Below are 115,343 nucleotides of genomic sequence, written 5' to 3' on the forward strand. Positions count from 1 at the left end.
TCCAGCGTCCGTACCGCACCCTGCCGGTCCCCGGCCGCGAGCCGCACCCGGGCCAGCCCGAACGCGGCGCTCACGAAGCTCCGGTCGGTCGTCCACACCAGCCGGTAGTACTCGGCGGCGTTGTCCGGCTGGCCGAGCACCTCGGCGCACAGGCCGAGGGCCAGCTTGGGCGCGGCCTCGCCGGGAAAGGCGTCGTAGATCGCGTCGAAGGCCGGCGCGGCGCCCTCGAAGTCGCCGGTGACCAGCGCGGCCACGCCCCGGTGCCACACCACCCGCCAGTCGTCGGGCCGTTCCTCCTCCAGCTGCGCCAGGCTCGTCAGCGCGCCCTGCCGGTCGCCGTTCTCCAGCCGGGCGCGGATCTGCCGCAGCCGGGTCTCCACGGTCTGCGCGGGCGCCGCGGCCAGCGCGCCGATCAGCTCGGCCGGCACGGAGGCCGGCAGGCCCGCCAGGAAGCCGGCGCCGGGGTCGCCGGGGTCGACCAGCGGCAGGGGCAGGGCGAGGGCCGCGGCCCGGGTGTCCACGCGCCGGACGAGTGACGCCGGGGCAGGGACGGGCGCGGTGGCCCGCGCGGCGCGGGCCGGGCGCGCCCCCAGCCGGGACACGTCGCCGTCCAGGGCCGCGAACAGCTCGGTGTCCGTGACCCTCACCTCGGGCCCGAACAGGGTGGACAGCGCGGGCCGGGGCTGTCCGGTCTGCAGCGCGACGACCTCGCGCAGCACGCCGGTCAGCTGCTCGGCCATCTCCTCGGCCGAGCCGAACCGGCGGCCCGGGTCGGGGTCGGTGGCGCGCACCAGGAGCCGGTGGAAGGACTCGTAGCGGCGGAACACCTCGAGGGTGTCCGGGTCGGGCAGGCGGTCGGCGTAGACGGTGGTGTAGCCCTGGAAGTCGAAGGCGAGCACCGCCAGGGTGCGGCCCACCGTGTACAGGTCGCTGGCCACCGACGGGCCGGTCTCGGCGACCTCGGGCGCCTGGTAGCCGACCGTGCCGTAGATCGCCGACTCCTCGTCGTCCATCCGGCGGACGGCACCCATGTCGATCAGCTTGAGCTGGTCCTCGGTCTGGATGGCGTTGTCGACCTTGAAGTCGCAGTACAGCAGGTTCCTGCTGTGCAGGTGGCCGAGCGCCTCCAGGGCCTCGATGCCGTAGGCGCACGCCTGTTCCACCGGCAGCGGGTCGCGGCGGCCGTCGGGGGCGCGGCGGGCGTTGGCGATCTCCTTCAGGGACTTGCCGCCGACGTACTCCATGACGATGTAGCCGTCGAGGGAGCCGGTGCGCTGGTCCAGGTGCTCCACGAAGTTGTAGATCCGCACGATGTTGGCGTGCTCGATCTCGGCGAGGAAGCGCCGCTCGGAGATCGCCGCGGCCATCGCGTCCTGGTCGCCGGTGTCCAGCAGGCCCTTGAGCACCACCCAGCGGTCGGAGACGGCCCGGTCCACGGCGAGGTAGATCCAGCCCAGTCCGCCGTGCGCGAGGCAGCCCGCGACCTCGTACTGGCCGTGCACGATGTCCCCGGCGCGCAGCTTGGGCACGAAGGAGTACGGGTGCCCGCACTTGGTGCAGAAACCCTCCGTGCGGCCCGGCCGGTCACCGCGTGCCCGGCCCACCGGCGCCCCGCAGTCCGACCGGGAGCAGAACCGCTTGCGCTCGGGCACCTCCGGGCGTTCCAGCACCATCGCGCGCGGGTCGGGCCGCGGCACCTGCGGCACGGACACCAGTCCGGCGCCCAGCCGTCCGCGCGCCGAGACACCGGAGGAGGAGCCCGAGCCGCGCACCGACACCGAGCGGCCCGTGGACCTCCCCGACACCGAACGGGACAGCCGCCCGGACACCGAGCGGCGCGAGCGCGACGACTGCGACGCCGTCCGCGCGCTGCCCGGCCCCCCGCTGCCGGCGGCCCGGCCGGCGACCCCGGTGGCCGGTGAGACCACCATCCCTCCTGCCGAAGGGGCGCCTCCGGCCGACACCACCGGTGCCAGGCCGCAGGTGTCGCAGTACAGTTCGCCGCCGCCGACGTCCTCGTAGGCGCCGCCGCACCCCGGCCGCTGACAGGTCTGCCCCGGCCGGCTCACGACGCGTCCCCCTCGCGGTCCCCGGGCGCGCCCGCGCCGCCGAGCAGTTCGGCCACCGCCCGCTGGTAGCGCAGTACGGCCTGTTCGGCCACGCGCAGGTCGCAGGGCGCGCTCCACAGCATGCGGCGGGCCGTGTCGTAGCGCTCCGCCAGCAGCGGGTCCTCGGCCAGGCCGTGCCGGGCGACCTTCGCCTTGTAGGCGTCGAGCCGGCCGCGCAGCTCGGCGCGGACCGCGAGCGGCGCGGTGACCGCGGTCAGCGACTCGCGGGCGCGCAGCAGTTCCTCCTCGGCCTTCACCTCCAAAGCCTCCAGCAGCGGGGAGAGCCGGTGCCACCGGCCCTGCCTGCGGTACTCGGCGGCGGTCGCCAGCTGCTCCTGGAGCGCGGTGGGCGGGCCGCTGACCACCGGCACCTCGGTGGCGGCGATCTTCGCCAGCACCTCGCCGCGCGCGGTCCGGGCCTCGGCGAGCGTACGGTCCGCGCGGGAGAGCACGTCCCGCAGCCGCAGCAGCCGCGCCTCCGCGTCCTGGCGCACCGTCAGCACCGCCTCGATCTCCCGGCGCACCTCCTCCAGGGCGCGGGCCGCGCGGTCGTACACCGTCGTGTCGGGGCGTCCGCCGCCGGGTGCGGAACTGCCGTCGGCGGGCACCCAGAACGCGAGCGGGTCGGCGACGACGTCCTCGCGCAGCCGGGACAGGGTGCGGGTGATCCGCTCCAGGTCGTCGCCGGCCGGGTGCTCGCCCGGGCGCACCCCGGCGGAGTGCGCGAGCTGCCGGGTGCGCTGGAGTTCCGCGGCGAGCAGGTCGATCCGCGCGGGCAGCGCCGACCACACCGCGTCGGCGGCGACGATCACGTCCAGGCTCGTGGCGTACAGCTCGTTCATCCGCTCCACCAGCGCCGACAGCGTGAACGTCTCGCTGAGCCGGCCGCTTGCGCCGCCCGGGACGGTCACCGACTCCCCGCGCAGCAGCCCGGTCAGCTCCGCCAGGTCCTCGCGGCTGGACCAGCGGCGCCGGGCCCGGATCTCACGGGCGCCCCGCAGCGCGGCGGTGTAGGCGTCGAAGTACGACCACAGCAGGGTGATCCGCGCCTCCGCGGCCTGCCAGCGTTCCCGGGTGACGCCGGTCAGCCCGGCGCCTTCGAGGAGTCTGCGGCCCGCGTGGTCCTGGAGGGCGAGCAGGGAGGTCTCGATCGCCTCGTGCTCCTGGCCGAGCCGCGCCAGCGCACGGTCCGCCTCGTCCCGGTCCATCACCGGCCCGGCGGGGTCCGTGACGCCCATCGATCACCTCTCGCTCGAGTGCTGTTCCGGTCGGTGCGGCTCAACTGCCGCGCAGGTAGCGCGGCGCGGGCGGCTTCGACGCGGCCGGGTCCCTGCCCAGTGTCGCCGACAGCCAGTCGTCGTACGACTGCTGCCAGCCGTTCGCGCGATAGCCCACCAGAACGCGGTTGACCCGGCGTACCAGATCGTCGGCGTCCTTCTTCATCGCCACGCCGTAGTACTCGGTCGTGAACGCCGCACCCTTGAGTTCGACGGTCGGGTCCTGGGCGGCCTGGCTCGCGGCGAGCGCGCCGTCGGTCACCACCGCGTCCGCCTCGCCGAGTTGCAGCCGGACCAGGCAGTCCAGCTGGCTGGGGACGGTGGCGGAGATGTCGGCGGAGGCCGGCAGCCGGCCCGCCTTCCGGTCGGCGTCCAGCTTGGCGTGCGCGGTCGAACCGGCCGCCGTGCATATCCTCTTGTGCGCCAGGGAGCCGTCGTAGCCGGTGACCGTCGAGGACTTGGGCGCGAGGACCTGCTGGCCGGTGCGGAAGTAGGGCGCGGAGAAGGCGACCTGGCGCAGCCGGGCACAGGTGATCGTCATCGTGCGGACGACCATGTCCACGCGGCCGTCCTGGATCGCCGGGATGCGCTGGCTGGTCGGGATCGCCTTGAACTGCACCGCGTCCCGGTCGCCGAGGACGTCCTCGGCGATGCGGTGCACGAGGTCGATGTCGAAGCCCTCCAGCCGGGCGCCCTCGGTGTTCGGGTTGCGGTAGCCCCAGCGGTAGCTGTTCTGGTCCACGCCGACGACCAGCTTGCGCTTGGCGCCCGTACGGGCCCGGATCGCGTCGATCGCCGGGCCGTCCGCGCCGGAGGGGGCGAGCGTCCGCTCGTGCGCCTCGGCGTCCACGCAGTCGTCGGCCCGGGCCTGCGCCCCGGCGGCGACCTTCTGCCCCGCCCGGTGCGGCTCGCCCGGCGCCCGCTGGGTGCACGGCAGCAGCAGCGCGAACGCCAGCGCCAGCGCGCACAGCACCGCCATCGTGGCGACCCCGCCCCAGCCCCGCAGCGAGGCCCGCGCCCGGTTCGCGTCCATCGCCCCGCCCCCTGTCACCGGTACTCCGAAAGCCTGCGGCCTATGCCGGCGACGGCGCCCGCCGCGCCCAGCACCGTCAGGGCGGCGGCGCCGCCCGGCAGCCAGGCCAGCGCGTCCCGTCCGTCGTCGGCGGCCCGCCCGAACTCGGCCCGCTCGTGCGCGATGGCCCGCTCCAGGGAGCGGTCGACGCCGTCGAAGCACGCGGCCGTCGCGTCCTTCGCGCCGATCACCTTGTCCAGCGCCTGCTGGTAGTTGCCGTTCTCGTCCTCGGTGCGGGCCGCGGCGTGGCGCCGCTGCCAGACCGCCGTGTCGCCCTGCGCGGCCCGGACCGGGGCGGTGCCCTCCGGGTCGTCGGCGAGCCGTGCCGCCTCGGTCAGCGCCTTGCCGAGCACCGCCATGTCCTTGTCGAAGTCGTAGTAGTAGGCGTCGTACGTCTGCCCGGCCACGGTGACGGTCTCCGCGCCGCGCGCCACCAGGCTCAGGTTCTCGTTGCCGCGCGCCTTCAAGGCGGCGATCCGGGCGTCGTGCAGCACGTTGAGCGACCGGATGCCGTGCTCGTAGGAGCCGTCGAGCCCCGAGCGGGCCACCGCGTGGCCCACGACCAGCCACAGCAGCGCCGCCGTGGTCGCGGCGGTGGCGGCGACCAGGCCGCGGTTGAGGACGCGGTTGGTGCGCCGGTACACGCGGTGCTGGGCCCGGCCGAGCGCGGCCAGGGCGAGCACGCCGAGCGCGATCGCCGCCCACGGGTACGGCGTCGCGTCGCCGTAGTCGGCGTCGAGCCGCCGGTTCTCCGTGGTGTAGAGCGCCTCGGCCGCCGGGAGCATCTGCTTCTGCATCTTCTCGTTGGCGTAGCGCAGATAGGCGCCGCCCACCGGATAGCCCTGCCGGTTGTACGTCCGGGCCCGCTCGACGAGGCCCTTGTACTCGGGCAGCAGCCGGTTCAGCCTGGTGACGGTCGTCTCGGCGGCCGAGCCCGGTTCGGCGTCGGCGGCGGCGGTGACGAGCCCGGCGGCGGCCTCCCGGATGTCCTTCTCGTACTGGTTGCGGGACTCGGGGTTCTCCTGGCCGCCGGCCAGGAAGCCGCTGGAGGCCGCGGTGTTGGCGTCGGCCAGCGAGCGGTAGATGCCGGCCGCGCCGAAGCTGAGCGGCTGGCTGCGGCGCAGCACGTCGTCGGCGGCGGCCGCGCGGGCACTCGTCTGCCAGGCGGTGACCGCGCCGAACGCGAGGATCACGAGGGCCAGCACGGCACCGATGATCCGCAGCCGGCCCGGCTCGGTGGTCGCGGCGGCCCGCACCCGCTCGACGCCCTCGGCGAAGGCGGTGCGCCGCGCGGTCGGCGGAGGCGGGGCGGCGGTGGGCGCGGGTCCCGGCCGGGACCGGGCGGGGATGCCGGGAACACCGGTGGCAGCGGCCGGTGGTGGCGCCGTGCTGCTCTTCGGCGGGTGTGTCACTCGACCTCCCCCATGGTCATCCGTTCGCCGCCCAGTATCGCCGTCCGCGCTCCCCCGCGCACCGGGCTTCACTGGATCTTGATCGGATCGCGGTGGCCCGGGGGCGCGAGCCGGCGGACGCACCACCCCCCGGTAAGGAACACGACGGTGACGGTGAATCGGTTCCTCCGGCGGGAGGGGTCAGGAGCGGTGCGTCTCCCAGAACGCGCGCGCCCGTCCGCCCGCCTCCGCTCCCGCGCCCAGGTGGTCCAGGCCCAGCAGGACCGCGCCCAGGACCGGGCGGGCCGTGACCACCCGGACGTCGGCCTTGGGAGCGCGCGCGGCCAGCAGGGCGCGTACGGCGTCGTCCAGCCGGCGGTGGCCGGCGGTGAGGACGCTGCCGCCGAGCAGGACCGGCGTCTCCTCGTCCAGCAGGTCCAGCCGGGACAGCGCCACCGTGACCATCACCGTGACCTCCTCCGCGAGCCGGGTGACCAGCGCGCCGGCCACCCGGTCGCCGTCCGCCGCCGTGGCGAACAGCACCGGCGCCAGCTCGTGCCGCCGCTTCGGGGCGATGTGCTCCAGGTGCAGGGCCTCGATGAGCGCGTACATGGTCGGCAGGCCGAAGTGCGCGGGCAGGGTGCGCGCGAGCGCGGTCGGCTCGCCGCGGCCGTCCTCCGCGCGGGCCGCGTGCCACAACGCCTCCTCCGCCAGGCCCCAGCCGCCGCCCCAGTCACCGGAGATCCGGCCGATGGCCGGGAACCGGGCGGTGCGCCCGTCGGGGCGCATGCCCACGCAGTTGATGCCCGCCCCGCAGACCACCGCCACCCCGCGCGGCTCGGCGACGCCCGCCCGCAGGATCGCGAAGGTGTCGTTGCGCACCTCCACCGACGCGCCCCAGGCGCGCGCGTGCAGCGCGCGCGCCAGCCGCTCCTCCTCCACCGGCAGATCGGCGTTGGCCAGACACGCCGACACATGCGAGACGGACGCGACACCGGCCTGCGCGAAGGCGCGCGCGACCGGCCCGGCCAGCGCGTCCACCGCCGCGTCCACGCCCACCGCGGGCGGGCGGAAGCCGCCGCCGCGGGCCGTGGCCAGCACCTCGCCGCCGGCGCCGACCACGGCCACGTCGGTCTTGCTGTTGCCCGCGTCGATGGCGAGCACGGTCGAGGTCAGGCCCACGCCAGGTGCTCCCGGTTGTGCGCGACCAGCCGGTCGGTGAGGGCGTCGGCGTACTCGTGCTGCCCGATCAGCGGGTGCGCCAGCAGCGCGCGGAAGACCCGGTCCCGGCCGCCGCGCAGCGCCGCGTCCAGGGCCAGGTCCTCGTACGCCGTCACGTTCGCGATCAGGCCGGAGAACAGCGGGTCGAGCGCCTCGACGGGCAGCGGCACCGGGCCCGCCGGGCCGACCGCGGCCTGCACCTCGATCACGGCGTCGTCCGGCAGGAACGGCAGCGTGCCCCGGTTGAGCGTGTTCACCACCTGGTACGGGCTGCCTGTCCCGCCCAGCAGGGCCGCCGCGAGGTCCACGGCCGCCTCCGAGTAGAAGGCGCCGCCGCGCCGGGCGAGCAGCGCCGGTTTCTCGTCCAGCGCCGGGTCGCCGTACATCGTCAGCAACTCCCGTTCCATGGCCGCCACTTCCGCGGCCCGGGACGGTTTGGTGCGCAGTTCGCGGACGACCTCGTCGTGGGCGTAGTAGTAGCGCAGGTAGTAGGAGGGGACCACGCCGAGGCGGTCCAGCAGAGGGCGGGGCAGGCGGACGTCGGCGGCGATGGCCTCGCCGTGCTCGGCGAGCAGCCGGGGCAGGACGTCCTCGCCGTCCGGTCCGCCCCGTCGCACACCCGTTTCCCAGGTGAGGTGGTTCAGGCCCACATGGGCCAGGTGCACCTCGGCCGGGGTCGTGTCCAGCAGCGCGGCGAACTTGCGCTGGAAGCCGATCGCCACGTTGCACAGGCCGACCGCCCGGTGCCCGGCCCGGAGCAGGGCCCGGGTGACGATGCCGACCGGGTTGGTGAAGTCGATGATCCAGGCGCGAGGGTTGGCCCGGCGGACCCGTTCGGCGATGTCGAGGACGACCGGGACCGTGCGCAGGGCCTTGGCCAGGCCGCCCGCGCCGGTGGTCTCCTGGCCGACGCAGCCGCACTCCAGCGGCCAGGTCTCGTCCTTCTCGCGGGCCGCCTGGCCGCCGACGCGCAGCTGGAGCAGGACGGCGTCGGCGCCGTCGATCCCGGCGTCCAGGTCGGAGGTGGTGACGATCCGGCCGCCGTGGCCCTGCCGGGCGAAGATCCGCCGGGCCAGCCCGCCGACCAGCTCCAGCCGGTCCGCGGCCGGATCGACCAGCACCAGTTCCTCGACGGGCAGGGTGTCGCGCAGCCGGGCGAAGCCGTCGACGAGTTCGGGGGTGTAGGTCGAGCCGCCGCCGATCACGGTGAGTTTCACAGTCAGATCAACCCTTTACTCCGGTGAGCGTCACGCCCTCGACGAACGCCTTCTGGGCGAAGAAGAACACGAGGATGACGGGGGCCATGACCAGCACGGTCGCGGCCATGGTGAGGTTCCAGTCGGTGTGGTGGGCGCCCTTGAAGGACTCCAGTCCATAGGACAGGGTCCAGGCGCCGGGGTTCTCGGACGCGTAGATCTGCGGGCCGAAGTAGTCGTTCCAGGCGTAGAAGAACTGGAAGAGGGCCACCGCCGCGATGCCCGGCCTGGCCATGGGCAGCACCACGCGCAGCAGCGTGCGCAGTTCGCCGCAGCCGTCGACCTTGGCCGCGTCCAGGTACTCGTTCGGGATCGTCGTCAGGAACTGGCGCAGCAGGAAGATGGAGAACGCGTCCCCGCAGGCCATCGGAAGGATCAGCGGCCACAGCGTGCCGGACAGGCCCAGCTGCCTGGCCCAGAACAGGTACATCGGGATGACGACCACCTGGGGCGGCAGCATCATCATCGACACCACCAGCATCAGCGACAGCCTGCGGCCCCGGAAGCGGAACTTGGCGAGCGCGTACGCCACCGGCAGCGAGGACACCACGGTGAGGACGGTGCCCAGACCGGCGTAGAGCAGCGTGTTGCGCCACCAGGTGAGGAAGCCGGGAGTGTGGAACACCTTGCGGTAGTTGCCCCACTCCCAGGTGTGCGGGACCAGGTCCCGGCCGAGTGCCTGGCTGTCGCTCATCAGCGAGGTCAGGACCACGAAGACGAACGGGAGGACGAAGAACAGCGCGGTCGCCACGCCCAGGGAGTGGACCGCTATCCACTCCAGATGTGCCTTGCGGCGGGTCATACGTCAGTCACCTGCCTGGATCAGGCCGCCGCGGCGCCGCATCAGCAGCGCGGTGAACGCCGTCGACAGGGCGAACAGCACCAGCGCCACCACGCACGCCGAGCCGTAGTCGAAGCGCTGGAAGCCGAGGTTGTAGACGAGCTGGGGAAGGGTGAGCGTCGACTTGTCGGGGTAGCCGGGCTCGAACTGGGTGCCGGCGCCCTGGATCACCCCGGAGGCGACCTTTCCGGCGACCAGCGGCTGGGTGTAGTACTGCATGGTCTGGATCACGCCCGTGACCACCGCGAACAGCACGATGGGCGAGATGTTCGGCAGCGTCACGTACCGGAACCGCTGCCAGGCCGAGGCGCCGTCCAGCTGGGCCGCCTCGTACTGCTCGGCCGGCACGTCGAGCAGCGCGGCCATGAAGATCACCATCAGGTCGCCGATGCCCCACAGCGCCAGCAGCGTCAGCGCCGGCTTGGACCAGGCCGGGTCGCCGAACCAGCCCGGCGCGGGCAGGCCGGCCTTCTCCAGCAGGGAGTTCACCGGGCCGGTGCCGGGGTTGAGCAGGAACGCGAAGGCCATGGTGGCCGCGACCGGCGGAGCGAGGTAGGGCAGGTAGAACAGCGTGCGGAAGACGCCCGTCCCCGTCTTGATCCTGGTGATGAGCAGCCCGATGCCCAGCCCGAAGACCACGCGCAGGCTCACCATGATCACGACCAGCCACAGCGTGTTGCGCAGCGCGGGCCAGAACAGCGGGTAGTGCTCGAAGACGTAGACCCAGTTCCTGGCGCCGGTCCACTCCGGCGGCCGGAAGCCGTCGTAGTGCATGAAGGAGAAGTAGACGGTCGAGACCAGCGGGTAGACGAAGAAGACCGCGAAGCCGACGAGCCAGGGCGCCATGAAGGCGAGCGTGCGCAGGGCCGCGCGGCGGCGCTTGGCCGCCAGGGTGCCGGCGCTCACGGCCGCGCCTGCACGAGGTCGGTGTCGATCTGCGCGGCCGTCTTCTCCAGCCCGGCCTTCAGGTCGGTGACCTTGCCGCTCTCGTAGTCGTAGCCGAACTGCTGGATCGTCACCAGGTAGACGCCGCCGTTGACGGAGGCGGGCGCCGAGGTGGAGTCCGGGTGGGCGGCGATGTCCAGGAACGTCTTGAACCGGGGGTCGTACTCCAGCTTCGGCGACTTCAGCGCGGCGAGCGTGGAGGGCACGTTGTGGATGGCGTTGGCGAAGCCGGTCACCGCGTCCGTGTCCGTGCCGACGTACTTGACGAACTCCCAGGCCGCGTTCTGCTTGTGGCTGGTGGCGGCGATGCCCGCGATGGTGCCGGTGAGATAGCCCTTGCCGTACTGGCCGGCCCGGTCGTCCGGGACGGGCAGCGGCGCCACACCGATCTCGAAGTCCGGCTTCGCCTCCTCGGCCATCCCGAGCCGCCACTCGCCGTCCATCTGCATGGCGACCTGGCCGGTGTGGAAGGGGTGCTTGGGGCCCCACTCGTCGCCGAGGGTGGCGCGGTACCGCTCCAGCCTGCGGAATCCGCCGAGTTCGTCCACCAGCTTCTTCTGCAGGGTGAACGCCTCGGCGAAGGCGGGGTCCCGCGCGACGCGGGACGTGCCGTCCTTGCCGAAGTACGTCGGCGAGAACTGGCCGAGGTAGTGCTCGGTGGTGGACTCCCAGCCGTGGTAGTCCGGCATGAACCCGAGCTGCCGGTAGCCGTCTCCCCGGCGGATCGTCAGCTTCTTCGCGTCGGCGAGGAACTCGGACCAGGTCCTCGGCGGGCGCGCGATGCCCGCCTTCTCGAACGCCGTCTTGTTGTAGTACAGCCCGTACGCGTCGCCGAGCAGCGGGACCGCGCAGCGCTCGCCCTCGAACGCGGTGTACTCCGCCATGGGCTTCGGGAACGTCTTCTCCGGGTCGATCCCGGACTTGGCGAAGAAGGGGTTCAGGTCCACCAGCGCGCCCGAGGAGCAGAACCTGCCCACGTTGTTGGTGGTGAACGAGGAGATCACGTCCGGGGCCCGGTCGCCGCCCGCCCGCAGTGCCTGGTTGATCTTGTCGTCGGTCATGTTCCCGACGACCTTCACATGGAGGTTGGGGTGCGCCCGCTCGAACCCGGCGACCAGCGACTCCACGGCCCGCACCTCGTTCGGCGCGCTCCAGGCGTGCCAGAAGGTGATCGTGGCCTCCCGCGAGGGGTCGTCGGTGGCGCTGCCGACGGACTGTCCGGTACACGCGGCGGTGAGCAGCATCATGGGGACGGACAGGGCGAAAGCCGCTTTTCGGGCGGCTCTGGGTAGGGGTATGGGCATGACGGGGTCTCCCAAGGGGCCGGTCGGGGAAGAGAGGGGAAGGCCGGGGCGCTCAGCGCGAGGTGTCGAAGACCTCGTCGCGGGTGGCGGCGAGCGCGGACTCCAGCGCGCCGCGCAGTACGGGGTGTTCGCGGACCTCGCCGACGACGAGCCGGGGCCGGGCGGCGGCCAGCTCCTCCAGCTCGGCCTGGACGAGGGCCCGCAGCACCTCGCCGCCGGCCGTCAGCGCGGAGCCGCCGAGGACGACGAGTTCGGGGTCGAGGACGGAGACGAGCGAGGCGAGACCGGTGGCCAGCCGGGTGGCGTAGGTCCGCAGCAGCTCCCGGTGGGGGCCGCTCTCGTGGTCGGCGGCGCGGGCCACGAGCCGGGTGGCGGCCTCGGTGTACGGGCCCGAGGGCACCGGGGATATGCCCAGTTCCCGGGCCAGCCCCGGCAGCGCCTGGGAGCCGGCCAGTTCCTGGTAGCCGCCGCTGCCCGCCCGGGTGACCTTGCGTACCAGCGGAGCGCCCGGTACCGGCAGGAATCCGACCTCGCCGGCGCCGCCGGTCCAGCCCCGGTGCAGCCGGCCGCCCAGCACCAGGGCGGCGCCCAGGCCCTCCTGGTTCCACAGCAGCACGAAGTCCTCGTGGCCGCGGGCCGCGCCGAGCCGCTGTTCGGCCACGGCGGCGAGGTTGACGTCGTTCTCGTACTCCACCGGCATCGGCAGCGCCGCCGCGAGGTCGTCGAGCAGCGTGGGGGAGTGCCAGCCGGGCAGGTGGGAGGCGTACCGCAGCCGCCCGGTGCCCGGGTCGAAGGCGCCGGGGGTGCCGATGACCAGCCGGTGCACGTCGGACCGGGTGAGCCCGGCGGCCTTGACCGCGCCGTCGAGGGCGTCGGTCACCTGCCGTACGACCGGCTGGGCGGGCCGCCGGCCGGGAGTGGGCAGCTCGAACTCGCCGACCGTGCGGCCGGTGATGTCGGCGACGGCGGCCCGGACGCGGTGCGGGGTGACGTCGATGCCGGCGGCGTACGCCACGGCCGGATCGATCGCGTACAGCTGGGCGCCCGGGCCCGGCCGGCCCTCGCTGGTGCCGGTGACCCGGACCAGTCCGGCCGCCTCCAGGCGGGCCAGCAGCTGGGAGGCGGTGGGCTTGGACAGGCCGGTGAGCTTGCCGATCCGGGTGCGCGAGAGCGGGCCGTGCGCCAGCAGCAGGTCCAGGGCGGCGCGGTCGTTCATGGCGCGCAGGACGCGCGGGGTGCCCGGCGTACCGGCGGTTCCTGCCATGGGGGTCCACACCTGCCTTTCCGGCCACCCAGCTTTTCAGTGCGCCGGGCGCGGCGTCCAGTCGTGATCGACGGGCGCCCGGAGATCACTGTTAGGAAAGCTTCCTGTTCGGGTGGGAGGAACGTAAGCCGAGGACGAAGGGGGCGTCAATAGGCGTCAACAGACAGCGGCCCGTGGGCAACGTTGTCGTTGCCCACGGGCCGGAGGGTCCGGGGTCCGGCTCCCCAGGGAAGCCGTACGGCTACTTCGCCGGCGGTGCCGGCCGCTGGGTGACGATCGGGCTCGCCGCCGCCGACTGCGGCGAGTCCGCGTTGGAGTACACCGACGGGGCCGCCACCGTCGCCGTCGGGTCCGGGGTGTCCTCGGCGTCCTCGACCGCCGTCGCGCCGCCCACGATCCGGATGCTCGCCGCGTCGAACGCCCGCTTGATCCGCCAGCGCAGCTCCCGCTCCACCGTCACCGACTTGCCCGGCATGGTCTTCGCCGAGACCCGGACCACCATGGAGTCGATCAGCACCGAGTCCAGGCCGAGCACCTCCACCGGGCTCCACAGCAGCTCGTTCCAGGGCTCCTCCCTGGTCATCTTCTGGGCGACCTCGTCCAGCGTGGCCTTGACCCGGTCCAGGTCCTCGGCCGCCCGCACGGTCACGTCCACCCCGGCCGTCGCCCAGCCCTGCGACAGGTTGCCGATCCGCTTGACCTCGCCGTTGCGGACGTACCAGATCTCCCCGCTGTCGCCGCGCAGCTTGGTCACCCGCAGCCCGACCTCGATCACCTCGCCGGTGGCCACGCCCGCGTCGATCACGTCACCGACGCCGTACTGGTCCTCCAGGATCATGAACACGCCGGACAGGAAGTCCGTGACCAGGTTGCGCGCGCCGAAACCGATCGCCACACCCGCGACACCGGCCGACGCCAGCAGCGGCGCCAGGTTGATCTCGAAGGTGGACAGCACCATCAGCGCGGCCGTGCCGAGGATGAGGAAGCTCGCCACCGAGCGCAGTACCGAGCCGATGGCCGCCGAGCGCTGCCGCCGCCGCTCGGCGTTGACCAGCAGCCCGCCCAACGCGGTGCCGTCCACGGCCTGCGCGGTGCGGCCCATCCGTTCGATCAGCTGGGTGATCGCCCGCCGTACCGCCGCGCGCAGCGCCACCGCCACGATCACGATCAGCAGGATCCGCAGGCCCATCGCGAGCCACGTCGACCAGTTCTGCTCGACCCAGCTCGCCGCGTTGGTCGCGCTCTCCTGGGCGTCCTGGAGCGTCGGCACGGCCGGGGTCGTCGACGGTGACGGCGACGGGGACGGCGACGCGCCGGCGGCCACGAGGAGGGCGGGCAGGGACGACACGGCAGATACCTCCAGGTGCTGCGCGGTCCGGGCCGGCGGGGGCAAGGTCACGAAAAGGTCACCGGACGGACGGAACCACCACACTAACGGGGCATCGCGGTCGCTCCCCGTCGATCCGCGGGACGGGCGCACAGGAGAGACACGACTCACGCGGGCTTGAACGGGCCGTGGTCCGGGGGATGAATCAGATGTGGTCGAAAACACTCCCAGCCCGTTACCGGGACATGGTGGCGCTTCCACCAGGCATGAGGGGAGACTGACTGCAGATCGTCCCGGCGCGAGCCACGCGCCGCCGACGCCCAAGGAGGCACCCGTGCCGCACGTCCTGGTCCTCAACGCGTCGTACGAGCCGCTCGGCGTCGTACCGCTCCGCCGCGCGCTCGTCCTCGTCCTGGAGAACAAGGCGGTCTCCCTGGAGGAATCCGGCGCCTACATGCACAGCGCGACCGTCACCCTCCCCGCACCCAGCGTGGTCCGGCTCAAACGATTCGTCCGGGTTCCCTACCGAGGGCCCGTCCCGCTGACCCGCCGTGCGCTCTTCGCGCGCGACGGGGGCCGGTGCATGTACTGCGGTGGCGTCGCGACCAGCGTCGACCACGTCATCCCGCGCAGCCGCGGGGGCAAGCACGTCTGGGACAACGTGGTGGCCTCCTGCCGCCGCTGCAATCACGTCAAGGCCGACCGTCACCTCGTCGAGCTGGGCTGGCGCCTGAGGCACAAGCCCGCTCCGCCGAGCGGGCTTGCCTGGCGCATCATCGGCACCGGACACCGCGACCCGCGCTGGTTGCCGTACTTGCAGCCGTACGGCGCGGATGACGCCCTGGCCCGGATCGACGGCGTGTCCGCCTAGATCCGGGCCGGCGTGTTCGTGCCTGGCGCAAGGGCGCGGTGGCGACTCGTCCGGCGACACGGTGCGCGGCCCTTCCAGGCGGGCCGCGCGGCCCGGGGTCCGGTCGCGCGGCCGCGTACGGCGCCGTGCCCAGGACGAACGCCGTCACCGCCGCCGCCCACGCACCCGGCCGCCCCGGCCGCGCCCGGTGGCGGCGCCCAGGCCGACGGCGGTGACGTAGCCGGACGCGGGGAGCCGGCTCAGGCCGGCGCCCGGCGGCCCAGGATGTTCGCGGAGCACGGCGGGCGGACCGGAGAGCCCGCCACGTGCCTGGCCGGTGTGCCTGCGGCCACGACGGCGGTGTCTCCCGGCGGGCAGCCGCCCGCGTGCCGGTCGTACGGAGCGCCCATCGCCGTCGCGCCGGCCCGTACCGGGGCCGCGTTCCCGCCGGTTCCGTCGTTCTTCTCCCGCCGGCCTCGCGCGGGCGGAAGCGCCCCGCCTGACGGCCGGCGGCGACCGGCCCGCCTTGGACCCCGGTGCCGCGGGGCCGGGCCGCTCGGTCGGGCCGGAGGTGCCGCCACGTGCCTGGCCGGTGTGCCCGCGGCCACGACGGCGGTGTCTCCCGGCGGGCAGCCGCCCGCGTGCCGGTCGTACAGAGCGCCCACGGCCCGCACCGGGGCCGCGTTCCCGCCGGGTTCGTCGTCCTTTTCCCGCCGGCCTCCCGCGGGCGGAAGCGCCCCGCCTGACGGCCGACGGTGACCGGTTCACCTCGGACCCCGGTGCCGCGCGGCCGGGCCGCTCCGTCGCAGGCTCGCCGCCCGAGCCGCGGTCTCGCGCTCCTGCGTCGGTCACCGGCCCGCGGCCGGATCACCCGGGCGCCGGTCATCCGGGGCGCGTGGCGGCGGGCTCACGGGGTAGGCCTGCCGTAACCCGTCCGAGCCCTCGCACCCGCACCGACAAGGAGGCCCCCGTGGCCGCTCGCCTCAGGATTCCGGCCCCGTCCAAACCCGTGGCGGCACCGCCCGCCCAGCCCGAGCAGGTTCCGCTGTGCGTCTTCAGCGCGGAGAGCGCGTGCACGCAGACCCCGCTGACCAGCGAACCGCCGCTGCCTGACGCCGAGCCGCTGACCAGCGAGCCCCCGCTCGCCGAGGCCACCCCGCTGACCAGCGAGGCGGACCCGGTCCCGGACTTCTGCGCGCCGGGGCTGTAGATGGCCGCGGCGCCCGAGGAGCACCCGGCGGACGACCTCGCCAGGCTCGCCGGGCTGCACGGGGTCGCCACCTCCTACCGCCCCGCCCCGGACCGTACGGTCCACGTTCCCGCCTCCGCCGTGACCTCCGCCCTCGCCGCCCTGGGCGTCGACGCGTCCGGCCCGGACGCGGTGCGCGCCGCCCTCGCCGACCGAGAACGCGAGCTGCGCGAGCGGCTGCTGCCGCCGACGGTGGTCCGCTGGGCCGGCGCCGAGCCGCCCGCGGCCCTCGCCGGCCTGCCCGCCGGCACCCGGCTGCGCGTCCGGACGGAGGACGGTGAGGACCGGGATGGCCTCGCGGACCTTCCGCCCGGCGTCCACCGGCTGACCGCCACCGCTCCCGACGGCCGCACCGGTGAGGCCCACCTCGTCGTCGCCCCCGACCGGCTGCCCGCCCCGCCCGGCCGCTCGTACGGCCTCCTCGTCCAGCTGTACTCGCTGCTGTCCCACCGCTCCTGGGGCATGGGCGACCTCGCCGACCTCGCCGAGCTGGCGGGCTGGGCCGGACGCACCGCGGGCGCCGGCTTCGTGCAGGTCAACCCGTTGCACGCGGCCGTGCCCGGCGACCCCACCGACCCGTCCCCGTACCGCCCCTCCTCCCGCCGCTTCCCCGACCCCGTCCACCTGCGGGTCGAGGACGTCCCCGAGTTCGCGTACGCCGGCGGCCGCGAGCGGCTCGGCGGGCTGGTGGAGCGGGCCGGGCGCCTGCGCGCCGCCGTCCTGGACAAGGGCGCCCTCATCGACCGGGACGCCGTGTGGGAACTGAAGCGGGAGGCGCTGGAAGCGGTCCTGGAGGTGCCTCTGGGCCCTGGCCGGCAGGCCGCCTACGACGCCTTCCGCGCCGCCCACGGCCGGGCGCTCGTCGACCACGCCACCTGGTGCGCACTCGCCGAGGTCCACGGCCCCGACTGGCGCGCCTGGCCCGCCGCGCTACGCGACCCCCGCTCGGCCGGCACCGCGCGGGCGAGGTCCGCGCTCGCCGGCCGGGTGGAGTTCCACTCCCGGCTGGCCTGGCTCACCGACGGCCAGCTGCGCGCCGCCCAGCGCGCCGCCCGCGAGGCCGGCATGCCCGTGGGGATCGTGCACGACCTCGCCGTCGGCGTGCACCCGGCCGGCGCCGACGCCTGGGCCCAGCAGGACGTGTTCGCCGCCGGCATGTCCGTCGGCGCCCCGCCGGACGCCTTCAACGCCCGCGGCCAGGACTGGAGCCTGCCGCCCTGGCGCCCCGACCGGCTCGCCGCGACCGGTTACGCGCCCTACCGCGAGCTGCTGCGCGCCCTGTTCCGCTACGCCGGCGCCCTGCGCATCGACCACGTCATGGGCCTGTTCCGGCTCTGGTGGGTCCCCGAGGGCAGCCCGCCCACCGACGGCACCTACGTCCACTACGACGCCGACGCCATGCTCGCCGTCCTCGCGCTGGAGGCCACCCGCGCCGGGGCGGTGGTGATCGGCGAGGACCTGGGCACCGTCGAGCCCGGTGTGCGCGAGGCGCTCCAGCGGCGCGGAGTGCTCGGCACCTCCGTGCTGTGGTTCGAACGCGACTGGGAGGGCGACGGGCGTCCGCTGCCGCCGGAGCGCTGGCGTGCCGACTGCCTGGCCACCGCCACCACCCACGATCTGCCGCCCACCGCCGCCCGGCTCACCGGCGACCACGTCGAACTGCGCGACCGCCTCGGCCTGCTCACCCGGCCGGCCGCCGAGGAACGGGCCGAGGCCACCGCCGACGCGGCCGAGTGGCTGGCCCTGCTGGGCAGCCTCGGCCTGCTGGACCTGACGGCGGCCGGGCCGCCCGGCTCCGACGAGGAGGAGGAGATCCGCGCCGTCCACCGCTTCCTGCTGCGCACCCCGGCCCGGCTGATCGGCGTCTGGCTCCCGGACGGCGCCGGCGACCGCCGCCCGCAGAACCTGCCCGGCACCTGGGACGAGTACCCGAACTGGCGCCTCCCGCTCGCCGACTCCGAGGGCCGCCCGGTCCCGCTGGAGGAACTCCTCACCTCGCCGCGGCTGCTGGGGCTGCTGGACGTACTGAGGCAGGGCCGTCCTCCGGAAGGGCGAGGACGGACCCGGCGGCGGGACTGAGGTCCGGCACGGGGACGGCGGGCCGGAGCCGGACGCCGCCGCCCCCGGCCCGCCGTCCCCGTACCCCGTGCCGGTAAGGCACCCCGGGCGCGCGGCCTTCGGCCCGGTTCGCTAACTTGAATGCGTGGACAAGAAGAACGCCCTGCGCGCCGGCGCCCTGGCCGCCGGTACGACGCTGATGATGCTGCTCATGTCGTCCCCCGCGCTCGCGCTGACCCGCGACGACGGTGACGACCCCGGCCCGCGCCTGAGCGTCATCCAGACGCTGGGCCTGTACGTGTTCCTCCCGCTGGTGCTGTTCGCGGTGATCGCCGGTCTGGTCATGGTGCTGGACAGGTCGCGGGCCAAGAAGGACACCACCTCGTCCAACATCAACGTCAAGCCCGGGGCCGAGGCCAAGGCCTGACCGCCTCGCCGGTTCGTTCGCCGGGGGCGCCCGTCCTCCCGTCGGTACGCGCGTACGCCGTACCCGGGTGAGACCGGCGCCCCCGGCGTTTTCGCGTACGCCGCACCCGGGTGACCGGCACTCCGGCGTCCGCGCGTCGGCGCGTGCGCTCCGGGGGCCGGCCGGTGGCGGCTACTCGGCCGTGGTGGCGAGCAGCTTCCGCAACAGGCCGGCCAGCTGGCCGGCCTGTTCCGCGTCCAGGGCGGCCAGCGCCGCGCTCTCCTCGGCGAGGCCCGCGTCCACCGCCTCGTCGACCAGCCGCAGCCCCTCCTCGGTGAGGGTCACCTTCAGACCGCGCCGGTCGTGCGGGTCGGGGGAGCGGCGCAGCAGTCCGGCGCGCTCCAGCTTGTCCAGGCGGCCGGTGGTCCCGCCGGTGGTCAGCATGAGCGTGGCCGACAGCTCGCGCGGCGACAGCGTGTACGGCTCGCCGGAGCGGCGCAGGGTGGCGAGGACGTCGAACTCGCCCCGGGTGATGCCGTAGGGCCGGTACGCCCGTTCCATCCGGTCGCCCATCGCGCGGGAGAGCCGGAAGATCCGGCCGAAGACCTCCATCGCCCGGGTGTCCAGTTCGGGACGCACCCGCGTCCACTGCTCGATGATCGCGTCGACCGGGTCGGCTGGCTGTGCGTGCATGGGCCGAGTATCGGCCCCTTTCCGCTTGCCCGCAAGAAAGCCACTTGCAACTAAGTAGCTTAGAGCTAAGCTACTTACCAGCTACCAAAGCCGCGCGACGGTTCGCCCCCGCGCGGCCACCGCACCGTGACCCCGAAAGGCCCGCCATGGCCACCCGCCCCCACGGCACCACCGCCGTCATAGCCGTCACCGCGCTCGCCCCGGTCTCCTGGGGCACCACCTACGCGGTCACCACCGAGTTCCTGCCGCCGGACCGCCCCCTGTTCACGGCCCTGCTGCGCGCCCTGCCCGCCGGACTGCTGCTGCTCGCCGTCACCCGGGTGCTGCCGCGCGGCGCCTGGTGGGCGAAGGCGGCCGTCCTCGGCGCGCTGAACATCGGCGCCTTCTTCCCGCTCCTGTTCGTCGCGGCGTACCGGCTGCCCGGCGGGATGGCCGCCGTCGTCGGCTCGGCCGGGCCGCTGTTCGTCGTCGGCCTCTCGGCGCTGCTCCTCGGGCAGCGGCCGGCCCCGCGCACGCTGCTCACCGGGCTGGCGGCCGCGTTCGGCGTCAGTCTCGTCGTACTGAAGGGGGCCGGCGCGCTGGACCTCGTCGGTGTCCTCGCGGCCCTCGCCTCCACCGTGTCCATGGCGGCCGGCACCGTGCTGACCAAGCGCTGGGGCCGCCCGGCGGGGGTCGGGCCGCTGGCGCTCACCGGCTGGCAGCTCACCGCGGGCGGGCTGCTCATCGCGCCGCTCGCGCTGCTGGCCGAGGGCGCGCCGCCCGCCCTCGACGGCCGGGCCGTCGGCGGCTACCTCTACCTCGCCCTGGCCAACACCGCCCTCGCCTACTGGCTCTGGTTCCGCGGGATCGGCCGGCTCACCGCCACCCAGGCCGGATTCCTCGGCCCGCTCTCCCCGCTGACCGCCGCGGTCGTCGGCTGGGCGGCCCTCGGCCAGGCGCTCACCCCGGTGCAGACGGCGGGCATGGCGCTGGCGTTCGGAGCGACGGTGGCGGGACAGCTGGGCGGCGGAGCGGGTCGATCGTTCAGGAAAACTGAAAAGAATGATCGTAAAGATTCGATGGACCTGACGGTTCCGGCCCTGCGACGGTAGAAGCACCCTCCTTCCGCCGACTCACCGGAAAGGCCCTCTGTGCCCGCAGCCGCGCACCAGACCACCCCCGCCACCGCCCCGGCGCCCCGCGCCGCCCGCGCCCGGCAGGCCGCAGCCCCGCTCCTCGGCCTCGCCTGCGCCGCGCTCGCCACGGTCGTCTGGTCCGGCAGCTTCGTCACCGCGCGCGGCCTGCACGACAGCGTCCCGCCCCTCCAGCACGCCTTCTGGCGGTGGGTGATCGCGCTGCTCGCCGTCGCGCCCTTCGGTGCCCGGCGGGCCTGGCGGCAACGCCGCCTCCTGCGGCCGCACGCCCGCTACGTCCTCCTCGCCTCCCTCCTCGGCGTCGCCCTCTACAACACCCTCGTCAACCAGGCCGGCCTGACCACCCCGGCCGCCACCATGGGCATGATCATGGCCGCCTCGCCCGTGCTCATGGCCGTGTTCGAACGGCTGGGCGGCGTACGGCTGGGCGCCCGGCGCACCACCGGGCTGCTCCTGGCCTGCGCGGGCGTGGTGCTGCTGGTCGCCGGCGGCGGCGCGGACTTCTCCCCGGGCACGCTGTGGATGCCGGCTGCCGCCTGCTGCTTCGCCGGCTACAGCGCCCTGCTGCGCCGCCGGCCGGCCGAACTCGACGGCACGGCCTTCCTGTTCACCACGTTCCTCGCCGGCACCGTGCTGCTGCTGCCCGCGCAGGCCGCGAGCCTCGCCGTACAGGGCGGCTTCCGGCCCGCGCCCGGCACGGTCTGGCCCCTGCTCTACGTCGGCGTGGCCTCCTCCGCGCTGGCCTTCTTCGCCTGGAACAAGGCCGTCGCCCTGATCGGAGCCACCCGCGCCGGCATCGTCTACTACCTCCAGCCGGTCTGTGTCGCCGCGCTGTCCTGGGCGCTGCTCGGCGAACACACCGGCCCGACGGGCCTGTTGTGCCTGGCGCTGATCCTGGCCGGAGTGGTGCTGGGCGCCGGCTCGCGCCGCCGGGGACGCCGGGTAGCGTGCGCCGCATGAGCGAGTGGGACCTGAGGAAGCTGCGGATTCTGCGCACGCTGCGCGAACGGGGCACGGTCACCGCGACGGCCGCGGCCCTGCACATGACCCCCTCGGCGGTCTCCCAGCAGCTCACCGGCCTCGCCGCCCAGCTCGGCGTGGACCTGCTGGAGGCGCGGGGCCGCCGGGTCCGGCTCACCGACGCGGCCCGGCTGGTGCTGGCGCACACGGAGCCGGTGTTCGAGCAGCTGGAGCGGGCGGACGCGGCCCTCGCGGCCTACGCGCGCGGCGACGCCGGCGAGGTCCGCGTCGGCGCCGTCCCGACCGCCGTGCCCGCCCTGGTCGTCCCCGCCGTACGGGCCCTCAGGGACTCCCACCCCCAGGTGAGCGTCCGCGTCCGGGAGACGGAGGCCGCCGAGGCGTACCGGCTGCTGGCCGCCGGGGACGTCGACCTCGCGCTGTCCCTCGCGGCCGAGGCCCCGAGCGCCACGGACCCCCGCTTCACCCACGTCCCGCTGCTCGCCGACCCGCTGGACGTGGCCCTGCCTCCGGACCACCCGCTCGCCTCGGCCCCCGGCCTGGCCCTCGCCGACCTCGCCGCCGAACCGTGGATCTACGGCGGCAGCGGTCCCTGGTCCGACATCACCCGCCGCGCCTGCGAGGCGGCCGGCTTCAGCCCCCACCAGGGCCACTCGGCCTCCGGCTGGACCGCGATCCTCGCCATGGTGGAGGCGGGCATGGGCGTCGCCCTCGTCCCGAGGACGGCGGCGGACCCCCGGACCGCCGTGGTCCTCCGCGAACTGACCGCGGACCGTCCCGTCCGCCACGTCACGGCCGCGGTCCGCAAGGGCGCCGCCGCGTCCCGGGCCGTCACCCACACCCTGAACGCCCTGACAACGGCCGCGGAACGAATCGGCCGGAGCTGAACTCCCGCGCCGCCGACGGAACTTCCGACCGCCGGTGCCGGCGCGGCCCGGGGCGCGGGTGCGGACCGCGCCCGGTCTCGCGCGGCGGGCGCGCGGCCGAGATGCCGGGGCCCCCGGAGGCCGCTAGCGTGGTGGAGGAGGGCCGCGGCCGGGCGGTGTGCCCGCCGTGGGCGAGTGCCCCGGTCACGGGTCCCGGCAGGGCGCGGGCCGCATCCCTGGCCTCCGCGGCACCAGCGCCCGCGCGCACCGCAGCGGCGGCCGTCGCCCCGTACCGGAAACCCCCGACGAGGGCGTGGAAGGAAGGTAGGCCCATGAAAGCACAACGCGTGAGGCGTCTCCTCGCGGTCTCCGCGGCCGGCGCCGTCCTGGCCGGCGGCGCCGCCGTCGGCACGGCGGGCACGGCCTCGGCGGCCACCCCGCGACAGGTCTCCACCCACCACGGCTGCTACGACCGGGGCTGGGGCAACGGCTGCGGCTTCGCCCGGAACGACTTCTTCGGCAACGGCTTCCGCAACGGCCTCGTCGGCACCGGTGTCGTGGTGATCGTGGTGAGCTGAGCCGGGACCACCGGGTCCGCCACGCCCGCGGCCGGACGGGCCGGCCACCGACGGCCGCCCGTCCGGCTCCGGCGTGTCACGGCGCCTGCCCGAGCGGCCCTCCCGCCGGTGCGCCCGTGTCCCCGGCGTCCCGTCGCGGCACCGCACACACCGGCGGGGGACGGACATCGCGTTCCCCGTCGCTCCCATGGAAGGATGACGCAACCGACACATAACGAGGAGATGACCGCGTGCCTGGCACAAACCTGACTCGCGAAGAGGCGCAGCAGCGGGCCGAGCTGCTCACCGTTGACTCGTACGAGATCGATCTCGACCTCTCCGGCGCGCAGGAGGGCGGCACTTACCGGTCCGTGACCACGGTGCGCTTCGACGTCACCCGGGGCGGCGCCGAGTCCTTCATCGACCTGGTGGCCCCGGCCGTCCACGAGGTGGTCCTCAACGGCGACCCGCTCGACCCCGCCGAGGTCTTCAAGGACTCGCGGATCGCGCTGCCGGGCCTGCTGGAGGGCCCCAACATCCTGCGGGTCGTCGCGGACTGCGCCTACACCAACACCGGTGAGGGCCTGCACCGCTTCGTCGACCCGGTGGACGAACAGGCGTACCTGTACACGCAGTTCGAGGTCCCGGACGCCCGCCGCGTCTTCGCCTCCTTCGAGCAGCCGGACCTGAAGGCCACCTTCCGGTTCACCGTGAAGGCGCCCGAGGGCTGGACCGTCATTTCCAACTCGCCGACGCCGGAGCCGAAGGACAACGTCTGGTCCTTCGAGCCGACCCCGCGCATCTCGTCGTACATCACCGCGCTGATCGCCGGCCCGTACCACTCGGTGCACAGCGCCTACGAGAAGGACGGCCGGTCGGTGCCGCTCGGCATCTACTGCCGGCCCTCGCTGGCCGAGTTCCTGGACGCCGACGCGATCTTCGAGGTCACCCGGCAGGGCTTCGACTGGTTCCAGGAGAAGTTCGACTACGCCTACCCGTTCGAGAAGTACGACCAGCTGTTCGTGCCCGAGTTCAACGCGGGCGCGATGGAGAACGCGGGCGCGGTGACCATTCGCGACCAGTACGTCTTCCGCTCCAAGGTGACCGACGCGGCGTACGAGGTGCGCGCGGAGACCATCCTGCACGAGCTGGCCCACATGTGGTTCGGCGACCTGGTCACCATGGAGTGGTGGAACGACCTGTGGCTGAACGAGTCGTTCGCCACCTACACCTCCATCGCCTGCCAGGCCGCCGCGCCCGGCTCCAGGTGGCCGCACTCGTGGACCACGTTCGCCAACTCCATGAAGACCTGGGCCTACCGGCAGGACCAGCTGCCCTCCACCCACCCGATCATGGCGGACATCCGCGACCTGGACGACGTGCTCGTCAACTTCGACGGCATCACCTACGCCAAGGGCGCCAGCGTGCTCAAGCAGCTGGTCGCGTACGTCGGCGAGGACGAGTTCTTCAAGGGCGTCCAGGCGTACTTCAAGCGGCACGCGTTCGGCAACACCCGCCTGTCCGACCTGCTGGGCGCCCTGGAGGAGACCTCCGGCCGGGACCTGAGCACCTGGTCGAAGAAGTGGCTGGAGACGGCCGGCATCAACATCCTGCGCCCGGAGGTGGAGACGGACGCCGACGGTGTCATCACCTCCTTCGCCGTCCGCCAGGAGGCCCCGGCACTGCCCGCCGGCGCCAAGGGCGAGCCGGTGCTGCGCCCGCACCGCATCGCGATCGGCCTCTACGACCTGTCCGACGCCGGCAAGCTGGTGCGCACCGACCGGATCGAGCTGGACGTCGACGGCGAGCTGACCGCCGTACCGCAGCTGACCGGCAGGCGGCGCCCGGCCGTGGTGCTGCTCAACGACGACGACCTGTCGTACGCCAAGGTCCGGCTGGACGAGCGGTCGCTCGCCGTGGTCACCGAGCACCTCGGCGACTTCACCGAGTCGCTGCCGCGCGCGCTGTGCTGGGCGTCGGCCTGGGACATGACGCGGGACGCCGAACTGGCCACCCGGGACTACCTCTCCCTGGTGCTGTCCGGCATCGGCAAGGAGTCCGACATCGGCGTGGTGCAGTCGCTGCAGCGCCAGGTCAAGCTGGCCATCGACCTGTACGCCGACCCGTCGGCCCGCGAGGCGCTGCTGACCCGCTGGACCGACGCCACGCTGGCCCATCTGCGCGCCGCCGAGGCGGGCAGTGACCACCAGCTGGCCTGGGCCCGGGCGTTCGCGGCGACCGCGCGCACGCCGGAGCAGCTGGACCTGCTGGAGGCCCTGCTCGACGGCACGCAGACCATCGAGGGCCTGGCGGTGGACACCGAGCTGCGCTGGGCGTTCGTGGAGCGGCTCGCGACCGTCGGCCGCTACGACGAGACGGAGATCGCCGCCGAGTACGAGCGGGACAGGACGGCGGCCGGCGAGCGGCACGCGGCCACCGCCCGCGCGTCCCGCCCGACTCAGGAGGCCAAGGCGGAGGCGTGGGCCTCGGTCGTCGACTCCGACAAGCTGCCCAACGCCGTGCAGGAGGCCGTGATCGGCGGCTTCGTGCAGACCGACCAGCGGGAGCTGCTCGCGCCGTACACCGACCGGTACTTCGAGGTCCTCAAGGACGTGTGGGCGTCCCGCTCGCACGAGATCGCCCAGCAGATCGCCATCGGCCTGTACCCGGCGGTCCAGGTCTCCGAGGAGACCCTGGCCAAGACCGACGCCTGGCTCGCCACGGCCGAGCCGAACGCGGCCCTGCGCCGGCTGGTCTCGGAGTCCCGCGCGGGCGTCGAGCGGGCCCTGAAGGCCCAGGCGGCGGACGCCTCGGCCACGACCCGCTAGCCCACGGCCGAGGAGGCGCCCGGCACACCACCGGGCGCCTTCCGCGCGCAGCGGCCCGCGGCGGCGGTCAGCCCGCCTTGCGCCCCGCCTCCAGCCCCGCCAGCACCCGGGCGAACTCCCGGACCGTCTCCGTCTCCGTGTCGCGGTGCCAGATCAGGCCGAGTTCGGAGTCGGGGATGCCGTCGACGGGGACGTAGGCGATGTCGGCGCGCTGGTGCTGGGCGGCCGTCGGGTGGCACAGCAGGAGGGCGCCGCGGCCGGCGGCGGCCAGGCACAGGGCCTCCTGGAGGGTCGTCGCCGCCGGGCCGGACAGCGCGCCGGGGGCGCGGGCCGCACGCCAGTACGGCGGGGCCGGTTCCGCCACCCCGATCAGCGGTATCGCGGCGAGGTCCGCCGCGCCGACCCGGTCCCGCGCGGCGAACGCGTGCCGGCGGGCGACGGCCAGCGCGTGCCGCTGCCGGGAGAAGACCGGGCCGAGGACCAGGTCCGGTTCCGCCACCGGCAGCAGCACCACCGCCGCGTCCACCGTGCCGCGCCGCACCGCCCCGAACGGGTCCGCGTACGGGATCTCCACCAGGTCGACCGAACGGGCCGCGTCCTCGGCCTCGAACGCCGAGACCGCCTCCAGCAGTTGCGCGTAGACCGTCCCCTGGAAACCCAGCCGCAGCGGGCCGGCCCCGCCCCGGGCCACCGCACTGGCGTCCGCCACCGCCGCCCGCAGCGCCCCGTACGCCGGACGCAGCCGCTCCAGGAAGCGTTCGCCGAGCGGGGTCAGCGCCACCCGGCGGCTGGAGCGGTGCACCAGCCGGGCACCCACCCGGCGTTCCAGCGCGGCCAGCAACTGGCTCACCCGGCTCTGCGAGACGAACAGCCGCTCCCCGGCCCGTCCGAAATGCAGCTCCTCGGCGAGCACCAGAAAGCACTCCAACTCCCGTAGCTCCAGCCCCGACACGCGACTCCCTCCGCCGATCACTCCCGCTCATGCAAGGGTGAGCGGTTCGCCGTTGTTCCCGCGCCGCCCGCGGCAAAGGCTGGAGGGCATGGTCTTCCGCAGAACCCACACCCCCCACCCCGCCCCCCGGCCCGACACCCCGGCACCCCGCCCGGACCGGCCCTGGACCGCCGTCGGGATGCTCGCCGCCGCCACCTTCGCCGTCGTCACCACCGAGATGCTCCCCGTCGGCCTGCTCACCTCGCTCGGCGCGGGACTGGACGTCTCCGCCGGCACCGCGGGCCTCGCGGTCACCCTGCCCGGACTGGTCGCCGCCGTCTTTGCCCCGCTGCTGCCGGTCGCCGTGCGCCGCGCCGACCGCCGCACCGTGCTGTGCGCGCTGCTGCTCCTGCTAGCCGCCGCCAACCTGCTCACCGCGCTCGCCCCCGCCTTCCCCGTGGTGCTCGCCGCCCGGCTGCTGGTCGGCGTGTGCATGGGCGGGGTGTGGGCGGTGGCCGCCGGGCTCGGCGCGCGGCTGGTCCCCGGGCCCTCGGCGGGCCGGGCCACCGCCCTGGTCTTCAGCGGGATCGCCGTCGCCTCGGTGCTCGGCGTGCCCGCCGGAACCCTCCTCGGCGCGGCGGCGGGCTGGCGCGTCGCGTTCGCCGCGATGACCGGCTGCGCGCTGCTGGTGGCGGCCGCTCTGGCGGTCGTCCTGCCGCCGCTGCCCGCCGAGGGCGCCGTCCGCCTCGGCACGTTCCCCCGGCTGCTGCGCGCCGCACGGGTGCGGTGGCTGCTGATCACCATCGCCCTGCTGGTGACGGGGCACTTCGCCGCCTACACCTACGTCCGCCCCGTCCTGGAGCGCACCCCCGGCACCGGTCCGGGCCTGGTCGGCGCCCTGCTGCTCGGCTACGGAGTCGCGGGCGTCGCCGGGAACTTCGCGGGCGGCGCGCTCGCGGCCCGCCATCCGCGCCGCGCCCTGCGGCTGATCGCCACCGTCCTCGGCGCGGTCGTCCTGCTGCTCGCCCCGGCGGGCGGCTCCGGCCCGGTGTCGGCCGCGCTGCTGCTGGTGTGGGGACTGGCGTACGGCGGGGTGTCCGTGTCCGGCCAGCGGGCCCTGACGGCCGCCGCGCCCGAGGCCCCGGAGGCCGCGTCCGCCCTGTTCGCCGGGGTGTTCAACGCCGCCATCGCTCTCGGCGCGCTGGCCGGCGGACGCCTCGCGGACGGCCCGGGCCTGACCGCGGTCCTGCTCACCGGCGGCGTGCTCGCGGCGCTGGCGGCCCTCACTCCCGCCGCCCCGGTCCGCGACGCGCACGGGGCGGTCACGTCACCGTGACCGCCCCGACCGCACACGTGCTGCTACTTCGCGGACAGCTCCGCCGCCACCAGCTCCGCGATCTGCACCGCGTTCAGCGCGGCGCCCTTGCGGAGGTTGTCGTTGGAGACGAACAGGGCCAGGCCGTTGTCCACCGTCTCGTCGCGGCGGATGCGGCCGACGTACGACGGGTCCTGGCCGGCGGCCTGGAGCGGGGTCGGGATGTCCGACAGGGCCACGCCCGGTGCCTTCGCCAGCAGCTCGGTGGCCCGCTCCGGGGAGAGCGGACGCGCGAAGCGGGCGTTGATCTGGAGGGAGTGGCCGGAGAACACCGGTACGCGCACACAGGTGCCGGAGACCTTCAGCTCCGGGATCTCCAGGATCTTGCGGGACTCGTTGCGCAGCTTCTGCTCCTCGTCGGTCTCGTTGAGGCCGTCGTCCACGATGGAGCCCGCCAGCGGGAGCACGTTGAAGGCGATGGTGCGCCGGTAGACCTGCGGCTCGGGGAAGTCGACCGCCCGCCCGTCGTGGGTGAGCTTGTCGGCCTCGGCCGCCACCTTCTGCACCTGGCCGTGCAGTTCCGCCACGCCCGCGAGGCCCGAGCCGGACACCGCCTGGTAGGTGGCGACGACGAGCGCCTGAAGCCCGGCCTCCTCGTGCAGCGGCCGCAGCACCGGCATCGCGGCCATCGTGGTGCAGTTCGGGTTGGCGATGATGCCCTTGGGACGGTCGGCGATCGCGTGCGGGTTCACCTCGGAGACCACCAGCGGGACCTCGGGGTCCTTGCGCCAGGCCGAGGAGTTGTCGATCACGACGGCACCCTGGGAGGCGACCTTTTCGGCCAGGGCCTTCGAGGTGGCGCCGCCCGCCGAGAACAGCACGATGTCCAGGCCGGTGTAGTCGGCGGTCGCCGCGTCCTCCACCGTCACACCGTCCAGCACGGTTCCGGCCGAGCGGGCCGAGGCGAACAGGCGCAGCTTCGTGACCGGGAAGTTCCGCTCCACGAGGATCCTGCGCATGACCGTGCCGACCTGACCGGTGGCTCCGACGATTCCGACCCTCACGGCGACTCCCTCTTGTGTGTCTCTTGCCTGACCGGGGCGTTTCCATCATGCGGCCGACCCCGGTCCACCTGTCCAATTCTTTGCCCGGCGTGCCCGAGGAATGGGACACCACCGCCTCGCGAACGGTTCCATACGTCCGCCCGGTACGCCGCTGAGCTGGAGGAATTCCCTCTACGGCGGTCCCGCGCCGCAAGCTGTGCCGTCCCGGTCCCTGCCCGCGCGGGTCCCGGCCATACGAAGGTGTGACGTACGCCTCCACGGCCGGCCGCCGGACACCGAACGTTCGGGCCCGGTGCCGCGTCGTAGGGGCATACGCGTGAGGGGGGGTGGCTTGTGCTGCGCGGAAAGGCGCGCCGTGACCAGGAAGCGTCCGCCGCCGGCCGGGACCGGGCCGGCGGCGATCCGCTGGACGCGGCCCAGGAACGCCGGGTGCGGGCGGTGCTCGCGCTGGGCGGGGTGCCGCAGTCGGACCTGCCGGACGGGGTACAGCAGGTGCGGCTGCGGCTGCTGGAGCGGGCCGCGAGCGGGCGTCAGGCGCCGCGGGACGTGTCGGCGTGGGCCGCGGTCGTCGCGTCCAACCTGGCGATGGACTGGCACCGGGCCAAGCGGCGCCGCGAACGGCTGGGGGAGCGGCTGGCGGCGCTGCGCGCGCCCACGGGTCCCTCCGGGGAGGAGACCAGCCTGCTGTCCCTCGCCGTCGCCCGCGGCCTGGACGAGCTGCCGGCCGCCCAGCGGCAGGTGGTCGTCCTGCGCTTCTTCGCCGACCTGCCCGTGCGGGACATCGCCGAGGAGCTGGACATCCCCGAGGGCACGGTCAAGAGCAGGCTGCACACGGCGGTCCGCACCCTGCGCGCCCGCCTGCACGAGGACGAGGTGGTGTGACATGCCCGCGGACCGGGAGAACGTGGCAGGCGCGGGGGACGCCGGGGACCGTGCGGAGCACGGAGCGCCCCGGGACCACGGCGTGGGCGGGGAGGAGCGTGGGGAGTACGGCGGTATGGACGCCCTGATGGCCGCGATCACCGGGGAACCCCTGCCGGCGCGGGCCCACCGGGACCCCGCCTTCCTCGCCGCGCACCGGGCCGCCGAGACCGACGTGGCGGCGCTGCGGGACGGTCTGGCGCGGCTGGCCGAGGCGCTGACGGGAGAGGAGCGGCGGGAGGAGACCGCGGGCGGAGAGCGCACGCGGGAGGAACGGCCCGGCGCAGAACGGACGACCCGTGCCGCGGCGGCCCGGCCTGCGACGCCCGGGAGTGCCGTGACCGGCGATCCGGCGACCGGCGGTCTCGTGACCTCCGCGCTCCGCCGCCGTGGCCGTATCCGGCCGGCCGGCGGGGCGTCGGCGGGGCGGTCCGCCGGGCCGGGTGGGGCCCGGCGGGGGCTGCGGGCCGGGGTCGGGGCGGTTGCCGGGGCCGCGGCCTTCTCCCTCCTTCTCGGCCTCGGGTGGCTGGCGGGCCAAGGCGGTGGCATGGACGGCGGCGGCGGAGCGTCGGCCAAGAGCGACACCGCGGGGAGCCGGGAGGCCGCGGGGGACGGGCGGCCGGCGGATTCCCGGCGCGAACTGGCCTGCGCGCGGCTGGTCGTGGAGGGCACCGTGGCGCGGGTGGAGCGGCGGCCGGAGGCACCCGGGAGCCGCGTGACGCTGACCGTGACCCGTTCCTACAAGCCCGTACGCGGCCCGGCCGGCGTCGTCGTCCTGCTCGACGCGGACGCGCGGCCGGCACCCCGGGCGGGGCAGCACGTGCTGGCCGGGGTGGCCCGGGGGGAGGAGTACGCGAGCCTGTGGGCCGTCGGCGACACCCGCGTGGCCGCCGAGCGCGCCAGGATCACCGAGGCCCTGCCCGGCTCCCGCGGCCTGCCCTGCCCCGGGCGGGACGACTAGCCCCTTCGCACGAGAGAAGGGGCGGGCGTCCGTACGGACACCCGCCCCTCGCTCCCGGCCGTCACCCCGTTACGGCGTGACCTTCCCGATCTTCACGCTGGCGCTGCCCGCCGCGGTGCCGCGGGCGTTCACCAGCTGGACGCGGCCGAAGAACTCGCGGCCCGCCGGAGCCTCGGCCGTGGCCGTGACCTGCCCGGTGACCGTCGCCGAGGCGCCCGTGGCGAGGCGGACCGGGGCCGAGTCGACCGTGACGGAGCCGAGCGCGGCGGAGAAGAACACGTCCCGGTAGTCGTAGTCGGTGGAGCCGGACGGCACCGCGTAGCCCACGACCTTGACGGTGTAGGTGCCGGCGGCCGGGTTCGGCAAGGAGACCGCCTCCTCCGAGTCGCCGTCGGCGGACTTGCCGACCTCCTTGCCGGACGCGTCGTACACCATCAGGTCCAGGTCGGCCGCCGCGTCGGAGACCCGCCCGATGGCGACGTCGAGCGAGGTCGCGCCGGCCGGGACGGCCACCGTGGTGGACCGCGTCTCGCCCTCCTTGATCGCCGGCCGGCCGGACTCGGCGGAGCCGAGCGGGCCGCCGGCCAGCCTGCCGTCCAGCGGCGCGTAGGTGTTGGTCACCTTCCAGGACGCGCCGACCGGGCTGCCCACCTTGGCCTCGGGCACGGTCACGGTCTCCGGGTCGAAGGCCGCGCCGAGGACGGAGACGTCCAGCCGGTAGGGATTGTCGAGCAGCGGCGAGGTGCGCCGGGACTCGACCTCGACCTCCCAGACGCCGGGCTGCGGGTCGGCGTACGCGCGCACGTCGGGCTTGCAGCCGTTGCCGTCCAGGTAGTTGTTGTAGCAGTACGGCGTGCCGGTGTTGTCGGACGGGACGCCGTAGGGGTGGATGGCGACGAACCGGGTCTGGCTGCGGTCCTCCAGCCCGCCGAGCGCGACCTCCAGCGACGTCGCGCCCTCGGGCACGGTCAGGAAGTACGACCGGGTGCCGTTGCGCTGGACCGAGCCGGAGGCGGAGTAGGTGTACGCCACCGGCTGCGCGACCACGACGGTGGTGAGGACCTGCTTGTCGACGCCCTCGGTCCGCGGGTCGTCGACCTCCAGGATCGCGCTCTTGATGCCGGCCGACCCCGGGGCCGCCTGCACCTTGACGGTCACCGGCCGGTTCAGCGGCAGCCGCACCACGTCGTCGCCGACGACGCGGAAGGTGTGCCCGGCGTTGTTCTCGAAGTGCAGCTCGTGCCGGACCGCCGTGTCCGGGCCGGACGTACGGGTGAGCGTCACGTCGTACGTCTTCTTCTCACCCGCCTTCAGGCCGCCCTCGCGGTCGTACAGGCCGGTGCCGTAGCCGGGCGTCTTCAGGGCGTCGTCGATCGCGGTGTCGACCGGCGCCTTGACGGTGTAGTCGTGGGCGACGGCGCCGTCCTCGACGGCGTCCCACGCGCCCACGATGTTGATCAGGCCCGCGCCCTCCTCGTATGCCTGGACGCCCTTGATGTGGTCGGCGGTCGAGGTCAGGGCGGTGCGCAGCCGGGCGGGAGCGAGGTCGACGCCCTCGCGCTTCGCGGCCGACAGCAGCAGCGCGGAGGCGCCGGTGGCCTGCGGGGCGGCCATCGAGGTGCCCTGGAGCATCGAGTAGCCGGCCGGGAGGGTGTAGCCGGCCTCGGCGACCGGGCCGCCCGGCAGCCAGGTCTGGGTGGTGTTGATCGCGGCGCCGGGCGCGGTCAGGGTCGGGGTGAAGCCGCCGTCCTCCCGGGGGCCGCGCGAGGAGAAGGGCATCATCGCGTACTTCTTCTCCACGGCCGAGCCGTAGTTGGCGGCCCAGGTCTCCTTGGAGATCGCCGCGCCGACGGAGATCACCTTGTCGGCCAGGCCCGGGTCGCCGATGGTGTTGGCGCCCGGCCCGGAGTTGCCGGCGGAGATCACCAGCTGGACGCCGTAGGTGTCGATGAGCCGGGTGTACAGCTCGGCGCGGGCGTTGTTGCCGTCGTTGAGCGCGGGCAGGCCGCCGATCGACATGTTGACGATGTCGACGCCGCGCCTGGTCACCAGGTCGATCATGCCCTCGGTGAGGGCGACGTTGGTGCAGCCGCCGGTCCAGGTGCAGGCCCGCGAGGAGACGATCTTCGCGCCGGGGGCGGCGCCGTTCATCCTGCCGCCGAACAGGCCGTGGGCGGCGGTGATGCCGGCGACATGGGTGCCGTGCTCGGACTCGATGACACCGATGTTGACGTAGTCGGCCTTGGCGCCGGAGGCGTTGTAGACGACGTCCTTGCGGGTCTCGACCACGAACGGGACGCGCTCGACGACGTCCGTCGCCGGGTCGTCGGTGCCGAAGTAGCCGACCTGGAACGCGTCCTTGTACGGCTTCATCGGCGCGTCGTCGGTGAAGTCCAGGTTGTCGTTCGTGTCCACGCGGACCGTGCCGGCGGCCGGGTCGTACAGCACGCCCCAGGCGTCGGTGGTGTCACCGTCCCGGTTGAGGTCGCCCTTCTCGTCGCCGCCGGCGGTGGCGGACTCGTACAGGTAGTTGAACTTGTACGAGCCCTCGGGCGCCGTGAACCTCTCGGCGCCCTGGGCGGTGGTGACGGAGAAGGACGGTCCGGCGACACCGGTGGTCATCCGCCGCCAGGTGCCGTCGCCGTCGGCGACCGGGTCGGTCGCGGTCACCCAGTCGACGATCTTCCGTTCGCCGGTGGTGGTGGTGCGCAGCGCCGGGTGGCCGAGGTCGACGCCGGAGTCCAGGATGCCGATGGTGACACCGCGCCCGTCGGCCTTCGGGTGCTCCCGGACGAAGTCGACCGCGCCGGTCTCGAAGGAGGGGTTGTAGGGGTTCTCCGCCGGGGTGGTGCGGCCCGGCGCCGGATAAGCCGCCTTGCCGGCCGCGGACTTGGCGCCGGCGGGCGCCGGGTCGTCCAGCGGGATCTCCTGCTTGAGGTCGATGGCCCGCACGGAGGAGAGCTTCACGGCGGCGGAGATGGCCGAGTCCGCGCGGCTCGTCGGGACGGTGGCGCGGACGTAGCCGAGCTTGTCGTCGGTACGGCCCACCAGGCCGCCGTCGACCGCGTCCAGTTCACCGGCGACCTGCTCCGTCTGCCCGGGCGAGGTCGCGATCATCAGGGTGACGGTCTTGTCGCCGCCGGCCTTGGCGTCGGCGAGCAGGGCGGCGTCGTCCGGGCCGAGCTTGTCGTCGGCGGACTTGACGCCGGGATCGGCGGCCGGGACGGGGGCCTGCCCGGCGGCGAGGGCCAGCGGCACCGGCCCGGCCGCGGAGAGGGCGGCCACCACGCCCACGGCCACGGCTATGCGGGCCAGGCGTCTGGGGCCGGATATGGGATCACGCTCGGGGGCGGTGTGGGTCATCGGGATCCCTCGGGTCAAGGAACGGGCGGACGGGAGCGCTCAGCCTGACCGAAGGACAGGGTTTTTGGGGACCGTTGACGCAATCGAAATGAACGTATGGGGAAAACCCGCGATGGGAAAGGAGTGTGTTGTGCCGGTATGGAGCGCAATGCGGTCCTTGCGTACGGGCTGACCCGACCGGTGCCGGGACATTCGCCCGCCGCCGCGCACCTTACGGGCTAACGTCCGTGTATGCGACGGAACTTGAGGGTGGCGGCCTACGCCGTGTGCGTCCGCGGCGGACGTCTCCTGCTCGCCCGGTCACCCGCACCCGACGGCACCCCGGAGTGGGTGCTGCCCGGCGGCGGCATGGAGCACGGCGAGGACCCGTACGACACCGTCCGCCGCGAGGTCGCCGAGGAGACCGGCTACCGCATCGAGGTCAGAGCCCTGCTCGGCGTGCACTCCCGCCGGGCGGTCGGGGACCCGCGCTTCGGCCGCCACCGGGACCACCACGCCCTGCGGCTCCTCTACGAGGGCGAGGTCACCGGCGGTGAACTGCGGTACGAGGTCGGCGGATCCACCGACTTCGCCGCCTGGCACGACCTGGCCGCCGTACCCGGTCTGGTCCGGGTGCCGCTGGTCGACATCGGGCTGCGGCTGTGGCGCGAACGTCCGCCGCACGGACGGCCGGCGGACCAGCCCGTACCCCGGCAGGTGAACGGCGGGTGACCGCTTCCGGGCCGGTCGCGTTCGGCTCCGTGACCGCGCCCGGTACCCCGTGATCCACGTTCGGTGATCGGTGTCACGCGTTGCCACCGCGTTCACGCGCGGGTCATCCCCGCTGCCAACGATCAACGGTGAGCGGGACGTTCGCGTCCGGAGCGGCCCGCGACCACCGCCGACGCGTTCGCATCCGGGGAGACCGCGCCATGCCGCCCACACGCTCCGCAGCCGCCTCCACCGCGCGGGTCAGCCGCCGCACCGTCCTCGCCGCCGCCGGCACCGTCTCGCTCTCCGCGGGCGTCGGCTACACCCTGCGCCCCACGGACAGCCAGGCCGCCACCCCGCCCGCCCCTCGGTCCGCCACGGCGCCGCTCGCCCCCTACACCAAGGGCACCACCGTCGCCTCCGTCGCCGCCCCGCGCGCCGGCTCCGGCTACCGCAGGCTCGGCGACGGGCCCGGCTGGAAACGGGTGGTGCGCGCCGAGCTGGCCGCGCCCAAGTCCGGCCGGGAGCACCGCCGTACCGTCCTGGCCGCGTTCGTGCAGTTCACCGACCTGCACCTGATGGACGTCCAGCATCCTCTGCGGCTGGAGTTCCTGCGCGCGCACGACGTGCACGCCTGGCGCCCGCACGAGGCGCTGACCGTGCCCGGCGCGATCTCCCTCGTGGAGCGGGTCAACGCGCTGCGCGGCGCCCCCGTCACCGGCGCCCCGCTGCGGTTCGTGATGACCACCGGCGACAACACCGACAACAACGCCCACTCCGAACTGGAGTGGTTCATGAAGGTGATGAGCGGCGGCCGGATCACGCCCAACACCGGCGACCCCAGGCACTACGAGGGTGTGCAGAACAGCGGGCTGAAGCAGTACTGGCAGCCCGGCTCCGCCCTCCGCGACCACGACAAGGCGCTGGGCTTCCCCCGGCTGGAGCACTTCCTGGCCGCCGCGATCCGCGACGTGCGCAGCCCCGGCCTGAACCTGCCCTGGTACTCCACCGTCGGCAACCACGACGCCCTCCCGCTCGGCTGCTACGGCTCCCACGGCGACCCCTACCTCGCCGAGGCGGCCATCGGCGGCAGGAAGCTGATGAGCGTCTCCGCCGCCGACGCCAAGAAGCTCCAGGACACCATCAAGAAGGTCAAGGACCCCAGGGGCAGCGGCTACCGCGACTTCCTCAAGGCGCACGCCCGCTCCGCGCGCCGGGTCACCCCGGACGAGCGGCGCGCCCCCTACACCCAGGCCGACTACCTCAAGGCCCACCTGGACCCGGCCTACCAGGGCCACGGCCCGGCCGGGCACGGCTACTCCTCGGCGAACCTGGACGCGGGCACCCAGTACTACGCCTTCCGGATCTCCGACGACGTCATCGGCATCAGCCTCGACACCACCGACCCCGGCGGCCACTACGCGGGCTCGCTCGGCACCGCCCAGCTGAAGTGGCTCGACCGGACGCTGAAGGAGCACGAGGACTCCTACGCCGTCGTCTTCAGCCACCACACCAGCGGCTCCATGACCAACACCCGGCCCGACCCGGCCCGCCCCGGTGAGAAGCGGCACGACGGCGCCGCCGTGCTCTCGGTGCTGTCCGCCCACGCCAACGTGCTGGCCTGGGTGAACGGGCACATCCACAAGAACGTCGTCACGCCGCACAAGGCGTCCGGCGGGCGCTCCTTCTGGGAGATCTCCACCGCCTCGCACGTCGACCACCCCCAGCTCGCCCGGATCGTGGAGCTGGTCGACAACAAGGACGGCACCCTCTCGCTGTTCACCACGCTGATCGAGTCGGCGGCCCCGCACCGCACCGACTTCGCCGACCTCTCCCAGACCGGCCTCGCCGCCCTCTACCGCGAGCTGGCCTACAACGCCCCCGGCGCCGACAGGACCCTCGCGGGCGGCACCGGGGACCGCAACACGGAGCTGGTGCTGAGGAAGGGCCGGTAGGACCTCAGCCGGAGATCCGCGTGAGCACCGGCAGATAGCCGAGCGACTGCCCGGGCGCCGTCGGGTGGTACGACTCGGTGATCGCCAGGATGTCGACGCCGCGCAGCCAGGGGCGGTCGGAGCAGATCTCGTGGCCGGCGAAGGCGGCGGTGACATCGGCGAAGGTGAACCCGTGCGCGGCGGCGCGCCCCGCGATCACCCCGTTCAGGTGGTCCACCGCGTCGTTCAGCGCGGCGCGCTCGCCGTCCCGGAGGCCGAGCGCGCACGCGCCCCGCAGGTGGTACAGGTGCGGGTAGCCCAGCACCACGACCCGCGCCGCGGGCGCCCGGTCCCGGATGGCCGAGTAGAGCCGGTCCAGGCGGCCCGTCAGCGAGCCGTCCATGGTGTCGCGGGCCCGGGACACGGCCGAGTGGCAGCGGTCCGACCCGCCGACCGCGCAGAGCGCCATGACGCCGGCGAAGCCCGAGTCGCTGCCGCCGACGGTGAGCGTGACCAGGCTCGTGCGCGCGCTGAGATGGCCGAGCTGGTCGGTGAGCACCTCGTCCGTGCCGGCGCCGTTGCACGCGGCGAAGCCGAACGTCGCCGGCGCGTGGGCCTCGGCCCACAGCACCGGGAAGGCGCGGCTGCTGCGCTTGCACTCCTTGCCGGAGGCCAGATAGTCGCCGGCGCCGGCACCGGAGGAGTAGGAGTCGCCGAGGGCCACATAGCCGCCGGCCGGGGCGCGGGGCGTCACCTGGGCGGTCGCGGGGCCGGCGAACGCGCAGGCCGCCGCGAGGAGCAGGGAGCAGGCGCCCGCCGCTATTCGGGTCTGTCTCATGTCTCTCCTCTACCGGGGCCCGCGCCGCGCCGCCCGCCGCACGCCGCCGCCCGGGTGAGCCCTCACCCGGGCGGGCGAACAGGACTGGCCGGCCGGGCGGCTACCGTGGCAGCACCACGACGTACACGGCCGGATCGCGGTCGGCCGAGGCCATCAGCGCCGTCCGCACCACCGTCGCCTGCTGCTCCGGACAGTCCCGCAGCTTGCGCGGCGTGATGTGCACGACCGTGATGCCGAGGCGCTCCAGGTGCTCGCGCTTGCGGGCGTACCGCGACCACACCTCGTCGTCGTGGTGCCGCGCCGCCCGGGTGTCCAGCTCGACGGCCACCGCCTGGTCCGGCCAGTACGCGTCCACGACGCCCAGGTCCGGGCCGCCGGGCAGGCGCAGGGCGACGTTCCACAGCGGGTCGGGCAGGCCGTGGTCGCGGACCATCCGGTAGAGGCGGCCCTCGGCGACCGAGCGGCCCTCCGCGAGCACCGCGTCCACCGCGTTCGCCACGTGCGGGCGGTGCAGCAGCCGCGCCCGGGTCAGCTCCCGGACCACGGCGGCCGGCTCGCAGTGGCCGCCGCGCACCGCCTCGATCAGCAGCCGGCGTACCGTCTCGGTGTCCGTCGGCTCCGTCACCGCGTCCGCCAGCGCCCGCGCCACCGGCGCCACCGGCAGCCCCGCCAGCCGCACCGGGTCGGGCAGCTCGGCGGTGCGCACGACGCGGACATAGCCGGCGGAGCGCGGCCGGCGCGGCCGGGGCACCAGGACGTCGACCCGGTTCAGGGCGTCCGGTGGCGGAGTGGACGGGAAGCCGTGCAGGGCCAGCGCCGCCGGTCCGGTCAGCATCGCGTCCGGGTACTGCGGCGGGTGCGGGCCCTGGGCCGTCGGCTGGGGAGGCACGCCCTGTCGCGCCGGCCGGGCCGCGTACAGCAGGGCTCCGTGCAGCCGTTCCAGGCCGGTGGGCGGGCCGGCGTGCAGCAGGACCACCTGCGGCAGCAGCTCCTGCCAGGGCCCCCCGGGGCCGCACCGCTCGGCCAGTTCGGCCGGGGACACGCCGTGGGCGCGCAGCTGGGCCGCCGTCAGGACACGGCGGTGGGCCTCGGCGAGGTGGCGCAGGGGGCGGGGGGAGAGGGGGGTGTTGTGCGTCATGGCCCGAAAATTCCCCCGCTCCGTCCGGCCCGTAACCGCTGTTACACGCCCGTCGATAAATCCGGACAAGGCGGTACTAAAGGTCAGGTGTTCGGATGCCGAGAGAGCGGCGAAAACCCCTGGTCCGATCGGGTGCGGACCAGGGGTTACGGGTTTGTCTGCCCGGATTTCGTAACGGTCACCGGCCGGGCAGGCTCAGGCCAAAGGTCAACGGCCGGCCGCGGCGTCACACTCCTGCGCGCGCAGCGCCCGCGCCAGGTCGTCCCGTGCCTCCAGCACCAGCCGCCGCAGCGCCGGCGCCGCGTCCTCGTGCGCCGCGAGCCACGCGTCCGTCGCCTCCAGCGTCTCCGGGCGGTCCTGCGAGGCCGGGAACAGACCCCGCACCACGTCCATGCCGATCTGGATCGACCGCTCCCGCCACACCCGCTCGATCGCCGCGAAGTACAGCTGCGCGTACGGCGCGGTCAGCTCCCGCTGCGACGGCTGGGCGAACCCCGCGATCGTCGCCTCCACCAGCGCGTTCGACAGCGCGTCCGACTCCACCACCTGCGCCCACGCCTGCGCCTTGACCGCCGCCGACGGCCGCGCGGCAAGACAGCGCACCTGGTGCCGCTTGCCGGACGCCGTGTCGTCCCGGGCCAGCTCCGCCGCCAGCACCGACTCGTCGGCCGCGCCATGCGCCGCCAGCGGCTCCAGGAACGCCCAGCGCAGCTCCTGGTCCACCTCCAGCCCCTCGATCTCCGTGGTGCCGTCCAGCAGGTCCGTCAGCAGTTTCAGATCCGGCTCCGCACTCGCCACGGCGGCGAAGAACCGCGCCCACGCCAGCTGCTGCTCGCTGCCCGGCGCGGCCGACCGCAGCTCACGCAGCGCCCCCTCGGCCAGCAGCTCACCGCCGGTCTCCCGCCAGGCCGGCGCCGCGTAGTGCGTCAGCGCCGAGTTCGCCCAGGCGTGCAGCATCTGCAGGACGCCGATGTCCGACTCGCGGCCCGCGAACCGCAGCACCAGGCCGATGAACTCCCGCGCCGGCAGCAGCCCGTCCCGGGTCATGTTCCACAGCGCCGACCAGCACAGGGCACGCGCCAGCGGGTCCGTCAGCCCGCCCAGGTCCGTGCGCAGCGTCTCCAGCGAGGTCGCGTCGAAACGGATCTTGCAGTAGGTCAGGTCCTCGTCGTTGACCAGCACCAGCTCCGGCGCCTCCTGGCCCGCCAGCTCCGCCACGACCGTCCGCGGCTCGTGCACGTCCGTCTCCGCGTGCGCGTACCGCTGGAGCGTGCCCTCGGGCGTACGCCGGTACAGCCCCACCACGATCCGGTGCGGACGCAGCTCCGGGTGCGACTCCGGGGCCTCCTGCACCACGGCCAGCTCGGCGATCCGGCCGCCCGTGGTGTCCAGCAGCACCTGCGGGGTCAGCGCGTTCACGCCCGCCGTCTGCAGCCACGACCGCGCCCACGCGCTCATGTCCCGGCCGCTCGTCTCGCCCAGCACCGACAGCAGGTCCCCGAGGCGCGTGTTGCCGTACGCGTGCCGCTTGAAGTAGCGCCGGGCGCCCTCCAGGAACGCGTCCCGGCCGACGTACGCCACCAGCTGCTTGAGCACCGAGGCGCCCTTGGCGTAGGTGATGCCGTCGAAGTTCAGCTTGGCGTCCTGCAGATCGCGGATGTCCGCCGTGATCGGGTGCGTGGAGGGCAGCTGGTCCGCGCGGTACGCCCACGCCTTGCGCCGGTTGGCGAAGGTGATCCAGGCGTTCTTGAAGCGGGTCGCGCCGACGTTGGCGAACGTGCCCATGAAGTCCGCGAAGGACTCCTTCAGCCACAGGTCGTCCCACCACTCCATGGTGACCAGGTCGCCGAACCACATGTGCGCCATCTCGTGCAGGATGACGTTGGCCCGCGCCTCGTACGACGCCTGCGTCACCTTGCCGCGGAAGACGTACTCCTCCCGGAACGTCACCAGGCCCGGGTTCTCCATCGCGCCCAGGTTGTACTCCGGCACGAACGCCTGGTCGTACTTCCCGAACGGGTACGGGTAGTCGAAGTGGTCGTGGAAGAAGTCCAAGCCCTGCTTGGTGACCAGGAAGACGTCGTCGGCGTCGAAGTACGGGGCGAGCGCCTTGCGGCACATCGCGCCGAGCGGGATCTCCAGCTTCGTGCCGTCCTCGAGGGTGCGGCTGTAGGAGTCCGTCACATAGTGGTACGGACCCGCCACCACACACGTGATGTACGTCGAGATCGGCTTCGTCTCCGCGAACCGCCACACGCCGTCCACGAGTTCACCGGCGCCGTTGCCCCACACCGTCCAGCCCTCCGGCGCCCGCACCTCGAACCGGTACGGCGCCTTCAGATCCGGCTGCTCGAAGTTCGCGAACACCCGGCGCGCGTCGGCCGGTTCGTACTGCGTGTACAGATAGACTTCGCCGTCCTCCGGGTCGACGAAGCGGTGCATGCCCTCGCCGGTGCGCGAGTAGGCGCACTGCGCGTCCACCACCAGCTCGTTCTCCGCGGCCAGGTCCTCCAGCGCGATCCGCGAGCCGTCGAAGACCTCGCCCGGGTCCAGGTCCCGGCCGTTGAGCGAGACCGAGGTGACCCGCGGGGCGATCAGATCGGCGAAGCTGGAGGCCCCGGGCTCGTTGCAGCGGAACCGCAGGGTGGTCACCGAACGGAACGTGCGCGGCTCGCCGTCCCCGTCGCCGACGGCGGACCGCAGGTCCAGGGACACGTCGTAACCGTCGACGGACAGCAGGGCGGCCCGCTCCCGGGCCTCGTCGCGGGACAGATTCTCACCGGGCACGGACGGCACTCCCTCGTGATCGCTTGATGAGCGGCTGGAACAGGACCGATCCTGCCATGCGCTCCTGACGGCGGACAGCGGGGAATGCCGGTGGCGATGACCTCGTTGACCGGGGAAACGCACGTTCTCGCCAAGGAGCGCCATGTCCGACACCGCCACCGCGTCCGGCAAGACCCCTGTCGACTTCTGGTTCGACCCGCTCTGCCCGTGGGCCTGGATGACCTCGCGCTGGGTGCTGGAGGTGGAGAAGCTCCGCGACATCGAGGTCCGCTGGCACGTCATGAGCCTCGCGGTCCTCAACGAGGACAAGCTGGACGAGCTGCCCGAGGACTACCGCGAGCTGCTGACCACCAAGGCGTGGCCGGCCGTCCGCGTGGTCACCGCGGCCTGGCAGAAGCACGGCGAGGACGTCGTCGGCCCGCTCTACACCGCGCTCGGCACCCGCATCCACAACCACGGCGAGGGCGCGACCCTGGAGGCCATCACGGGCGCGCTCGCCGACGTCGGCCTGCCCGCCGAACTGATCGACTACGCCGGCCAGGACGACTTCGAGTTCGAGGCCGAGCTGCGCGCCTCCCACAAGGAGGGCATCGAGAAGGTCGGCCAGGACGTCGGCACGCCGGTCATCGCGCTGCCGGGCCCCGACGGCGAGCAGATCGCCTTCTTCGGCCCCGTCGTCACCCCGGCCCCCCAGGGCGAGCAGGCGGCCCGCCTGTGGGACGGCACGGTGGCGGTGGCCTCGGTGCCGGGCTTCTACGAGATCAAGCGGACCCGGACGGCGGGGCCCGACTTCAGCAATCTGTGACCCTCTGCCGAGGGAAAGGAAGGACCCCCGCGAGTCACGTCCTCACGGGGGTCCTCTTTCATCCGCCTGCCGCCGTGAAGGGTGAGAAGACGATCACGAGGCAGGACGACCGGGGCGCCCGGGTGGTCAGGGCGCGAGCAGCAGCACGTCGGCGCGGGACTTGGCGGCCTCGTAGCGGCGGGCCACGTCCTGCCAGTTGACGACCTGCCACATGGCCTCGATGAAGTCGACCTTCTGGTTCTTGTACTGGAGGTAGAAGGCGTGCTCCCAGGCGTCGAAGACCAGGATCGGGGTGGAGCCCTGGCCGACGTTGCCCTGGTGGTCGTAGACCTGCTCCACGACCAGGCGCCCGCTGAGCGGCTCGTAGGCGAGCACGCCCCAGCCCGAGCCCTGGGTGGTGGCCGCGGCCTTGGACAGCTGGGCCTTGAAGCCGGCGAAGGAGCCGAAGGACTCCTTGATCGCCTCGGCCAGTTCGCCGACGCCGTCCTGCGCCAGGGGCTCGCCGCCGCCGTCCTTCGGGCCGGTCATGTTCTGCCAGTAGATCGAGTGCAGGATGTGCCCGGAGAGGTGGAAGGCCAGGTTCTTCTCCAGGCCGTTGACCGACCCCCACGACTCCTTGTCCCGCGCCTCGGCCAGCTGCTCCAGCGTGTCGTTGGCGCCCTTCACATAGGCCGCGTGGTGCTTGTCGTGGTGCAGCTCGATGATCTCCGGGCTGATGACCGGGGCGAGCGCCGCGTAGTCGTACGGCAGCTCGGGCAGCGTGTAGACGGGCATGGGTGATCCCCTCCGGAACCTTATTGCAAGTCTCTTGCAACTACACGCTAGCAACAACTGCATCAGAGCAACAGGAAGGCCCCCACGTGTTCGTCCGTGGGGGCCTTGCCGGTACGCGGTGCAGGGGCTTTTCAGGCCCTGGCGCGCAGCCGCTGCCAGACGTAGCCGACCGCGGCCAGGAAGAGGGCCATGCCGCCCGAGGAGTACAGCTGGGTCCGGGTGTCCGGCTCGCGCCACATCAGCACGAAGATCGCGGCCATGCCGGCCAGCGCCACCCAGGTCAGCCAGGGGAACATCCACATGCGCACGACCAGCCGCTCGGGGGCCTCGCGCTCGATCCGGCGGCGCAGCAGCAGCTGGGAGACGGCGATGAAGATCCAGACGATCAGGATCACCGCGCCGATCATGTTCAGCAGCCACTTGAAGATGTCGTCCGGCCGCCAGTAGCTGAGCAGCACGCAGACGAAGCCCAGCACGCTGGAGGTGACCACCGCGATCCGCGGCACCCCGCCGGACAGCCGCGCCAGCACCTTCGGGCCCAGACCGCGCTCGACCAGCGAGAAGCCGATGCGCGAGGCGCCGTAGATATTGGCGTTCATGGCGGAGAGGAGGGCGACCAGGATGACCACGTTCATCAGCTGGCTCGCACCGGGGATGCCCAGGTGCTCGAGCGTGGCGATGTACGGGCCCTTCGCCGTGACCTCCTCGGAGTCCCACGGCACCAGGGTGACGGCGACCGCCATCGAGCCGATGTAGAACACCGCGATGCGCCACATCGCCGTACGCACGGCCGACGCCACGCCCCGCACCGGGTCCCGGGACTCGGCCGCCGCGATGGTGACCGTCTCCAGGCCGCCGTAGGCGAACACCGAGGCGAGCAGGCCGATCACCAGGCCGTCGCCGCCGTTCGGCATGAAGTCGCTGAGGTGGGAGGTGCCGGGCGCGTCCGTGCCCGGCAGCACGCCCGCGATGGCCAGCACGCCGAGGATCAGGAACAGGCTGATCGCGCCGACCTTCAGCGCCGCGAACCAGAACTCGAACTCGCCGAAGTTCTTCACCGCGGCCAGGTTCGTCCCGCAGAACACCACCATGAACAGGGCCACCCACATCCACTGCGGAGTGCCCGGCAGCCAGCCCTGCACGATCTTCGCCGCGCCGATGCCCTCCAGGCCCACCGCCGTACACAGCAGCACCCAGAACGACCAGCCCGCCGCGAAGCCCGCCCACGGGCCGATCGCCCGTTCGGCGTGCGCGGAGAAGGAGCCCGACGAGGGGTAGGCGGCCGACATCTCGCCGAGCATCCGCATCACCAGCATCACCAGCACCCCGGAGAGGGCGTAGGCGAGCACGATGGACGGACCGGCGGCGGCGATGCCCGCGCCGGAGCCGACGAAGAGGCCCGCGCCGATCACCCCGCCCAGGGCGATCATCGAAAGATGGCGCTGCTTGAGACCCTGGGAGAGGGAGCCGTCCACCGGTGGTGGCGGCGTCTGGGTGGTCGTGCTGTTCGGCATGGGTGCTGCTCTCCCCCGTGCAATGGGCGGGCAAAAGTCCCGCCAGTCTCCGCGTCCCGTCCGCTCAGGCGAAGGGCGTGACCACTATCCGGACACCTCTGGTGCGCAGGGTTAATCTACGGTTACGGCGACGAGCGTGACCAGAGGTCGTACGCGACTCGCAATTCCTTTGGCGGGATTCCACAGTCGGGCCGCCCGTCAGGCCCACACCGACCGCGTGGCGGAAACGTCTCCGCCTCAGTGATCAGTCTCACGCCCGGACCGGTGTAACCGAGTGTCTTTGTCCGGAGCCCACCAAGCCGCCGTTCCGGCCTTTGTCGAGCGCTGACGGTGATCGTGACGAGCCCGCCGGTATAGCGTCACGGTGTCCCGACGTGTCCACACCATCCCGTGGAGTCCCCATGAGCACCGCCACCGCCACCGCCCGCCCCGGAGCAGTCCTCGCCGACCTGCTCCCGGCCTCCCGCGTCCGCGACGCCGCCCTCGTGCTCGGCGGCGCCGCGCTCACCGGCCTCGCGGCCCAGCTGTCGGTGCCGGTGCCCGGCTCCCCGGTGCCGGTGACCGGCCAGACCTTCGCCGCGCTGCTCGTCGGCACCGCCCTCGGCGCCCGCCGCGGCTTCCTCTCCCTCGCCCTGTACGCGGTCGCCGGCCTGGCGGGCGTGCCGTGGTTCGCCGACGGCAAGGCCGGCACCGGTCTGGTCTCCTTCGGCTACGTCCTCGGCATGCTCCTGGCCTCCGCCGTCGTCGGCGCCCTGGCCCGGCGCGGCGCCGACCGCTCCCCGCTGCGCATGGCCGGCGCGATGGTCCTCGGCGAGGCCGTCATCTACGCCGTCGGCGTGCCCTACCTGGCCCTGGCGGCCCACCTGTCCGCCTCCCAGGCGATCGCGGCCGGCCTCACGCCGTTCCTGATCGGGGACGCCCTCAAGGCCGCCCTGGCCATGGGCGCGCTGCCCGCCGCCTGGAAGTTCGCCGGCAAGCGCTAGGCCGGCGACGGCGGAGGCTCGCCAGGGTCGGGATCACTCCACGACCCTGGCGAGCCTCTTCCTTATTTATGGGGGATGTCTCCGGAGGTGTGCGGGAGACATCCTCGAGGCGGGTCAGCCGACGGACACCTTGTCCGGATTCTCGGCCGCGGGCGCCGGACGGGCCGCCGCCAGCCGCTGCCTGACCACCGCGATCACCAGCACGACCGCCGCGACCAGCAGCGACAGCAGCACGGTCTCGCGGCCGTCGTGCTCGGTGTCGAAGAGCATGTAGACCAGCACGCCCACGATCAGCGTCGCCGTCGCCCAGGTCAGGTACGGGTACAGCCACATCTTCACGACCAGCTTCTCCGGCGCCTCGCGCTGGAGGATCTTCCGCATCCGCAGCTGCGAGAAGCAGATGACCAGCCACACGAACAGCGCCACCGCGCCGGAGGAGTTGACCAGGAAGAGGAAGATCGTGTCCGGGGACAGGTAGTTGAAGAAGACGGCGACGAAACCGAACACGACCGACGCGAGGATCGCGGTCCTCGGCACGCCGCGGCTGTTGACCCGCGCGAACGCCTTCGGCGCGTCACCGCGCTCGCCGAGCGAGAAGGCCATCCGGGACGCCGTGTACAGGCCGGAGTTCAGACAGGACAGCACCGAGGTCAGGACGATGACGTTCATGATCTCGCCGGCGTGGGCGATGCCCAGGGAGTTCAGCGCGGCGACGTAGGAGCCGTCCTTCGCGATGGACGCGTCGTCCCACGGCAGCAGCGAGACCACGACCAGGATCGAGCCCAGGTAGAAGACACCGATGCGCCAGATGATGCTGTTGGTGGACTTGGTGACGGCCTGCTGCGGGTTCTCGGACTCGCCGGCCGCCAGCGTGGCGATCTCGCTGCCCATGAAGGAGAACACGACCAGCAGCACACCGGTGAGGATCGCGCCCGGACCGTGCGGCAGGAATCCGCCGTGCGAGGTGAGGTTGCCGAAGGACGCCTTCTCGGCGTCCACGCCCGGCAGCACGCCGAACACGGCGAGCAGACCGATGACGACGAACGCGCCGATCGCCACGACCTTGATGCCGGCGAACCAGAACTCGAACTCGCCGTAGGAGCCGACGGAGACGAGGTTGGTCGCGGTCAGCACGATCATCACGATCAGTGCCCAGCCCCACTGCGGGACGGCCGGGACCCAGCCTTCGAGGATCTTCGCGCCGGCGGTCGCCTCGACCGCGAGGACGACGACCCAGAAGAACCAGTACAGCCAGCCGATGGAGAAACCGGCCCAGCGGCCGAGCGCGCGGTCGGCGTGCGCGGAGAAGGAGCCGGAGGTGGGGTTGGCGGCGGACATCTCGCCGAGCATCCGCATCACGAGGACGACGAGCGTGCCGACGAGGGCGTACGACAGGAGGATGCCGGGTCCCGCGGTGGCGATACCCGTGCTGGAACCGACGAAGAGGCCGGCTCCGATGACACCACCGATCGCGATCATCGACAGGTGGCGGTTCTTGAGTCCTGCTTGGAGGCCCGAACCAGGGGTCATGGACGGAATTCCTTTGCGCCAGGTGGAGCTGCCCGTACGAGCGGTGTACGAGTCGGTCCAGTGAATCCGAGGCGAACAGAATCGGGAACCTCCGAATCCGTATCGTTACCTATGGTTCCCTTGAGGATCTATGGCATGTCTCACACGTTTCCGGGCCGTCGGGCCGCCGAGACCCTGGGGCTGCTGCCCCGGTACGGGCGTGTCACACTCGTTGCATGCGCGTGTATCTCGGCTCCGACCATGCGGGCTACGAACTCAAGAATCACCTCGTCGAGTGGCTGAAGGCCGCCGGCCACGAGCCCGTCGACTGCGGGCCGCACATCTACGACGCCCAGGACGACTATCCGCCCTTCTGCCTGCGTGCCGCGGAGCGGACGGCCGCGGACGCCGACGCCCTCGGCATCGTGATCGGCGGTTCCGGCAACGGCGAGCAGATCGCCGCGAACAAGGTCAAGGGCGTGCGGGCGGCGCTGGCCTGGAGCGAGGAGACGGCGGCGCTCGGCCGGCAGCACAACAACGCCAACGTGGTGGCCGTGGGTGCGCGCATGCACAGCACCGAGGAGGCGACCAAGTTCGTCGAGGTCTTCCTCGCCACCCCGTTCTCCGGGGACGAGCGGCACGAGCGGCGGATCGAGATGCTGGCGCGGTACGAGACGACGGGCGACCTGCCGCCGATCCCGGCCCACCACCCGCAGAGCTGACCCGACCTGGTCCGGCCCGGCTACGGCCCCCGGACCGGGGCCTCGCCCGTCCGCCCGTCCGTCTCGGCCGGCGGGCAGTCCCTCGGACTCCCGGTTTCGTCCGCCCGCTGTCCGTCTCGGCCTTGCCGCCGGCCATGTGCCGGCAGGCCGGACCCTCGGGGGTCCGTCCCGGGGCTCCGGGGTTCGTCCACCCGCTCGTCCGTTCCGGTCGGTACGCCGGGCCCTCGGGGGTTCCCGGCCCCGGGCCCTCGGGCCTTGTCCGCGCGCCCGTCCGTCTCGGCCGGCCGGTGAGGCCAGGCCCTCGGAGGGGCTCCGCCCCGGGCTCCGGTTCATCCGCCCGCCGGACTCGGTCCGGCCGGAAGGCCGGGACGCCTCCGGACCGACCCGCCCGATGCCCTCCGCCTCCCGGCCCGGGAGCCGCGCCGGACCCCCGCCCCTCGGGCTACGCAGGAAAGGACACCCCGCCGTGCCGGAAGGGCACACCATTCATCGGCTGGCCGAGGACTACGCCGGGCGCTTCCTCGGTACGGCACCCCGCGTCACCAGCCCCCAGGGCAAGTTCTCCGACGCCGCCGCCCTGCTGGACCGTACCGAGCTGACCGCCACCGAGGCCCACGGAAAGCACCTCTTCCTCGGGTTCCGCGGCACCGACTGGGTCCACATCCACCTCGGCCTCTTCGGCAAGGTCGGCTTCGGCGGCACCCCCGCGCCCCCGCCGACGGACACCGTCCGCCTCCGCCTGGCGAACGACACCTCGTACGTGGACCTCCGCGGCCCCACCACCTGCGCCCTGATCACGCCCGCCGAGAAGCGGGCGGTCCACGACCGGCTCGGCCCCGACCCGCTGCGCGCGGACGCCGACCCGGCCGCCGCGTACCGGAGGATCTCCCGCAGCCGTACGACGATCGCCGCGCTGCTCATGGACCAGAAGATCGTCGCCGGCGTCGGCAACGTCTACCGCGCGGAGGTCCTGTTCCGGCACGGCATCGACCCCTATCGCGCCGGCCGCGACATCAGCCCGGCCGAGTGGGACGCGATCTGGGCCGACCTGGCCGGGCTGATGCGCGAGGGCGTGCGGAACAACCGGATCGACACCGTCCGTCCCGAGCACACGCCGGAGGCGATGGGCCGCCCGCCCCGCGTGGACGACCACGGCGGCGAGGTGTACGTCTACCGCCGCGCCGCCATGGCCTGCCACGTCTGCGGCGACGAGATCCGCACCGCGGGCCTCGCCGCCCGCAACCTCTTCTGGTGCCCCACCTGCCAGCAGACCTGAGCCGACGGCTGGAAGACGGCCGGCGGCCGACTAGAAACCGTGCGGCAGCCAGGGGGCCACCGGGGAGCCGAACGCCACCGACGCCTCCGCCAGCGCCCCGGGCCTCAGCTCCCGTACCCGCCCGGCCGCCGCCAGCGACAGCAGGGACACCCCGCCGAGGTAGGCCGCGCCCAGCTCCCGTACGGACAGGGCGACGTCCGCCGCATCGGCCGTACGCTCGCAGGACGCCCCCTTCGCGTCACCCGACAGCCGCCAGCGTCCCGCGTTCCAGGGGCAGAAGGCGTCCTCCACCTCGAACACGACGTCCACCGGCGCCTGGTAGGTCCGCGCCGACAGCGCCGCGCCGACGTCCACCAGCCGGACGTAGGCGTCGTCGCGCAGCCGCGGATCGCAGCGGCGGATGTCGGAGACCAGATACCGCAGGGCGTCGTCCACCGGGCGCGACGGCACCGACAGCGTCGTCATCAGGTCGATGCCGAACAGGAAACGCCAGAGCGCGGCCTCGGTCGCCGGGTCCAGCCCGGCCAGGTCGCCGAGTCGTACCGTGCCGGCGGGCGCGCCGCCCGCGTCCCAGGAACCCTTGGTGTGGAAGCGCGCGTATCCGGTGATCTCGCCGTCCCGCTCGGCGACCACGCACTGCAACGGCGGCCCGCCGTCCCGGTGGCGCTCCGGGTCGACCAGGGCGACCCGCTCCCAGTGCGGCTGCCGGGCCAGCATGCCGGGCCGGCGCGGGACCAGGGCCGCGTACACCGCCTCGCAGGCGTCCAGCACCTCCGCCGGCGCCGCGGACCGCACCCGCACCTCGTCGGTGCCGGCGGGCAGCGCCAGGGTCACCCGGCTGGTGTCGATCTCGGCGCTGATCCGGAAGGTGGCGGCGCCGTATCCGAAGCGGCCGTAGATGCCCGGCTCGGACGCGGTCAGCATCGCCACCGGCTCGCGCCGCGCGTGGAAGTCGTCCAGCTGCCGCCGCATCATCGAGGTCAGCACCCCGCGCCGCCGGTGGGTGGCCGCGACGCTCACCATCGTCACCCCGGCCGTGGCGACCGAGGCCCCGCCCGGCACGGTCAGCCGGAAGCTGAACGCTCCCGCCGTCCCGACGAGCGCGTCCCCGTCCCAGGCGGCGAGAGAGCGGTCGAACTCCGTCGCCGCCCGCTCCACCTCGCGTTCCTCGCCCGAGGTCGGAGCCGCGCCGAAGGCCCGGTACAAGGCGTCGTACCACCGGTCCCACTCGTCCTCGCGCAGCACCCTCAACTCGGTTCCGTGAACAGTCGCCATGGGCCATGCCTATCAGCGCACCGGAGGGCGGGCCAGCGAATTTCGTCCCGGCGCGGGCGCCGCGCGGCCCGGCGTGCGCGCGGCGAAGCGGAATCCCGCACGGGGGACAAGTGGGACCTCCCGTGCCAAGCGGCCGGTCCGCTGGATAGGGTCCCGAACTGATGGCAGCAGGACGACAGCGGCGCGCGAAGGCCGAGACGTTCACGGCCCGGTGCAAGATGCGGTGGCACCGGGCCCGGGTCGGCCTGCGCAAAAGCGCCGTGGACTACTTCCGCGGCGACGGCTCCGACTGGATCGCCTTCGCCGGACTGCTGCTGACCGTCCCGCTCCTCGCCGCCATGACCCTGTTCGACCCGGTGTGGTGCTCCCCGGCCGGCCTGGTGCTGCCGATCGTGGCCGGCGGTCTGCTGCTGCGCCCGGCGAGCCTGCTCGGGCTGTACGCGGCGGCGGCCACCGCGCTGATCGTGGAGTCGGTGCGGCTCGGCCCGTACACCGAGGGCCCCTCCCGGGTCACGCCCGGCGTGGTCCTGGTGGTCGCCGCGTGCGGCTTCTTCGGGCTGCTGACCGCGCAGTTCCGCAGCCGGGTCGGCGTGCCGTGGCGGCGCGGCGGCACCATGCTGTTCGACCTGCGCGAGCGGATCCGGGTGCAGAGCAAGCTGCCGAAGCTGCCCAGGGGCTGGCACCACGAGATGGCGCTGCGGCCGGCCGGCGGCCAGTCCTTCTCCGGTGACTTCGTCGTCGCGGCCCGAACGAACGGCGGGCGGACGCTGGAGGTCGTCCTCACCGACGTCTCCGGCAAGGGCATGGACGCCGGTTCGCGCGCCCTGCTGCTGTCCGGCGCCTTCGGCGGCCTCCTCGGCTCGCTGCCCCCGCACGCCTTCCTCCCGGCCGCCAACGGCTATCTGCTCCGCCAGGACTGGGACGAGGGCTTCGCCACCTCCATCCACCTGGTCCTCGACCTGGACTCCGGGGACTACGAGCTGTACTCCGCGGGCCATCCGCCGGGGCTCCAGCTGAGCGCGGGCAGCGGACGCTGGGAGGAGAAGGCGGCCGAGGGCCCGCTGCTCGGTGTGTACGACGGCGCCCAGTTCGACCCCGTGAAGGGCTCGCTGCGCCCCGGGGACGTGTTGATGCTGTTCACAGACGGTCTGGTGGAAACCGCCGAGCGGGACATCGTGGAGGGCATCGACCGGCTCACCGGTGAGGCCGACCGCTATGTGCCGGGCGGCTTCCACGGCGCCGCCTGGCACCTCATCGAAGCGGTCGCCAAGGACGTCAACGACGACCGGGCCCTGCTGCTGATCTGCCGCGAGTCCGCCACCGCCCGCTGAGCCCGCCTCTGCCACCGCCGGGGACACTGAGGGCATGCCGCCTCTCACCCTCGCCGAGATCGAGACCCTCGCCCGCGCCGCCCACGACGGTCAGACCGACAAGGCCGGACGGCCGTACGCCGAGCACCTGGCGGCCGTGGCCGACGGCGTACGGGCCCGGGGCGGCGACCCGGAACAGATCGCGGCGGCCTGGCTGCACGACGCCGTCGAGGACGCCGCGCTGAGCGAACAGTGGCTGGAGACGGCCGCCCTCACCGCGCGGACCAAGGCCATCGTGCGGGCCCTCACCAAGCGGCCGGGAGAGCCGCCGCAGGCGTACGCCGCCCGCGTCCTCGCCACCCCGGGCGCGCTGCTGGTGAAGGAGGCCGACCTCGCGCACAACGCCGACCCGCGGCGCCTCGCCGTCCTCGCCGAGCCGGTGCGGACCCGGCTGACCGCGAAGTACGCCCGGATGCGCGCACTCCTCGGCCTGGAACCGTGACGGTGGGCGCGGCCGGCTAGACGCCGGCCTTCTCCGGCACCCGCTGCGAGCCGCGGCTGCGGCCGCGGGCCTGCTCGACCGCGTCCTGCCGGAACGCCCACTCCATCGCCGGCTCCATCGCGAAGCGGAAGACGCGCCGCACCGGCCGGGTGCACAGCGCCGTGACGGCGGCCGCGGCGAGCACGGTCACCAGGATCTCGCCGAGCGGGCGGTGCAGCCAGGGATGGTCGAACCAGCCGCGGTAGTCGCCGAGCTTCACCAGGAAGCCGTGCAGCAGATAGCCGTAGAGCGTGCCCGCGCCGAGCGCGGTGAACCACGTCGTCCGGCGCGGCACCCAGGCGAAGAAGCAGGACGTCAGCAGCAGCGAGCAGCCCATCATCGCGAGCGTCATCACCGGGCCGCACCACCAGGGCGCGCCCAGCTCCTGCGCCGAGTCGCGGTGGTAGAACCACCCGGTGTTCATGCGCGGCACCGCCCACCAGCCGACCGCCAGCGCCGCCGCGAACACCGGCACCGAGACGATCCGCACCCAGCGGCGGCGCACCAGCCCGAAGTGCTCGGGCTTCATGCACAGGCCGAGCACGAAGTACGGCAGGAACTGCAGGACGCGCTGGAGATCGAGGTCGTCGCCGATGTCCGGGCTGACGGTCGCGAGCATCGCGATGCCGATGGCCAGCGGCAGCGGATGACGCACCAGTTTCCACAGGGGGGTGGTCAGCCGCCAGACGAACAACGCGACCAGGAACCAGGTCAGATACCAGGGATCGAGGAGGCTGATGTCCTCGTGCGAGCCGGTGAGGAGGCTTTTGAAGAGTGGATACGCCGTCTCGAACAGGACGTACGGGACGACGACACCGGTGACCAGCCGCTTCAGCCGGTCCGGGCGCATGTCGAAATTACGTGAGAAGAAGCCGGAGATGATGATGAACGCCGGCATGTGGAAGGCGTACACGACGGTGTAGGCGCTCTCCAGGATCCGGCTGTCGCCTTTCAGCGGCTCCCATGAGTGACCCATCGCGACGAGCACGATGGCCAGGTACTTGGCGTTGTCGAAGAACGCGTCGCGCTGCCGGCCGGGTCTGCCCGGCGCCGCCTGCCGCTCCGGCCGCTCGCGCGTGCCCGACGGGGGACGCGGAGTGGGCACTCCGTCCGCCGGCGGCTGTGCCGGGGGGAGCGGGCTGCGGTTCTGGCCGGGGGACGAGGCGGCGTCAAACATCTCAGGCACCCTAGCGTCGTCTGCTGGATTTCGTAAAACTCCCGCAGTCATTCCTGGTTATCCGGTCCGAGTACCCGCTTATTCGCCGGACTTGCCGCTCCGGTGCGCGTGATGCGGCGCACAGAAAGGTCGTTGGTTCACCCTCGATGTCCCGATTCATCCCGACTAATTGGGGCATATATCACCGCTGTGCCCTCAATTTGAATTACCTGAGCACGAGATGTGTGGGCCCGGAAACGAAGTCGGGTAATTCCGTGGCGAGTCGCGCGCGGATGCCTGATCGAATTACTGTGCGGAGGATCGCCCGCGACGGGCGGCGGCGTCCGACGATTCGTCATCGGCCGCATACGCGGGCCGGGTTGGTGGCACGATGCTTCTGGCGGGGGTGCGCGGGCCGTACCTCCGGGCCGGGAGCGGACCGACCGAGGGTGTGATCAGTGTGGCCATTTCACTGTCTGTGGTGCTGCTGTTGGCGATCATCCTGGTGATCCTGATCCGAGGGGGGAACCTCAAGGCCGGCCCCGCCGTCGCCGCGATCCTCTTCGGCTTCTTCCTGGCCTCGACCGGCATGGCCCCGTCGATCCAGCGCTTCCTGGACTCGATAGCGGACTCGATCAACTCGATCAGATTCTGACCCGCCGCGGCCCCACCCGCCCACGGGCGACCGGATGCCACACCCGCCGGCCGCCCGGGCGCGCGAGGGGGCCGGGCGGGACTACTCGTAGATCCGGGCGGCGGTCAGCGCGCGGGCGAAGAACGTCCAGTCGCCCGCGGCCGGCAGCTCGTGCCCGAAGTTCCGGTACCAGCCGTCGGACCCGTCGACCCAGGCTTCGAGGGCCCCGAGGAAGTCGTCCAGCGTCGGGTTCTCCCACTGCGCGCCGTTGGCCTCGTAGTCCGCGCGGAGACGCGCGAGGAAGGCGACGAAGGCCTCCCGGTCGGCGATGTGGTCGCCGGGCGCCAAGGGGCTTGTCATGGCCGCGATCCTACGGAGAAACGGCCGGGGCCGGGCGGAGGAGTGGTCCTCCGCCCGGCCCCGGGCCGGTCGGAGCGGGCGACGGGAATCGAACCCGCGTAGCTAGTTTGGAAGACTAGGGCTCTACCATTGAGCTACGCCCGCAATGCCGCGCCGCACGTCCGTGACCGCGGCACTGGAGGCATCGTAGCGGGTCGCCCGCCGCCGAGGCCAACGGCTTCGGCCAGGACGGCCGCGCGGGGTGCGGCGGCCCCGGAGACGGAGCCGCGCCGGGCGACGGCTCACCCGTACGGCCCCCGCCCGGCACCCCGCGTGTCGGCCCGGGAAATCCGGCCGACGCGACCGGTCGGGGCATGTACCCTACGTGTCGCACACCAGACGGGGTGTGGCGCAGCTTGGTAGCGCGTCCGCTTTGGGAGCGGAAGGCCGTGGGTTCAAATCCCGCCACCCCGACCACCTGCACACGACGTCGTGAAGATCGCCTTTTGGGGCGCCGACCGGCTGCGGTTACTATGCAAGCTGCGCGCCCGTGTGTCCTGGCCCTCACGGCCTACGTACTCGTCCGGGCGGCGAATCCGCCGGACCTGTCTGGCTCCGGCAGAAACCAAGAAGTCAGCCACAAGGAGACCGAACCGTGAAGAGCGCCGTGGAGACCCTGAACCCGACCCGGGTTCGGCTCACTGTCGAGGTGCCCTTCGAGGAGCTCAAGGACAGCCTCGACGCGGCGTACAAGAAGATCAACCAGCAGGTCACGGTGAAGGGCTTCCGTAAGGGCAAGATCCCCGCCCGCGTGATCGACCAGCGGTTCGGCCGCGGTGCGGTGCTGGAGGAGGCCGTCAACGACGCGCTGCCGAAGTTCTACACCGAGGCGGTCAACGAGGCCGAGCTGAACCCGCTCGGCCAGCCCGACGTCGACATCACGGAGCTGAAGGACGGCGAGACGCTGAACTTCACCGCCGAGGTCGACATCCGCCCGGCCCTGGAGATCCCGGACTACTCCGGTATCGAGGTCGAGGTCGACGCCGTCGAGGTCACCGACGAGGACGTCGAGAAGTCGGTCGAGCAGCTCCGCGAGCGCTTCGCCTCCACCACCCCGGTCGAGCGCGCGGCCGAGGACGGCGACGTCGTCACGATCGACCTGGAGGCCAAGGTCGACGGCGAGGTCCTGGAGGACGGCATCGCCAACGGCGTGTCGTACACCATCGGCTCCGGTGAGCTGCTGGAGGGCATCGACGACGCCGTGAAGGGCCTGGAGGCCGGTGGCGAGGCCACCTTCACCTCCGAGCTGAAGGGCGGCTCGGCCGCCGGCAAGGAGGCCGAGGTCACCGTCAAGGTCACCCAGGTCGCCAAGCGCGAACTGCCCGAGCTGGACGACGAGTTCGCGCAGCTCGCCTCCGAGTTCGACACCCTCGAGGAGCTGAAGGCGGACAGCCGCAAGCGCCTCGCCAACATGAAGCAGTTCGACCAGGCCACGCAGGCCCAGGAGCGCGTCCTGGAGAAGCTGCTGGAGCTGGTGGAGGTCCCCGTCCCCGAGAAGCTGCTCGAGGACGAGATCAACACCCGCAAGCACAACCTGGAGCACCACCAGCTCGGCCAGATGGGCCTGACCCTCGACAAGTACCTGGAGATCCAGGGCAAGACCGCCGAGGAGTTCGAGACCGAGACCCGCGAGGCCGCGGTCAAGGGCATCAAGACCCAGTTCGTCCTGGACGAGCTGGTCAAGAAGGAGCAGCTGAACGTCAACCAGGAGGAGCTGACCGAGCACCTCATGCGGCGCGCCGCCTCCTCCGGCATGTCCCCCGACCAGTTCGCCCAGGCCGTCGTCGAGGGCGGCCAGGTTCCGCTCCTGGTCGGCGAGGTCGCCCGCGGCAAGGCCCTGGCCGTCGTGGTCGAGGCCGCCACGGTGAAGGACACCAACGGCGAGATCGTCGACCTGGACGACGAGGAGGAGGAGACCGAGGCCGCGGCCGAGGCTTCCGCCGACTCCGCCGAGGAGAACACCGAGGGCTGAGCAGCCCCGCGGCGCCTGTGAGGCGCGCACAGCGGGCCCCGGGGACTGTCCCCGGGGCCCGTTCGCGTACCGGGGGCCGCGGCCGGCCCCGGCGGCGCGGTGACCTGCGCGGCAGGCCGCGAAGCGCCCGCGGCCCGACGACGGCCGCACCGCTTGCCGCGCACCGCGCCCGGCGTCCGGCGCGGTCCCGCGCGCTACGCCCCCGGCGAACACCCCCATCTCCGGGATTCCCCGACGGAGCCTGAGCGTTAGGGTCCATGAATACGGGGGCAGGGGAGTCTCCTGACACCCCCCGCCAAGCCTCCGGCAGGACGACGTGAGACGGCCCGGCGCCGTCGTAAGACGAGCAGGTGGATACGTGACGAATCTGATGCCCTCCGCCGCCGGCGAGCCTTCCATCGGTGGTGGCCTCGGCGACCAGGTCTACAACCGGCTGCTCAACGAGCGGATCATCTTCCTCGGCCAGCAGGTCGACGACGACATCGCCAACAAGATCACGGCGCAGCTGCTGCTCCTTGCCGCCGATCCGGACAAGGACATCTACCTCTACATCAACAGCCCCGGCGGCTCGGTGACGGCCGGTATGGCGATCTACGACACCATGCAGTACATCCCGAACGACGTGGTCACCATCGCGATGGGCATGGCGGCCTCGATGGGCCAGTTCCTGCTCACCGGCGGCGCCGCCGGCAAGCGCTTCGCGCTGCCGCACGCGGACATCATGATGCACCAGGGCTCCGCCGGCCTCGGCGGCACGGTCTCGGACATCAAGATCCAGGCCGAGTACCTGATGCGCACCAAGAAGCGCATGTCGGAGCTGACCGCGCTCCACTCCGGCCAGACGGTCGAGACGATCATCCGCGACGGCGACCGCGACCGCTGGTTCACCCCGGAAGAGGCCAAGGAGTACGGTCTCATTGACGAGATCATCACGCACGCCTCGGGTGTTCCGGGCGGCGGCGGCACCGGCGCCTGACCGGCCCGGCCACGCCACGCACCGCCGAGACCGAAGCCCCCAGAACGCCACCAGGACGGTGAACACCCCATGAGCAACTTCCCCGGCGCCGCCAGCGGCATGTACGAGGGCCCCCGGCCCGACAGCCGCTACGTCATCCCGCGCTTCGTCGAGCGCACCTCCCAGGGCATCCGCGAGTACGACCCGTACGCGAAGCTCTTCGAGGAGCGCGTGATCTTCCTGGGCGTCCAGATCGACGACGCCTCCGCCAACGACGTCATGGCGCAGCTGCTGTGCCTGGAGTCGATGGACCCCGACCGGGACATCTCGATCTACATCAACAGCCCCGGCGGCGACATGACCGCCCTGACGGCGATCTACGACACGATGCAGTTCGTGAAGCCCGACATCCAGACGGTCTGCATGGGCCAGGCGGCCTCCGCCGCGGCCATCCTGCTGGCCGCCGGCACGCCCGGCAAGCGCATGGCGCTGCCGAACTCCCGCGTGCTGATCCACCAGCCGGCGGGCTCCACCGGCCGCGGTCAGCTCTCCGACCTGGAGATCATCGCCAACGAGTTCACCCGGATGCGCGAGCAGCTGGAGAACATGCTGGCCAAGCACTCCAACCGGCCGCTCGAGAAGGTCCGCGAGGACATCGAGCGCGACAAGATCCTCACGGCCGAGGAGGCGCTGGAGTACGGCCTCGTCGACCAGATCATCTCCACCCGCAAGCTGAACAACGACGCTGTCCGCTGACGCGGAACGCGGCACCTCGAGCCCCCCTTGGCGCGGTGCACGGCAAAGTGAACCCTGCCAAGGGGGGCCCGAACACCGGGCCCGGCAAGGTACCGTCGGACATAAGGCAGCACCAGGAGTCGCTGGACGCATAACGTCCAGGCGTCTCCCAGGCGAAGGGGAAGCACACCGTGGCACGCATCGGTGACGGCGGCGATCTGCTCAAGTGCTCGTTCTGCGGCAAGAGCCAGAAGCAGGTCAAGAAGCTCATCGCAGGGCCCGGTGTGTACATCTGCGACGAGTGCATCGATCTCTGCAACGAGATCATCGAGGAAGAACTCGCGGAGACCAGCGAGGTGCGCTGGGAGGAACTGCCCAAGCCGCGCGAGATCTACGAGTTCCTCGAGGGCTATGTGGTCGGCCAGGAGGCCGCCAAGAAGGCGCTCTCCGTCGCGGTGTACAACCACTACAAGCGGGTCCAGGCGGGTGAGAACGGCGGCGCGAGCGGCCGGGACGACGCGATCGAGCTGGCGAAGTCCAACATCCTGCTGCTCGGCCCCACCGGCTCCGGCAAGACCCTGCTCGCGCAGACCCTGGCGCGCATGCTGAACGTCCCGTTCGCGATCGCGGACGCCACCGCGCTGACCGAGGCGGGCTACGTCGGCGAGGACGTCGAGAACATCCTGCTGAAGCTGATCCAGGCGGCGGACTACGACGTCAAGAAGGCCGAGACCGGGATCATCTACATCGACGAGATCGACAAGGTCGCCCGCAAGAGCGAGAACCCGTCGATCACCCGGGACGTCAGCGGCGAGGGCGTGCAGCAGGCGCTGCTGAAGATCCTGGAAGGGACGACGGCCTCGGTCCCGCCGCAGGGCGGCCGCAAACACCCGCACCAGGAGTTCATCCAGATCGACACGACGAACGTGCTGTTCATCGTGGGCGGTGCCTTCTCGGGCCTGGAGAAGATCATCGAGGCGCGGGCCGGCGCCAAGGGCATCGGCTTCGGCGCCACGATCCTGTCCAAGCGGGAGCTGGAGGCCAAGGACGTCTTCGAGGACGTCATGCCGGAGGACCTGGTCAAGTTCGGCATGATCCCCGAGTTCATCGGCCGTCTGCCCGTGATCACGTCCGTGCACAACCTGGACCGCGAGGCGCTGCTGAAGATCCTGGTCGAGCCCCGCAACGCCCTGGTCAAGCAGTACCAGCGCCTGTTCGAACTGGACGGGGTGGAGCTGGACTTCGAGCGCGAGGCGCTGGAGGCCATCGCCGACCAGGCCATCCTCCGCCAGACCGGCGCCCGCGGCCTGCGCGCCATCATGGAGGAGGTCCTCCAGGGCGTGATGTACGAGGTCCCGTCCCGCAAGGACGTGGCCCGCGTGGTCATCACCGCCGACGTGGTCCTCTCCAACGTCAACCCCACCCTCATCCCGCGCGACGCCCGCGGCCGGGGCCCGGGGGAGCAGAAGACGGCGTAACCGCCGGCCGCAGACGCGAAGAAGGGCCCCGGTCGGCCGACCGGGGCCCTTCGCCGTCTTCGTCGTCGCGGAAGGCGTCAGGCCTTGACGCGGACCTCACCGCGGAACTTGGCGACGAGTTCCGCGTCGGTCGCCAAGTCGCCGCTCCGGCCCGCCGCGAGGTTGGCGATGTCCATCGGCATGACCAGGCCGAGGGTGCTGTGGTCGCCCCAGATGCAGATGCTCATCGTCACGTTCTTCGGCCCGCCGCTGCTCGTGCCGGTGGGCGCGCTGGCCTGCTGGCACTTGAGGACCGCGCCGTCGAGCCCGGCCGGCGTGTACGCCTTCGGCTCGCCGTTCAGGGTGACCTCGCTGTCCTTCTCCTCCGTGGCCTTGGTCTTCATGTAGGCGAACATCGCGTCGACGGCCTTCTCGGGGTCGTCGATCGTGCCGTACACACCGCCGAACTGGATCATCTTCTGGCTCAGCGGGTTGTCGGCGTCACCGGACTCGTACTTCGCGCTGACGTCCTTCGGATCGTGCACGCCCCACTTCTCGGCGTCCTTCAGATCCTCCTGGGTCATCATGTCGCCGCCGCCGTCCTTCTTCTTGTACTCGGTCAGCACCGTCGCCGGCGTCGTCAGCTTGTGCGGACCGTCGTCCGCCACGCCGCCGCCGCTGCCGCCGAGCACGAAGTACGCGCCGACCGCCAGCGCGGCCACCACGGCCACCGCGCCGATGATCAGTCCGGTCTTCTTCTTCCCGCCGGCCGGCTGCGGCGGCTGCGGCGGCACGCCGTAGGGCTGCTGGCCGTAGGGGCCGGGCTGCTGGCCGTACGGCCCCGGCTGCGGGGGCGTGCCCTGCGGAGCGCCCTGCTGCGGGTAGCCGTACCCCGGCTGCGGAGCCGGAGGGGCCTGCTGGGGGTAGCCGTAGCCGGGCTGGGGAGCCTGCGGCTGCTGGCCGTAGGGGCCCGGCTGGCCGTACGGCCCAGGCTGCCCCGGCTGGCCGTACGGACCCGGCTGCTGGGGCGGCTGGCCGTACGGGCCCGGCTGGTTGTTGCTCATTCCTGGGTTCCCCTCCAGAAGCTTATGTGTTCCTGACATCCTGGCCCAGGCCCGGGAAACGCACGGCACCGGGGGCCGCACCGTTACAGAACAAACGCGTTTCGGGACCACCCCGTGACACCTCTAAACTGGCCCCCGTGACCGACAACGCTCAGCAGCAGCCCTCCGCGCCCGACACCGAACTGCCGACCCAGTACGCGCCGGCCGATGTAGAGGGGCCGTTGTACGAGCGCTGGGTGGAGCGGGGCTACTTCGAGGCGGACGCGAAGAGCGACAAGCCGCCGTACACCATCGTCATCCCGCCGCCGAACGTCACGGGCAGCCTCCACCTCGGGCACGCCTTCGAGCACACCCTGATCGACGCGCTCACCCGCCGCAAGCGCATGCAGGGCCACGAGACGCTGTGGCAGCCCGGCATGGACCACGCCGGCATCGCCACGCAGAACGTCGTCGAGCGCGAGCTGGGCAAGGAGGGCAAGTCCCGGCACGACCTGGGCCGCGAGGCCTTCGTCGAGCGGGTCTGGCAGTGGAAGGCCGAGTCCGGCGGCCAGATCTCCGGCCAGATGCGCCGCCTCGGCGACGGCGTCGCCTGGTCCCGCGAGCGCTTCACCATGGACGAGGGCCTGTCCCAGGCCGTCCAGACCATCTTCAAGAAGCTCTACGACGACGAGCTGATCTACCGCGCCGAGCGCATCATCAACTGGTGCCCCCGCTGCCTCACCGCCATCTCGGACATCGAGGTCGAGTACCAGGACGACGACGGCGAGCTGGTCTCCATGCGCTACGGCGACGGTGATGACTCCATCGTCGTCGCCACCACCCGCGCCGAGACGATGCTCGGTGACACCGCCGTCGCCGTCCACCCCGACGACGAGCGCTACCGGCACCTCGTCGGCAAGCTCATCAGGCTCCCGCTGACCGACCGCTCGATCCCGGTCGTCGCCGACACCCACGTCGACCCCGAGTTCGGCACGGGCGCCGTCAAGGTCACCCCGGCCCACGACCCGAACGACTTCGAGATCGGCCAGCGCCACGACCTGCCGTCCATCACCGTGATGGACGAGCACGCCGTCATCACCGTCCACGGCCCCTTCCAGGGCATGGACCGGCTGGAGGCCCGCTCCGCGATCGTCGCCGCGCTGCGCGCCGAGGGCCGGATCGTCGCCGAGAAGCGGCCCTACGTCCACTCCGTCGGCCACTGCTCGCGCTGCAAGACCACCATCGAGCCGCGTCTCTCGATGCAGTGGTGGGTCAAGGTCGGCCCGCTGGCCAAGGCCGCCGGCGACGCCGTGCGCGAGGGCAAGGTCAAGATCCACCCGCAGGAGATGGAGAAGCGGTACTTCGACTGGGTCGACAACCTCCACGACTGGTGCATCTCGCGCCAGCTGTGGTGGGGCCACCGCATCCCGGTCTGGTACGGCCCGAACGGCGAGGTCGTCTGCGTCGGCCCCGACGAGGAGCCGCCGGCCGGCGAGGGCTGGCACCAGGACACCGACGTCCTCGACACCTGGTTCTCCTCCGGCCTGTGGCCGTTCTCCACCCTCGGCTGGCCCGAGCGGACCGAGTCGCTCGCGAAGTTCTACCCGAACTCCGTCCTGGTCACCGGCTACGACATCCTCTTCTTCTGGGTCGCCCGGATGATGATGTTCGGCCTGTACGCGATGGACGGCACCCCGCCGTTCCACACCATCGCCCTGCACGGCATGGTCCGCGACCAGTTCGGCAAGAAGATGTCGAAGTCCTTCGGCAACGCGGTCAACCCGCTGGACTGGATGGACAAGTACGGCTCCGACGCCCTGCGCTTCACCCTGGCCCGCGGCGCCAACCCGGGCGTCGACGTGCCGATCGGCGAGGACTGGGTCCAGGGCTCCCGCAACTTCGCCAACAAGATCTGGAACGCGACCCGCTTCGCGCTCATGAACGGCGCGACCGTCCAGGGCCCGCTGCCGGAGCCGGCGCGGATGTCCGCGACCGACCGCTGGATCCTCTCCCGCCTGAACTCGGTGGTCGCCGAGGTCGACGCGTACTACGACGACTTCCAGTTCGCCAAGCTCTCCGACGCCCTCTTCCACTTCGCCTGGGACGAGGTCTTCGACTGGTACGTGGAGCTGTCCAAGACCGTCTTCCAGGCGGGCGGCGAACCGGCCGAGGTCTCCAAGCGCGTCCTCGGCGAGGTCCTCGACGTCACCCTGAGGCTCCTCCACCCGGTCGTCCCGTTCGTCACGGAGACCCTGTGGACCACGCTGACCGGCGGCGAGTCGGTCGTGATCGCCGACTGGCCGGCCGACAGCGGCTTCCGTGACGCGGCGGCCGAGCAGGAGATCTCCACCCTCCAGTCGGTCATCACCGAGGTCCGCCGCTTCCGCGCCGACCAGGGCCTCCAGCCCGGCCAGCGGGTCCCGGCCCGTCTGATCCTCGACGGCACGGCCCTCGCCCCGCACGAGGCGGCCATCCGCCAGCTGCTGCGGCTCCAGCCCGAGGGCGAGTCCTTCACGGCGACGGCGACCCTGCCGGTGGCGGGCGCCCAGGTCGCGCTCGACCTCTCGGGCACGATCGACGTCGCCGCGGAACGCAAGCGCCTGGCGAAGGACCTCGCGGCGGCCCAGAAGGAGCGCCAGCAGGCCGAGGCCAAGCTCGGCAACGAGACCTTCCTCGCCAAGGCCCCGGACCACGTCGTGGACAAGATCCGCACCCGCCTCGCCAAGGCGGACGAGGACATCGCCCGCATCACCGCCCAGCTGGAGAGGCTGCCGCAGGCGTAGTGCCCCCGCGAGAGCCCCCGGTGCCGGAGCGCACCGGGGGCTCTCGCGTGCTCGTCACGGGCGCGGGGCACCGCGCGACAAGCCACGACGCAGCCGCGGCCCGCCGAGGAGACGAGCACGCCCGTACCGGCGTCGCGAAGCCACCGCGTCCTTTGCCGTGCCGCCTCCGTAGACTGGGCCTCGTGAGCGACCCGAACGGTACCGAGCAGCCCGACCCCCTCGACAGCTTCGACGAGATCATCGAGGCCGAGACCACCCGCGACCCCGACCTCGCGGTCATCGAGGCCGGCAGCCGCACCCTGCGTACCCAGGGCGGCGCACCCGAGGCCGACGTCCCCGCGCGCCCGGAGGACCCGGAGGTGGACAAGGCGCTGCGCGAGGTCGAGGCGGAGCTGGCCACCCGCTGGGGCGAGACCAAGCTGGAGCCCTCGGTCGGCAGGATCGCCGCGCTGATGGACGTCCTCGGCGAGCCCCAGCGCTCGTACCCCTCGATCCACATCACGGGCACCAACGGCAAGACCTCCACCGCCCGCATGATCGAGGCCCTGCTCGGCGCCTTCGAACTGCGCACCGGCCGCTACACCAGCCCGCACGTGCAGTCGATCACCGAGCGGATCAGCCTGGACGGCGCCCCGATCTCCGCCGAGCGGTTCGTGGAGACGTACCAGGACGTCAAGCCGTACGTCGAGATGGTCGACGGACAGCAGGAGTACCGGCTCTCCTTCTTCGAGGTCCTCACCGGCATGGCGTACGCCGCCTTCGCGGACGCCCCCGTGGACGTCGCCGTGGTCGAGGTCGGCATGGGCGGCTCCTGGGACGCCACGAACGTCATCGACGCCGACGTGGCCGTGGTGACCCCCATCTCCCTCGACCACACCGACCGGCTCGGCGGGACGCCCGCGGAGATCGCCGGCGAGAAGAGCGGCATCATCAAGCAGGACGCGACCGTGATCCTGGCCCAGCAGCCGGTGGACGCGGCGCAGGTGCTGCTGAAGAAGGCCGTCGACGTGGACGCCACGGTCGCCCGCGAGGGCCTGGAGTTCGGCGTCGTCGCCCGGCAGGTCGCCGTCGGCGGGCAGCTGCTCACCCTGCGCGGCCTCGGCGGCGAGTACCCGGAGGTGTACCTGCCGCTGCACGGCGGCCACCAGGCGCACAACGCGGCCGTGGCGCTCGCCGCCGTGGAGGCGTTCTTCGGCGTCGGCGCGCAGCGCGCGGAGCCGCTGGACATCGACACCGTCCGCAAGGCGTTCGCGGCCGTCTCCTCCCCGGGCCGCCTGGAGGTCGTACGGCGCTCTCCGACGGTCGTGCTGGACGCCGCGCACAACCCGGCGGGCGCCGAGGCCACCGCGGAGGCGGTGCGGGAGGCGTTCGACTTCAGCCGGCTGATCGGGGTCGTGGGCGCGAGCGGCGACAAGGACGTGCGCGGGCTGCTGGAGGCCTTCGAGCCGATCTTCGCCGAGATCGTCGTCACCCAGAACTCCAGCCACCGCGCCATGGACGCGGACGAGCTGGCCGCGATCGCCGTCGAGGTGTTCGGCGACGAGCGGGTGCAGGTCGAGCCGCGGCTGCCGGACGCCCTGGAGGCCGCGATCACGCTGGCCGAGGAGGAGGGCGAGTTCGCCGGCGGCGGCGTGCTGGTCACCGGTTCCGTCATCACGGTCGGCGAGGCCCGGCTGCTGCTGGGGAAGGGCTGAGGACGATGCGTACGCTCTGTGCGTCGACCCTGATCGGCGAGTTCTTCGTGATCGGCTTCGCCGGGCTGGTCGCCATGAAGGACCCGGACCTGGCCACGTCGACGGTATGGCTGGTCAGCGGCATCGCCATGCTGCTGTGCGTGCTGCTGTGCGGCATGGTGACCCGGCCCGGCGGGGTGGCCCTCGGCTGGGCCCTGCAGATCGCCCTGATCGCCTCCGGTGTGTTCGTGCCGACCATGTACTTCATGGGCGCGGTCTTCGCGGCGCTGTGGTGGGCATCGGTGCACTTCGGGAGGAAGGTGGACGAGGCGAAGGCCCGCTTCGCGGCGCAGTCGCAGGCCTCCTCCTCCCCGGTTGACGCTGCGTGACGGACGCCTCGGCACGCCCTGTAACCTCGTGCCACCGCACCCGTAAGTCGTGTAAGGAGCCCTTCGTGAGCCAGCGCACCCTTGTCCTCCTCAAGCCCGACGCCGTCCGTCGTGGGCTGACCGGTGAGATCATCGGCCGTATCGAGCGCAAGGCCGGCTGGCAGATCACCGCCCTGGAGCAGCGCACCCTGGACCGCGCCACGCTGGAGCAGCACTACGCCGAGCACGTGGGCAAGCCGTTCTACGAGCCGCTGGTGGAGTTCATGTCCTCCGGGCCGGTCGTCGCGCTGATCGTGGAGGGCGAGCGGGTGATCGAGGGCGTGCGTCAGCTGGCGGGCCCGACCGACCCGATCGCCGCCGCGCCCGGCTCGATCCGCGGTGACTTCGGCGTGATCGTCCGCGAGAACCTGATCCACGCCTCGGACTCGGAGGAGTCCGCCGAGCGCGAGGTGAAGATCTTCTTCCCGGGTCGCGCGTAGGACCGGCGGCGGTCCGCGCGGAAGGTCCGGGCCCGGTCCCGGACCTTTTCCGCACTTCTCCGCGCACACCGCCACACGGTCCGCGCATTTGAGGGAACGCGCGCCCCCGAACGCCCGTCTCCACAAGCGGGGCGGCACGCCATCTGGTGACAATGGCGGAGACCCTCGCGCAGTGTTCGTGCAGGCGCGTTTACGATGGAAGCCTTCACGTCACAGCACCCGCCTCGCCGACCTGACATGCCTTCAAAAGCGCAGGGAGGCCAGATGAATCCGGATGGGGAACTCAATGTCGTTCATCGGCCGTGACATGGCTGTCGACCTCGGGACCGCCAACACGCTGGTGTACGTCAGGGGTCGCGGGATCGTACTGAACGAACCGTCCGTCGTGGCGATCAACACCAACACGGGCGGGATCCTCGCGGTCGGTGCCGAAGCGAAGAAGATGATCGGCCGGACGCCGGGCAACATCGTGGCCGTGCGCCCGCTGAAGGACGGCGTGATCGCCGACTTCGAGATCACCGAGCGGATGCTCCGCTACTTCATCCTGAAGATCCACAAGCGGCGGTACCTGGCCCGGCCGCGGGTCGTGGTCTGTGTGCCCTCGGGCATCACGGGCGTCGAGCGCCGTGCGGTCATCGAGGCGTCCTCGCAGGCCGGCGCCCGCCAGGTGCACATCATCGAGGAGCCCATGGCCGCCGCCATCGGCTCGGGCCTGCCGGTGCACGAGGCCACGGGCAACATGGTGGTGGACATCGGCGGCGGCACCACGGAGGTCGCGGTCATCTCGCTCGGCGGCATCGTCACCGCCCAGTCCATCCGGGTCGCGGGGGACGAGCTGGACAACGCGATCATCCAGTACATCAAGAAGGAGTACAGCCTGCTGCTGGGCGAGCGCACCGCCGAGCAGATCAAGATCACGATCGGTTCGGCGTACGAGCTGGAAACCGACGAGCACACCGAGGTCCGCGGCCGGGACCTGGTGTCCGGGCTGCCGAAGACCGTCGTCATCTCGGCGGCCGAGGTCCGCAAGGCGATCGAGGAGCCGGTCAACGCGATCGTGGACGCGGTCAAGACCACCCTCGACAAGTGCCCGCCGGAGCTTTCCGGCGACATCATGGACCGGGGAATCGTTCTGACCGGCGGCGGAGCGCTGCTGCGCGGACTGGACGAGCGGCTGCGGCGGGAGACCGGCATGCCGATCCACATCGCCGAGGACCCGCTGGACAGCGTCGCGCTCGGTTCCGGTAAGTGCGTCGAGGAGTTCGAGGCGCTGCAGCAGGTGCTGGACGCCCAGCCGCGCAGATGAGGCAACTCCTCCATTCCGCCGTACGAGACGTTCTCCTCTCGTGCGGCGGATCGTTGATATAGAGGCATAGGCTCCACCAATTGGGCCTCGTCGGTTTGCGCCGCACCATTCGCGCTTTTCCCGGGGCCCGTCGAATTCCTACTTGAGGAAGGGCACGGCCGCCGCACGTGAGGGACACGAAAGAGAGCCGGCTGCTCCTGGTCCTGCTGGTCGCCATCGCGTTCGCGCTGATCACGGTGGACATCCGCGGAGGGCGGAACTCCCCGGTCGACGGTGCCCGGCATGCCGCCGCCGCGGCGTTCGGCCCGGTCGAGGACGGCTTGTCCGGCGCGGTCGACCCGGTCGGCGACGCCGTCGCGGCCGTCCGGGACTCGGGCAGCCGGCACGACCGGCTCGCCGCGCTGGAGAAGGAGAACGCGGCCCTCAAGGCCAAGCTCGGCAGCGACGACCGCAACCGCAGCCGCCTCAAGCAGCTCGACAAGCTGATGAAGATCGCCGGCGAGGGGCAGTACGCCATCAAGGGCGCCGAGGTCATCGCCATCGGGTCGGCGCAGGGCTTCTCCTGGACCATCACCATCGACGTCGGCGCCGACGACGGCATCAAGCGGGACATGACGGTCCTCAACGGCGACGGGCTCGTCGGCCGGGTCACCACCGTCGGTCCCGGCACGGCCACCGTGCTGCTCGCCAACGACCCGGACTTCACCGTCGGCACCCGCATGGAGGGCAGCGACGAACTCGGCTTCGCCTCCGGCCAGGGCGACCGGCCGCTGCGCGTGGAACTGCTCAACGGCAAGGCGGAGGTGAAAAAGGGCGACCGGCTCGTCACCTTCGGCTCGCAGTCCGACAAGCCGTTCGTGCCCGGCGTCCCGGTCGGCGTGGTCTCCCGCGTGGACCCCTCCGGCGGCGGCCTGACCCGGACCCTGTCCGTCACGCCGTACGTCGGCTTCACCAAGCTCGACATCGTCGGCGTGGTCGTGCAGGGCCCGAAGAAGGACCCGCGGGACACCGTGCTCCCGGTCAAGCCGAAGCCGGTGCCGACGCCGACGGTCACCGTCACCGTCAACCCGTCGGCCGGCGCCACCGCCCCGAACACCGACAACACCGACAACACCGACACCGCCAGCGACGAGCAGCAGTAGGAGCCGAATCCCATGCGTGTCAACCGGATCCTGCTCTCCAGCGTGCTGGTCGTGGTGGCCCTGGTGATCCAGGTCAGTGTCCTGGCCCGGCTGCACCTGCCGGGCGCGGTGCCCGACCTGCTGCTGCTCACCGTCCTCGGCCTGGCGATGGTCTACGGCCATGTCGGCGGCGCCCTCGTGGGCTTCGGCGCCGGCCTGCTCGCCGACCTGGCCCCGCCCGCCGACCACGCGGCCGGCCGCTACGCCCTCGTGCTGTGCGTCACCGGCTACTTCGCCGGGCTGATCCGGCCCGAGAACGGCCGGCTGAAGTCGGCGACCGGGCCGATGGCCGTCGTGGTCGCCGCCGCCATCGGCTCCACCCTGCTCTACGCCGGGGTGGGCGCCCTGGTCGGCGACACCGCCGCCCGCCATGTCGGCCTGCCCGGGCTGCTGTTCTCCGCCGCCCTGTACGACCTGCTGCTCGGCCCGTTCGTGGTGCCCGGCGTGATGTGGCTGGCCCGCCGCGCCGACAACGACCCGCTCACCGAGACCGGCCCCGCCGCCAAGGCCGGCGACATCTCCGCCGGCTGGCTCTCCTCCGGCACGGGTCTGCGCGTCGGCGGCCAGCGCGGCGGCATCGGCGCGCTGAAGGCCAAGGCCCGCACCCGGTCCGCGCGGGCCGGCCGCATCAAGGGGGTCAAGCGGCTGTGACCGGCGACGAGTTCGCACCCGGCAGGTTCACTCGAACGGGTCGGCTTTCCTGGAACGCGCGTTCACAGGCCGGTCGTTCATCATGCGTACCGGGGCGGCGGGTCCGCCGCCGGATGCCTCGCACACAGGTGTCACGCACACAGGTGTCACGCACGCACATGTCACGCACAGACGTCCGCGCGCGGACGTCCGCGCACTGAGAGGGGGAGACAGCCGCAGTGACCAACATTCCCGAGACCGGTCGGACCCCGCGGGTCCAGATCCGGCTCGTCGTGATCCAGATCCTCGTCCTCTCCCTCCTCGGCACGCTCGGCGGCCGGCTGTGGTACCTCCAGATCCGCCAGGGCGCGGAGTACCAGAAGGAGGCGTCCGGCAACCACGTCCAGCAGGTCGTCCAGCCCGCCGTGCGCGGAGACATCCTGGACGCCCGCGGAGTGCCCCTCGCGGACAACGAGACCCGGCTGGTGGTCTCCGCCTCGCGCACCGACCTGACCCGGCAGAAGGACGGCGGCAAGGCCGTCCTCGCCAAGCTGGCCGGCGTCCTCGGCATGAGCACCGAGGAGGTCATGCTGAAGGTCCGGCTGTGCGACGCCAAGACGCCCCAGCCCTGCTGGAACGGCTCGCCGTACCAGCCGATCCCCATCACCGACGAGGCCACGCCCAAGCAGGCCCTGCAGATCCGCGAGCGCTCCGAGGACTTCCCCGGCATCACCGCCGAACCCGAGGCCGTCCGGCGCTATCCGGGCCCGGGCAAGTCCAACACCGCCCAGGTCCTCGGCTATCTCTCGCCCGTCACCGACGACGAGATCCAGAAGGCCAAGGACACCGACTCGCCGTTCCTGCGCTCCGACATGGTCGGCCGCTCCGGCCTGGAGCGGACGTACGACAAGGTGCTGCGCGGCAAGGCCGGCGTGACCCGCTACGAGGTCGACAACCTCGGCCGGGTCATCGGCAAGGCCGAGTCGGACGCGGCCCGGCCCGGCGCGAACCTGGTCACCAGCATCGACAGCCGCGTCCAGCGGGTCGCCGAGTACGAGCTGGACAAGGCGATGAAGGCCGCCCGCCAGCAGTACGACAAGATCACCGGCACCAACTACAAGGCCGACTCCGGTGCCGTGGTCGTGATGGAGGCCAAGACCGGCCGGATCGTCGCGATGGCCTCCGCCCCGACCTACGACCCGAACGTCTGGGTCGGCGGCATCTCCGCCAAGGACTACAAGGCCCTCACCGGCAAGGACTCCGACTACCCGCTGCTGAACAGGGCCATACAGGGTCAGGCCGCACCCGGTTCGACCTTCAAGGTGATCTCCACGGCCGCCGCCGTGGAAGCCGGCTACGCCTTCGACGGGCGCTACCCGTGCACCAGTTCCTACTCGGTGGGCAGCCACGTCTTCAAGAACTTCGAGGGCGAGAACTTCGGCCCCATCTCGCTGGGCCGCGCCCTGGAGGTCTCCTGCGACACCGTCTTCTACTACCTGTCCGACAAGGAGTGGAAGAAGGACGGCGGCAGCAACCCCAAGGCCCGGCCGAAGGACTACTTCTACAAGGCCGCCCACCAGTTCGGCCTCGGCAAGGAGACCGGCATCGACCTGCCCAACGAGGTCACCGGCCGCGTCCCCGACCGCCAGTGGAAGGAGGCGTACTGGAAGGCCAACAAGGACGCCTGGTGCAAGTCCGGCAAGAAGGACGGCTCCTACGTCGAGAAGATCGCCTATGAGAACTGCCTCGAAGGCAACAAGATGCGCGAGGGCGACTCGATCAACTACTCCATCGGCCAGGGCGACACACTCGTCACCCCGATCCAGGAGGCCGTGATCTACGGCGCCGTCGCCAACGGCGGCACGATGTACCAGCCGACCATCGGCAAGGCGATCATCGGTCCCGACGGCCAAACCGTGCGGGAGATCAAGCCGAAGAAGCGCGGGAAGCTCCCGGTCAGCCAGGCCACCCTCAAGGGCATGGACGACGCGTTCGCGGGCGTCATCACCCGCGGTACGGCGGCCTGGAAGTTCGGCGGCTGGCCTCAGGACAAGATCCCGCTGCACGCCAAGACCGGTACGGCGGAGGTCTACGGCAAGCAGACCACGTCCTGGCTGGCCACCTATTCCGAGGACTACACGGTGATCATGACGATCGCCCAGGCCGGTACGGGTTCCGGCGCCTCCGGCGAGGCCGTGCGCAACATCTACAGCGCGCTCTACGGCGTCCAGGGCGACGGCTCCGTCGACAGCGGCAAGGCGCTGCTGCCGAAGCCGCTGAAGAGCCTGCCCAAGGTCCGCGCGGACGGCACCATCGCCGCCCCGAAGATCACCGGCGACCCGGCGAAGGACGCCGAGACCGCCCAGAAGAACAACCCCACCAACGGCGACGACCAGCAGCCCGCGGGCGCCACCCCGTCGCCCACGACCGGCAACCGCGACACCCGCAGGCGCCGCGGACAGCGGGCCCGGGGACGCCGGAGGATGCCCTCATGACCGGCACGAACAGCTTCTCCGTCTCCGGATACGGCCCCGAGCGGGCCGGCTGGACCAGGCTCTTCGCCCGCGACTCGCTCACCCGCCGGCTGGACTGGCCGATCCTGCTCGCGGCCACCGCGCTGTCCCTGCTGGGCTCGCTGCTGGTCTACTCGGCGACCCGCAACCGCACCGAGCTGAACCAGGGCGACCCGTACTTCTTCCTGCTGCGGCATCTGATGAACCTGGGCATCGGGATCGCCCTGATGATCGCCACGGTCTGGCTCGGCCACCGCGCCCTGCGCAACGCCGTGCCGGTCCTCTACGGCCTGTCGGTGCTCCTCGCGCTGGTCGTCCTCACCCCGCTCGGGGCGACGATCAACGGCCAGCGCAACTGGCTCGTCATCGGCGGTTTCTCGCTCCAGCCGGCCGAGTTCCTCAAGGTCTCGATCATCCTGGGCATGGCCATGCTGCTGTCGGCGCGGGTGGACGCCGGCGACAAGCCGTTCCCCGACCACCGCACGGTCTTCCAGTCGCTGTGCCTGGCCGCCGTACCGATCATGATCCTGCTGCTCATGCCCGACCTCGGCTCGGTGCTGGCCATGGTGGCGATCATCCTGGGCGTGCTGCTCGCCTCCGGCTCCTCCAACCGCTGGGTGTTCGGCCTGCTCCTCGCCGGTGTGGTCGGCTGTGTCGCCATCTGGCAGCTGCACATCCTGGACGAGTACCAGATCAACCGGTTCGCGGCCTTCGCCAACCCCGACCTCGACCCCTCCGGCGTCGGCTACAACACCAACCAGGCCCGCATCGCCATCGGTTCCGGCGGCCTGACCGGCGCCGGGCTCTTCCACGGCTCGCAGACCACCGGCCAGTTCGTGCCCGAGCAGCAGACGGACTTCGTGTTCACGGTCGCGGGGGAGGAGCTGGGCTTCCTCGGCGCCGGCTTCATCATCTTCCTGCTCGGTCTGCTGCTGTGGCGCGCCTGCCGGATAGCGCGCGACTCGACCGAGCTGTACGGGACGATCGTGGCCGCCGGCATCGTCGCCTGGTTCGCCTTCCAGTCCTTCGAGAACATCGGCATGACCCTCGGCATCATGCCGGTCACCGGCCTGCCCCTGCCGTTCGTGTCGTACGGCGGCTCGTCGATGTTCGCCGTGTGGGTGGCCATCGGACTGCTCCAGTCGATCAAGGTGCAGCGGCCGATGTCGGCGTAGGCCCCGAAGCGGCGGCGCCCCCTGCCGTATCGGCGCCGCCGCCACTAGATTCGGTGCATGGCGGACGCGAAACGAGAGATCGAGCGCAAGTACGAATCCGACGACGGCGGGCTGCCCGACCTGACCGGCGTCGGCCCGGTGGCCTCCGTCCTCGACCGCGGCCTGGTCGAGCTGGACGCCACGTACTACGACACCACCGACGAACGCCTGGCCGCGGCCTCGCTCACGCTGCGCCGCCGCACCGGGGGCTCGGACGCCGGCTGGCATCTGAAGTTCCCCGTCGCCCCAGGCGTCCGCGACGAGATCCGGGCCCCGCTCGGCGACACCGTGCCCGAACAGGTCGCCGCCCTGGTCCGCTCCCGGGTCCGGGACCGCGCGCTGGTGCCGCTGGTCCGGCTGCGCTCGGCCCGGGACGTACGGCACCTGCTCGACGCGCGGGGCACCCTGCTGGCCGAGGCCGGCGTCGACACCGTGACCGCCGAGCGGCTCACCGGCCCGGGCGGAACCGCCCGGTGGACCGAGATCGAGGTGGAACTCGCCGACGACGGCGACCCGGCCCTCCTCGACCGGCTGGAGAAGCGGCTGCGCGCGGCCGGCGCGCGGCCCTCCGCCGCCCCGTCCAAGCTGGCCCGCGCCCTGGCGGAGACCGCGCCGGACCCCACCGGCCGGCCGGCCGCGCCCGCCGCGCCCGAGACCGCCGGCGACCACGTCCTCGCCTATCTGCGCGCCCAGCGGGACGCGCTGGTCGCACTCGACCCCGCCGTGCGCCGCGGCATCCCCGACTCGGTGCACCGGATGCGGGTCGCCACCCGCCGCGCCCGCAGCACCCTGCGCACCTTCACCGGCGTCCTCGACCGCGCCGTCACCGGCCCGGTCGGCGCCGAACTGAAGTGGCTCGCGGGCGAGCTGGGCACCGAACGCGACCAGGAGGTGCTGGCCGACCGGCTGACGACCGCCCTCGACGCGCTCCCGCCCGCCCTGGTCGCCGGCCCCGTCCCCGAACGGCTCACCGCCTGGGCCGAGGCCCGCCGCGGCGCCCACGCCCACCTGACCGGCGTCCTGGACTCCCGCCGCTATCTGGCCCTCCTCGACGCCCTGGACGCCCTGCTCGACGATCCGCCGCTGCGCCGGGCGGCCGGCCGGAAACCGAAGAAGACGCTCGCCAAGGCCGTACGCAAGGACGAGCGCAAACTCACGGCCCTGATGGAGCACGCCCTCGCGCTGCCGCCGGGACAGGAGCGCGACCGCGCCCTGCACGAGGCCCGCAAGAAGGCCAAGCGCACCCGGTACGCGGCCGAGGCCGCCACCGAGGCCCTGGGCGCCCCCGCCCGCGCCCTCACCAAGGCCATGAAGGGCCTGACCACCCTGCTCGGCGACCACCAGGACAGCGTCATGGCCCGCCGGGTCCTGCGCGAGCTGGCCGCGGTGGCCCACGCGGCGGGAGAGAGCGCGTTCACCTACGGGCTGCTGTACGGCGGGCAGGAGAGCCACGCGGCCCGGCTGGAGGCGGAGCTGCCCGGGCGCTGGAAGGAGGCCGGCACCGCGCTGTCCGGCTGAGCGTTCGGGGCGGGCCGCCGGGCGGGTTAGGCTTGATGGTCCCCCCTGTCAGCTCATGAAGGTTCGCGAGATGCCTGTCGAGTCGGTTTTCCCGCAGCTCGAAGCTCTGCTCCCGCACGTGCAGAAGCCGATCCAGTACGTCGGCGGCGAGCTCAACTCCACGGTCAAGCCGTGGGACGAGTGCGATGTCCGCTGGGCGCTCATGTACCCGGACGCGTACGAGGTGGGCCTGCCCAACCAGGGCGTCATGATCCTCTACGAGGTCCTCAACGAGCAGGAGGGCGTCCTCGCCGAGCGCACCTACAGCGTCTGGCCGGACCTGGAGGCGCTGATGCGCGAGCACGGCGTCCCGCAGTTCACGGTGGACAGCCACCGCCCGGTGAAGGCCTTCGACGTGTTCGGCCTCAGCTTCTCCACGGAGCTGGGCTACACGAACATGCTCGCCGCGCTGGACCTGGCGGGCATCCCGCTCCAGTCCCGGGACCGCACCGAGGACGACCCGATCGTCCTGGCCGGCGGTCACGCGGCCTTCAACCCGGAGCCGATCGCCGACTTCATCGACGCGGCCGTGATCGGCGACGGCGAGCAGGCCGTCCTCGACATGACCCGGATCATCCGCGAGTGGAAGGCGCAGGGCCGCCCCGGCGGCCGCGAGGAGGTGCTCCTGCGGCTGGCGAAGACGGGCGGGGTGTACATCCCGGCGTTCTACGACGTCGAGTACCTGCCCGACGGCCGGATCGCCCGTGTCGTGCCCAACCGCTCCGGCGTGCCGTGGCGCGTGTCCAAGCACACGGTCATGGACCTGGACGAGTGGCCCTACCCGAAGCAGCCCCTGGTGCCGCTCGCCGAGACCGTCCACGAGCGGATGTCGGTGGAGATCTTCCGCGGCTGCACCCGCGGCTGCCGCTTCTGCCAGGCCGGCATGATCACCCGTCCGGTCCGTGAGCGTTCCATCACGGGCATCGGCGAGATGGTCGACAAGGGCCTGAAGGCGACCGGTTTCGAGGAGGTGGGCCTGCTGTCCCTGTCCTCCGCCGACCACAGCGAGATCGGCGACGTCGCCAAGGGTCTCGCGGACCGGTACGAGGACGACAAGATCGGCCTCTCCCTGCCCTCCACCCGTGTGGACGCCTTCAACATCGACCTGGCCAACGAGCTGACCCGCAACGGCCGCCGGTCCGGTCTGACCTTCGCTCCCGAGGGCGGCTCGGAGCGCATCCGCAAGGTCATCAACAAGATGGTCTCGGAGGACGACCTGATCCGCACGGTCGCGACGGCGTACGGCAACGGCTGGCGCCAGGTGAAGCTGTACTTCATGTGCGGCCTGCCGACCGAGACCGACGAGGACGTCCTGCAGATCGCCGACATGGCCACGCGCGTGATCCAGAAGGGCCGCGAGGTCTCCGGCTCCAACGACATCCGCTGCACGGTCTCCATCGGCGGCTTCGTGCCCAAGCCGCACACCCCGTTCCAGTGGGCGCCGCAGCTGTCGGCCGAGGAGACGGACGCGCGCCTGGCGAAGCTGCGCGACAAGATCCGCGGCGACAAGAAGTACGGCCGCTCGATCGGCTTCCGCTACCACGACGGCAAGCCCGGCATCGTGGAGGGCCTGCTCTCCCGCGGCGACCGCCGCATCGGCGCGGTGATCCGCGCGGTGTACGACGACGGCGGCCGGTTCGACGGCTGGCGCGAGCACTTCTCCTACGACCGCTGGATGGCCTGCGCCGACAAGGCGCTGGCCCCCTTCGGCGTCGACGTCGACTGGTACACCACCCGCGAGCGCACCTACGAGGAGGTCCTGCCCTGGGACCACCTCGACTCCGGTCTGGACAAGGACTGGCTCTGGGAGGACTGGCAGGACGCCCTCGACGAGACCGAGGTCGAGGACTGCCGCTGGACGCCGTGCTTCGACTGCGGTGTCTGCCCGCAGATGGACACCCACATCCAGATCGGCCCCACCGGCAAGAAGCTGCTGCCCCTGACGGTGAAGAACGCGGCTCCCGCGCCGGCGGCGAGCGGGCACACGCACTGAGGTCACCCGCCCCGCGTCCGTCCGTACGGACCCCGAGCCCCCTCCCCCGGTCGGGAGGGGGCTCGTCGGCGTCCGGTGGCGTACGAGCGGGCCCGGGGCCCGGCCGCGGCGAGTTGCCTTGCCCGCGCGGAGGGCCGCTGTTAGTTCTTGGGCACCCGACGCCAGGGAGCACGCCGTGCGCCAAGAGCCTCCTCGCCCCGTTCCTCCGCGTTGCCGGGTCCGGGCACTCACCTGCGCCGTCGCGGCCCTCGCCCTTCTGACGCTCACCGCCGCGACGCGTCCTCCCGACACCGGCCCGCGCGTCCCCGCGGACCCGGCGGCCGTGGTCCGGGAGTGGAATGCCGTCGCCACCGACACGGTCACGGCCGCCCTCGGCCCGCGTCCCTCCGGGCAGGCGGCGATCTGGCAGGGGTTCGTCTCCGTCGCCGTGTACAACGCGGTGGTGGGGATCGAAGGCGGTTACGAGCTGTACAAATGGCGCGAGCGCGGTCCGGCCGGGGCGTCCTCCGCGGCGGCCGCGGCCACCGCGGCCCACGACGTGCTGCTCACCTGCTTCCCTGCCTTCAAGGAGCGGCTCGACGCCGTCTACGCGGACTCGCTCGCCGCTCTCCCGGCCGGCCGGGCCAGAGACCGGGGCGTGAGCCACGGCAGGCGCGCTGCCGCCCACGTCATGGAACTCCGGGAAGGCGACGGCAGGTTCGCGGACGTCCCGTTCACCGCTTCACCGGCACCGGGCGTCTGGCGGCCCACCCCGCCCGCGTACCAGCCCTTCATCGACACCTGGCTCGCCAGGCTCCGCCCCCTCCTGCTCACCTCTGCGCGGCAGTTCCGTCCCGGCGGCCCGCCCGCCCTCTCCTCGGCCGCCTACGCCGAGGACGTCCGGGAGGTGGAGGCCATGGGCGCGAAGACCGGCTCGCACCGGAGCGCGCGGCAGACCGCGACCGCCCTCTTCTTCAGCGGCAACCTGGTCGCGCAGGTCCAGGCGGCCGTACGCGACCACGCCGCCCGGCACCGGCTCGGCATCGCAGGGACGGCCCGGCTGTTCGCCGCCGTGAACGCGTCGGCGACGGACGCCGTCGTCACCGCGTGGGACGCCAAGCTCCGCTACGGCTCCTGGCGGCCGGTCACCGCCATCCGCCTCGCCGGCACCGACGGCAACCCCGCGACGACCGCCGACCCGGCCTGGGAGCCGCTGCTCCCCACCCCGCCCCATCCGGACCACGTCGCCGGCCACACGACCGTCGCCGCCGCCGTGGCACGCGCCCTGACCGGTGTCCTCGGCACCTCGCGCATCGACCTCTACGTCCCCTCCGAAGTCACCGGCACCACGCGGTACTACGGGTCCGCCGACGACCTGAACCGGGATGTCGTCGACGCCCGTGTGTGGGGCGGCGTCCACTCCCGCACGGCGGACGTCGCCGGCCGCCGGGCCGGCGCCCGCCTCGCCGCCTGGGCGCTGGGCCACTACTTCCGGCCGGTCGGCGACGACACGCCCGCGGCTCGCTGAGGCCGCGGGCCGGCCGCGGACGTCCGCGGCACCCGCCTGTGTCGTGATGAACATGACAGGACTGCATCCGAACGGGCGGTCCGCGCGTCTTCCTGATCATGGATCTTCAGAAGTCGCCGGAGCCGCGCCACCAGGGCGAAGGGTGCCTCGTCGTCGCCGTCCGCCTGCCCGTGCGGATCGTCGTCCTGGTGCTGGTCGTGCCGGTGCGGATGGTGTGGGACGCGCTCGTCGTCGCCGGGCGGCTTCTGCGGGACACCGTGCTCAGACCGCTCGGCCGGGCCCTCGCGTGGACCGGCAGGGCCCTGTTCGTCCGGCCGTTCGTGGCCCTGTGGCGGTATCTCCTGGTCCCCGCCGGCAGGGCGCTCGCCTGGCTCGGCCGGGTCCTCGTCGTCGTACCGGCCGTGTGGTTCCACCGGTACGTCCTCACCCCCGTCGGACACGCCCTCGCCCGGCTGGCGCGCGGGGCCGGCGCCGGGCTCGCGTGGGTGTACACGCGCGTGCTGGTTCCCGTCGGGCGGGCGCTGGCCTGGCTACTGAAGGGCGTCGGTGCCGTACTGGCCGCCCTCGGGCTCGGCGTGTACGCGGCCGTCGCCTGGCTGGTGCGGTACCTGGTCCTCGTCCCCGCGCGCCTGCTGTACACCTGGGTCCTCGCACCCGTGGGCCGGGCCGTCGCCTGGTGCGTACGAGGCATCGGATGGCTGCTCGGGCTGTTCGTCACCGCGGTCGGCCTGGCCCTGTACTGGACCGCCCGCGTGCTGTTCGTGCTGCCCGCGCTCGCGCTGTGGCGCTGGGTCCTCGCACCCGTCGGCCGGTTCCTCGCCCTCGTCGCCCGCGAGGTCCAAGACGCCCTCGGGCACGCCTGGCGGATCGCCGGACGGATCTCCCGCGCCGTCGGCCGCGCCCTCGGCACCCTCCTGCGGTGGATCTTCGTGGAGCCGGTGCGCTGGGCGTACCGCACCGTCCTCACCCCTGTCGGCCACGCCGTGCGGGACGCCGTCCTGCGCCCCGTCGCCGCGGGCGTACGCGCGGTGGGACGGGTCGTCCGCGAGGCGCTGACCACGGCCCGCGACACCATGCGCCAGGCGCGCGCCGAGTTCCGGCGCATGCTGTTCGGCGATCCCGGGCAACCGGTGGAGGCGGACCGGCGGGAACCCGTGGGCCGCGACACACGTACTCTTGGTAGGAGTACGACCGCACTCACGAAGGACTGAGCGACACTGGGCAAGCGACAGCCCGAAGGCCCGCCGCCCGCACCCGCGGTGCAGCGCATTCGCCTGCGCTACACCAAGCGCGGCCGCCTGAGGTTCACCAGCCACCGAGACTTCCAGCGCGCCTTCGAGCGTGCGCTGCGCCGCGCCGAGGTGCCCATGGCGTACTCGGCGGGGTTCACGCCGCACCCCAAGGTGTCGTATGCCAATGCCGCACCCACCGGCACGGGCAGTGAGGCGGAGTATCTGGAGATCGCGCTCACCGCGCCGCGCGACCCGGAGACCCTGCGCGTCCTCCTCGACGAGTCGCTGCCCGCCGGGCTCGACATCACCGAGGCGGTCGAGGCACGGACCTCCGGCCTCGCCGACCGGCTGACGGCCTCCGTCTGGGAGCTGCGGCTGGACGGCGTCGAGCCGGCCGAGGCCGAGCGCGCGGTGGAGGCCTTCACCAAGGCCGGCACCGTCGAGGTGCAGCGGATGACCAAGAACGGCGTCCGCACCTTCGACGCCCGCCCGGCGGTGGTGAGCCTGGAAACGCACGATGCTCCGGCTGATAGGCCGAGCGACCGGCCCTGTGCGATACTGCGGCTGGTTGTTCGGCACGTGACGCCTGCCGTACGACCCGACGACGTCCTGTCCGGTCTCCGCGCCGTGGCCGACCTGGCGCCGCCGGTCCCCGCAGCGGTGACCAGGCTGGCGCAGGGGCTGTTCGATGAAGAGACCGGCACGGTGACCGACCCGCTCGCGCCCGACCGCGAGGCTGCCGGGGCCCTGACGGCCCAGTCGGCCGCCGCCGCGACGGCGCCGTTGCCGGAAGGTCCCGCGTAGGGACGGACGTCGTAGCGCCGCCCTCGTACTCGGGAGCCACCTGGGTCGGGCAGCGCACCGACCAGAAGACTTTCGCCAGGCCGTACCGACAAGGCGTACGGAACCGGCGAGACAGGACACAGAGTGCTCCCGTGCGGCGCCCGCGCCCCGGACGGCGGCCACCGCGTTTCGCGCGGGCCGCGGACGTCAACGGCGGACGGTCCCCTGAGACCGGCGCCGGACCAGGTGCGGCGCCCGGGAGCCTGACGGGAGATACGCCCGCATGCTCGGACCGAACGAACCCCAAGAGGGTTCCGAACTGAACACCCCCAGCGACACCCTGCCCCCGCGCAGGCGTCGCCGTGCCGCCTCCCGCCCGGCGGGCCCGCCCGCCGCAGCGGCCGGGGCGCCCGCGGAGGTCACCGTGCCGGCCATACCGGCCGCGGAGACGGACGAGGTCGCCGAGGCCCTGGAAGACGGCGAGGCCGCCGAGGCCGTGGAGACCGTCGGCGCCGCGGAGGCGCCGGTGACCGGGGAGGCGGCAGAGCCCGCCGCCGCGCGTCCGCGCCGCCGTGCCACGCGCCGCGCGTCGGCGCCCGCCGGTGCGCCGGCGACCGCCGAGGCCGCCGAGACCGTCGTCCCGGCCGCGTCCGCCGCCGAGCCGGCCCCCGCCGTCCGTCGCCGAGGCCGGCGCGGTCGTCGTCGGCGAGGAGGCCGCGCCGCGCCGCACCCGGCGCCGCGCCACGCGCAGCGTGGCCACGCCGCCCGCCGCCACCGAGACCCCTTCGGCCGCCGAGACGCCCGCCGAGGCCGACACCGCCGCGCCGGAGACGCCCGCCGAGGCCGCCGCCGAGGTTGCGCCCGCGCGTCCGCGTCGCCGTGCCACGCGCCGTGCGTCGGCCGCCGCAGAGCCCGCCGAGACCGTCGCCCCGGCCGCCGCCGGGACGGAGGCCGCGCAGGAGCCGGTTGCCGAGGAGGCCGCCGAGGCCGCTCCCGCCGCGCGTCCGCGTCGTAGGGCCACGCGTCGTGCGTCGGCTCCGGCTGGTGCGCCGCAGGGTGCGGAGGAGGCGTCTGCCGAGGTGACCGAGGCCGTGGCTCCCGCTGTGCAGGAGCCGGTTGCCGAGGAGGCTGCCGAGGTTGCGCCCGCGCGTTCGCGTCGTAGGGCCACGCGTCGTGCGTCGGCTCCGGCTGGTGCGCCGCAGGGTGCGGAGGAGGCGTCTGCCGAGGTGACCGAGGCCGTGGCTCCCGCTGTGCAGGAGCCGGTTGCCGAGGAGGCTGCCGAGGTTGCGCCCGCGCGTTCGCGTCGTAGGGCGACGCGTCGTGCGTCGGCTCCGGCTGGTGCGCCGCAGGGTGCGGAGGAGGCGGCTGTCGAGGTGACCGAGGCCGTGGCTCCCGCTGTGCAGGAGCCGGTTGCTGAGGAGGCTGCCGAGGTTGCGCCTGCGCGTTCGCGTCGTAGGGCGACGCGTCGTGCGTCGGCTCCGGCTGGTGCGCCGCAGGGTGCGGAGGAGGCGGCTGTCGAGGTGACCGAGGCCGTGGCTCCCGCTGTGCAGGAGCCGGTTGCCGAGGAGGCTGCCGAGGTTGCGCCTGCGCGTTCGCGTCGTAGGGCCACGCGTCGTGCGTCGGCTCCGGCCGGTGCGCCGCAGGGTGCCGAAGAGGTGACCGCCGCCGAGGTGACCGAGGTGACCGAGCCGGCCGCTCCCGCCGCGCAGGAGACGCCCGTCGAGCCGGTTGCCGAGGCGCCCGTCGAAGAGGCCGCTCCGCGCCGTACCCGGCGCCGGGCCACCCGCCGGGTGTCAGCGCCCGCCGGCGCGCCCACGGGCGAGGACGCCGCCGAGGCTCCCGCCGCCACCCAGGCCGGGGAGGACACCTCCGCCCCCGCCGCGGAGCCGGAGGTCCCCGTGACCACGCACACCACCGAGCCGGCCGCCGCCGCCCAGGCCCCGCAGATCCCCGCGCCGGCCGCCGAGGCCGCCGCGCCGCGCCGTACCCGGCGCCGGGTCGCGCGGGCCGCGTCCGGGTTCGCCGCGCCCGCGCAGTCCGCCGCGCCCGAGACCGCCGCCGAGCCGGCCGAGGCCGCTGCGCCCGCCGAGCCCGCCGAGGCGAAGGGCAAGCGCCGTCCCGCCCGTCCGGCCGTCGCCGTCTTCCAGGCGCCGGTGTTCACCGAACCCCGGTTCCAGACGCCGGAGCGGGCCGCCGCGAGGCCGCGGCCGAGGCCGCCGGGACGGAGGAGCCCGAGGAGACCGAGGAGACCGAGGAGTACGCGGAGGAGCGCGCCGAGACCGGCACCCGCCGGCGCCGGCGCCGTCGCGGTGCCGCCGAGGACACCCGGCCCGCCGGGCCCGTCGCCGAGGAGGAGCCGGAGGAGGCCGAGGAGGCCCCCGAGGCCGCGGAGGACCTCGCCGAGGGCGAGGAGGGCGACGAGACCGACGGCGCCGAGGGCTACGAGGAGTCCGGCTCGCGCCGCCGTCGCCGCCGGGGCGGACGCCGCCGCCGGCGCGGTGACGCCGCCGAGGGCGAGGGCGGCGACGCCGACGACCTGGCCGCCGAGCAGGCCGCGCAGGACGCCGAGGACACCGCCGAGCAGGACGAGGAGGACGCCGAGGAGGGCCGCGCCGACGAGCCCGCCGGGTCCAGCGCCAGCAGCCGCCGGCGCCGTCGCCGCCGGCGCCGGGCCGGTGACGCCGCCGTCGACGCCGAGCCCACCGCCGACGACCCGGAGCGCACCGTCGTCAAGGTCCGCGAGCCGCGCAAGGCGAGCGAGCCGTCCGACGAGGTGCAGTCCATCAAGGGCTCGACCCGTCTGGAGGCCAAGAAGCAGCGCCGTCGGGAAGGCCGTGAGCAGGGGCGCCGCCGGGTCCCGATCATCACCGAGGCCGAGTTCCTGGCCCGCCGCGAGGCCGTCGAGCGCGTGATGGTGGTCCGCCAGCACGGCGACCGTACGCAGATCGGCGTCCTGGAGGACGGCGTGCTCGTCGAGCACTACGTCAACAAGGAGCAGTCGACCTCGTACGTCGGCAACGTCTACCTGGGCAAGGTCCAGAACGTGCTGCCGTCGATGGAGGCCGCCTTCATCGACATCGGCAAGGGCCGCAACGCCGTCCTGTACGCCGGCGAGGTCAACTTCGAGGCGCTCGGCATGTCGGGCGGACCGCGCCGCATCGAGTCGGCCCTGAAGTCCGGCCAGCCCGTGCTCGTGCAGGTCACGAAGGACCCGATCGGCCACAAGGGCGCGCGCCTGACCAGCCAGGTCTCCCTCCCGGGCCGCTACCTGGTGTACGTGCCCGAGGGCTCGATGACCGGCATCAGCCGCAAGCTGCCCGACACCGAGCGGGCCCGGCTGAAGACCATCCTCAAGAAGATCGTCCCCGAGGACGCGGGTGTCATCGTGCGCACCGCGGCCGAGGGCGCGAGCGAGGACGAGCTGCGCCGCGACGTCGAGCGGCTCCAGGCGCAGTGGGAGGAGATCCAGAAGAGGGCCAAGGGCGGCAACGCGCCGACGCTGCTGTACGGCGAGCCGGACATGACCGTCCGGGTCGTGCGCGACATCTTCAACGAGGACTTCTCCAAGGTCATCGTCAGCGGCGACGACGCCTGGCAGACCATCCACGGCTACGTCGCGCACGTCGCGCCGGACCTGGCCGGCCGGCTGTCGAGGTGGACGAGCGAGGTCGACGTCTTCGCCACCTACCGGATCGACGAGCAGCTCGCCAAGGCGCTGGACCGCAAGGTCTGGCTGCCCAGCGGCGGTTCGCTGGTGATCGACCGGACCGAGGCGATGGTCGTCATCGACGTCAACACCGGCAAGTTCACCGGCCAGGGCGGCAACCTGGAGGAGACGGTCACCAGGAACAACCTGGAGGCGGCCGAGGAGATCGTGCGCCAGCTGCGGCTGCGCGACCTCGGCGGCATCATCGTGATCGACTTCATCGACATGGTCCTGGAGTCCAACCGCGACCTGGTGCTGCGCCGCCTGCTGGAGTGCCTGGGCCGGGACCGTACGAAGCACCAGGTGGCCGAGGTGACCTCGCTGGGCCTGGTGCAGATGACCCGCAAGCGGGTCGGTCAGGGCCTGCTGGAGTCCTTCTCCGAGACCTGCGTCCACTGCAACGGCCGCGGTGTCATCGTCCACCTCGACCAGGCCACCGCCAACGGCGGTGGCGGCGGCAAGCGCAAGAAGCGCGGCGGCCGGGGCGCCGACGCGGCGGAGCAGGCGCACGAGCACGTGCACGAGACCCCCGCCGTGGCCGTGGAGGCCGCCGCGGAGGTCGAGCCCGCGACCGAGTCCGCCGCGGAGGTGGCCGCCGAGGCCGCCGAGCCGGTCGCCCTGCCCGCGCCCGACTTCGCACCGGACGAGGAGCTGTACAGCAGCGTCGCCGAGGCGGAGGCGGCGGCCACCCGTGGCCGCGGGCGGCGCCGGGCGAGCCGCCGGGCGTCGGCTCCGGCGGGCGCGCCGAAGGCGGAGAAGGCCCCGCGCACGACGGAGAAGGCCGAGGCCGAGCCGGTCGCGCAGGCCGAGGCCCCGACCGCGCAGGACGTCACCGCCGAGGAGGCGGCGACGCGCCCGGTGCGGCCGGAGCCCGCCGCGGAGGCGCTGGCCGAGCCGGCGGCCGTCGAGGACCAGGTGGTCCCGGCGCCGCAGGCCGAGGCTCCCGCCGAGGAGGCCGCGCCCAAGGGCCGTACGCGCCGCCGGGCCACCCGGAAGGTGTCGGCTCCGGCCGGTTCGCCCGCGGGTGCCGAGGCGGCCGTGGTGACGGTGCCCGAGACCGCGCCCGCGGCCGAGGCACCGGCGGAACGGCCGGTCGAGGCCGAGCAGCCGGCGGAGGCCGAGCAGCCGGTGGCCGCCGAGAGCACGCCGGCGCCGGCCCGTCCGCGCCGCCGTGCGGTGCGCAAGGCCACCGCGCCGACGGCGCCGGAGGAGGCGGCCGTGCTGGTCGTCCCGGCGGCGGCGTCCGAGGAGGCCCCGGCGGCGGAAGCCCCCGTGGCCGAGGCGCCGGTGACCGACGCGGCGGAGGCGGCCGAGGCCGCCGGTGAAGCCGCTCCGGCCAAGAAGACCGCGCGCAAGGCGGCGGCCAAGAAGGCACCGGCGAAGAAGGCGGCGGCCAAGAAGGTCACCACCAAGAAGACGACGGCCAAGAAGACGGCCGCCAAGAAGACGACGGCCAAGAAGGCGACGAAGACCGCCAAGACGGCCGCCGCGAAGTCGACGGCGAAGAAGACCACCACGGTCTCCGGCGCCGGCGACGAGGGCTGACACCCACCAGGTGTGCGGCCGGTCCGCGTGACCGGCCGCACACCGGCGGGGCCCGGTTTGACCCCTTCGACCATGGCCCCGTACTCTTGACCGTCGGCGTGTCCACTGAACACGCCAACATCCCCGTAAACCTCTTCCTCCCGGGCACACGGCTGGCCGGGAGAGGTCGCCTGTGGTGTTTCTGGGCGGCTGGCCTGCGGGGGTGCCGGTTCCGAGCGAGCGAAAGTGAGATCCGCGTGTACGCCATCGTGCGCAGCGGTGGTCGCCAGCACAAGGTTGCTGTCGGCGACATCGTTGAGGTTGACAAGATTTCCACTGCCAAGGTTGGCGACACGGTCGAGCTCTCGACCCTGCTCGTTGTCGACGGCGACGCCGTGACCAGCGACCCCTGGGTCCTGGCCGGCATCAAGGTCCAGGCCGAGGTCGTGGACCACCACAAGGGCCAGAAGATCGACATTCTGCGCTACAAGAACAAGACCGGTTACCGTCGTCGGCAGGGTCACCGCCAGCAGTACACGGCGATCAAGGTCACGTCGATCCCCACGGCTGCGAAGTAAGGGACTGAGGAGAAATGGCACACAAGAAGGGCGCATCGTCCACCCGGAACGGTCGCGACTCCAATGCCCAGCGACTCGGCGTGAAGCGCTTCGGCGGTCAGGTCGTCAACGCTGGTGAGATCCTGGTCCGCCAGCGCGGCACCCACTTCCACCCCGGCGCCGGTGTCGGCCGTGGCGGCGACGACACGCTGTTCGCCCTGCAGGCCGGTGCGGTGGAGTTCGGTACCCACCGCGGCCGCAAGGTCGTGAACATCGTTCCGGTCGCCTGAATCACCTGATCGTCTGATCGCCTGATTCAGCACCGAACGCTTTCGCGAGGCGGACCTCACTTCCCGGTCGGGAAGGCGGGTCCGCCTTTCGCGTGTTAACACAGGTAAAACCCGTCATCTTTTGGAGGCACCCACCATGACCACCTTCGTGGACCGCGTCGAACTGCATGTCGCCGCGGGTAACGGAGGCCACGGCTGTGCCTCCGTCCACCGTGAGAAGTTCAAGCCGCTCGGCGGACCCGACGGCGGCAACGGCGGCCGCGGCGGTGACGTCATCCTGACCGTCGACCAGTCGGTCACGACGCTGCTGGACTATCACCACTCCCCGCACCGCAAGGCCACCAACGGCAAGCCCGGCGAGGGCGGCAACCGTTCCGGCAAGGACGGCCAGGACCTGATCCTGCCGGTCCCGGACGGCACGGTCGTGCTGGACAAGGCGGGCAACGTGCTCGCCGACCTGGTCGGCCACGGCACCTCGTACATCGCCGCGCAGGGCGGCCGGGGCGGCCTCGGCAACGCGGCGCTGGCCTCCGCCCGCCGCAAGGCGCCCGGCTTCGCGCTGCTCGGCGAGCCCGGCGACCTCCACGACATCGTCCTGGAACTGAAGACCGTCGCCGACGTGGCCCTCGTCGGCTACCCGAGCGCCGGCAAGTCCTCGCTGATCTCCGTGCTCAGCGCGGCCAAGCCGAAGATCGCCGACTACCCGTTCACGACGCTGGTCCCGAACCTCGGCGTGGTCACCGCGGGCTCCACCGTCTACACCATCGCCGACGTGCCCGGTCTCATCCCCGGCGCCAGCCAGGGCCGCGGCCTCGGCCTGGAGTTCCTGCGCCACGTGGAGCGGTGCAGCGTGCTGGTGCACGTGCTGGACACCGCCACGCTGGAGTCCGACCGCGACCCGGTCTCCGACCTCGACATCATCGAGGAGGAGCTGCGGCAGTACGGCGGGCTGGACAACCGGCCCCGGATCGTCGTCCTGAACAAGATCGACGTGCCCGACGGCAAGGACCTGGCCGAGATGGTCCGTCCCGACCTGGAGGCCCGCGGTTACCGCGTCTTCGAGGTGTCGGCCGTGGCCCACACGGGCCTGCGCGAACTGACCTTCGCCCTCGGCGAGCTGGTCGGCCAGGCGCGTGCCGCGAAGCCGAAGGAGGAGGCGACCCGGATCGTCATCCGGCCCAAGGCCGTGGACGACGCGGGCTTCACCGTCGTACGCGAGGACGCCGGCGGCGAGCCGCTGTTCCGGGTGCGCGGCGAGAAGCCGGAGCGCTGGGTGCGCCAGACCGACTTCAACAACGACGAGGCCGTGGGGTACCTCGCCGACCGGCTCAACCGCCTCGGCGTGGAGGAGCAGTTGATGAAGGCGGGCGCCCGTGCGGGCGACGGCGTCGCCATCGGCCCCGAGGAGAACGCGGTCGTCTTCGACTGGGAGCCCACGGTCATGTCCGGCGCGGAGATGCTCGGCCGCCGCGGCGAGGACCACCGCTTCGACGAGCCCCGCCCCGCGGCCCAGCGCCGCCGGGACAAGCAGGCGGAGCGCGACGAGGTGTTGCGGGAGTACGACGAGTTCGACCCGTTCGAGTAAGGCGTACGCCACGCCCGCCGGGTGGTGGCCAAAGGTGAACGCCGGGAGAACCGGCGGCGAAGCGGGAGGCGACCTCCTCCCGCGCCGGTGAGCCGAAACGGTGCGGCACGCGACGGATCCTGGTCCGCCGCGTGCCGCACCGCTCTTTCCGGCCCTGGAGACGGCGCGGCTGACCGGCCCCGTTCTTTCCGTCGCCGTGCCCTCGCGCTCGCCACCGGTGTCGTCCGACGCCTCGCTCGGCTCCGTGTTCCCCAGGTGACACCGGTCGTGCGCGTCGGAGGCGGGGCCGGTTTCTGACCTATCGTCAGGCCCGTTGCGGCGCGAGGGTTTTCCCGTGCCGTGACGGGTCTCCTGTTGTCTCCCCAGTTGTCATGCCCTCGATGGACCCGGTTCAGCAGGCGGACCGTACGGCCGTTTGAACTTCCGCATGTCCGACCCACCTGTCCATGTGGCCACTGTGGCAAAGGGAGTCAGCGCATGACCGCATCATCCCCCGACCGCCGCCGCTTTCTGACCGCCGGGGCCGCCGTCCTCGGGGCCGCGGCCTCCGCCCAGCTGTGGCTGCCGGGCACCGCCCGCGCCGCCGGCACACCGCTGCCCGACGGAGTGTTCACCCTCGGCGTGGCCTCCGGCGATCCGCTCCCCGACGGCATCGTGCTGTGGACCAGACTCGCGCCCGACCCGCTGAACGGCGGCGGCATGCCCGAGGCGGCCTTCCCCGTGGACTGGGAGATCGCCGAGGACGAGCGGTTCCGCAAGGTCGCCCGCCGGGGCACCGCCGAGGCCCGGCCCGAACTCGGCCACAGCGTCCACGTGGACGTCCGCGGCCTGCGCCCGGACCGCGCGTACTGGTACCGCTTCCGGGCCGGCACCCAGCTCTCGCCCACCGGCCGCACCCGCACCGCGCCGCATCCGCGGCAGCGCGGCGGCGCGCTGCGCGTGGCCCTCGCCTCCTGCCAGAACTGGCAGCACGGCTACTTCACGCCGTACGCCGACATGCTCGCGCAGGACCCGGACTTCGTGCTCTTCGTCGGCGACTACATCTACGAGTCCACGCCCTCGGCGACGGCCGTGCGGCGGCACGAGGGCAAGGGCGAGCCGTACACCCTCACCCAGTACCGCAACCGGTACGCCCAGTACCGCACCGACCCCGGCCTCGCCGCGATGCACGCGAACGCCCCCTGGGTGGTCACCTTCGACGACCACGAGGTGGACAACGACTGGGCCGGCGAGGTCCCGCAGGACCCCGACAAGCAGCCGCACGACAAGTTCCTGGCCCGGCAGACGGCGGCCTTCCAGGCCTACTACGAGCACATGCCGGTGCGCGCCTCGGCGATCCCCAGCGGCCCGCACATCCGGATGTACCGCCGCCTGGAGTTCGGCCGGCTGGCCCGGCTCAACGTCCTGGACACCCGGCAGTTCCGCACCGACCAGGCCACCACGCAGGAAGGCGCGCAGGAGCCCACGCGGACCATGCTCGGCGCCGAGCAGAAGCAGTGGCTGCTGGACGGGCTGTACGACTCCCCGGCCCGCTGGAACCTCGTCGCCTCGCAGATCATGATGGCGGAGACCGATCTGCTGCCCGGCGACGGCAAGCTGTGGTTCTACGACGCCTGGGACGGCTACCAGGCCGAGCGCAACGCCCTGCTGGAGGAGTTCGCCGGCATCCGCAACCCGGTCGTCCTCAGCGGCGACCGCCACCTGACGATGATCAGCGACCTGAAGACGGACTTCGACGACCCGGACTCCGACGTGATCGGCGCCGAGTTCGTCGGCACCTCCATCTCCAGCAGCGGCGACCAGGACCAGGACGCCTTCCACAAGCAGTGGGACCCCCTGATGGCGGACAACCCGCACTGGAAGCTCATCGACGCCCACCGCGGCTACCACCTGTTCGACATCCGTCCCGACGGCATCGACGCGCGGGTCCGGGTGGTCGACACGGTGCTCAAGCCGCAGGCGACGGCGAGCACCCTGGCCCGGCTGCGGGTGGAGTCGGACGAGCCGGGCGTCCGCCTGGTGTGACGGCTTTCGTGCGAGCCCGGGGCCCGGACGGGTCCCGGGCTCCTGTGGTGTCCGGGGCACCTGTGGAGTTACTCACAGCAAATTCACGGTGATTCACACCGCCCGTCGCGCGTCACCAGGAGTGAAAGGTGAATGACAGGTTGCGCGCACATATGCGGTGAGAGTCGCTCACCTTGCATCGTGGTAACCGAAAGTGGGACCATTTCAAGGTTCCCTGTCGCCCCAAGGTAGGTCACCTGTGTCCCAGCGCATAGCCAAGCCCCGTACCACCGCAGTGATCCTGGCCGGTGGCACCGGCCAGCGGGTGGGTCTGTCGATCCCCAAGCAGCTGCTGAAGATCGCCGGCAAGGCAGTCATCGAGCACACCCTGACCACCTTCCAGAACGCCGACTCGATCGACGACGTCATCGTGCTGATGGCCCCGGGCTATGTGCCGGACGTCGAGAAGATCGTCGCCAAGGCGGGCTTCACGAAGGTGAAGAAAGTCATCGAGGGCGGCGCGACACGGAACGAGACCACCGAGCGCGCCATCGCCGCCCTCCGCGAGGGCCTGGCCGAGGGCGAGGACCTCAACGTCCTCTTCCACGACGCCGTGCGCCCGCTGCTCTCGCAGCGCGTCATCGACGACTGCGTGGCCGCGCTGGACCGTTACCAGGCGGTGGACGTCGCCATCCCGTCCGCGGACACCATCATCGTCACGCGCACCCACGGCGAGGACGGCGAGTTCATCACCGAGATCCCGGACCGCTCCCGGCTGCGCCGCGGCCAGACCCCGCAGGCCTTCAAGCTGTCCACCATCCGCCGCGCCTACGAGGTCGCGGCCGGCGACCCGAACTTCCAGGCCACGGACGACTGCTCGGTGGTCCTGAAGTACCTGCCGGACGTGCCGATCCACGTCGTCGCGGGCGACGAGTACAACATGAAGGTGACCCAGCCGGTCGACGTCTTCATCGCCGACAAGCTGTTCCAGCTCGCCTCCACCGCCGCGCCCGAGCAGAAGGGCGAGGACGCCTACCGCGAGCTGCTCACCGGCAAGACCGTCGTCATCTTCGGCGGCTCCTACGGCATCGGCAAGGACATCGCCGAACTCGCCGGGTCCTACGGCGCGAACGTCTACGCGCTGGGCCGCTCCACCACCGGCACCCACGTGGAGAACCCGGAGGAGGTCGACGACGCGCTGTCCAAGGCCTACGCGGACACCGGCCGGATCGACTACGTGGTCAACACCGCGGGCGTGCTGCGCATCGGCAAGCTCGCCGAGACCGACAACGCCACCATTGAGGAGGCGCTGAAGGTGAACTACCTGGCGCCGGTGCAGATCGCCCGCTCCTCCTACAAGTACCTGGCCGAGACCAAGGGCCAGCTGCTGCTCTACACCTCCAGCAGCTACACCCGGGGCCGCGCCGAATACTCGCTGTACTCCTCCACCAAGGCCGCCATGGTGAACCTCACCCAGGCGCTGTCCGACGAGTGGGCCGCCGACGGCATCCGCGTCAACTGCGTCAACCCCGAGCGCACCGCGACGCCGATGCGCACCAAGGCCTTCGGCCAGGAGCCGTCGGGCACCCTGCTCTCCTCCGAGGCCGTGGCCCGTACCTCCCTGGACGTGCTGCTGTCGGAGCTGACCGGGCATGTCATCGACGTCCGCCAGCAGGACCCGACCGCGGGTGCCGCCCGGGCCTCCGGTTTCGAGCAGGCGCTCGCCTCGGTGCTGGACCGTCAGGACGGCGTGTAATAATTACCGTTAAATAGCTTTCATGAATTCAGGCCTCTGTGCTCGCTCGTTCACCGGGTGTTCGCAGGGGCCTGAATCCGTACACCGCGAATACCCGCACACTCTGTGAAATACCGGCACTTCCGGCATGACTGAACAAAACCGGCACCCCTCCCTCCCAGAGCAGGTTTCTCCGTGATATCCACCGCTATTCGCGTCGCCCGGGTGGGCAACGCGGCCGAGCTGGCCGCGGCGGTCCTCGTGATGCTGGGCTTCCCGGCCCTCATGCTGGCCGCGCTCGTCCCGAGCGTTCCCGCCTTCGCGGCCCTGGCCGCCGTGACGTATCTGGCGGACCACTATCTGCACCGCAAGGGCAGCTACCTGATCAACCGGCTCAGCAAGGTCCGGGCGGGCCTGTCGATCCGCTTCCTGATCCGGCAGCTGCTGCTGGTCCTGCTGCTGGCCCGCCTGTCCCTCTCGGACGACCTGATCTTCTACGGCGCGGTCGCCTGCTTCATCGCCTTCTACGGCCTCCAGGCCCCGCACGGTGCCCTAGTCACTCTCATCCGCAACCGCCGCCGGATGCCGGTCGCCACCCGCAACATCGACCTGAAGTCCCGCATCCGCATCCCGGACGCCCCGCCGCGCCGGCTGCTGCACCGCTCCGCGGAGAAGATGCTCCACCTCGATCTGTTCGCGGTCGCCGGCATCCTGGTCGCCGCCGAGCTGGACTCCGCCGCCCCCGGTTTCGTGGGCGTCGGCCTCACCTTCGGACTCGGCTGCCTCTACGTCCTCACGCTCGTGCCGTACGTGCGCGGCCGGCGGGTCCCGCCGCGGGCCGACACCGTCCTCGCCGCCGTCGACGACTGGCTGGCCGGCTACAAGCCGGAAACGGTCCTGTACTTCTCCGGCTCCAAGGACTCCGCCTACCAGGTCAACATGTGGCTGGAGACGATGGAGCGGCTGGAGACCCGGCCGCTGATCATCCTCCGCGAGCGCGTCATCCTGAACAACCTCGCGCCCACCACGGTCCCCGTCATCTGCGTGCCCGGAGGGGTGCACCTGATGAACCTGGACCTGTCCACCGTGCGCGTCGCGCTCTACGCGGCCAACGTCGGCAAGAACATCCACCTGCTGCGCGTGCCCACCATGAAGCACGTCTTCATCGGCCACGGCGACAGCGACAAGCTCGCCAGCGTCAACCCGTACAGCAAGGTGTACGACGAGGTGTGGACCGCCGGCCGGGCCGGCCGCGACCGCTACGCCATCGCCGACGTCGGCGTCCGCGACGACGACATCGTGGAGGTCGGCCGCCCGCAGCTCGCGCCCATCCAGAGCTGGCAGGGCGTGCCCGCCGGCCGTATCCCCACCGTGCTCTACGCCCCCACCTGGGAGGGCTGGGACGGCAACCCCGGCAACACCTCGATCGTGCTGGCCGGCGAGAACATCGTCCAGCGGCTGATCACGGCCGACCCGCCGGTCCGCGTCCTGTACAAGCCGCACCCGTTCACCGGCACCGTCAGCAAGGACGCCAAGGCAGCCCACCAGCGCATCGCCGCCCTGGTCGAGAAGGCCGCCGCCGAGCGCGCCGGCGACTCCCGCTTCACCGCCGACCGCGCCGCCATGGACCGCGCCAAGGCCGAACTGGCCCGCATCGAGGCCCGCCTCGCCGAGCTGGCCGGCGCCGGCGGCACCAAGGGCGACGAGGCCGAGGCCACCCGCGACGGCATCGTGGACGTGGCCGGGCACGAGGAGATCGCCCGGCTGCGCGCCGAGTGGAACGAGGCCTACTGGCGCTCCTTCCCGTCGTACGAGCACCGCGTCATCACCGGCGCCGAACCGCGCCTGTACGACTGCTTCAACGTCTCCGACGCGATGGTCTCCGACATCTCCTCCGTGGTCTCCGACTTCATCGCGAGCGGCAAGCCGTACGCCGTCACCGACTCCGCCGCGGTGGGCGCCGAGGAGTTCAAGCGGCACAACACGGCCGTGCGCGCCGCGGTGATCCTGTCCAACAGCGCGGTCGAGCTGGGCGATCTGCTGCACGCCGTGCGCAATCCGTCCGCCGACCCGCTGGCGGAGGACCGCAAGGACCTGAAGGAGTACCTGCTCGGCCCCGACGAGCCGGCCTCGATCGACCAGTTCAACGGCGCCGTCGCCGACCTGGCCCGCAAGTCCGAGGCCCGCAACGCCGGTCAGGAGGACCGGCTGGCCGCGGAGGCCGACCCGGCCCGGGCGGCCGAGCTGACCGGCGCGGTGCCGGCCCAGCGCGCCGTGTCGGCCGGGGAGAGCGACGGCGTGACCGCGGGCTGACCGGCCCGCCGCGGTCCGCCCGGCCCCCGGGGAGCACTCCCCGGGGGCCTTCGTCTTGCCGTGCTCTCAACCGGGGCCGGGCGGTTCTTACCGTGCGGGCGTACTGTCTGTGCGGTGGCCGTCTGTGAGATCCGCCACTCAGGGCGTCCGGTCGGGCAACCACCACTTGCGACCGTCCGTCTAGCACCTTGCGATCGAGTCGATGCGGGGGAAAATCTTGGTGAACGAGGGGGAAGTGTGACCGTCGTGACGCAGCCCGATGTGAGCGTGATCATCGGGGCGTACGAAGCGATGCCGTACCTGGTCGAGTGCCTGGCATCCGTCGAGGCCCAGACCATCGGCGCGGACCGGATGGAGGTCATCGCGGTCGACGACGGCTCCACCGACGGCACCGGCGACTGCCTGGAGGAGTTCGCCGCCCGCGCCCCCATGCCGGTGAGCGTCATCCGCCAGGAGAACTCCGGCGGGCCGAGCGGCCCCCGCAACGTCGGCCTGGGCAAGGCGACCGGCCGCTACGTCTTCTTCCTCGACGCCGACGACCGGCTCGGCCCCGAGGCCCTCGAGCGCATGGTCGCCATGGCCGACAAGAACGGCACGGACGTCGTCCTCGGCCGGGTCGAGGGCGTCAACCGCTCCGCGCCGAAGTCCATGTGGGGCAAGACGCTGGACCGGGCCGACGTCTTCACCTCCAACATCAAGTTCACCCTCAGCGCGCAGAAGCTGTTCCGCCGGGCCCTGCTGGAACGGCACGGCATGCGGTTCGACGAGTCGCTGTTCACCGGCGAGGACGCCCTCTTCACACTGGAGGCGTACCTGCGCGCCGACGGTGTCTCCGTGGTCGCCGACTACACCTGCTACTACCTGGTCGGCCGCGACGACGGCAAGCAGGTCACCAAGAGCGGCAGCTACACCCTGCGCTTCGACTCCGCGCGCTCCCTGATGAAGCTGATCGCCGACATGGTCCCGGCCGGCGACAAGCGCGACCTGCTCATGGTCCGGCCGTTCCTCGTCACGCTGCTGCCGCAGTTCGGCCCGAAGTTCCTCACCGACAGCGAGGAGATCCGGCGCAACAAGCTGGAGCTGGCCAAGCCGCTGATGGACGCCTACTGGACGCCCGGTGTGGCCCGCCGGCTGAAGGTGCACGAGCGGCTGCGGCTGCACCTGGTCGCCATGCAGCGGCCCGACCTGCTGCTGGACGTCGTCAGGTTCGTCAAGGAGAAGAAGCAGGCCGACGCCGTGCTGGAGAAGCGCGGTACCCGGCTCTACCTCGGCTACCCGCACTTCCGGTCCAAGGCCGCCGGCATCCCCGACGAGATCTACCGCGCCGAGGCCCGTGAGGCCCGCGCCTACCCGGGCTACCGCGAGGCCGTCGCCAACTCCGTCCCGCGCCGCGCCGTGCGCAAGATCCGGCGCAAGCTGCGGCGCGTGCTGTCGGGCAAGGGTTTCGGAGCGGCGGCGGCCTGATGGCCGACGGCGGATGAGGCGGGGCCCGGGCGGATACACCCGGACCCCGCGTCCCACCCACCGCCGCACCGCCGTCCGCGGGCACTCCACGCTGCCACCGGGACGCCCACCGCCCTCGGGCCCGTGAGCGAGCGGTGGCCTCCGCCGCTCTCGGGGCGGCGAATGGCCAGTGGCCTTGCCTGCCCTCGGGGCGGCGAGTGGCCAGTGGCCCTTGCGCATCTGCGGGGCCGCGTCTGCCCGACGGCCCGCACCGTCCCTCGGCCCGCGTGAGACCGATGGCCTGCGCCGCCCTTCGGCCGCCCGCGTGAGCCGGCGGCCCTTGCCGTCGCCGGGGCTACTGCTTGCCGGACTGGAGCGCGCGGCGCAGGGGACGGCCCACCACGCGGCGCGCGCGGCGGTAGACGGACGTGCCGGAGCCCGGGTTCGCCGCGTCCTTCGCCTTCGCCAGCTCCCGCCGCAACCGCTCGTTTTCCTGGGCGAGTTCGCTCACCTGGCTGTGCAGCCAGCCGAACCGGCCGCTCAGCGCGGCGGGGTCGGCGTCGGTCCACGGCCGGACGCCCGGCGGGAACGCCAGCGACCGCATCCTCTTGTCGAAGGCCGCACCGCCGTCGCCGTGCGTGAAGGTGTTCTCGAGCCCGTTCTTGTCCAGGAAGGCCACGAAGCGGTCGAAGCGCTCCGCGTGGCCCCCGACCAGCCCGCTCAGGTCCAGCTGCTCGTACAGCCGGATCGGGTCCGCCGCCAGCAGCTCCTTGGTGACCTGGTCCAGCCGCCGGTGCGGGATCTCGAAGTACCGGCACAGCTCCAGCGTGCGCGAGTCGCCGCACAGCACCGTCGCGGGCGTCCCCGCGAGCAGCGCCGCGATGTTGCCGTGGATGCGCGAGCCGAAGGAGAAGTCGTAGGAGCGCAGGTCGTCGATCCAGGTGACCGGGTCGACGTACACCCGCGCCTTGCCCTCCCGGTACATCGGGTGGTCCGGGTGCGTCGGCATCGCCGTCACGCGGGCGTTGGGGTCGCTCAGGTCCCGCCAGTGCAGCTGCCGGGCGTCGCTGATGTTCTGCCCGATGAAGCACAGGTTCGGATAGCGGTCGTGGGCGCGGGTGATGATCCGGTCCAGGCCCTGCTTCTGCACCGCGTGGTGCGAACCGTTCACCGCGATCCGCGAGTCCGCCGTCAGCCGGGGCACCCGCTTGCGCACGTCGAGTTCCCGGCCGTACAGGAACATCGACGGACAGCCGATGACCTCGACATCACGGAAACCCAGGTCGCGCAGGTACTGCTCGGTGAACTCGCCGCGCACCCCGATGGAGGCGCTGCGGTCCAGCACCGCCGCGCAGAAGTCGCGCACCGACTGCTCCATCGGCTTCAGCCGCGCCGGGTCGTAGCCCAGCCCGGCCTGCGCGCCGACCCCCAGCACCACGACGGGGATCCGCAGCTTGCCGATCAGGCGGGTCAGCCGCTTCAGCCGGCCCTCGAAGGACGGCCGGAAGGCGTTGGCGAGCGGCACGACGAAGGCGTCGTACTCCTCGTTGATCCGGGCCGCCGCCGAGACGTCCGTCCCGATGCCGTTGGAGACGACCTCGGTGTGCGGTGTCTCCAGGATCTTGTGCGCGGCATCGCTGAAGATCAGGTTGCCGGAGTTGGTGGCGATGACGTCCCGGTGGAGAGCCTCCTCGATGGACAGGACGTCGTACGGGCTCTTGCCCGAGCGCAGCAGGAGGCGCTTCACAGGGCGAACATTATGTGACACAAAGTTCAACTTATGTTGGACCAGGTTTTGATTTCTACAGGCAACCACTACAACTTTTTTGCCGTCCGCGAATCTGTGAGCGAACCCTGCGCCCGCGCGCTGTCCGGGAGCTGGACCGGTGAGCGGCTCCCGGTGCCGTTCGCGTAGATTGCCCGGGCAGGCAGCCGGCAGCGCGCGAGGGGACGGAAGGCACCGTGGCAAGGGCAAGACAGGCCGTGGGCGAGGCCCGCAGGATCGTCGTCAAGGTGGGTTCCTCCTCGCTGACCACCGCCGCCGGCGGCCTGGACGCCGACCGCGTCGACGCCCTCGTCGACGTCCTCGCCAAGAGCCGCGGCGGCGGAGAGCGGGAGATCGTCCTCGTCTCCTCCGGCGCCATCGCCGCCGGCCTCGCCCCGCTCGGCCTGCGCCGCCGCCCCCGGGACCTCGCCCGCCAGCAGGCCGCCGCCAGCGTCGGCCAGGGCCTGCTGGTCGCCCGCTACACCGCCTCCTTCGCCCGCTACGGCGTCCGCGTCGGCCAGGTCCTGCTCACCAGCGACGACATGAGCCGCCGCGCCCACCACCGCAACGCCTCGCGCACCCTCGACGAGCTGCTCGCGATGGGCGCCTTCCCGATCGTCAACGAGAACGACACCGTCGCCACCGACGAGATCCGCTTCGGCGACAACGACCGCCTCGCCGCGCTCGTCGCCCACCTCGTCCACGCCGACCTGCTCGTCCTCCTCTCCGATGTCGACGGCGTCTACGACGGCGACCCCAGCAGGCCCGGCACCTCCCGGATAGCCGAGGTGAGGAGCCCGCGGGACCTCGCCGGCGTCGAGATCGGCAGCGCGGGCAAGGCCGGCGTCGGCACCGGCGGCATGGTCACCAAGGTGGAGGCCGCCCGGATCGCCGCCGCCGCCGGCATCCCGGTGGTGCTCACCAGCGCCGTCCACGCGGCCGAGGCCCTGGCCGGCGGCGACACCGGCACCTACTTCCACCCCACCGGCAAGCGCTCCGCCGACCGCCTCCTGTGGCTCCAGCACGCCTCCACCCCGCAGGGCGCGCTGACCCTGGACGACGGCGCGGTGGACGCGGTCGTGAACGGCCGCAAGTCGCTGCTGCCCGCCGGGATCGCCGCCGTGGAAGGCGAGTTCAGCGCCGGCGACCCCGTCGAACTGCGCGACGCGCGCGGCCGCGCGGTGGCCCGGGGACTCGTCAACTTCGACGCCAAGGAGATCCCCCGGCTGCTCGGGCGTTCGACGCACGAGCTGGCACGCGAGCTGGGCGCCGCGTACGAACGCGAGGTCGTACACAGGGACGACCTGGTGCTCCTGCACGTCTGACGCTCGCAAAACCACTCGTAAAGCGGAGCGTACGGAACGCCCCCGGTGGGGGACGTTCCGTAAAACCCCCACGCGAACTCCTGCGGCCTGCTCAACTTTGTCTCGGGAACATGTTGAAGGGGACACGTTCCGTCAAGGGGCCAAGCGAGCCATACGGCCTTGCCGGCCATGCGTGAAGGAGGCCGTCGTGAGACGAGTGCGCCCGGGGGCGGCGTCCCGCGGTGCTCTGACGAGCGTCGCGGCCGGGGACACCTATGAGCAACCCAGGGACCTGCCCAGGCTGTGGCACGTCACCCTGAGCGTCTCCGGTGAGCAGGTTCCGCTGCCGGAACTGCGGCGGGCCCTGGAACAGCTCGCCCACGACCACCCCTTCCTGCTGACCAGCAGATACGCGACCGACCACGCGGAGATCCGGTACTGGGAAGAGGCCCGCGACCTGCACGACGCCGCCGCGGTGGCGCTGCGCCTGTGGGGCGAGCACCGGCAGAGCGCCGGCCTGCCGCGCTGGGAGATCGTCGGCCTGGAGGTCATCGACCGGGAGACCTACCACCACCGCATCGCCGAGGGCTACGGCCCGTCACCGGCCACACCGGTGGGCGTACACCCGTTCTGATCCGGGTCCCGGAGAGGGAGCCGGCAAGGGGTCCGGGCGAGGAGATCGGTAGAGGTCCGGGGGAGGGGTTCACCCTTTTTGGGGTGTCTCGGGGTGTGGGACGACCGCTGAACCGCGGCGTCCCGCGCACTACCCTTCCCCCATGACCACGCTCTCGCCGTACGACTCGATGTCCCCGGTCACCCAGGCCGCCTACCGGGCCAAGGCCGCCGCCGCCGACCTCGCGCCGCTGCCGCGCGCCGTGAAGGACGACGCGCTGCTCGCCATCGCCGACGCCCTGGAGGTCCGGACCGCCGAGATCGTCGAGGCCAACGCCAAGGACGTGGCCAAGGCCCGGGAGAGCGGCACCAGCGAGGCCATCGTCGACCGGCTCACCCTCACCCCCGAGCGGGTCCGCGCCATCGCCTCCGACGTCCGCGACGTGGCGCAGCTGCCCGACCCGGTCGGCGAGGTCGTCCGCGGCTCCACCCTTCCCAACGGCATCGACCTGCGCCAGGTCCGCGTCCCGCTCGGCGTCGTCGGCATCATCTACGAGGCCCGCCCGAACGTGACGGTCGACGCGGCGGCCCTGTGCCTGAAGTCCGGCAACGCCGTCCTGCTGCGCGGCTCCGCCTCCGCCTACGAGTCCAACACCGCGCTGGTCCGCGTCATCCGGGACGCCGTCGGCGGCGCCGGGCTTCCCGCCGACGCCGTCCAGCTCGTCCCCGGCGAGAGCCGCGACTCCGTCCGCGAGCTGATGCGCGCCCGCGGCCTGGTGGACGTCCTCATCCCGCGCGGCGGCGCGTCCCTGATCCGGACCGTCGTCAACGAGTCCACGGTCCCCGTGATCGAGACCGGCACCGGCAACTGCCACGTCTACGTCGACGCCCAGGCCGACATCGACACCGCCATCGAGATCCTGATCAACTCCAAGGCCCAGCGGGTCAGCGTCTGCAACGCCGCCGAGACCCTCCTCGTCCACCAGGACATCGCCCCCGAGTTCCTGCCCCGCGCCCTGGACGCCCTCGCCGAGGCCGGAGTCACCGTCCACGCCGACGACCGGGTCATGGCCTACGCCAAGGACTCCGAGGCCACCGTGGTCGAGGCCACCCCCGAGGACTGGGAGACCGAGTACCTCTCCCACGACATCGCCGCCGCGGTGGTCGACTCCCTGGACAAGGCCGTCGAGCACATCCGGCTGTGGACCTCCGGCCACACCGAGGCCATCGTCACCACCTCGCAGCAGGCCGCCCGCCGTTTCACCCAGCTGGTCGACTCCACCACCGTCGCCGTGAACGCCTCCACCCGCTTCACCGACGGCGGCCAGTTCGGCTTCGGCGCCGAGATCGGCATCTCCACCCAGAAGCTGCACGCCCGCGGCCCGATGGGCCTGCCGGAGCTGACCAGCACCAAGTACATCGTCACCGGTGACGGCCACGTACGCCGCTGAGGTTCACCCGTTCGGCTTAAGCGTCCCCGGCGCCGGGAGTCCGGCCGAAAGGCGTCTCACCCGGCGGACGAATTTCCGTACCGTCTGCCCAAAATGACCCCCCAGGTCTACTCTGGATCCGTGCCGGAGGACGTGGGGGGTACGCCGTTTTCTGACGGCCGGGAGCCCGACGACGACCACGACCACGGGGTGTCGGACGAAGAGTTCGCCTCCGTGGTCTTCGACGAGGCCTTCGTACGGGCGGCCACGGTCCATGAGCCGTCCGCGGTCGAACGCCTCCTCGCCGCCGCCCAGGCCAGAGCCGAGGCCTCCGAGGCGGAGGCCCGCCGCGCCCACGCCCGAGGCGAGCGCTACGACGACGGCTACGGCCCCGACGGCCCCGGATTCGGTCAAGATCACGACGATGACGAGCTGGACGACGCCTACGTCCTCGGCGACGGCCCCTACGGCCCGTACGGCAAGCAGGTCCGCTGGCACCGCCCCGTCGCCTGGTTCCTCGCCGTCGTGATGGGCATCGGCATGGTCGCCCTGGCCTTCGCCGCCGTCTACCGAGGAGGCTCCCCGGGCACCCGCGACCGGGTGCCCGCGCCCGCCTCGACCGGCGTCGGGAAGGAAACCGCGTCCGCTCCCGCCCCCTCCGACGACCACCGCCGGCCGGCCGTCTCGGCCGTCCCGCCCGCTCCCTGAGCGCCCTCGGAGCACCTCTCCCGAGCCTGTCGAGAACCTGTCAGAAGTTGTCGTCGGCCGGGCGTTTACCCGGGGCCCGCCGGACCTACTCTGAAAGTATGGGCGGGCCTGGAGACCCACCGGAGGGGACACCCGAGGGCGGCCCCGGCGGTGCGGAGGACGAATACCGATCCGTCGTCTTCGACGAATCGTTCGTCCGTGCTGCCCGCCTCCAGGAGTCCTCCGCCGCCGAGCGGATGGCCTACCACGCGCCCGCCGTCCGCCGCCGCCCGCCCCTGCACCGCGGACTCGCCCGGCAGGCCGTGCTCCTCGTCCTGCTGATCGCCCTCGCCTTCGGCACCGCGATCTACATGGGCGTCCGCCACCCCTACGGCTCCGCGCAGGCCCGGCGGACCGCGGAGGCCCTGCGGATGACGGTGATCCCGCTCGCCCCGCAGGGCAGGGTGCCCGGCGCCGCCGACGTCGAGAGACTGTTCGCCCGCAGTCCCGCCGCCCACTTCGAGACCGGCGCCGAGGGCATACCCCTGCCGCCCTCGCGCAGCACCGCGCACTTCTCCGACAGCCAGGTGGTGACCGCCCTCACCACCGTCAAGGACTACCTCGTCCGCTCCTCGCTCGACCCCGACGTGCTGGCCGGCCGTGAGGTGCGCCCCGCCCGGACCCTGGTCGACTCCGGCCAGCTCGAGCAGTTCGACCGCAGCTTCGGCCACCCGGCCGCGGACGGGCGGCACGCGCCCACGGGCTGGGTGGTCCGCATCGACCCCGCGCGAGCCCGGCTGGCCGACGACCGGGTCCGCGTCTTCGGCACCCTGAAGGCCGGCGAGGCCGACGCGGCGACGCTGGAGGTCTTCGCCGATCACACCTTCGTCTACGCCCTGCGCCCCGCCGGCGCCGCCTCCGACGTCCCCGCGTCCCTCTTCACGGTCCGCCGCGAGCTGACCTTCCGCTTCGACCGCGACGACCTGCGCACCCGCCAGGTCCAGCTGATCACGGCCTACGTCCAGGCGGGCCCCCTCGCCTGCGCCGAGGACGCCTCGGCCTACCTGCGCCCCCTCCTGGCCGGCCAGACAGCCAGGACGGGCGGCCCCGCCGGCACCGACCCCTACGACACGGACAGCCCGGCGGCCCTGTGCGGAACGCTGGCCGCAGGGGCACAGCCGAAGGTGTGAGGGGCACAGGGGGCGCCACGGGGACGCCTACCGGGCACACACCCTGCGGAGGGCTCGCCCGGGCGCATACGCCGCGGACGGCCGCCGGGGCGTTTCCCGGCAGCAGCGCCACCGCGCCGCGCCCGGCGCCGGCCACCGTGCCGCGCCGTGCCTGACGGCGGTCACCGCGCCCTGCCGTGCCCGGTGCCGGCCACCGCGCAGTACCGCGTCCGGTGCCGGTGCCGCGCCGCGTCCGGTGCCTGTCCCGGCTACCCGTCCGTGCCGGGTGTGTCCGCCGGGCCCGTGGCCGGGCCCGGCGGAGGGCTGCGGAAGCCGTCGAAGCCCCGGCGGACCCGGCCGCCCAGGTCGCTCGCGCCGCCCGCGAAATCCGTGACCAGCTTCATCAGCGGGTCCTTGGAGCCCTTCACGTCGCTCGCGTAGCCGGCCGCCGACTCGCGGAAGGAGTCACCGACGGAGGTGTCCTTGTCCTCGCTGCGCCGCGGATAGTGGCCGTCCATGATCCGCTGGTGCTCCCGCGACTCGGCCCACTTCTTCAGCTCGGCGGCCCGCACGGTGGTGAACGGGTGCGAGCGCGGCAGCACGTTCAGGATCTTCAGCACGGAGTCGCGCAGGTCCCCGCCCGAGTCGTACTCCTCGGCCTGTTCCAGGAACGCGTCCACGTTCATCTCGTGCAGATGGTTGCCGCCCGCTGTCTTCATCAGGCCCCGCATCGAGGCCCGCACGTCTTGGCCCACCAGCAGGCCCGCCCGGTCGGCGGACAGCTCCGACTTGCGGAACCACTCCCGCAGCGCCGTCACGATCGCCATGACCGCGATATTGCCCAGCGGGATCCAGGCGACCTTCACCGCGAGGCTGGTCAGGAACAGCAGGACCGTGCGGTACACCGAGTGCCCGGACAGCGCGTGCCCCACCTCGTGCCCGACGACCGCCCGCATCTCCTCCTCGTCGAGCAGCTCCACCAGCCCCGTGCTGACCACGATGATCGGCTCGTCCAGACCGATGCACATCGCGTTGGGCTGAGGGTCCTGCGTGACGTACATCTGCGGGACCTTCTCCAAGTCCAGGATGTAGCAGGCGTCCCGCAGCATGTCGTGCAGATGGGAGAACTGCCGCTCGGAGACCCGCACCGAGTCGGACAGGAACAGCAGCCTCATGCTCCGCTCCGGCAGCAGCCCGCTGAGCGCCTTGAACACGGTGTCGAACCCGCTCAGCTTGCGCAGCGCGACCAGGGCCGAACGGTCCGCCGGGTGCTCGTACGCCCGCGAGGAGATCCCGGGGAAGCGCCTGCGCTGCCTGCCGGGTACCCGCTCGTACCCGGTGTCCTGCCGGCCGTCGTCGGACATGTCGTCCCCCATGTACGTGTCGGTACCCACTGTGCCCCCGAGGCGGGGCCCAGCCTAGGCGGAGATACCGTGGACGGGCAGTACACCCCGAAGGAGTCGCCGCCATGGAGCACCACCCCACAGCCGCCGGGCTGACCGAGGCCGCCACGAGCGCCGTCCAGCAGCACGGGGCGGGAAACCTGCTCCGCGTCGTCCTGATCGTGATGGTCCTCGGCTGCGTGCTGACCGCCTGGTTCCTGCTGCGCGGCTACAAGCAGAAAGACGACTGACGCACGGCGAAGGTTCCGCGCCCGGCGGCGCGGCGAGCGCTCCGCGCCGGGGCCGGCCGCCGGCGCCGCGTCCCCAACGGCGGAGTCGGCGTGATCGCCGCGAGGCCGCCCGCTTACGATGAGCCGACATCTTTATTCCGCCCACACGCGATAGGTCCTGCCGAAGATGAGCTTCCACAGCGCCGCAGCCCAGTTGGTCACCCTTGCCGCCGAAGGCGAGGAGCACGGTGGAAACCACAACAGCCTGAACCCGGCCATCACCGGTGGCGGCGCCCTGATCATCCTGCTCCTGCTGCTGTGGATCACGACGCGCTTCAACCGCGACCGCTGAGCGGGGACCCCGTCCCCGGCCGGACGTTCGAAGCCGGGCCGGTAGGGTCTGCACGCATGGGAGAGCAGGACATGCCTACCGGTTCGGCACGCGAGACGGCCGACGACACGGTGAAGCACCCGCAGCACGGACCGGGCAACGGCCCCGTCCACACGGGCAAGCGCCGCCTGGGTGTCATGGGCGGGACATTCGACCCGATCCACCACGGGCACCTGGTGGCGGCCAGCGAGGTCGCCGCGCGGTTCCAGCTGGACGAGGTGGTCTTCGTCCCCACCGGCGAGCCGTGGCAGAAGTCCCACCGCGAGGTCTCCCCGGCCGAGGACCGCTACCTGATGACGGTCATCGCGACCGCCGAGAACCCGCAGTTCTCCGTCAGCCGCATCGACATCGACCGCGGCGGCCCCACCTACACCGTCGACACCCTGCGCGACCTGCGTGCCCTCAACCCGGACACCGACCTCTTCTTCATCACCGGCGCCGACGCCCTCGCCCAGCTGCTGACCTGGCGCAACTCCGCGGAACTGTTCTCCCTCGCGCACTTCATCGGCGTCACCCGCCCCGGCCACCAGCTGACCGATCCGGGCCTGCCGGAAGGCGGCGTCTCGCTGGTCGAGGTGCCGGCGCTCGCCATCTCCTCCACGGACTGCCGCGCGAGAGTCGCCAAGGGCGACCCCATCTGGTACATGGTCCCGGACGGAGTCGTGCGCTACATCGACAAGCGCGAGCTGTACCGCGGCGAGTGAGCCGAGAGGGGCACCACCGGTGAACGACCGATACGACGCGGGTGACGCGGGCTACGGCGCCGTTCCGTACGAAATCGTCGGCTACGACGAGTACGGCCGGCCCGTGTACCAGCAGGTACCGGCCGAGCAGCCTCCCCAGGCCCCGCAGACGGCCTACGACCCGTACGCCCAGCAGCAGGGCTACGGCTACGACCCCTACGCCGCAGGCCGGCAGCCGGCGTCCCCGTACGACCCCGGCCACCAGCAGCCCGCCTACGACGCGTACGACTCCTACGCGCCCTACGGCTCGCAGACCCCGTACGACCCGTACGCCACCGGTGCCGGTACCGGCACCGCCACCGGCCCCCAGGACGGCACCGGCTACGACCCCTACGGGCAGACCGCGAGCGGCGGCCGGCAGCACCTGGTCGCCGAGCAGACCGCCTACATCCCGCAGCAGGCCGCTCCCGCGGAGGAGAGTCCGGCCGCCGAGGACGGTCCGGCCGCCGGGGAGACCGGGCCCGGCCCGGCCGCACCGGATTACCGCACCGAACAGTTCGCCTTCGTCGAGGAGCCGGACGGTGACTCCGAGGACGTCATCGACTGGCTGAAGTTCACCGAGAACCGCACCGAGCGACGCGAGGAGGCCCGCCGCCGCGCCCGCAGCCGGCTCATCGCCCTGCTCGTCGTCCTCGCCCTGGTCGCGGTCGGCGGGGCCGGCTACCTCTGGTACGCCGGAAAGCTGCCCGGCCTGTCCTCCTCCGGCGGCTCGGACGGCACCGCCACCGCGGTCACCGCCCAGAAACGCGATGTGCTCGTCGTCCACCTGCACAACACCGCCAAGGGCGGCACCTCCACGGCGCTGCTGGTCGACAACACCACCACCAAGCAGGGCACCACGGTCCTGCTGCCCAACTCCCTGGCCCTGACCGGCGACGACGGCTCCACGACGACCCTCGCCAAGTCCGTGGACGACGACGGCACCTCCGGCACCCGCGACCAGCTCGACACGGTCCTCGGCACCAGCATCCAGGGCACCTGGCGGCTCGACACCCCCTACCTGCAGAACCTCGTCGACCTCGTCGGCAACATCGAGATCGACACCGACACCGACGTGCCCGACCCGGACGCCAAGAAGAAGGGCGCCGCGCCGCTCGTCCACCGGGGCCAGGACCAGACGCTCAGCGGCAAGATGGCCGTCGCCTACGCCACCCACCGCGCCTCCGGCGAGTCCGAGAACGCCCAGTTGCAGCGGTTCGGCCAGGTCATGCAGGGCGTGCTGCGCAAGATGCCCTCCGACCCGGCGTCCGCGACCACCACCGTGCAGACGCTCGCGCAGATCCTCGACCCGCCGCTCACCGACAAGGACCTCGGCACCTTCCTCGCCAGGCTCGCCGACCTCGCCAAGAGCGGCGGCTACCGGACCGCCCTGCTGCCCGTGCGGCCCGACGGCACGCTCAGCGCCGGGACCAGTGACAGCGTGGTCAAGGGCGTCCTCGGCGGCACCGCGAAGAGCCCCGACGCCGGCTCCGCGGTCCGGGTCTCCGTGGAGAACGCCACCGGTGTGAAGGACGACACGGAGAAGGCCCGCGTGGTGCTCCTCAACGGCGGCTTCACCTTCCTGGAGGGCGGCAGCGCCTCCGGCACCGAGGCCGCCTCGAAGGTGACCTACGCGGACGCCGCCGACCGGGCCAAGGCCACCGAAGTCGCCAAGACCCTCGGCCTGCCCGCCGGCTCCGTGACCAAGGGCACGGTCTCCTCCGGCGCCGACGTCTCGGTGGTCCTCGGCCGCGACTACCAGCCGTCCTCGTCCTGACCCCGTGCCGTGGCCGCGCTCCCCGGCGGAGCGCGGCCACGGTGAGCCCCACGGGCCGCCGTAATCCCGTGGGGGGTGCCGGGCGGTCCGTGAGACCCTTGATGACAAAAGACCGCCGACGGAAAGCCATGTAGTGACCGCCACAGACCGTTCCCTTGAGCTCATCAACACCGCCGCCCAGGCGGCGGCCGACAAGCTCGCCCATGACGTCATCGCCTACGACGTGAGCGACGTGCTGTCGATCACGGACGCCTTCCTGGTCGCGTCCGCGCCGAACGACCGCCAGGTGAAGGCCATCGTCGACGAAATCGAGGAGCGCCTGCAGAAGGAACTCGGCGCCAAGCCGGTCCGCCGCGAGGGCGACCGCGAGGCCCGCTGGGTCCTGCTCGACTACGTCGACATCGTCGTGCACGTCCAGCACAGCGAGGAGCGGGTCTTCTACGCCCTGGAGCGGCTGTGGAAGGACTGCCCCGAGATCGAGCTGCCCGCCGACGCCAAGGCCACCCGGGGCAAGGCCGAGGAGCACGCCAGGCTGCAGGCCGCCGAGGCCGACCGGGAGCCGGGCGGGGAGTGGTGATGAGCGCCACGGGTGAGGTGACCGACCACAAGGGCCGGGGCCGCCGCATCATCCTGTGGCGACACGGCCAGACCTCGTGGAACGTCGAACGGCGCTTCCAGGGCACCACGGACGTCGAGCTGACCGAGACGGGCCTGGGCCAGGCCCGCCGCGCCGCCCGGCTGCTCGCCTCCCTGCGGCCCGACGCGATCGTCTCGTCCGACCTGCGGCGCGCGGCGCACACGGCCGCCGAGCTGGCCGCCCTCACCGGCCTCGACGTCACCCGCGAGGAGGGCCTGCGCGAGACCTACGCGGGCGTCTGGCAGGGGTTGACGCACGAGGAGATCATCGCCCGCCACGGCGAGGAGTACGCCGCCTGGAAGCGCGGTGAAGCGGTCCGCCGCGGCGGCGGCGAACTGGAGACCGAGGTCGCCGACCGCGCCGCGCCCGTCGTGCTGCGGCACGCCGAGAAGCTGCCCGAGGACGGCACCCTCGTCGTCGTCAGCCACGGCGGCACCATCCGCACCACCATCGGCCGGCTGCTCGGCCTGGAGGCCCGGCACTGGGAGAGCCTCGGCGGCCTCACCAACTGCTGCTGGTCCGTGCTCGGCGAGGGCGCCCGGGGCTGGCGCCTGCTGGAGCACAACGCGGGCACCCTCCCGGAGCCCGTCCTCGGCGACGACGACTGAGCGTCCCGAGGCCCCCGGACCCCGGATTTCACTTTCTGGCAGGTCACAGGCTAAAGTTCTTCTTGTTCGCCCCGCCGAGCGGGAAGAACACCAGGGGCTATAGCTCAGTTGGTAGAGCGCCTGCATGGCATGCAGGAGGTCAGGAGTTCAATTCTCCTTAGCTCCACTGATCGACACTCTGTTGAGTTGTCAAAGATCGGTGATGAGGATCCCGTCCCCATTGGGGGCGGGATTTTCTGTGTTCAGTGCGGGACCACCTCCTGGGCCGCCGGCGGGAACAGCCGCTCCCTGCGCTCGCGCAGCATCGTGATCTTCGCTCGCGCGTCCTCGTCCTCCGGGCTGTAGACCACGATCCGGCACTCGGGCATCCCGTCGATGGACAGCGACTGCGAGGTCATCCGCATCTCGCCGACCGCCGCGTGCCGGAAGGTCTTCACCCGCGGCCCCGGAGGCACCACCTCACAGCTCGCCCACAGCTCCGCGAACCAGGCGCTCGCCGCCGACAGCCCGCGTATGTAGTCCTCCCAGGCCGGCTCGCCCACGTGTCTGCCGTAGGAGGACCGCAGCGTCGCCACCATCAGCGGCAGCTCCACCTCCCGGTGCACCAGCGGGCAGATCCCCTCCGGCAGCGTGAACAGCGTCCACAGCGCGTTCTGCAGGCCCGCGCCGGCCGCGCCGACCGGCGGCATCAGGAACAGGTCGCGGTAGGCCGCGTTGGTGGCCAGGATGTCGTACCGCGCGTTGTACACCACCGCCAGCAACGGGTCGAGGGCGTCGATGATGCCCTGCACCTCCCGGCCGATCCGCCGGCCGAGCCCCTCGCGGTCCGGCTGGAAGGGCACCTCCGCCAGCCGGTACAGGTGCTCCCGCTCCGGCGGGTCCAGCCGCAGCGTGCGCGCCACCGCGTCCAGCACCTGCGGCGAGGCATTGATCGGCCGGCCCTGCTCCAGCCACGTGTACCAGGTCACGCCCACTCCCGAGAGCTGCGCGACCTCCTCCCGGCGCAGCCCGGGGGTGCGCCGCCGCAGCCCCGGCGGCATCCCCACATCGGCCGGTGTGACCCGGGCCCGCCTGCTGCGCAGAAAGGCCGCCAGCTCCGGCCTGCGCCGCTGTGTCCTCGTCCTCATCGTCCAGCCCCCGTCGTGTCCGTCTCATCGTCCGTACCCGGGCCCGCTCCTGCCAGGTGCTGGCAGTACCAGCATCGGCGGGCTCTCGGCACCCGTACCGGCCCGTCGTCACGCTCGACGCCATGACGACGACCCCTCGGCCCGGACCGGGCGCCGCGCCCGCCCCGGACCTTGCGAACAGTGAAACACTCGCCACCGACAGTGACCTCGCGGTCGCCGTCCGGGCGGAATCCACCGTCACGGACAGTGAAGCACCCGCCACTGACAATCGGCCCGGCCCGCTGCTCGGCGTGCTGCTCGCCGCCCTGTTCATGGCGGCGCTCGACGTCTTCATCGTGAACGTCGCGGCCCCCTCGATCGGGACCGGCCTGCACGCCTCGGGCGCCGACCTGCAACTGGTGGTGGCCGGCTACACCATCACCTACTCCGTACTGCTGATCACCGGCGCCCGGCTCGGGGACCGGCTCGGCCACGGCCGGGTGCACCTCGCCGGACTGACCCTGTTCACCGCGGCCTCGCTCGCCTGCGGACTGGCCTGGGGCGCGACCGAGCTGATCGTGTTCCGGCTGGCCCAGGGCGCGGGCTCGGCGCTGATGATCCCGCAGGTGCTCAGCCTCATCCAGCGCACCTTCACCGGCGAGGCCCGGGCCCGGGCGCTCGGCGCCTACTCGGCGGTCCTGGCCGTCGGTGCGGCGGCCGGACAGGTAGCCGGTGGCATGCTGGTCGGCGCGGACCTGTTCGGCACCGGCTGGCGGCCGGTGTTCCTGGTCAACGTGCCGGTGGGTGCCGTACTGCTCGTGCTGGGCCGCAAGGTCCTGCCGCCGCGCGGTACGGCCGGGCGGGACCGGGACCGGGCCCTGGACCTGCCCGGACTGGTGCTGCTGGGCGCCGCCGTGTCGTTGTTGACCGTGCCGCTGGTGCTCGGGCAGGAGGAGGACTGGCCGCTGTGGTCGTGGCTGTCGCTGGCCGGGGCCGCGGTGCTGTTCGCCGTGTTCCGCGGCCACGAGTCCCGGCTGGCCCGGCGCGGCGGTGCCCCGCTCATCACGCCCCGGGTGCTGCGGCACCCCGGCATCGGGCGGGCCGTCTTCCGGATCCTCGCGGCGATGTCGGTCAACGCCGGCTTCCTCTTCGCGCTGACCCTGCACGTGCAGGGCGGCCTCGGCTACGGCGCCCTGCGTGCCGGGCTGACCTTCGTGCCGACCGCGGTCCTCTTCGGTGCCGTCAGCCTCACCTGGCGGAAGTGGCCGGCGGCCTGGCAACGGGCGCTGGCGCCGGCCGGGTTCACGCTCACCGCGGTGTCCGTCGCCGTCGCCGGACTCGCCTTCCGCGGCGGCGGGTCCGGCGGAGCGGTGCTGTACGCGGGGTACGCGGGCACGGGAGCCGGGCTGGCGCTCGCGTTCAGCCCGACGCTCACCGGGGCACTCGCCACCGTGCGGCCCGAGGACGCGGCGGACGCCAGCGGCCTGCTGGCGACGGTCGCGCAACTCGGCCAGCTGATCGGCGTGGCGGCTTTCGGCACACTGTTCCTGAACCGGATCGAGTCGTTCGGGGCCCTCGGGCCGTACACCTCCGCGGAGGCGTTCCGGGTCTGCGCCTGGGCGCTGGCCGGGACGGCCGCGGCGGGCGCCGTGTCCGGACTGGTACTGAGGCGTCGCTGACCGTATTGGTCCGGTCGTGGCAGAATCAAACGGCCGGAAGGGGACGCGGCCCGACGGGAGGGAGTAGCGATGCCTGCGAGCATCCTCGAGGAGGTCGGCCACCTCCTTGATGCGGCGTTGATACGGGACACGACCACCCGCCTGAGCTGCCCTTCCTGCGGTTCCGCGCATGTGGCGCAAGTCCTCGGCGACAATGGCGGGATCTCGTACGTGTGCACGGCCTGCGGCCACATCTGGAGCTGATCGATGGGTGCACACAGGCGGAAGTGCGACTGGTGCGGGAGCGGTACGCCCATCGTCCGCGACATGGAGCCGATCAACACCGACTACCAGTACTGGTGCGAGGAATGCGCGCGGGCGCTGATCATAAAAGGCGACCCCATCGAGACCTACCGGGAACTGGAAGGCGAGCCGATCTACGGCCGCCTTCTGGAGGAGCACTGCACGCTCAAGCGGTTCTACCAGTTCGTCACGGCTTGACGCGGATCTCGCCGGTTACGGACCTCGGCAACGATGTCCGGGCCAGCGCGAGGAAGAGCGCACCGGTGATCCCGTAGCCGGCCGACAGCAGCAAACGCGCTCCGTCCAGGTGGAGTTCCGGCCGGCCGGGTCCGTGCGGCACCCACCACGGGACGTACGACCAGAAGACCAGCAGGGCGCCCAGGGCCGCCGCCCGGTGTCCGCGCGTCCACAGCAGCAGCACCAGCGGCACGCACCACACCCAGTGGTGGGACCAGGACACCGGGCTCACCAGCAGGGCGGTGACCGCGCAGGCGCACACCGACCAGGCCCGCCGGCCCCGCAATTCCGCCCGTACGGCCACCGCGACGCCCAGGACGCCCAGCACGGCCGCGCCGGCCGTCCAGAGGGCCGCCGGGTCGGGCGTGTGCAGGAGGCGGGCCAGGATCCCGCGCAGGGCCTGGTTGGCGGTGTCCTCCGCCGGCCCGACCCGGCTCGCGCGGAACACCATGCGCGTCCAGAAGCGCCAGGAGTCGTACGGCAGGACGGCCGCCGCCAGCAGGGTCGCTCCGGCGAACGCGACGGCCGCCCCGCGCGCGTGCCGCAGCCACGGCTCGCCCCGCCCGCCCCGCAGACGGTCCGCGAGGCCCGTGGCGAGCAGGAACACGGGGAACAGCGCGGGCGTCAGCTTGAGCGCCGCGGCCAGCCCGAGGCCCACCCCGCTCCAGCGGTCGTACCCGCCGGCCGGACGGCGGGTCAGGTCCCACAGCACCAGCACCGCCAGCAGCAGGTTGATCTGGCCGTAGCGCAGGGTCGTCCACACCGGCTCGCACCACACGGCCGTCGCCGCGACCCACCAGACGCTCTCCGCGCGCGCGTGGCCGACGAGTTTCAGCGACAGCCGCACGAAGGCCACCAGCAGCGCGAGATTGCCGGCCGTCGCCAGCGTGCGCAGCAGCGCGGTGTCCGGCACGGACAGCGGCGTGAACAGCAGGGCCGCGAACGGCGGATAGGTGGTGGGAAGGCGCGCGCTGGTCGCCCGCAGCGCGTACAGGTCGCCGCCGGCGCGCACGGCGGCTCCCTCGGCCCGGTAGACCATCAGGTCGACCATCGACACGTGCGCGGCCCGTTGTGCCGCCCAGAAGACCGCGAAGGACGCCAGGCACACGCCCAGGGCGACCGGGATCCGGCGGTGTGCTGGTGGCGGCGCGATCTCGGTCATGAAAACCGACATTAGCGGCCATACCGGAGTCAAGCTGAAACCGATTTGGTGCTGCGCCCAGGCGCCTGTAATGTTTACGTCGTCGCCGGGGGAACCGGGCGGAACAACAGAACAAGGGGCTATAGCTCAGTTGGTAGAGCGCCTGCATGGCATGCAGGAGGTCAGGAGTTCAATTCTCCTTAGCTCCACAGAAATCGAAGGCGGATCATCTCGAGGATGGTCCGCCTTCGGCGTGTTGCGTGCGCATGGCGTGCGGGCACGGACTGGCGGGCCGCCCGGCCCGGGCGGCCCGCTCCCGCGTGCGACTCAGCGGCCCAGCGCGCGCCGGCCGCGTCCCTGGGAGAGCACCGGCAGATTGCGCGCCGGCGCCTGCCCGCGCGTGTCCTCCTCGATGCGCAGGGCGAGCGCCGGGCAGCGGCGCACGGCGCGCAGCGCCTTCGCCTCCGCGTAGCGCGGCACCTGGGCCTGGGCGACGGTCGGGAAGCCGTCCGCGCCGAGTTCGAACACCTCCGGCAGGATGTCCGCGCACAGCCCGTGGCCCCGGCACAGCGTCCAGTCGACGTGGATCTTCTGGCGGCTGGCGCCGCTCTCCGCGGGCTCCCCGCCGCCCGGGACGCCCGTCGGGGCCCTGCCTCCCTCGAAGAGCGGCAGAACGCCCTCCACGGGCCGTCCGCAGCCGTTTCCGAGGACATGGGCCGCCAAGTCGTCGGTGAACGCCTTGAGGGTCGACTCCAGGAACATCGCCGAGCCGTCCGGGTGCGAACACGCGCCGCGCCGCTTCACGTTCTTCGCGACCTGCTTCAGCGCCTCCAGAGCGGCCGGGCCGCCGCCGTTCAGGATGTCCTCCAGCCCGCGCGCGGCGGCGGGCAGCCCCAGATAGCAGGGTCCGCACTGGCCGGCGCTCTCCTCGGCCAGCCACTGCGCCACCCGCAGCGACTCGCCCAGCGGGCACGTCTCCTGGCCGATCGGCAGGATCGCGCCCGCGCCCAGCGAACCGCCCACCGCGTCCAGCGAGTTGCGCGAGACGATCGCCTCGTCCACGGTCGCCGCGTCGATCCACTTGCCGTGGTAGCCGCCGGTCAGCACGCCCTGCGGCACCGGCGGGGCGCCCGCGAGCTGCAGGACGTAGCGCAGCGGCACGCCGGTGGGGACCTCGACCACCATCGGGCGGGCGACGGCGCCGGACACGGTGAGCATCACGGTGCCCGGTTCGTCGTACAGGCCCGTGTTGGCATAGCGCTCCGGGCCGATGCGGGCGGCGACCGCGAGCTGCGCGAACGTCTCCGCGTTCGACAGCAGTGTGGGCGCCCCGCCGACGCCGCTCTGCGAGGCGCTGACCTTGCGGCCGGGCGGGATCGCCGGGCCGCCGTCGATCGAGCGGATCAGCGAGGCGGCGGCGCCGGTGACCATGCGCACCGGATTGCGCTGCACCCACGCGCGGAGCGCCGCTCTGCGGCTGTTGCCCAGACCGCGTTCGGCGAGCGCCGCCTCCATGGAGCGCTGCGTGGACTCCCGGGTGACGCCGATGACGAGCGTGCGCGCCCCGAGCGCCTCGGCGCACAGCAGCGCGCCGTCCAGGATGAGGTGCGGTGCGCGGTTGATCAGCACCGTGTCCTTGCGGCAGGCCGGTTCGTCCTCGCTGCCGTTGACGACGACGACCGGCCGCACCCCGCGCCTGATCGCCGACTCGGCGACCGAGCGCAGCTTCTTGTGGAAGGGGAAACCGGCTCCGCCGCGCCCCTTCAGGTTGATGCGTTCGGCGAGCTGGGCCAGTTGTTCGCCGCCCAGTGGGTCGAGCGGTCCGTGCACCTTCAGGTGCATCGGCAGGTCGAGCCGCGCCACAAGGTCGAAGCCCGACGTGAGCTGGGGGAGGCCGACCACGCGGACCTCGGGGACGTCGGGCAGGGCCTCGTTCACTCAAAGCCTCCGGAAGGCGTGTTCCATGGTTCGCCCGAACCCGGTGCCCCGTAGGGCGAGCCGGGCAGCGGTTCGGTGGCGGGACCGCCGTCGAACGTGTCACCCGGGTGGTACGCGCCGTAGCGGCCGTTCGTCTCACCGGTGTCGTACACGTCACGTCCGGCGTATCCCGCGGCGTCCGGACCGCCGTGGACCGGGATGGTGTACCCGGTGTCCTGGAGCGGGTTGTACGCGGACGGCGGGGCCTCGCCGACCGGCGGCGGGGACGGCACCGGCCAGCCGCCCGGGGCGCCGGAAGGGGTGTCCGCGCGCGGCATGGACTCAGTGGGCCACAGAGCCTGCGGCAGGTCCGCATAGGCGGTCCGGGCGGCCGGGTGGGGCTGCCGCGGGCGGTCCGGGGCGGACACCGCTCGGTAGGCCGCGGCGAAGCCGGCGGCGGGCTCGGCGGCCGGGGCCTGGTAGAGCGGGGCGGCGGGCGCCGGCCGCGGCTCCCGGCGGCTGCGCGGTCCGGGCCGGTCCGGGCCGGCCGCACGGGAGCGGCTCGCCTCCAGGTTGTCGGGGCCGGGCCGCCCGGCGCCGTCGAACAGGGCCGCCAGCCGGTCGGCGACCTTGCGCTTGACCGGGCGTGGCGCGGCGCGCAGCGCGAGGGCGCCCATCACGGCGAGCAGGGACAGGCTGTAGAGGATCACGAAGACGGGTTTGGCCGCGCGACCCGCGTAGAGGCCGTGGATCAGCGCGGCGCACCACGCCGGATAGGCCAGCATGTGCATGGCCCGCCAGCGCGCGGCGACCGGGGCCGGGGTGGCGAAGGTGCCGCGCAGGGCGCCGGTGACCCCTACGAAGATCATCAGCAGGCCCGCGAGCGAGCCCAGCCCGATCAGGCCGGCGATTCCGGTGACGCCGAGCGAGAACGGGACGACGGCGGCGATCGCCTCCGTGTGGCCGAGCGCGATCTTCGTGGTGATGTGCAGCAACAGGAACGCGATCGAGGCGACCGCGGTCGTCCGGTGCACCGCCTGCCCGATGATCCGCTGCCGGGTGTTCAGGAAGATGCGGTCCTGGGCGAACAGGCCCCAGATCACCGAGCAGCTCAGCGAGACAAGGGACAGCACGCCCGCGCCGAAGTTCATGAACTCGCGGAACCGGCCGCCTCCGGCCAGTACGGACACCGGTATGAGCAACAGGGCGACAGCGGACGCCGCCCCATAGGCCGAGCGGCCCGG

General features: G+C 72.7%; 91 protein-coding genes, 4 tRNA genes and 1 pseudogene (2 of these 96 only partly in view). 64 read left to right on the forward strand and 32 right to left on the reverse strand.

What is annotated here, in order from left to right:
* From SCK26_RS24720 to SCK26_RS24770, 11 genes are all read right to left on the reverse strand, one after another.
* A protein-coding gene (locus tag SCK26_RS24720; protein ID WP_318203511.1) for a serine/threonine-protein kinase crosses the window boundary here: on the reverse strand, window positions 1-2,069 show its 5' portion. It extends 409 nt beyond the left edge of the window; only the first 2,069 of its 2,478 coding nucleotides appear in the window; the start codon lies at window positions 2,067-2,069; its stop codon lies off the left edge, out of view.
* Window positions 2,066-3,346 (reverse strand): hypothetical protein, encoded by a 1,281-nt coding sequence (locus SCK26_RS24725; RefSeq protein WP_318203512.1) that lies wholly within the window; start codon window positions 3,344-3,346, stop codon window positions 2,066-2,068. Before SCK26_RS24725 ends, SCK26_RS24720 begins: the two co-directional genes overlap by 4 nt.
* Before the next feature lie 40 nt (window positions 3,347-3,386).
* Window positions 3,387-4,418 carry a glutamate ABC transporter substrate-binding protein gene (locus SCK26_RS24730; protein WP_318203513.1) on the reverse strand — a complete coding sequence of 344 codons (1,032 nt, stop codon included), beginning with the start codon at window positions 4,416-4,418 and terminating at the stop codon, window positions 3,387-3,389.
* A 14-nt stretch (window positions 4,419-4,432) separates the two neighbouring features.
* Window positions 4,433-5,869, reverse strand: coding sequence for a hypothetical protein (locus SCK26_RS24735; RefSeq protein ID WP_412080778.1), 1,437 nt, complete (start codon window positions 5,867-5,869; stop codon window positions 4,433-4,435).
* A gap of 180 nt (window positions 5,870-6,049) precedes the next feature.
* On the reverse strand, window positions 6,050-7,030 hold the full coding sequence (locus SCK26_RS24740) for an N-acetylglucosamine kinase (protein WP_318203514.1): 981 nt from the start codon (window positions 7,028-7,030) through the stop codon (window positions 6,050-6,052).
* The gene (locus SCK26_RS24745) at window positions 7,021-8,286 is read right to left on the reverse strand and encodes a 6-phospho-beta-glucosidase (RefSeq protein WP_318203515.1); all 1,266 of its coding nucleotides are present in this window, start codon (window positions 8,284-8,286) and stop codon (window positions 7,021-7,023) included. Before SCK26_RS24745 ends, SCK26_RS24740 begins: the two co-directional genes overlap by 10 nt.
* A gap of 7 nt (window positions 8,287-8,293) precedes the next feature.
* Window positions 8,294-9,127, reverse strand: coding sequence for a carbohydrate ABC transporter permease (locus SCK26_RS24750; protein WP_318203516.1), 834 nt, complete (start codon window positions 9,125-9,127; stop codon window positions 8,294-8,296).
* Window positions 9,128-9,130: 3 nt separating this feature from the next.
* Window positions 9,131-10,072: a sugar ABC transporter permease gene (locus SCK26_RS24755; RefSeq protein ID WP_318203517.1), complete on the reverse strand. Its 942-nt coding sequence runs from the start codon at window positions 10,070-10,072 to the stop codon at window positions 9,131-9,133.
* Window positions 10,069-11,415, reverse strand: a complete 1,347-nt coding sequence (locus SCK26_RS24760) for an ABC transporter substrate-binding protein (protein WP_318203518.1) — start codon at window positions 11,413-11,415, stop codon at window positions 10,069-10,071. Before SCK26_RS24760 ends, SCK26_RS24755 begins: the two co-directional genes overlap by 4 nt.
* Window positions 11,416-11,467: 52 nt before the next feature.
* A complete protein-coding gene (locus tag SCK26_RS24765; RefSeq protein WP_318203519.1) occupies window positions 11,468-12,679 on the reverse strand; it encodes an ROK family transcriptional regulator in 1,212 nt (403 codons plus the stop codon).
* Between the two features lie 241 nt (window positions 12,680-12,920).
* Window positions 12,921-14,027 (reverse strand): mechanosensitive ion channel family protein, encoded by a 1,107-nt coding sequence (locus SCK26_RS24770; protein ID WP_318203520.1) that lies wholly within the window; start codon window positions 14,025-14,027, stop codon window positions 12,921-12,923.
* 313 nt (window positions 14,028-14,340) lie between these two features.
* Between SCK26_RS24770 and SCK26_RS24775 the strand changes: the two genes are divergently transcribed.
* From SCK26_RS24775 to SCK26_RS24790, 4 genes are all read left to right on the forward strand, one after another.
* Window positions 14,341-14,877 (forward strand): HNH endonuclease, encoded by a 537-nt coding sequence (locus SCK26_RS24775; protein WP_318203521.1) that lies wholly within the window; start codon window positions 14,341-14,343, stop codon window positions 14,875-14,877.
* Between the two features lie 949 nt (window positions 14,878-15,826).
* On the forward strand, window positions 15,827-16,066 hold the full coding sequence (locus SCK26_RS24780) for a hypothetical protein (RefSeq protein WP_318203522.1): 240 nt from the start codon (window positions 15,827-15,829) through the stop codon (window positions 16,064-16,066).
* Complete coding sequence (malQ, locus tag SCK26_RS24785) at window positions 16,067-18,184, forward strand: 4-alpha-glucanotransferase (protein ID WP_318203523.1); 2,118 nt, start codon at window positions 16,067-16,069, stop codon at window positions 18,182-18,184.
* 124 nt (window positions 18,185-18,308) lie between these two features.
* Window positions 18,309-18,590, forward strand: coding sequence for a hypothetical protein (locus SCK26_RS24790; protein WP_318203524.1), 282 nt, complete (start codon window positions 18,309-18,311; stop codon window positions 18,588-18,590).
* 171 nt (window positions 18,591-18,761) lie between these two features.
* On the opposite strand, the gene SCK26_RS24795 is transcribed toward SCK26_RS24790, so the two are convergent.
* Window positions 18,762-19,262 (reverse strand): MarR family winged helix-turn-helix transcriptional regulator, encoded by a 501-nt coding sequence (locus SCK26_RS24795; protein ID WP_318203525.1) that lies wholly within the window; start codon window positions 19,260-19,262, stop codon window positions 18,762-18,764.
* 146 nt (window positions 19,263-19,408) lie between these two features.
* Between SCK26_RS24795 and SCK26_RS24800 the strand changes: the two genes are divergently transcribed.
* The 5 genes from SCK26_RS24800 (at window position 19,409) to pepN (SCK26_RS24820) (ending at window position 25,624) form a co-directional block, all read left to right on the forward strand.
* Complete coding sequence (locus tag SCK26_RS24800; RefSeq protein ID WP_318203526.1) at window positions 19,409-20,353, forward strand: EamA family transporter; 945 nt, start codon at window positions 19,409-19,411, stop codon at window positions 20,351-20,353.
* A gap of 39 nt (window positions 20,354-20,392) precedes the next feature.
* Window positions 20,393-21,355: a DMT family transporter gene (locus tag SCK26_RS24805; protein WP_318203527.1), complete on the forward strand. Its 963-nt coding sequence runs from the start codon at window positions 20,393-20,395 to the stop codon at window positions 21,353-21,355.
* Window positions 21,352-22,260, forward strand: coding sequence for a LysR family transcriptional regulator (locus SCK26_RS24810; protein ID WP_318203528.1), 909 nt, complete (start codon window positions 21,352-21,354; stop codon window positions 22,258-22,260). The genes SCK26_RS24805 and SCK26_RS24810 overlap by 4 nt, the downstream gene beginning before the upstream one ends.
* A 311-nt stretch (window positions 22,261-22,571) precedes the next feature.
* Window positions 22,572-22,817, forward strand: a complete 246-nt coding sequence (locus SCK26_RS24815) for a hypothetical protein (RefSeq protein ID WP_318203529.1) — start codon at window positions 22,572-22,574, stop codon at window positions 22,815-22,817.
* 230 nt (window positions 22,818-23,047) lie between these two features.
* The gene (pepN, locus tag SCK26_RS24820) at window positions 23,048-25,624 is read left to right on the forward strand and encodes an aminopeptidase N (RefSeq protein WP_318203530.1); all 2,577 of its coding nucleotides are present in this window, start codon (window positions 23,048-23,050) and stop codon (window positions 25,622-25,624) included.
* 67 nt (window positions 25,625-25,691) lie between these two features.
* On the opposite strand, the gene SCK26_RS24825 is transcribed toward pepN (SCK26_RS24820), so the two are convergent.
* A complete protein-coding gene (locus tag SCK26_RS24825; protein ID WP_318203531.1) occupies window positions 25,692-26,576 on the reverse strand; it encodes a LysR family transcriptional regulator in 885 nt (294 codons plus the stop codon).
* 88 nt (window positions 26,577-26,664) lie between these two features.
* Between SCK26_RS24825 and SCK26_RS24830 the strand changes: the two genes are divergently transcribed.
* Window positions 26,665-27,891 (forward strand): MFS transporter, encoded by a 1,227-nt coding sequence (locus SCK26_RS24830; protein ID WP_412080779.1) that lies wholly within the window; start codon window positions 26,665-26,667, stop codon window positions 27,889-27,891.
* Between the two features lie 23 nt (window positions 27,892-27,914).
* Here SCK26_RS24830 and SCK26_RS24835 read toward each other — a convergent pair whose 3' ends face one another.
* Entirely contained in the window at window positions 27,915-28,934 is a 1,020-nt protein-coding gene (locus SCK26_RS24835) for an aspartate-semialdehyde dehydrogenase (protein ID WP_318203532.1), read from the reverse strand.
* A gap of 333 nt (window positions 28,935-29,267) precedes the next feature.
* Between SCK26_RS24835 and SCK26_RS24840 the strand changes: the two genes are divergently transcribed.
* Both SCK26_RS24840 and SCK26_RS24845 read left to right on the forward strand, forming a co-directional pair.
* Entirely contained in the window at window positions 29,268-29,816 is a 549-nt protein-coding gene (locus tag SCK26_RS24840) for an RNA polymerase sigma factor (RefSeq protein ID WP_412080780.1), read from the forward strand.
* Between the two features lies 1 nt (window position 29,817).
* Window positions 29,818-30,816, forward strand: coding sequence for a hypothetical protein (locus SCK26_RS24845; protein WP_318203533.1), 999 nt, complete (start codon window positions 29,818-29,820; stop codon window positions 30,814-30,816).
* Window positions 30,817-30,885: 69 nt separating this feature from the next.
* Here SCK26_RS24845 and SCK26_RS24850 read toward each other — a convergent pair whose 3' ends face one another.
* Window positions 30,886-34,179 (reverse strand): S8 family serine peptidase, encoded by a 3,294-nt coding sequence (locus SCK26_RS24850; RefSeq protein ID WP_318203534.1) that lies wholly within the window; start codon window positions 34,177-34,179, stop codon window positions 30,886-30,888.
* Window positions 34,180-34,410: 231 nt separating this feature from the next.
* Here SCK26_RS24850 and SCK26_RS24855 point away from each other — a divergent pair, with 231 nt between their 5' ends.
* Window positions 34,411-34,890: an NUDIX hydrolase gene (locus tag SCK26_RS24855; protein ID WP_318203535.1), complete on the forward strand. Its 480-nt coding sequence runs from the start codon at window positions 34,411-34,413 to the stop codon at window positions 34,888-34,890.
* A 200-nt stretch (window positions 34,891-35,090) separates the two neighbouring features.
* Window positions 35,091-36,824, forward strand: a complete 1,734-nt coding sequence (locus SCK26_RS24860) for a TIGR03767 family metallophosphoesterase (protein WP_318203536.1) — start codon at window positions 35,091-35,093, stop codon at window positions 36,822-36,824.
* Window positions 36,825-36,828: 4 nt separating this feature from the next.
* Here the strand turns inward: SCK26_RS24860 and SCK26_RS24865 are convergent, their stop codons facing one another.
* From SCK26_RS24865 to pepN (SCK26_RS24875), 3 genes are all read right to left on the reverse strand, one after another.
* Window positions 36,829-37,641 carry an SGNH/GDSL hydrolase family protein gene (locus SCK26_RS24865; protein ID WP_318203537.1) on the reverse strand — a complete coding sequence of 271 codons (813 nt, stop codon included), beginning with the start codon at window positions 37,639-37,641 and terminating at the stop codon, window positions 36,829-36,831.
* Window positions 37,642-37,741: 100 nt separating this feature from the next.
* A complete protein-coding gene (locus tag SCK26_RS24870; protein ID WP_318203538.1) occupies window positions 37,742-38,779 on the reverse strand; it encodes a hypothetical protein in 1,038 nt (345 codons plus the stop codon).
* A gap of 207 nt (window positions 38,780-38,986) precedes the next feature.
* Window positions 38,987-41,566: an aminopeptidase N gene (gene pepN, locus SCK26_RS24875; RefSeq protein ID WP_318203539.1), complete on the reverse strand. Its 2,580-nt coding sequence runs from the start codon at window positions 41,564-41,566 to the stop codon at window positions 38,987-38,989.
* Window positions 41,567-41,708: 142 nt separating this feature from the next.
* On the opposite strand from pepN (SCK26_RS24875), the gene SCK26_RS24880 reads away from it, so the two are divergent.
* Window positions 41,709-42,371, forward strand: coding sequence for a DsbA family protein (locus tag SCK26_RS24880; RefSeq protein WP_318203540.1), 663 nt, complete (start codon window positions 41,709-41,711; stop codon window positions 42,369-42,371).
* A gap of 126 nt (window positions 42,372-42,497) precedes the next feature.
* On the opposite strand, the gene SCK26_RS24885 is transcribed toward SCK26_RS24880, so the two are convergent.
* Entirely contained in the window at window positions 42,498-43,145 is a 648-nt protein-coding gene (locus SCK26_RS24885; RefSeq protein WP_318203541.1) for a superoxide dismutase, read from the reverse strand.
* A 131-nt stretch (window positions 43,146-43,276) separates the two neighbouring features.
* Entirely contained in the window at window positions 43,277-44,659 is a 1,383-nt protein-coding gene (locus SCK26_RS24890; RefSeq protein ID WP_318203542.1) for an amino acid permease, read from the reverse strand.
* A gap of 401 nt (window positions 44,660-45,060) precedes the next feature.
* Here SCK26_RS24890 and SCK26_RS24895 point away from each other — a divergent pair, with 401 nt between their 5' ends.
* On the forward strand, window positions 45,061-45,642 hold the full coding sequence (locus tag SCK26_RS24895; RefSeq protein ID WP_318203543.1) for a biotin transporter BioY: 582 nt from the start codon (window positions 45,061-45,063) through the stop codon (window positions 45,640-45,642).
* 114 nt (window positions 45,643-45,756) lie between these two features.
* On the opposite strand, the gene SCK26_RS24900 is transcribed toward SCK26_RS24895, so the two are convergent.
* Window positions 45,757-47,172, reverse strand: coding sequence for an amino acid permease (locus SCK26_RS24900; RefSeq protein WP_318203544.1), 1,416 nt, complete (start codon window positions 47,170-47,172; stop codon window positions 45,757-45,759).
* A gap of 215 nt (window positions 47,173-47,387) precedes the next feature.
* On the opposite strand from SCK26_RS24900, the gene SCK26_RS24905 reads away from it, so the two are divergent.
* Together SCK26_RS24905 and SCK26_RS24910 are read left to right on the forward strand one after the other, a co-directional pair.
* The gene (locus SCK26_RS24905; RefSeq protein WP_318203545.1) at window positions 47,388-47,873 is read left to right on the forward strand and encodes a ribose-5-phosphate isomerase; all 486 of its coding nucleotides are present in this window, start codon (window positions 47,388-47,390) and stop codon (window positions 47,871-47,873) included.
* Window positions 47,874-48,339: 466 nt separating this feature from the next.
* Window positions 48,340-49,149: an Fpg/Nei family DNA glycosylase gene (locus tag SCK26_RS24910; protein ID WP_318203546.1), complete on the forward strand. Its 810-nt coding sequence runs from the start codon at window positions 48,340-48,342 to the stop codon at window positions 49,147-49,149.
* 30 nt (window positions 49,150-49,179) lie between these two features.
* Here SCK26_RS24910 and SCK26_RS24915 read toward each other — a convergent pair whose 3' ends face one another.
* Complete coding sequence (locus SCK26_RS24915; RefSeq protein WP_318203547.1) at window positions 49,180-50,424, reverse strand: GNAT family N-acetyltransferase; 1,245 nt, start codon at window positions 50,422-50,424, stop codon at window positions 49,180-49,182.
* A 161-nt stretch (window positions 50,425-50,585) separates the two neighbouring features.
* Between SCK26_RS24915 and SCK26_RS24920 the strand changes: the two genes are divergently transcribed.
* Together SCK26_RS24920 and SCK26_RS24925 are read left to right on the forward strand one after the other, a co-directional pair.
* Window positions 50,586-51,755 (forward strand): PP2C family protein-serine/threonine phosphatase, encoded by a 1,170-nt coding sequence (locus tag SCK26_RS24920; protein ID WP_318203548.1) that lies wholly within the window; start codon window positions 50,586-50,588, stop codon window positions 51,753-51,755.
* Between the two features lie 34 nt (window positions 51,756-51,789).
* The gene (locus SCK26_RS24925) at window positions 51,790-52,236 is read left to right on the forward strand and encodes an HD domain-containing protein (protein WP_318203549.1); all 447 of its coding nucleotides are present in this window, start codon (window positions 51,790-51,792) and stop codon (window positions 52,234-52,236) included.
* A gap of 16 nt (window positions 52,237-52,252) precedes the next feature.
* Here the strand turns inward: SCK26_RS24925 and SCK26_RS24930 are convergent, their stop codons facing one another.
* Window positions 52,253-53,452 (reverse strand): acyltransferase family protein, encoded by a 1,200-nt coding sequence (locus tag SCK26_RS24930; protein ID WP_318203550.1) that lies wholly within the window; start codon window positions 53,450-53,452, stop codon window positions 52,253-52,255.
* A 439-nt stretch (window positions 53,453-53,891) separates the two neighbouring features.
* Between SCK26_RS24930 and SCK26_RS24935 the strand changes: the two genes are divergently transcribed.
* Window positions 53,892-54,086 (forward strand): hypothetical protein, encoded by a 195-nt coding sequence (locus SCK26_RS24935; protein WP_318203551.1) that lies wholly within the window; start codon window positions 53,892-53,894, stop codon window positions 54,084-54,086.
* A gap of 81 nt (window positions 54,087-54,167) precedes the next feature.
* Here SCK26_RS24935 and SCK26_RS24940 read toward each other — a convergent pair whose 3' ends face one another.
* Window positions 54,168-54,425: a hypothetical protein gene (locus tag SCK26_RS24940; protein ID WP_318203552.1), complete on the reverse strand. Its 258-nt coding sequence runs from the start codon at window positions 54,423-54,425 to the stop codon at window positions 54,168-54,170.
* A gap of 73 nt (window positions 54,426-54,498) precedes the next feature.
* Window positions 54,499-54,569: transfer RNA gene (locus SCK26_RS24945), tRNA-Gly, on the reverse strand.
* A gap of 235 nt (window positions 54,570-54,804) precedes the next feature.
* Between SCK26_RS24945 and SCK26_RS24950 the strand changes: the two genes are divergently transcribed.
* From SCK26_RS24950 to clpX, 5 genes are all read left to right on the forward strand, one after another.
* Window positions 54,805-54,881 (forward strand) — tRNA-Pro (locus SCK26_RS24950).
* A gap of 178 nt (window positions 54,882-55,059) precedes the next feature.
* The gene (gene tig, locus SCK26_RS24955; protein ID WP_318203553.1) at window positions 55,060-56,436 is read left to right on the forward strand and encodes a trigger factor; all 1,377 of its coding nucleotides are present in this window, start codon (window positions 55,060-55,062) and stop codon (window positions 56,434-56,436) included.
* A 370-nt stretch (window positions 56,437-56,806) separates the two neighbouring features.
* A complete protein-coding gene (locus SCK26_RS24960) occupies window positions 56,807-57,412 on the forward strand; it encodes an ATP-dependent Clp protease proteolytic subunit (protein ID WP_189984334.1) in 606 nt (201 codons plus the stop codon).
* Window positions 57,413-57,481: 69 nt separating this feature from the next.
* The gene (locus SCK26_RS24965; protein ID WP_318203554.1) at window positions 57,482-58,147 is read left to right on the forward strand and encodes an ATP-dependent Clp protease proteolytic subunit; all 666 of its coding nucleotides are present in this window, start codon (window positions 57,482-57,484) and stop codon (window positions 58,145-58,147) included.
* A 170-nt stretch (window positions 58,148-58,317) separates the two neighbouring features.
* Window positions 58,318-59,604 carry an ATP-dependent Clp protease ATP-binding subunit ClpX gene (gene clpX / locus SCK26_RS24970; RefSeq protein WP_318203555.1) on the forward strand — a complete coding sequence of 429 codons (1,287 nt, stop codon included), beginning with the start codon at window positions 58,318-58,320 and terminating at the stop codon, window positions 59,602-59,604.
* Between the two features lie 77 nt (window positions 59,605-59,681).
* Here clpX and SCK26_RS24975 read toward each other — a convergent pair whose 3' ends face one another.
* The gene (locus SCK26_RS24975; RefSeq protein ID WP_318203556.1) at window positions 59,682-60,647 is read right to left on the reverse strand and encodes a hypothetical protein; all 966 of its coding nucleotides are present in this window, start codon (window positions 60,645-60,647) and stop codon (window positions 59,682-59,684) included.
* Window positions 60,648-60,784: 137 nt separating this feature from the next.
* On the opposite strand from SCK26_RS24975, the gene SCK26_RS24980 reads away from it, so the two are divergent.
* The 22 genes and pseudogenes from SCK26_RS24980 (at window position 60,785) to SCK26_RS25085 (ending at window position 95,044) form a co-directional block, all read left to right on the forward strand.
* Window positions 60,785-63,409 carry a valine--tRNA ligase gene (locus tag SCK26_RS24980; protein WP_318203557.1) on the forward strand — a complete coding sequence of 875 codons (2,625 nt, stop codon included), beginning with the start codon at window positions 60,785-60,787 and terminating at the stop codon, window positions 63,407-63,409.
* A gap of 182 nt (window positions 63,410-63,591) precedes the next feature.
* Window positions 63,592-65,103 carry a bifunctional tetrahydrofolate synthase/dihydrofolate synthase gene (folC, locus tag SCK26_RS24985; RefSeq protein WP_318203558.1) on the forward strand — a complete coding sequence of 504 codons (1,512 nt, stop codon included), beginning with the start codon at window positions 63,592-63,594 and terminating at the stop codon, window positions 65,101-65,103.
* 5 nt (window positions 65,104-65,108) lie between these two features.
* A complete protein-coding gene (locus SCK26_RS24990) occupies window positions 65,109-65,471 on the forward strand; it encodes a DUF4233 domain-containing protein (protein ID WP_318203559.1) in 363 nt (120 codons plus the stop codon).
* A gap of 65 nt (window positions 65,472-65,536) precedes the next feature.
* Window positions 65,537-65,950 (forward strand): nucleoside-diphosphate kinase, encoded by a 414-nt coding sequence (gene ndk, locus SCK26_RS24995; RefSeq protein WP_318203560.1) that lies wholly within the window; start codon window positions 65,537-65,539, stop codon window positions 65,948-65,950.
* A gap of 286 nt (window positions 65,951-66,236) precedes the next feature.
* Window positions 66,237-67,256, forward strand: a complete 1,020-nt coding sequence (locus SCK26_RS25000) for a rod shape-determining protein (RefSeq protein WP_318206087.1) — start codon at window positions 66,237-66,239, stop codon at window positions 67,254-67,256.
* 167 nt (window positions 67,257-67,423) lie between these two features.
* Window positions 67,424-68,398: a rod shape-determining protein MreC gene (mreC, locus tag SCK26_RS25005; protein WP_318203561.1), complete on the forward strand. Its 975-nt coding sequence runs from the start codon at window positions 67,424-67,426 to the stop codon at window positions 68,396-68,398.
* 12 nt (window positions 68,399-68,410) lie between these two features.
* The gene (mreD, locus tag SCK26_RS25010; RefSeq protein ID WP_318203562.1) at window positions 68,411-69,088 is read left to right on the forward strand and encodes a rod shape-determining protein MreD; all 678 of its coding nucleotides are present in this window, start codon (window positions 68,411-68,413) and stop codon (window positions 69,086-69,088) included.
* Window positions 69,089-69,306: 218 nt separating this feature from the next.
* On the forward strand, window positions 69,307-71,562 hold the full coding sequence (mrdA, locus tag SCK26_RS25015) for a penicillin-binding protein 2 (RefSeq protein ID WP_318203563.1): 2,256 nt from the start codon (window positions 69,307-69,309) through the stop codon (window positions 71,560-71,562).
* On the forward strand, window positions 71,559-72,755 hold the full coding sequence (gene rodA / locus SCK26_RS25020) for a rod shape-determining protein RodA (protein WP_318203564.1): 1,197 nt from the start codon (window positions 71,559-71,561) through the stop codon (window positions 72,753-72,755). Before mrdA ends, rodA begins: the two co-directional genes overlap by 4 nt.
* A gap of 57 nt (window positions 72,756-72,812) precedes the next feature.
* Window positions 72,813-74,312: a CYTH and CHAD domain-containing protein gene (locus tag SCK26_RS25025; RefSeq protein ID WP_318203565.1), complete on the forward strand. Its 1,500-nt coding sequence runs from the start codon at window positions 72,813-72,815 to the stop codon at window positions 74,310-74,312.
* Window positions 74,313-74,382: 70 nt separating this feature from the next.
* Window positions 74,383-76,344 (forward strand): TIGR03960 family B12-binding radical SAM protein, encoded by a 1,962-nt coding sequence (locus SCK26_RS25030; RefSeq protein WP_318203566.1) that lies wholly within the window; start codon window positions 74,383-74,385, stop codon window positions 76,342-76,344.
* A gap of 175 nt (window positions 76,345-76,519) precedes the next feature.
* The gene (locus tag SCK26_RS25035; RefSeq protein ID WP_318203567.1) at window positions 76,520-77,851 is read left to right on the forward strand and encodes a vanadium-dependent haloperoxidase; all 1,332 of its coding nucleotides are present in this window, start codon (window positions 76,520-76,522) and stop codon (window positions 77,849-77,851) included.
* Between the two features lie 98 nt (window positions 77,852-77,949).
* Window positions 77,950-79,062 carry a hypothetical protein gene (locus tag SCK26_RS25040; RefSeq protein WP_318203568.1) on the forward strand — a complete coding sequence of 371 codons (1,113 nt, stop codon included), beginning with the start codon at window positions 77,950-77,952 and terminating at the stop codon, window positions 79,060-79,062.
* Between the two features lie 48 nt (window positions 79,063-79,110).
* Window positions 79,111-79,887: a TIGR03936 family radical SAM-associated protein gene (locus SCK26_RS25045; RefSeq protein ID WP_318203569.1), complete on the forward strand. Its 777-nt coding sequence runs from the start codon at window positions 79,111-79,113 to the stop codon at window positions 79,885-79,887.
* Window positions 79,888-80,945: 1,058 nt separating this feature from the next.
* Window positions 80,946-85,117: pseudogene (locus SCK26_RS25050) on the forward strand (Rne/Rng family ribonuclease).
* A 236-nt stretch (window positions 85,118-85,353) separates the two neighbouring features.
* Complete coding sequence (gene rplU, locus SCK26_RS25055; protein WP_009188585.1) at window positions 85,354-85,674, forward strand: 50S ribosomal protein L21; 321 nt, start codon at window positions 85,354-85,356, stop codon at window positions 85,672-85,674.
* A 14-nt stretch (window positions 85,675-85,688) separates the two neighbouring features.
* Window positions 85,689-85,943, forward strand: coding sequence for a 50S ribosomal protein L27 (gene rpmA, locus SCK26_RS25060; protein WP_023550764.1), 255 nt, complete (start codon window positions 85,689-85,691; stop codon window positions 85,941-85,943).
* Window positions 85,944-86,079: 136 nt separating this feature from the next.
* Window positions 86,080-87,528, forward strand: a complete 1,449-nt coding sequence (obgE, locus tag SCK26_RS25065; protein ID WP_318203570.1) for a GTPase ObgE — start codon at window positions 86,080-86,082, stop codon at window positions 87,526-87,528.
* Between the two features lie 477 nt (window positions 87,529-88,005).
* On the forward strand, window positions 88,006-89,553 hold the full coding sequence (locus tag SCK26_RS25070; protein WP_318203571.1) for an alkaline phosphatase D family protein: 1,548 nt from the start codon (window positions 88,006-88,008) through the stop codon (window positions 89,551-89,553).
* Between the two features lie 238 nt (window positions 89,554-89,791).
* The gene (locus SCK26_RS25075) at window positions 89,792-91,288 is read left to right on the forward strand and encodes a bifunctional cytidylyltransferase/SDR family oxidoreductase (protein WP_318203572.1); all 1,497 of its coding nucleotides are present in this window, start codon (window positions 89,792-89,794) and stop codon (window positions 91,286-91,288) included.
* 174 nt (window positions 91,289-91,462) lie between these two features.
* On the forward strand, window positions 91,463-93,580 hold the full coding sequence (locus tag SCK26_RS25080; protein WP_318203573.1) for a hypothetical protein: 2,118 nt from the start codon (window positions 91,463-91,465) through the stop codon (window positions 93,578-93,580).
* A gap of 246 nt (window positions 93,581-93,826) precedes the next feature.
* The gene (locus SCK26_RS25085) at window positions 93,827-95,044 is read left to right on the forward strand and encodes a glycosyltransferase family 2 protein (RefSeq protein WP_318203574.1); all 1,218 of its coding nucleotides are present in this window, start codon (window positions 93,827-93,829) and stop codon (window positions 95,042-95,044) included.
* 334 nt (window positions 95,045-95,378) lie between these two features.
* Here the strand turns inward: SCK26_RS25085 and SCK26_RS25090 are convergent, their stop codons facing one another.
* A complete protein-coding gene (locus SCK26_RS25090; protein WP_318203575.1) occupies window positions 95,379-96,770 on the reverse strand; it encodes a polysaccharide pyruvyl transferase family protein in 1,392 nt (463 codons plus the stop codon).
* Between the two features lie 236 nt (window positions 96,771-97,006).
* Between SCK26_RS25090 and proB the strand changes: the two genes are divergently transcribed.
* From proB to SCK26_RS25115, 5 genes are all read left to right on the forward strand, one after another.
* The gene (proB, locus tag SCK26_RS25095; RefSeq protein WP_318206088.1) at window positions 97,007-98,113 is read left to right on the forward strand and encodes a glutamate 5-kinase; all 1,107 of its coding nucleotides are present in this window, start codon (window positions 97,007-97,009) and stop codon (window positions 98,111-98,113) included.
* 187 nt (window positions 98,114-98,300) lie between these two features.
* Window positions 98,301-98,726, forward strand: coding sequence for a hypothetical protein (locus tag SCK26_RS25100; RefSeq protein ID WP_318203576.1), 426 nt, complete (start codon window positions 98,301-98,303; stop codon window positions 98,724-98,726).
* 142 nt (window positions 98,727-98,868) lie between these two features.
* The gene (locus SCK26_RS25105) at window positions 98,869-100,155 is read left to right on the forward strand and encodes a glutamate-5-semialdehyde dehydrogenase (protein WP_318203577.1); all 1,287 of its coding nucleotides are present in this window, start codon (window positions 98,869-98,871) and stop codon (window positions 100,153-100,155) included.
* Window positions 100,156-100,248: 93 nt separating this feature from the next.
* Complete coding sequence (locus SCK26_RS25110) at window positions 100,249-100,842, forward strand: hypothetical protein (RefSeq protein WP_318203578.1); 594 nt, start codon at window positions 100,249-100,251, stop codon at window positions 100,840-100,842.
* Between the two features lie 98 nt (window positions 100,843-100,940).
* A complete protein-coding gene (locus SCK26_RS25115; RefSeq protein ID WP_318203579.1) occupies window positions 100,941-102,011 on the forward strand; it encodes a hypothetical protein in 1,071 nt (356 codons plus the stop codon).
* Between the two features lie 248 nt (window positions 102,012-102,259).
* Here SCK26_RS25115 and SCK26_RS25120 read toward each other — a convergent pair whose 3' ends face one another.
* On the reverse strand, window positions 102,260-103,354 hold the full coding sequence (locus SCK26_RS25120) for a M48 family metallopeptidase (RefSeq protein WP_318206089.1): 1,095 nt from the start codon (window positions 103,352-103,354) through the stop codon (window positions 102,260-102,262).
* A 104-nt stretch (window positions 103,355-103,458) separates the two neighbouring features.
* Here SCK26_RS25120 and SCK26_RS25125 point away from each other — a divergent pair, with 104 nt between their 5' ends.
* The 7 genes from SCK26_RS25125 to SCK26_RS25155 all read left to right on the forward strand — a co-directional run bounded on the left by SCK26_RS25125 (window position 103,459) and on the right by SCK26_RS25155 (window position 107,903).
* Window positions 103,459-103,623 (forward strand): hypothetical protein, encoded by a 165-nt coding sequence (locus tag SCK26_RS25125; protein WP_318203580.1) that lies wholly within the window; start codon window positions 103,459-103,461, stop codon window positions 103,621-103,623.
* Between the two features lie 166 nt (window positions 103,624-103,789).
* Window positions 103,790-103,954 carry a hypothetical protein gene (locus tag SCK26_RS25130; RefSeq protein ID WP_318203581.1) on the forward strand — a complete coding sequence of 55 codons (165 nt, stop codon included), beginning with the start codon at window positions 103,790-103,792 and terminating at the stop codon, window positions 103,952-103,954.
* 56 nt (window positions 103,955-104,010) lie between these two features.
* The gene (nadD, locus tag SCK26_RS25135; RefSeq protein WP_318203582.1) at window positions 104,011-104,697 is read left to right on the forward strand and encodes a nicotinate-nucleotide adenylyltransferase; all 687 of its coding nucleotides are present in this window, start codon (window positions 104,011-104,013) and stop codon (window positions 104,695-104,697) included.
* Between the two features lie 19 nt (window positions 104,698-104,716).
* Window positions 104,717-106,492, forward strand: a complete 1,776-nt coding sequence (locus SCK26_RS25140; RefSeq protein WP_318203583.1) for an LCP family protein — start codon at window positions 104,717-104,719, stop codon at window positions 106,490-106,492.
* A gap of 133 nt (window positions 106,493-106,625) precedes the next feature.
* Window positions 106,626-107,069, forward strand: coding sequence for a ribosome silencing factor (gene rsfS / locus SCK26_RS25145; RefSeq protein ID WP_318203584.1), 444 nt, complete (start codon window positions 106,626-106,628; stop codon window positions 107,067-107,069).
* Window positions 107,069-107,737 (forward strand): histidine phosphatase family protein, encoded by a 669-nt coding sequence (locus tag SCK26_RS25150; protein WP_318203585.1) that lies wholly within the window; start codon window positions 107,069-107,071, stop codon window positions 107,735-107,737. The genes rsfS and SCK26_RS25150 overlap by 1 nt, the downstream gene beginning before the upstream one ends.
* Window positions 107,738-107,830: 93 nt before the next feature.
* Window positions 107,831-107,903: transfer RNA gene (locus SCK26_RS25155), tRNA-Ala, on the forward strand.
* 76 nt (window positions 107,904-107,979) lie between these two features.
* Here the strand turns inward: SCK26_RS25155 and SCK26_RS25160 are convergent.
* The gene (locus tag SCK26_RS25160; protein WP_318203586.1) at window positions 107,980-108,864 is read right to left on the reverse strand and encodes a helix-turn-helix transcriptional regulator; all 885 of its coding nucleotides are present in this window, start codon (window positions 108,862-108,864) and stop codon (window positions 107,980-107,982) included.
* 311 nt (window positions 108,865-109,175) lie between these two features.
* On the opposite strand from SCK26_RS25160, the gene SCK26_RS25165 reads away from it, so the two are divergent.
* From SCK26_RS25165 to SCK26_RS25175, 3 genes are all read left to right on the forward strand, one after another.
* Window positions 109,176-110,522, forward strand: coding sequence for an MFS transporter (locus tag SCK26_RS25165; protein ID WP_412080866.1), 1,347 nt, complete (start codon window positions 109,176-109,178; stop codon window positions 110,520-110,522).
* Between the two features lie 69 nt (window positions 110,523-110,591).
* Window positions 110,592-110,765 (forward strand): hypothetical protein, encoded by a 174-nt coding sequence (locus SCK26_RS25170; RefSeq protein WP_318203587.1) that lies wholly within the window; start codon window positions 110,592-110,594, stop codon window positions 110,763-110,765.
* 3 nt (window positions 110,766-110,768) lie between these two features.
* On the forward strand, window positions 110,769-111,002 hold the full coding sequence (locus SCK26_RS25175; RefSeq protein ID WP_318203588.1) for a hypothetical protein: 234 nt from the start codon (window positions 110,769-110,771) through the stop codon (window positions 111,000-111,002).
* Here the strand turns inward: SCK26_RS25175 and SCK26_RS25180 are convergent.
* Window positions 110,992-112,203, reverse strand: coding sequence for a glycosyltransferase 87 family protein (locus SCK26_RS25180; protein ID WP_318203589.1), 1,212 nt, complete (start codon window positions 112,201-112,203; stop codon window positions 110,992-110,994). The genes SCK26_RS25175 and SCK26_RS25180 overlap by 11 nt on opposite strands.
* 115 nt (window positions 112,204-112,318) lie before the next feature.
* Here SCK26_RS25180 and SCK26_RS25185 point away from each other — a divergent pair.
* Window positions 112,319-112,391: transfer RNA gene (locus tag SCK26_RS25185), tRNA-Ala, on the forward strand.
* Between the two features lie 118 nt (window positions 112,392-112,509).
* Here SCK26_RS25185 and SCK26_RS25190 read toward each other — a convergent pair.
* On the reverse strand, window positions 112,510-114,120 hold the full coding sequence (locus SCK26_RS25190) for an NADH-ubiquinone oxidoreductase-F iron-sulfur binding region domain-containing protein (RefSeq protein WP_318203590.1): 1,611 nt from the start codon (window positions 114,118-114,120) through the stop codon (window positions 112,510-112,512).
* Window positions 114,117-115,343, reverse strand: the 3' portion of a protein-coding gene (locus SCK26_RS25195) for a cytochrome b/b6 domain-containing protein (protein ID WP_318203591.1). It continues 33 nt past the right edge of the window; 1,227 of the gene's 1,260 nt are visible here — the last part of the coding sequence; the start codon falls outside the window, past its right edge; its stop codon occupies window positions 114,117-114,119. Before SCK26_RS25195 ends, SCK26_RS25190 begins: the two co-directional genes overlap by 4 nt.

The sequence above is a fragment of the Streptomyces sp. SCL15-4 genome (assembly GCF_033366695.1).
Classification (GTDB): Bacteria; Actinomycetota; Actinomycetes; order Streptomycetales; family Streptomycetaceae; genus Streptomyces.

Bases quoted from the DNA above. Each gene is read 5' to 3' on its own strand.
- SCK26_RS24725 (WP_318203512.1), bottom strand. From the start codon at position 3,346: ATGGGCGTCACGGACCCCGCCGGGCCGGTGATGGACCGGGACGAGGCG.
- SCK26_RS24730 (WP_318203513.1), bottom strand. From the start codon at position 4,418: ATGGACGCGAACCGGGCGCGGGCCTCGCTGCGGGGCTGGGGCGGGGTC.
- SCK26_RS24750 (WP_318203516.1), bottom strand. From the start codon at position 9,127: ATGACCCGCCGCAAGGCACATCTGGAGTGGATAGCGGTCCACTCCCTG.
- SCK26_RS24760 (WP_318203518.1), bottom strand. From the start codon at position 11,415: ATGCCCATACCCCTACCCAGAGCCGCCCGAAAAGCGGCTTTCGCCCTG.
- SCK26_RS24765 (WP_318203519.1), bottom strand. From the start codon at position 12,679: ATGGCAGGAACCGCCGGTACGCCGGGCACCCCGCGCGTCCTGCGCGCC.
- malQ (WP_318203523.1), top strand. From the start codon at position 16,067: ATGGCCGCGGCGCCCGAGGAGCACCCGGCGGACGACCTCGCCAGGCTC.
- SCK26_RS24795 (WP_318203525.1), bottom strand. From the start codon at position 19,262: ATGCACGCACAGCCAGCCGACCCGGTCGACGCGATCATCGAGCAGTGG.
- SCK26_RS24800 (WP_318203526.1), top strand. From the start codon at position 19,409: ATGGCCACCCGCCCCCACGGCACCACCGCCGTCATAGCCGTCACCGCG.
- SCK26_RS24810 (WP_318203528.1), top strand. From the start codon at position 21,352: ATGAGCGAGTGGGACCTGAGGAAGCTGCGGATTCTGCGCACGCTGCGC.
- SCK26_RS24815 (WP_318203529.1), top strand. From the start codon at position 22,572: ATGAAAGCACAACGCGTGAGGCGTCTCCTCGCGGTCTCCGCGGCCGGC.
- SCK26_RS24830 (WP_412080779.1), top strand. From the start codon at position 26,665: ATGGTCTTCCGCAGAACCCACACCCCCCACCCCGCCCCCCGGCCCGAC.
- SCK26_RS24845 (WP_318203533.1), top strand. From the start codon at position 29,818: ATGCCCGCGGACCGGGAGAACGTGGCAGGCGCGGGGGACGCCGGGGAC.
- SCK26_RS24850 (WP_318203534.1), bottom strand. From the start codon at position 34,179: ATGACCCACACCGCCCCCGAGCGTGATCCCATATCCGGCCCCAGACGC.
- SCK26_RS24855 (WP_318203535.1), top strand. From the start codon at position 34,411: ATGCGACGGAACTTGAGGGTGGCGGCCTACGCCGTGTGCGTCCGCGGC.
- SCK26_RS24860 (WP_318203536.1), top strand. From the start codon at position 35,091: ATGCCGCCCACACGCTCCGCAGCCGCCTCCACCGCGCGGGTCAGCCGC.
- SCK26_RS24865 (WP_318203537.1), bottom strand. From the start codon at position 37,641: ATGAGACAGACCCGAATAGCGGCGGGCGCCTGCTCCCTGCTCCTCGCG.
- SCK26_RS24870 (WP_318203538.1), bottom strand. From the start codon at position 38,779: ATGACGCACAACACCCCCCTCTCCCCCCGCCCCCTGCGCCACCTCGCC.
- SCK26_RS24880 (WP_318203540.1), top strand. From the start codon at position 41,709: ATGTCCGACACCGCCACCGCGTCCGGCAAGACCCCTGTCGACTTCTGG.
- SCK26_RS24885 (WP_318203541.1), bottom strand. From the start codon at position 43,145: ATGCCCGTCTACACGCTGCCCGAGCTGCCGTACGACTACGCGGCGCTC.
- SCK26_RS24890 (WP_318203542.1), bottom strand. From the start codon at position 44,659: ATGCCGAACAGCACGACCACCCAGACGCCGCCACCACCGGTGGACGGC.
- SCK26_RS24895 (WP_318203543.1), top strand. From the start codon at position 45,061: ATGAGCACCGCCACCGCCACCGCCCGCCCCGGAGCAGTCCTCGCCGAC.
- SCK26_RS24900 (WP_318203544.1), bottom strand. From the start codon at position 47,172: ATGACCCCTGGTTCGGGCCTCCAAGCAGGACTCAAGAACCGCCACCTG.
- SCK26_RS24905 (WP_318203545.1), top strand. From the start codon at position 47,388: ATGCGCGTGTATCTCGGCTCCGACCATGCGGGCTACGAACTCAAGAAT.
- SCK26_RS24915 (WP_318203547.1), bottom strand. From the start codon at position 50,424: ATGGCGACTGTTCACGGAACCGAGTTGAGGGTGCTGCGCGAGGACGAG.
- SCK26_RS24920 (WP_318203548.1), top strand. From the start codon at position 50,586: ATGGCAGCAGGACGACAGCGGCGCGCGAAGGCCGAGACGTTCACGGCC.
- SCK26_RS24925 (WP_318203549.1), top strand. From the start codon at position 51,790: ATGCCGCCTCTCACCCTCGCCGAGATCGAGACCCTCGCCCGCGCCGCC.
- SCK26_RS24930 (WP_318203550.1), bottom strand. From the start codon at position 53,452: ATGTTTGACGCCGCCTCGTCCCCCGGCCAGAACCGCAGCCCGCTCCCC.
- SCK26_RS24940 (WP_318203552.1), bottom strand. From the start codon at position 54,425: ATGACAAGCCCCTTGGCGCCCGGCGACCACATCGCCGACCGGGAGGCC.
- SCK26_RS24960 (WP_189984334.1), top strand. From the start codon at position 56,807: ATGCCCTCCGCCGCCGGCGAGCCTTCCATCGGTGGTGGCCTCGGCGAC.
- SCK26_RS24965 (WP_318203554.1), top strand. From the start codon at position 57,482: ATGAGCAACTTCCCCGGCGCCGCCAGCGGCATGTACGAGGGCCCCCGG.
- SCK26_RS24975 (WP_318203556.1), bottom strand. From the start codon at position 60,647: ATGAGCAACAACCAGCCGGGCCCGTACGGCCAGCCGCCCCAGCAGCCG.
- SCK26_RS24990 (WP_318203559.1), top strand. From the start codon at position 65,109: ATGCGTACGCTCTGTGCGTCGACCCTGATCGGCGAGTTCTTCGTGATC.
- SCK26_RS25000 (WP_318206087.1), top strand. From the start codon at position 66,237: ATGTCGTTCATCGGCCGTGACATGGCTGTCGACCTCGGGACCGCCAAC.
- mreD (WP_318203562.1), top strand. From the start codon at position 68,411: ATGCGTGTCAACCGGATCCTGCTCTCCAGCGTGCTGGTCGTGGTGGCC.
- rodA (WP_318203564.1), top strand. From the start codon at position 71,559: ATGACCGGCACGAACAGCTTCTCCGTCTCCGGATACGGCCCCGAGCGG.
- SCK26_RS25025 (WP_318203565.1), top strand. From the start codon at position 72,813: ATGGCGGACGCGAAACGAGAGATCGAGCGCAAGTACGAATCCGACGAC.
- SCK26_RS25030 (WP_318203566.1), top strand. From the start codon at position 74,383: ATGCCTGTCGAGTCGGTTTTCCCGCAGCTCGAAGCTCTGCTCCCGCAC.
- SCK26_RS25040 (WP_318203568.1), top strand. From the start codon at position 77,950: ATGGATCTTCAGAAGTCGCCGGAGCCGCGCCACCAGGGCGAAGGGTGC.
- rpmA (WP_023550764.1), top strand. From the start codon at position 85,689: ATGGCACACAAGAAGGGCGCATCGTCCACCCGGAACGGTCGCGACTCC.
- obgE (WP_318203570.1), top strand. From the start codon at position 86,080: ATGACCACCTTCGTGGACCGCGTCGAACTGCATGTCGCCGCGGGTAAC.
- SCK26_RS25070 (WP_318203571.1), top strand. From the start codon at position 88,006: ATGACCGCATCATCCCCCGACCGCCGCCGCTTTCTGACCGCCGGGGCC.
- SCK26_RS25105 (WP_318203577.1), top strand. From the start codon at position 98,869: ATGACCACGCTCTCGCCGTACGACTCGATGTCCCCGGTCACCCAGGCC.
- SCK26_RS25110 (WP_318203578.1), top strand. From the start codon at position 100,249: ATGACCCCCCAGGTCTACTCTGGATCCGTGCCGGAGGACGTGGGGGGT.
- SCK26_RS25115 (WP_318203579.1), top strand. From the start codon at position 100,941: ATGGGCGGGCCTGGAGACCCACCGGAGGGGACACCCGAGGGCGGCCCC.
- SCK26_RS25120 (WP_318206089.1), bottom strand. From the start codon at position 103,354: ATGTCCGACGACGGCCGGCAGGACACCGGGTACGAGCGGGTACCCGGC.
- SCK26_RS25125 (WP_318203580.1), top strand. From the start codon at position 103,459: ATGGAGCACCACCCCACAGCCGCCGGGCTGACCGAGGCCGCCACGAGC.
- SCK26_RS25130 (WP_318203581.1), top strand. From the start codon at position 103,790: ATGAGCTTCCACAGCGCCGCAGCCCAGTTGGTCACCCTTGCCGCCGAA.
- nadD (WP_318203582.1), top strand. From the start codon at position 104,011: ATGGGAGAGCAGGACATGCCTACCGGTTCGGCACGCGAGACGGCCGAC.
- SCK26_RS25150 (WP_318203585.1), top strand. From the start codon at position 107,069: ATGAGCGCCACGGGTGAGGTGACCGACCACAAGGGCCGGGGCCGCCGC.
- SCK26_RS25160 (WP_318203586.1), bottom strand. From the start codon at position 108,864: ATGAGGACGAGGACACAGCGGCGCAGGCCGGAGCTGGCGGCCTTTCTG.
- SCK26_RS25165 (WP_412080866.1), top strand. From the start codon at position 109,176: ATGGCGGCGCTCGACGTCTTCATCGTGAACGTCGCGGCCCCCTCGATC.
- SCK26_RS25170 (WP_318203587.1), top strand. From the start codon at position 110,592: ATGCCTGCGAGCATCCTCGAGGAGGTCGGCCACCTCCTTGATGCGGCG.
- SCK26_RS25175 (WP_318203588.1), top strand. From the start codon at position 110,769: ATGGGTGCACACAGGCGGAAGTGCGACTGGTGCGGGAGCGGTACGCCC.
- SCK26_RS25180 (WP_318203589.1), bottom strand. From the start codon at position 112,203: ATGACCGAGATCGCGCCGCCACCAGCACACCGCCGGATCCCGGTCGCC.